The 110,697-nt window shown below is 68.7% G+C and carries 106 protein-coding genes and 1 pseudogene (2 of these 107 cut by a window edge); 38 read left to right on the top strand and 69 right to left on the bottom strand.

What is annotated here, in order from left to right; all coding sequences use genetic code 11:
- Window positions 1–976: the 3' portion of an NAD(P)/FAD-dependent oxidoreductase gene (locus tag JC881_RS17310; RefSeq protein WP_198786952.1), read on the top strand. The gene continues 437 nt to the left of window position 1, outside the view; 976 of the gene's 1,413 nt are visible here — the last part of the coding sequence; the start codon falls outside the window, past its left edge; its stop codon occupies window positions 974–976.
- Window positions 977–986: 10 nt separating this feature from the next.
- Here the strand turns inward: JC881_RS17310 and JC881_RS17305 are convergent, their stop codons facing one another.
- Entirely contained in the window at window positions 987–1,400 is a 414-nt protein-coding gene (locus JC881_RS17305) for an SgcJ/EcaC family oxidoreductase (RefSeq protein WP_198786933.1), read from the bottom strand.
- 93 nt (window positions 1,401–1,493) lie between these two features.
- Between JC881_RS17305 and JC881_RS17300 the strand changes: the two genes are divergently transcribed.
- Window positions 1,494–1,943 (top strand): MarR family transcriptional regulator, encoded by a 450-nt coding sequence (locus tag JC881_RS17300; protein WP_198786932.1) that lies wholly within the window; start codon window positions 1,494–1,496, stop codon window positions 1,941–1,943.
- Window positions 1,944–1,996: 53 nt separating this feature from the next.
- Window positions 1,997–2,461 carry a GNAT family N-acetyltransferase gene (locus JC881_RS17295; protein WP_198786931.1) on the top strand — a complete coding sequence of 155 codons (465 nt, stop codon included), beginning with the start codon at window positions 1,997–1,999 and terminating at the stop codon, window positions 2,459–2,461.
- A gap of 119 nt (window positions 2,462–2,580) precedes the next feature.
- Here the strand turns inward: JC881_RS17295 and JC881_RS17290 are convergent, their stop codons facing one another.
- Both JC881_RS17290 and JC881_RS17285 read right to left on the bottom strand, forming a co-directional pair.
- Window positions 2,581–2,979, bottom strand: coding sequence for a nuclear transport factor 2 family protein (locus JC881_RS17290; RefSeq protein WP_198786930.1), 399 nt, complete (start codon window positions 2,977–2,979; stop codon window positions 2,581–2,583).
- An 80-nt stretch (window positions 2,980–3,059) separates the two neighbouring features.
- Window positions 3,060–3,410 (bottom strand): hypothetical protein, encoded by a 351-nt coding sequence (locus JC881_RS17285; protein ID WP_198786929.1) that lies wholly within the window; start codon window positions 3,408–3,410, stop codon window positions 3,060–3,062.
- A gap of 106 nt (window positions 3,411–3,516) precedes the next feature.
- Here JC881_RS17285 and JC881_RS17280 point away from each other — a divergent pair, with 106 nt between their 5' ends.
- The 4 genes and pseudogenes from JC881_RS17280 to JC881_RS17265 form a co-directional block, all read left to right on the top strand.
- The gene (locus tag JC881_RS17280; RefSeq protein WP_198786928.1) at window positions 3,517–4,737 is read left to right on the top strand and encodes a helix-turn-helix domain-containing protein; all 1,221 of its coding nucleotides are present in this window, start codon (window positions 3,517–3,519) and stop codon (window positions 4,735–4,737) included.
- Between the two features lie 50 nt (window positions 4,738–4,787).
- Window positions 4,788–5,459: a Vgb family protein gene (locus JC881_RS17275; protein WP_198786927.1), complete on the top strand. Its 672-nt coding sequence runs from the start codon at window positions 4,788–4,790 to the stop codon at window positions 5,457–5,459.
- A gap of 37 nt (window positions 5,460–5,496) precedes the next feature.
- Window positions 5,497–6,288, top strand: a complete 792-nt coding sequence (locus JC881_RS17270; RefSeq protein ID WP_198786926.1) for a DUF899 domain-containing protein — start codon at window positions 5,497–5,499, stop codon at window positions 6,286–6,288.
- 23 nt (window positions 6,289–6,311) lie between these two features.
- A pseudogene (locus tag JC881_RS17265) lies at window positions 6,312–6,893 on the top strand (hypothetical protein); the annotation flags it as partial.
- 194 nt (window positions 6,894–7,087) lie between these two features.
- Here the strand turns inward: JC881_RS17265 and JC881_RS17260 are convergent.
- Complete coding sequence (locus tag JC881_RS17260) at window positions 7,088–7,921, bottom strand: alpha/beta hydrolase (RefSeq protein ID WP_233101850.1); 834 nt, start codon at window positions 7,919–7,921, stop codon at window positions 7,088–7,090.
- Between the two features lie 92 nt (window positions 7,922–8,013).
- A complete protein-coding gene (locus JC881_RS17255) occupies window positions 8,014–8,451 on the bottom strand; it encodes a helix-turn-helix domain-containing protein (protein WP_198786924.1) in 438 nt (145 codons plus the stop codon).
- Window positions 8,452–8,530: 79 nt separating this feature from the next.
- Here JC881_RS17255 and JC881_RS17250 point away from each other — a divergent pair, with 79 nt between their 5' ends.
- Window positions 8,531–9,385: a class I SAM-dependent methyltransferase gene (locus JC881_RS17250; protein ID WP_198786923.1), complete on the top strand. Its 855-nt coding sequence runs from the start codon at window positions 8,531–8,533 to the stop codon at window positions 9,383–9,385.
- A 26-nt stretch (window positions 9,386–9,411) separates the two neighbouring features.
- Here JC881_RS17250 and JC881_RS17245 read toward each other — a convergent pair whose 3' ends face one another.
- From JC881_RS17245 to JC881_RS17235, 3 genes are all read right to left on the bottom strand, one after another.
- A complete protein-coding gene (locus JC881_RS17245; protein WP_233101849.1) occupies window positions 9,412–10,965 on the bottom strand; it encodes a serine hydrolase domain-containing protein in 1,554 nt (517 codons plus the stop codon).
- 185 nt (window positions 10,966–11,150) lie between these two features.
- Window positions 11,151–11,507, bottom strand: coding sequence for a hypothetical protein (locus tag JC881_RS17240; RefSeq protein WP_198786921.1), 357 nt, complete (start codon window positions 11,505–11,507; stop codon window positions 11,151–11,153).
- Between the two features lie 4 nt (window positions 11,508–11,511).
- Entirely contained in the window at window positions 11,512–11,658 is a 147-nt protein-coding gene (locus tag JC881_RS17235) for a hypothetical protein (protein ID WP_198786920.1), read from the bottom strand.
- A 79-nt stretch (window positions 11,659–11,737) separates the two neighbouring features.
- Here JC881_RS17235 and JC881_RS17230 point away from each other — a divergent pair, with 79 nt between their 5' ends.
- Window positions 11,738–12,124 (top strand): hypothetical protein, encoded by a 387-nt coding sequence (locus JC881_RS17230; protein ID WP_198786919.1) that lies wholly within the window; start codon window positions 11,738–11,740, stop codon window positions 12,122–12,124.
- Window positions 12,125–12,133: 9 nt separating this feature from the next.
- Here JC881_RS17230 and JC881_RS17225 read toward each other — a convergent pair whose 3' ends face one another.
- Together JC881_RS17225 and JC881_RS17220 are read right to left on the bottom strand one after the other, a co-directional pair.
- Window positions 12,134–13,813, bottom strand: coding sequence for a phospholipase D family protein (locus tag JC881_RS17225; RefSeq protein ID WP_198786918.1), 1,680 nt, complete (start codon window positions 13,811–13,813; stop codon window positions 12,134–12,136).
- Between the two features lie 31 nt (window positions 13,814–13,844).
- Window positions 13,845–14,105, bottom strand: a complete 261-nt coding sequence (locus JC881_RS17220; protein ID WP_332875256.1) for a GIY-YIG nuclease family protein — start codon at window positions 14,103–14,105, stop codon at window positions 13,845–13,847.
- Window positions 14,106–14,170: 65 nt separating this feature from the next.
- Here JC881_RS17220 and JC881_RS17215 point away from each other — a divergent pair, with 65 nt between their 5' ends.
- The 3 genes from JC881_RS17215 (at window position 14,171) to JC881_RS17205 (ending at window position 15,659) form a co-directional block, all read left to right on the top strand.
- A complete protein-coding gene (locus tag JC881_RS17215) occupies window positions 14,171–14,440 on the top strand; it encodes a helix-turn-helix domain-containing protein (RefSeq protein ID WP_198786916.1) in 270 nt (89 codons plus the stop codon).
- 67 nt (window positions 14,441–14,507) lie between these two features.
- The gene (locus JC881_RS17210) at window positions 14,508–14,822 is read left to right on the top strand and encodes a hypothetical protein (protein ID WP_198786915.1); all 315 of its coding nucleotides are present in this window, start codon (window positions 14,508–14,510) and stop codon (window positions 14,820–14,822) included.
- Between the two features lie 315 nt (window positions 14,823–15,137).
- Window positions 15,138–15,659 (top strand): hypothetical protein, encoded by a 522-nt coding sequence (locus tag JC881_RS17205; RefSeq protein WP_198786914.1) that lies wholly within the window; start codon window positions 15,138–15,140, stop codon window positions 15,657–15,659.
- Window positions 15,660–15,728: 69 nt separating this feature from the next.
- On the opposite strand, the gene JC881_RS17200 is transcribed toward JC881_RS17205, so the two are convergent.
- A complete protein-coding gene (locus JC881_RS17200; RefSeq protein WP_198786913.1) occupies window positions 15,729–16,766 on the bottom strand; it encodes a PQQ-binding-like beta-propeller repeat protein in 1,038 nt (345 codons plus the stop codon).
- A 23-nt stretch (window positions 16,767–16,789) separates the two neighbouring features.
- Window positions 16,790–17,320, bottom strand: coding sequence for a hypothetical protein (locus JC881_RS17195; RefSeq protein WP_198786912.1), 531 nt, complete (start codon window positions 17,318–17,320; stop codon window positions 16,790–16,792).
- Window positions 17,321–17,404: 84 nt separating this feature from the next.
- Between JC881_RS17195 and JC881_RS17190 the strand changes: the two genes are divergently transcribed.
- Window positions 17,405–17,788, top strand: a complete 384-nt coding sequence (locus JC881_RS17190) for a DUF4259 domain-containing protein (RefSeq protein WP_198786911.1) — start codon at window positions 17,405–17,407, stop codon at window positions 17,786–17,788.
- A 43-nt stretch (window positions 17,789–17,831) separates the two neighbouring features.
- Here the strand turns inward: JC881_RS17190 and JC881_RS17185 are convergent, their stop codons facing one another.
- Entirely contained in the window at window positions 17,832–18,017 is a 186-nt protein-coding gene (locus JC881_RS17185; RefSeq protein WP_198786910.1) for a hypothetical protein, read from the bottom strand.
- 209 nt (window positions 18,018–18,226) lie between these two features.
- On the opposite strand from JC881_RS17185, the gene JC881_RS17180 reads away from it, so the two are divergent.
- Window positions 18,227–18,640 (top strand): GFA family protein, encoded by a 414-nt coding sequence (locus JC881_RS17180; RefSeq protein WP_198786909.1) that lies wholly within the window; start codon window positions 18,227–18,229, stop codon window positions 18,638–18,640.
- A 22-nt stretch (window positions 18,641–18,662) separates the two neighbouring features.
- On the opposite strand, the gene JC881_RS17175 is transcribed toward JC881_RS17180, so the two are convergent.
- Both JC881_RS17175 and JC881_RS17170 read right to left on the bottom strand, forming a co-directional pair.
- Entirely contained in the window at window positions 18,663–19,157 is a 495-nt protein-coding gene (locus tag JC881_RS17175; RefSeq protein ID WP_198786908.1) for a protein tyrosine phosphatase, read from the bottom strand.
- Between the two features lie 66 nt (window positions 19,158–19,223).
- Complete coding sequence (locus JC881_RS17170; protein ID WP_198786907.1) at window positions 19,224–19,661, bottom strand: ester cyclase; 438 nt, start codon at window positions 19,659–19,661, stop codon at window positions 19,224–19,226.
- Window positions 19,662–19,805: 144 nt separating this feature from the next.
- Here JC881_RS17170 and JC881_RS17165 point away from each other — a divergent pair, with 144 nt between their 5' ends.
- Window positions 19,806–20,732 carry a hypothetical protein gene (locus JC881_RS17165; RefSeq protein WP_198786906.1) on the top strand — a complete coding sequence of 309 codons (927 nt, stop codon included), beginning with the start codon at window positions 19,806–19,808 and terminating at the stop codon, window positions 20,730–20,732.
- 27 nt (window positions 20,733–20,759) lie between these two features.
- On the opposite strand, the gene JC881_RS17160 is transcribed toward JC881_RS17165, so the two are convergent.
- Genes JC881_RS17160 through JC881_RS17140 form a run of 5 tightly spaced genes read right to left on the bottom strand, consistent with a single transcriptional unit; the run spans window position 20,760 to window position 25,851 of the window.
- On the bottom strand, window positions 20,760–21,185 hold the full coding sequence (locus tag JC881_RS17160) for a hypothetical protein (protein ID WP_198786905.1): 426 nt from the start codon (window positions 21,183–21,185) through the stop codon (window positions 20,760–20,762).
- The gene (locus JC881_RS17155) at window positions 21,182–22,528 is read right to left on the bottom strand and encodes an adenylosuccinate synthetase (protein WP_198786904.1); all 1,347 of its coding nucleotides are present in this window, start codon (window positions 22,526–22,528) and stop codon (window positions 21,182–21,184) included. The genes JC881_RS17160 and JC881_RS17155 overlap by 4 nt, the downstream gene beginning before the upstream one ends.
- Before the next feature lie 15 nt (window positions 22,529–22,543).
- Window positions 22,544–23,512 (bottom strand): VWA domain-containing protein, encoded by a 969-nt coding sequence (locus tag JC881_RS17150; RefSeq protein ID WP_198786903.1) that lies wholly within the window; start codon window positions 23,510–23,512, stop codon window positions 22,544–22,546.
- A gap of 25 nt (window positions 23,513–23,537) precedes the next feature.
- On the bottom strand, window positions 23,538–24,524 hold the full coding sequence (locus tag JC881_RS17145; RefSeq protein WP_198786902.1) for a protein kinase family protein: 987 nt from the start codon (window positions 24,522–24,524) through the stop codon (window positions 23,538–23,540).
- A 16-nt stretch (window positions 24,525–24,540) separates the two neighbouring features.
- Window positions 24,541–25,851 (bottom strand): hemolysin family protein, encoded by a 1,311-nt coding sequence (locus JC881_RS17140; protein ID WP_198786901.1) that lies wholly within the window; start codon window positions 25,849–25,851, stop codon window positions 24,541–24,543.
- A 23-nt stretch (window positions 25,852–25,874) separates the two neighbouring features.
- Here JC881_RS17140 and JC881_RS17135 point away from each other — a divergent pair, with 23 nt between their 5' ends.
- On the top strand, window positions 25,875–26,726 hold the full coding sequence (locus tag JC881_RS17135; RefSeq protein WP_198786900.1) for a symmetrical bis(5'-nucleosyl)-tetraphosphatase: 852 nt from the start codon (window positions 25,875–25,877) through the stop codon (window positions 26,724–26,726).
- 29 nt (window positions 26,727–26,755) lie between these two features.
- Here JC881_RS17135 and JC881_RS17130 read toward each other — a convergent pair whose 3' ends face one another.
- On the bottom strand, window positions 26,756–28,273 hold the full coding sequence (locus JC881_RS17130; RefSeq protein ID WP_233101847.1) for a M20/M25/M40 family metallo-hydrolase: 1,518 nt from the start codon (window positions 28,271–28,273) through the stop codon (window positions 26,756–26,758).
- A gap of 191 nt (window positions 28,274–28,464) precedes the next feature.
- Here JC881_RS17130 and JC881_RS17125 point away from each other — a divergent pair, with 191 nt between their 5' ends.
- Entirely contained in the window at window positions 28,465–29,436 is a 972-nt protein-coding gene (locus JC881_RS17125) for a LysR family transcriptional regulator (protein ID WP_198786898.1), read from the top strand.
- A gap of 9 nt (window positions 29,437–29,445) precedes the next feature.
- On the opposite strand, the gene JC881_RS17120 is transcribed toward JC881_RS17125, so the two are convergent.
- Window positions 29,446–30,165, bottom strand: coding sequence for a GNAT family N-acetyltransferase (locus JC881_RS17120; RefSeq protein WP_198786897.1), 720 nt, complete (start codon window positions 30,163–30,165; stop codon window positions 29,446–29,448).
- A gap of 126 nt (window positions 30,166–30,291) precedes the next feature.
- On the opposite strand from JC881_RS17120, the gene pdxR reads away from it, so the two are divergent.
- A complete protein-coding gene (pdxR, locus tag JC881_RS17115; protein ID WP_198786896.1) occupies window positions 30,292–31,776 on the top strand; it encodes a MocR-like pyridoxine biosynthesis transcription factor PdxR in 1,485 nt (494 codons plus the stop codon).
- A 51-nt stretch (window positions 31,777–31,827) separates the two neighbouring features.
- Here the strand turns inward: pdxR and JC881_RS17110 are convergent, their stop codons facing one another.
- On the bottom strand, window positions 31,828–32,310 hold the full coding sequence (locus JC881_RS17110) for a response regulator transcription factor (RefSeq protein ID WP_198786895.1): 483 nt from the start codon (window positions 32,308–32,310) through the stop codon (window positions 31,828–31,830).
- 198 nt (window positions 32,311–32,508) lie between these two features.
- Here JC881_RS17110 and JC881_RS17105 point away from each other — a divergent pair, with 198 nt between their 5' ends.
- Window positions 32,509–33,564 carry a helix-turn-helix transcriptional regulator gene (locus JC881_RS17105; RefSeq protein WP_198786894.1) on the top strand — a complete coding sequence of 352 codons (1,056 nt, stop codon included), beginning with the start codon at window positions 32,509–32,511 and terminating at the stop codon, window positions 33,562–33,564.
- A 24-nt stretch (window positions 33,565–33,588) separates the two neighbouring features.
- Here the strand turns inward: JC881_RS17105 and JC881_RS17100 are convergent, their stop codons facing one another.
- The 8 genes from JC881_RS17100 to JC881_RS17065 all read right to left on the bottom strand — a co-directional run bounded on the left by JC881_RS17100 (window position 33,589) and on the right by JC881_RS17065 (window position 41,704).
- Entirely contained in the window at window positions 33,589–34,560 is a 972-nt protein-coding gene (locus tag JC881_RS17100; RefSeq protein ID WP_198786893.1) for an ABC transporter substrate-binding protein, read from the bottom strand.
- A 26-nt stretch (window positions 34,561–34,586) separates the two neighbouring features.
- A complete protein-coding gene (locus tag JC881_RS17095) occupies window positions 34,587–35,744 on the bottom strand; it encodes a c-type cytochrome (protein ID WP_198786892.1) in 1,158 nt (385 codons plus the stop codon).
- Between the two features lies 1 nt (window position 35,745).
- Window positions 35,746–36,555, bottom strand: coding sequence for an ABC transporter ATP-binding protein (locus JC881_RS17090; RefSeq protein ID WP_443083354.1), 810 nt, complete (start codon window positions 36,553–36,555; stop codon window positions 35,746–35,748).
- Window positions 36,528–37,583, bottom strand: a complete 1,056-nt coding sequence (locus JC881_RS17085; RefSeq protein WP_198786890.1) for an ABC transporter permease — start codon at window positions 37,581–37,583, stop codon at window positions 36,528–36,530. Before JC881_RS17085 ends, JC881_RS17090 begins: the two co-directional genes overlap by 28 nt.
- Window positions 37,580–38,581 (bottom strand): ABC transporter substrate-binding protein, encoded by a 1,002-nt coding sequence (locus JC881_RS17080; RefSeq protein ID WP_198786889.1) that lies wholly within the window; start codon window positions 38,579–38,581, stop codon window positions 37,580–37,582. Before JC881_RS17080 ends, JC881_RS17085 begins: the two co-directional genes overlap by 4 nt.
- Window positions 38,582–38,697: 116 nt before the next feature.
- Entirely contained in the window at window positions 38,698–39,522 is an 825-nt protein-coding gene (locus JC881_RS17075; RefSeq protein ID WP_198786888.1) for a class II aldolase/adducin family protein, read from the bottom strand.
- A 3-nt stretch (window positions 39,523–39,525) separates the two neighbouring features.
- A complete protein-coding gene (locus JC881_RS17070) occupies window positions 39,526–40,653 on the bottom strand; it encodes an LLM class flavin-dependent oxidoreductase (protein ID WP_198786887.1) in 1,128 nt (375 codons plus the stop codon).
- Between the two features lie 37 nt (window positions 40,654–40,690).
- Entirely contained in the window at window positions 40,691–41,704 is a 1,014-nt protein-coding gene (locus JC881_RS17065; protein WP_198786886.1) for an ABC transporter substrate-binding protein, read from the bottom strand.
- 143 nt (window positions 41,705–41,847) lie between these two features.
- On the opposite strand from JC881_RS17065, the gene JC881_RS17060 reads away from it, so the two are divergent.
- Genes JC881_RS17060 through JC881_RS17045 form a run of 4 tightly spaced genes read left to right on the top strand, consistent with a single transcriptional unit; the run spans window position 41,848 to window position 46,290 of the window.
- Window positions 41,848–43,083: an acyl-CoA dehydrogenase family protein gene (locus JC881_RS17060; RefSeq protein ID WP_198786885.1), complete on the top strand. Its 1,236-nt coding sequence runs from the start codon at window positions 41,848–41,850 to the stop codon at window positions 43,081–43,083.
- On the top strand, window positions 43,080–44,060 hold the full coding sequence (locus JC881_RS17055) for an ABC transporter substrate-binding protein (RefSeq protein ID WP_198786884.1): 981 nt from the start codon (window positions 43,080–43,082) through the stop codon (window positions 44,058–44,060). The genes JC881_RS17060 and JC881_RS17055 overlap by 4 nt, the downstream gene beginning before the upstream one ends.
- Window positions 44,057–44,656, top strand: a complete 600-nt coding sequence (locus tag JC881_RS17050; protein WP_198786883.1) for a cysteine dioxygenase — start codon at window positions 44,057–44,059, stop codon at window positions 44,654–44,656. The genes JC881_RS17055 and JC881_RS17050 overlap by 4 nt, the downstream gene beginning before the upstream one ends.
- Window positions 44,653–46,290, top strand: a complete 1,638-nt coding sequence (locus JC881_RS17045; RefSeq protein WP_198786882.1) for a rhodanese-related sulfurtransferase — start codon at window positions 44,653–44,655, stop codon at window positions 46,288–46,290. Before JC881_RS17050 ends, JC881_RS17045 begins: the two co-directional genes overlap by 4 nt.
- Window positions 46,291–46,359: 69 nt before the next feature.
- Here the strand turns inward: JC881_RS17045 and JC881_RS17040 are convergent, their stop codons facing one another.
- The 6 genes from JC881_RS17040 to JC881_RS17015 all read right to left on the bottom strand — a co-directional run bounded on the left by JC881_RS17040 (window position 46,360) and on the right by JC881_RS17015 (window position 52,589).
- On the bottom strand, window positions 46,360–47,844 hold the full coding sequence (locus JC881_RS17040) for a DEAD/DEAH box helicase (protein ID WP_198786881.1): 1,485 nt from the start codon (window positions 47,842–47,844) through the stop codon (window positions 46,360–46,362).
- 142 nt (window positions 47,845–47,986) lie between these two features.
- Window positions 47,987–48,877 (bottom strand): KPN_02809 family neutral zinc metallopeptidase, encoded by an 891-nt coding sequence (ypfJ, locus tag JC881_RS17035; protein ID WP_198786880.1) that lies wholly within the window; start codon window positions 48,875–48,877, stop codon window positions 47,987–47,989.
- Window positions 48,878–48,988: 111 nt separating this feature from the next.
- Complete coding sequence (gene dcd, locus JC881_RS17030) at window positions 48,989–49,555, bottom strand: dCTP deaminase (protein ID WP_013542862.1); 567 nt, start codon at window positions 49,553–49,555, stop codon at window positions 48,989–48,991.
- A 73-nt stretch (window positions 49,556–49,628) separates the two neighbouring features.
- The gene (guaD, locus tag JC881_RS17025; RefSeq protein WP_198786879.1) at window positions 49,629–50,915 is read right to left on the bottom strand and encodes a guanine deaminase; all 1,287 of its coding nucleotides are present in this window, start codon (window positions 50,913–50,915) and stop codon (window positions 49,629–49,631) included.
- A gap of 88 nt (window positions 50,916–51,003) precedes the next feature.
- A complete protein-coding gene (locus JC881_RS17020) occupies window positions 51,004–51,987 on the bottom strand; it encodes a hypothetical protein (RefSeq protein ID WP_198786878.1) in 984 nt (327 codons plus the stop codon).
- Complete coding sequence (locus tag JC881_RS17015) at window positions 51,984–52,589, bottom strand: short chain dehydrogenase (protein ID WP_198786877.1); 606 nt, start codon at window positions 52,587–52,589, stop codon at window positions 51,984–51,986. Before JC881_RS17015 ends, JC881_RS17020 begins: the two co-directional genes overlap by 4 nt.
- A gap of 103 nt (window positions 52,590–52,692) precedes the next feature.
- On the opposite strand from JC881_RS17015, the gene JC881_RS17010 reads away from it, so the two are divergent.
- Window positions 52,693–53,574 carry a LysR family transcriptional regulator gene (locus JC881_RS17010; protein ID WP_198786876.1) on the top strand — a complete coding sequence of 294 codons (882 nt, stop codon included), beginning with the start codon at window positions 52,693–52,695 and terminating at the stop codon, window positions 53,572–53,574.
- Here the strand turns inward: JC881_RS17010 and JC881_RS17005 are convergent, their stop codons facing one another.
- The 3 genes from JC881_RS17005 to JC881_RS16995 all read right to left on the bottom strand — a co-directional run bounded on the left by JC881_RS17005 (window position 53,575) and on the right by JC881_RS16995 (window position 56,630).
- Window positions 53,575–54,675: a BMP family ABC transporter substrate-binding protein gene (locus JC881_RS17005; protein ID WP_198786875.1), complete on the bottom strand. Its 1,101-nt coding sequence runs from the start codon at window positions 54,673–54,675 to the stop codon at window positions 53,575–53,577.
- A gap of 87 nt (window positions 54,676–54,762) precedes the next feature.
- Complete coding sequence (locus JC881_RS17000) at window positions 54,763–55,590, bottom strand: SDR family NAD(P)-dependent oxidoreductase (RefSeq protein WP_198786874.1); 828 nt, start codon at window positions 55,588–55,590, stop codon at window positions 54,763–54,765.
- An 89-nt stretch (window positions 55,591–55,679) separates the two neighbouring features.
- A complete protein-coding gene (locus JC881_RS16995; RefSeq protein ID WP_198786873.1) occupies window positions 55,680–56,630 on the bottom strand; it encodes a GlxA family transcriptional regulator in 951 nt (316 codons plus the stop codon).
- A gap of 105 nt (window positions 56,631–56,735) precedes the next feature.
- On the opposite strand from JC881_RS16995, the gene JC881_RS16990 reads away from it, so the two are divergent.
- From JC881_RS16990 to JC881_RS16980, 3 genes are all read left to right on the top strand, one after another.
- Window positions 56,736–57,209 (top strand): (2Fe-2S)-binding protein, encoded by a 474-nt coding sequence (locus JC881_RS16990; protein ID WP_198786872.1) that lies wholly within the window; start codon window positions 56,736–56,738, stop codon window positions 57,207–57,209.
- Window position 57,210: 1 nt separating this feature from the next.
- The gene (locus tag JC881_RS16985) at window positions 57,211–59,406 is read left to right on the top strand and encodes a xanthine dehydrogenase family protein molybdopterin-binding subunit (protein WP_198786871.1); all 2,196 of its coding nucleotides are present in this window, start codon (window positions 57,211–57,213) and stop codon (window positions 59,404–59,406) included.
- Between the two features lie 145 nt (window positions 59,407–59,551).
- Window positions 59,552–60,814, top strand: coding sequence for an MFS transporter (locus tag JC881_RS16980; protein WP_233101845.1), 1,263 nt, complete (start codon window positions 59,552–59,554; stop codon window positions 60,812–60,814).
- Between the two features lie 62 nt (window positions 60,815–60,876).
- Here the strand turns inward: JC881_RS16980 and JC881_RS16975 are convergent, their stop codons facing one another.
- Window positions 60,877–61,836 carry a LysR substrate-binding domain-containing protein gene (locus JC881_RS16975; protein WP_198786870.1) on the bottom strand — a complete coding sequence of 320 codons (960 nt, stop codon included), beginning with the start codon at window positions 61,834–61,836 and terminating at the stop codon, window positions 60,877–60,879.
- Between the two features lie 97 nt (window positions 61,837–61,933).
- Here JC881_RS16975 and JC881_RS16970 point away from each other — a divergent pair, with 97 nt between their 5' ends.
- Complete coding sequence (locus tag JC881_RS16970) at window positions 61,934–63,235, top strand: MFS transporter (protein ID WP_198786869.1); 1,302 nt, start codon at window positions 61,934–61,936, stop codon at window positions 63,233–63,235.
- On the opposite strand, the gene JC881_RS16965 is transcribed toward JC881_RS16970, so the two are convergent.
- Window positions 63,196–64,257, bottom strand: coding sequence for an adenosine deaminase (locus JC881_RS16965; RefSeq protein ID WP_198786868.1), 1,062 nt, complete (start codon window positions 64,255–64,257; stop codon window positions 63,196–63,198). The genes JC881_RS16970 and JC881_RS16965 overlap by 40 nt on opposite strands.
- 120 nt (window positions 64,258–64,377) lie before the next feature.
- On the opposite strand from JC881_RS16965, the gene JC881_RS16960 reads away from it, so the two are divergent.
- The 4 genes from JC881_RS16960 (at window position 64,378) to JC881_RS16945 (ending at window position 68,137) form a co-directional block, all read left to right on the top strand.
- Window positions 64,378–65,283 carry a LysR family transcriptional regulator gene (locus tag JC881_RS16960; protein WP_198786867.1) on the top strand — a complete coding sequence of 302 codons (906 nt, stop codon included), beginning with the start codon at window positions 64,378–64,380 and terminating at the stop codon, window positions 65,281–65,283.
- 130 nt (window positions 65,284–65,413) lie between these two features.
- Window positions 65,414–66,403: a Bug family tripartite tricarboxylate transporter substrate binding protein gene (locus tag JC881_RS16955; protein WP_198786866.1), complete on the top strand. Its 990-nt coding sequence runs from the start codon at window positions 65,414–65,416 to the stop codon at window positions 66,401–66,403.
- 1 nt (window position 66,404) lies between these two features.
- Complete coding sequence (locus tag JC881_RS16950; protein ID WP_233101844.1) at window positions 66,405–67,247, top strand: amidohydrolase family protein; 843 nt, start codon at window positions 66,405–66,407, stop codon at window positions 67,245–67,247.
- Complete coding sequence (locus JC881_RS16945) at window positions 67,244–68,137, top strand: amidohydrolase family protein (RefSeq protein WP_198786865.1); 894 nt, start codon at window positions 67,244–67,246, stop codon at window positions 68,135–68,137. The genes JC881_RS16950 and JC881_RS16945 overlap by 4 nt, the downstream gene beginning before the upstream one ends.
- A gap of 9 nt (window positions 68,138–68,146) precedes the next feature.
- Here the strand turns inward: JC881_RS16945 and JC881_RS16940 are convergent, their stop codons facing one another.
- A complete protein-coding gene (locus JC881_RS16940; protein WP_198786864.1) occupies window positions 68,147–69,031 on the bottom strand; it encodes a LysR family transcriptional regulator in 885 nt (294 codons plus the stop codon).
- 120 nt (window positions 69,032–69,151) lie between these two features.
- On the opposite strand from JC881_RS16940, the gene argC reads away from it, so the two are divergent.
- Complete coding sequence (gene argC / locus JC881_RS16935; protein WP_198786863.1) at window positions 69,152–70,078, top strand: N-acetyl-gamma-glutamyl-phosphate reductase; 927 nt, start codon at window positions 69,152–69,154, stop codon at window positions 70,076–70,078.
- 18 nt (window positions 70,079–70,096) lie between these two features.
- Here argC and JC881_RS16930 read toward each other — a convergent pair whose 3' ends face one another.
- From JC881_RS16930 to JC881_RS16920, 3 genes are all read right to left on the bottom strand, one after another.
- Window positions 70,097–70,672, bottom strand: a complete 576-nt coding sequence (locus tag JC881_RS16930) for a GrpB family protein (protein ID WP_198786862.1) — start codon at window positions 70,670–70,672, stop codon at window positions 70,097–70,099.
- 67 nt (window positions 70,673–70,739) lie between these two features.
- Complete coding sequence (locus tag JC881_RS16925; RefSeq protein WP_198786861.1) at window positions 70,740–70,991, bottom strand: hypothetical protein; 252 nt, start codon at window positions 70,989–70,991, stop codon at window positions 70,740–70,742.
- Window positions 70,992–71,295: 304 nt separating this feature from the next.
- Complete coding sequence (locus JC881_RS16920) at window positions 71,296–72,327, bottom strand: GlxA family transcriptional regulator (RefSeq protein ID WP_198786860.1); 1,032 nt, start codon at window positions 72,325–72,327, stop codon at window positions 71,296–71,298.
- Between the two features lie 43 nt (window positions 72,328–72,370).
- Between JC881_RS16920 and JC881_RS16915 the strand changes: the two genes are divergently transcribed.
- Together JC881_RS16915 and JC881_RS16910 are read left to right on the top strand one after the other, a co-directional pair.
- Complete coding sequence (locus JC881_RS16915) at window positions 72,371–73,525, top strand: DJ-1/PfpI family protein (protein ID WP_198786859.1); 1,155 nt, start codon at window positions 72,371–72,373, stop codon at window positions 73,523–73,525.
- Window positions 73,525–74,157, top strand: coding sequence for a DUF4303 domain-containing protein (locus JC881_RS16910; RefSeq protein ID WP_233101843.1), 633 nt, complete (start codon window positions 73,525–73,527; stop codon window positions 74,155–74,157). The genes JC881_RS16915 and JC881_RS16910 overlap by 1 nt, the downstream gene beginning before the upstream one ends.
- Here JC881_RS16910 and JC881_RS16905 read toward each other — a convergent pair whose 3' ends face one another.
- The gene (locus JC881_RS16905; RefSeq protein ID WP_198786858.1) at window positions 74,158–75,576 is read right to left on the bottom strand and encodes an aldehyde dehydrogenase family protein; all 1,419 of its coding nucleotides are present in this window, start codon (window positions 75,574–75,576) and stop codon (window positions 74,158–74,160) included.
- Between the two features lie 114 nt (window positions 75,577–75,690).
- Between JC881_RS16905 and JC881_RS16900 the strand changes: the two genes are divergently transcribed.
- Window positions 75,691–76,602, top strand: a complete 912-nt coding sequence (locus JC881_RS16900) for a LysR family transcriptional regulator (RefSeq protein WP_198786857.1) — start codon at window positions 75,691–75,693, stop codon at window positions 76,600–76,602.
- Window positions 76,603–76,606: 4 nt separating this feature from the next.
- Here JC881_RS16900 and JC881_RS16895 read toward each other — a convergent pair whose 3' ends face one another.
- The 5 genes from JC881_RS16895 to JC881_RS16875 are packed head-to-tail and all read right to left on the bottom strand — an operon-like array spanning window position 76,607 to window position 81,572.
- Entirely contained in the window at window positions 76,607–77,569 is a 963-nt protein-coding gene (locus JC881_RS16895) for a tripartite tricarboxylate transporter substrate binding protein (RefSeq protein ID WP_198786856.1), read from the bottom strand.
- Window positions 77,566–78,462 (bottom strand): amidohydrolase family protein, encoded by an 897-nt coding sequence (locus JC881_RS16890; protein WP_198786855.1) that lies wholly within the window; start codon window positions 78,460–78,462, stop codon window positions 77,566–77,568. Before JC881_RS16890 ends, JC881_RS16895 begins: the two co-directional genes overlap by 4 nt.
- 7 nt (window positions 78,463–78,469) lie before the next feature.
- The gene (locus JC881_RS16885) at window positions 78,470–79,654 is read right to left on the bottom strand and encodes a CaiB/BaiF CoA transferase family protein (RefSeq protein ID WP_198786854.1); all 1,185 of its coding nucleotides are present in this window, start codon (window positions 79,652–79,654) and stop codon (window positions 78,470–78,472) included.
- A gap of 21 nt (window positions 79,655–79,675) precedes the next feature.
- Entirely contained in the window at window positions 79,676–80,665 is a 990-nt protein-coding gene (locus tag JC881_RS16880; protein WP_198786853.1) for a tripartite tricarboxylate transporter substrate binding protein, read from the bottom strand.
- Window positions 80,666–80,702: 37 nt separating this feature from the next.
- Window positions 80,703–81,572, bottom strand: coding sequence for an HpcH/HpaI aldolase/citrate lyase family protein (locus JC881_RS16875; protein ID WP_198786852.1), 870 nt, complete (start codon window positions 81,570–81,572; stop codon window positions 80,703–80,705).
- 77 nt (window positions 81,573–81,649) lie between these two features.
- Here JC881_RS16875 and JC881_RS16870 point away from each other — a divergent pair, with 77 nt between their 5' ends.
- Window positions 81,650–82,540 (top strand): LysR family transcriptional regulator, encoded by an 891-nt coding sequence (locus tag JC881_RS16870; protein ID WP_198786851.1) that lies wholly within the window; start codon window positions 81,650–81,652, stop codon window positions 82,538–82,540.
- A gap of 4 nt (window positions 82,541–82,544) precedes the next feature.
- On the opposite strand, the gene JC881_RS16865 is transcribed toward JC881_RS16870, so the two are convergent.
- The 17 genes from JC881_RS16865 to JC881_RS16785 form a co-directional block, all read right to left on the bottom strand.
- Entirely contained in the window at window positions 82,545–82,913 is a 369-nt protein-coding gene (locus JC881_RS16865) for a hypothetical protein (RefSeq protein WP_198786850.1), read from the bottom strand.
- A 69-nt stretch (window positions 82,914–82,982) separates the two neighbouring features.
- Window positions 82,983–84,155 (bottom strand): BMP family ABC transporter substrate-binding protein, encoded by a 1,173-nt coding sequence (locus tag JC881_RS16860; protein WP_042582280.1) that lies wholly within the window; start codon window positions 84,153–84,155, stop codon window positions 82,983–82,985.
- 50 nt (window positions 84,156–84,205) lie between these two features.
- The gene (locus tag JC881_RS16855) at window positions 84,206–85,126 is read right to left on the bottom strand and encodes an ABC transporter permease (RefSeq protein ID WP_198786849.1); all 921 of its coding nucleotides are present in this window, start codon (window positions 85,124–85,126) and stop codon (window positions 84,206–84,208) included.
- A 336-nt stretch (window positions 85,127–85,462) separates the two neighbouring features.
- Window positions 85,463–86,605 carry an ABC transporter permease gene (locus JC881_RS16850; RefSeq protein ID WP_198786848.1) on the bottom strand — a complete coding sequence of 381 codons (1,143 nt, stop codon included), beginning with the start codon at window positions 86,603–86,605 and terminating at the stop codon, window positions 85,463–85,465.
- Window positions 86,598–88,112 carry an ABC transporter ATP-binding protein gene (locus tag JC881_RS16845; RefSeq protein ID WP_198786847.1) on the bottom strand — a complete coding sequence of 505 codons (1,515 nt, stop codon included), beginning with the start codon at window positions 88,110–88,112 and terminating at the stop codon, window positions 86,598–86,600. Before JC881_RS16845 ends, JC881_RS16850 begins: the two co-directional genes overlap by 8 nt.
- A gap of 119 nt (window positions 88,113–88,231) precedes the next feature.
- A complete protein-coding gene (locus tag JC881_RS16840) occupies window positions 88,232–89,632 on the bottom strand; it encodes an NCS2 family permease (RefSeq protein WP_233101842.1) in 1,401 nt (466 codons plus the stop codon).
- Window positions 89,633–89,707: 75 nt separating this feature from the next.
- Window positions 89,708–90,718 carry a LysR family transcriptional regulator gene (locus tag JC881_RS16835; protein WP_198786846.1) on the bottom strand — a complete coding sequence of 337 codons (1,011 nt, stop codon included), beginning with the start codon at window positions 90,716–90,718 and terminating at the stop codon, window positions 89,708–89,710.
- Window positions 90,719–90,821: 103 nt separating this feature from the next.
- The gene (gene xdhB / locus JC881_RS16830) at window positions 90,822–93,290 is read right to left on the bottom strand and encodes a xanthine dehydrogenase molybdopterin binding subunit (RefSeq protein ID WP_198786845.1); all 2,469 of its coding nucleotides are present in this window, start codon (window positions 93,288–93,290) and stop codon (window positions 90,822–90,824) included.
- A 2-nt stretch (window positions 93,291–93,292) separates the two neighbouring features.
- Entirely contained in the window at window positions 93,293–94,915 is a 1,623-nt protein-coding gene (xdhA, locus tag JC881_RS16825; protein WP_198786844.1) for a xanthine dehydrogenase small subunit, read from the bottom strand.
- A gap of 186 nt (window positions 94,916–95,101) precedes the next feature.
- Window positions 95,102–96,361, bottom strand: coding sequence for a TCR/Tet family MFS transporter (locus JC881_RS16820; RefSeq protein ID WP_198786843.1), 1,260 nt, complete (start codon window positions 96,359–96,361; stop codon window positions 95,102–95,104).
- Window positions 96,358–97,323 carry a glycosyltransferase family 2 protein gene (locus JC881_RS16815; protein ID WP_198786842.1) on the bottom strand — a complete coding sequence of 322 codons (966 nt, stop codon included), beginning with the start codon at window positions 97,321–97,323 and terminating at the stop codon, window positions 96,358–96,360. Before JC881_RS16815 ends, JC881_RS16820 begins: the two co-directional genes overlap by 4 nt.
- Window positions 97,320–98,618: an acyltransferase family protein gene (locus JC881_RS16810; RefSeq protein ID WP_198786841.1), complete on the bottom strand. Its 1,299-nt coding sequence runs from the start codon at window positions 98,616–98,618 to the stop codon at window positions 97,320–97,322. The genes JC881_RS16815 and JC881_RS16810 overlap by 4 nt, the downstream gene beginning before the upstream one ends.
- Before the next feature lie 190 nt (window positions 98,619–98,808).
- Window positions 98,809–99,030, bottom strand: a complete 222-nt coding sequence (locus JC881_RS16805) for an MbtH family protein (protein ID WP_198786840.1) — start codon at window positions 99,028–99,030, stop codon at window positions 98,809–98,811.
- Between the two features lie 57 nt (window positions 99,031–99,087).
- Window positions 99,088–100,407: a glycosyltransferase gene (locus JC881_RS16800; RefSeq protein ID WP_198786839.1), complete on the bottom strand. Its 1,320-nt coding sequence runs from the start codon at window positions 100,405–100,407 to the stop codon at window positions 99,088–99,090.
- A gap of 11 nt (window positions 100,408–100,418) precedes the next feature.
- A complete protein-coding gene (locus JC881_RS16795; RefSeq protein WP_198786838.1) occupies window positions 100,419–107,894 on the bottom strand; it encodes a non-ribosomal peptide synthetase in 7,476 nt (2,491 codons plus the stop codon).
- Between the two features lie 435 nt (window positions 107,895–108,329).
- Window positions 108,330–109,583, bottom strand: coding sequence for an NRAMP family divalent metal transporter (locus JC881_RS16790; RefSeq protein WP_198786837.1), 1,254 nt, complete (start codon window positions 109,581–109,583; stop codon window positions 108,330–108,332).
- Window positions 109,584–109,641: 58 nt separating this feature from the next.
- Window positions 109,642–110,556, bottom strand: a complete 915-nt coding sequence (locus JC881_RS16785) for a LysR family transcriptional regulator (RefSeq protein ID WP_198786836.1) — start codon at window positions 110,554–110,556, stop codon at window positions 109,642–109,644.
- 127 nt (window positions 110,557–110,683) lie between these two features.
- Between JC881_RS16785 and JC881_RS16780 the strand changes: the two genes are divergently transcribed.
- Window positions 110,684–110,697: the 5' portion of a PQQ-dependent sugar dehydrogenase gene (locus tag JC881_RS16780; protein ID WP_198786835.1), read on the top strand. 1,183 nt of this gene lie beyond the right edge of the window; only the first 14 of its 1,197 coding nucleotides appear in the window; its start codon is at window positions 110,684–110,686; its stop codon lies beyond the right edge, outside the window.

The raw sequence follows: 110,697 nt of genomic DNA, 5'->3' as shown, positions 1-110,697 counted from the left end.
GTTCGATGGCGGCCACCTCTACCTCGCGCACCGGCCCGAGAAGCTCGCCGTGCTGGAGGCCGAGGCGCGCCTGATGCGCGAGACCTTCGGCTACGCGACCCGCATGATGGGCACCGAGGAACTGCGGCGCGACTACTGCGACGAGCGCGAGGCCAAGGGCGCGATGTTCGAGGCCGAGGGCGTGGGCATCCATCCGCTGAAGTTCACCTTCGGGCTGATGCGCCGGGCGCGCGCGCTGGGCGTGACGGTGCACACATCGAGCCCCGTGCAGGGCTGGCACACCATCGACGGCATTCATCACCTGCGCACGCCCGCCGGCACGGTGCGCGCGCGCCGCGTGGCGGTGTGCACCGGGGGCTACACGGGGCAGGCCCTGAGCCCCATGCTCAAGAACCGGATCATGCCGATCCTCTCGAACTCGGTGGTGACGCGGCCGCTCTCCGATGCGGAGCTGGCGGCGACCAATTTCAAGTCGCACACCTTTCTCACGGACACGCGCACGCTGCGCTTCTACTACCGCCTCTTGAAGGGCAACCGGCTGCAGATCGGCAGCCGCAGCGCGGTGAGCGGCGCCGATGCCGAAGACCCGGTGCACCTGAAGCTGCTGACCGATGCGATCGCGCGCAAGTTTCCGCCGCTCACCGACATCCGCATCGACTACTCGTGGTGGGGCTGGGTGGACATGAGCCACGACATGATGCCGCGCATCACGCAGCCCGATGCGGCCAAGCAGATCTGGTACGCGGTGGGCTACGGCGGCAACGGCGTGTCGTTCTCGACCTGGGCCGGCAAGCGGCTGGCCGAGCGCGTGGCGGGCAAGGACACGGGCAAGGACGTGTTCGAGCTGCCGATCTATCACTCGCCGCTGCCGTTCCCGAACGTGATGGGGCTGGTGGAGTCGCGCGCGTTCGCGCCGTTCCGGCGCCTCGGGCAGCGGGCGCTCTACAAGTGGTATTGGCTGCGCGACGAGAAATAGCCAGGTCAGGTCAGGAGAAGTATTTCGCCATGGCCATCAGGAGCCGGTTCCTGCGCGTGTTCTGAAATGCTGCGCACAGCCAGCGGCCTTCGCGGCGGACCATCGTGAAGGTCTGGACCTTGTTGCGGGACACGAACTCTTTCTTGCCGACGCCACCCTCGGTCAGCACGATGGCCGCGTTGTCGTCGAGCCGCTGCACCTCCAGCACCTTGATCGACATGCGGCTTCCCTTCTGCCAGCGGGCAAAGACCTGCTCGTGGACACGCTCGATGGCCGACCTGCCGACGTAGCACAGGCCGACGTAGATGACGTAGCTCGCGCTCTCGGTGAACTGCGCGGCATAGGCCTTGGCATCGCCCGCGTCCCATGCCGCTTTCATCAGGCCCAGTGCGTGCTCGATGGACGAATTCGAATCTGTAGTCATGCGATGTGCTCCGTGCAATTTGCCTGCATGCTAGCATTAGCTGCACACATGCAGGCAAATTCGGGCGACCTGGCCCTCCGTGGAATCTCCGAGATGACAACCCCGAAACAACTGAACAACCCGTATCGCCGCTATCTCGCAGCGGTCGTTCTTTTTCACCTGGCCGCCGCCGAAGACCTCGGCCTCACGGTCACCGACTACCAGGCCGGCAACATCCTGGAAATGGAAGGTGCGCTCACGAGCGGTGAGCTGGGCCAGCGCCTGGGAATGACCACCGGCGCCGCAACGCGCGCCATCGACCGACTGGTCGACGCCGGCTACGCCCGCAGAACGGTCGACCCTTCGGACAGAAGGCGGGTGGTGGTGGAGCACACGGACCTGCTGCCGAAAAACCTGGAAGGGCTGCTCGCGCATGTGAGAGCGCCCATCGCGCGGGTCGTCGAGCAGCTGAGCCCCGAGCAGCTGTCCGGTTTGCAGCTCTACCTGGAAGGTGCCACGACGGCCTACGTGGAAGCGTTGGCGCAACTGGGCAACGATCGGTGACCCCCGAGGCTGTGTTGCAATCGAACGCTCCGCAACGCGCAGGCTGCCCACGCATGACGACCTCCTCTCTCCTGATTCGCCCCCCGGTGCCCGAAGACTACGAAGGCTGGAAGCCGCTCTGGGACGGCTACAACGCCTTCTACGGACGCGAAGGCCCGACCGCATTGCCCGACGAGATCACGCAGGTCACGTGGCAGCGTTTCTTCGATGCGTACGAGCCCATGCATGCGCTCGTTGCAGAACGCGACGGGCGGCTCGTGGGGCTCACGCACTACGTCTTTCACCGCAGCATGACGCGCATCGAGCCGACCTGCTATCTGTCGGACCTGTTCACGCTGTCATCGGAACGCGGCCAGGGCGTCGGAAGGCAATTGATCGAGGGCGTGTACGCGCATGTGAAGCGCGTGGGCGGCCACCGCGTCTACTGGCAGACGCATGTGACCAACACGGCCGGGCGCACGCTCTACGACAAGGTGGCCACGCACGACGGGTTCATCGTGTACGGCACGCTGGTCTGATACGGGTTACGTTCGAAAAGACAAACCGTTCGCGCTGAGCTTGTCGAAGCGCCGCGCAAGGCTTCGACAAGCTCAGCCCGAACGGTTTTGGATCGAACGCAATGCCGTATGAGCGCCGATTACGACAAGGACGATGTCGCCTGCAGCATCGCGCCCATCTTCTCGTGGATGAGGTTCACGGCCTTCAGCGGGCGCAGCATCACCTTGAATTCGACGATCTTGCCTGCGTCGTTCCACTTGATCATGTCCACGCCGTTGACCGAGATGCCATCGATCTCGACCTCGAACTCGAGCACCGCATCGCGCTCGCCCTTGAGCTCGCGCACGTAGCGGAAGGTCTCGTTGAAGAACACGTGAAAGGCCGCGCCCAGGTACTTCGCGGTGATGGCCTTGCCCAGCTGCGGCTTGTGCACCACGGGCGAGAGGAAGACGGCGTTGTCGTCCAGGAGGGCATCGAGGCCCTTCACGTCGCGCGTCGTGACGAGCCGGTGCCAGGTGGCGAGGGTGTCGATGGTCATCAGGGTCTCCTCATGCGGTGGTGCGCAGGAGTCTAGCGGCCATCCGGGCGCGGGATCGCAAGCCCGCAGCCTGCCGCGCCTCAGTACTTGATGGTGACGCCGGCCTTCACCCCGTTGTTGGCCTTGCCGTCGGAGGTCACGCCGCCGTTGAACGACATGCTGCCGCCCGTGCTCGCGCCCAGCGAGTAGACGGGCCGGGGCATCGAGGTGTCGGTGCCGATGTAGGTGCCGCTGCCGTCGGGCCGCTCCACGCCGACCGTCGCGCCCTTGGTGTAGGCCGAGGTTTCAGTCGAGTTGACGTTGGGGGCGACGTAGACGGTGCCCTTGTCGCTGCTGTCCACGGGCACCTTCACCGGTTCGGCGGTGGCCATGGCGCACCATGTTGCGCACCAGGCGGCTGCGCTCATCCATACGAGGGTCGATTTGCTCATCGGGCGATCCTGCGGACCCGGGCGCCTCGCGCGTGTAGGACAAGAGGAAGCATCCCGGACGGACGCGGGGGCCGGCGGCGCCCGCCCCGGTGTAGCCTCGGCGCCCATGGATTCCCTGATCGCCGCCTCCGCTCGCGCCCTTGCCGCCGGGGACGCGCTCGGCGCCCTCAAGCGCGTTGCGCTGCGCGACGATCCGCCCGCGCTGGCGCTGCGCGGCATCGCGATGGCGCAACTGGGCGAGCACCCGCGCGCCCGCGAGCTGCTGCGCCGCGCGGCGCGTGCCTTCGGCGCGCACGAAGAGCTCGCGCGTGCGCGCTGCGTGGTCGCCGAGGCCGAAGTGGCGATGGCCATGCGCGACTTCGGTGGCACGCCGCGTGCGCTCGCGGCGGCCGCGGCCACGCTGGAAGCGCACGACGATTTCGCCAATGCGCGGCAGGCGCGGCTCATCGCGGCGCGCCGGCTGCTGCTCATCGGGCGCCTGGACGAAGCCGCCGCCGCGCTCGCGCTGCTCGAGGGCCAGGCGCTGTCGCCGCCGCTGGCTGCCGTGGCCGAGCTCACCGCGGCCGAGCTCGCGTTGCGCTCGCTGCGCATCGGCCCCGCGCGCGCATCGCTCGCCCGCGCGCAAGAGGCGGCCGGGCGCGCCCGCGTGCCGGCGCTCGCGGCCGAGGTGGCGGAGGCGCAGGCCGCGCTCGACCGCCCCGCCGCGCGGCGGCTTTTTCCCGGCGGCGAGCAGGCGCTGCGCCTCGATGAAGTCGCGGCGCTGCTGGCCTCGGACGCCCTGGTGGTCGATGCCTGCCGCCGCGGCGTGGGCGCGGGTGACGCATGGCGGCCGCTCGCGCGCCGGCCCGTGCTCTTCGCGCTGGCGCGCGCGCTCGCCGAGGCATGGCCCGGCGACGTCGAGCGCGAAGCGCTGATCGCCTACGCCTTCAACACCCGCTACCCCGACGAGACGCTGCGCGCGCGCCTGCGCGTGGAGATCGGCCGGCTGCGCGCGCTCGTCGCGGCACAGGCGGGCATCGAGGCCACCGCGCGCGGCTTTGCGCTCAAGCCGCGCGACGGGCGCGAGGTGGTGCTGATCGCGCCGCCCATCGATGGCGAGCAGGCCTCGCTGGTGGCGCTGCTGTCCGACGGCGCGGCATGGTCGACCTCGGCCCTCGCGCTCGCGCTGGATGCGAGCCAGCGCACCGTACAGCGCGCCCTCGCCGAGCTGGAGGCCGAGGGGCGTGTGCGCGCCATCGGCCGCGCGCGGGCGCAGCGCTGGCTTGCGCCGCCGCTCGCGGGATTCACGACGATCTTGTTACTCCCCGCTTCGCTGCCGATTGAATAGAGTTGTCTCCAGGGCGCCGATCCACGGCGCACACCCCCAAGGAGCCAACGATGAACAGCAGCAAAGACACCCCCAGGGCAGCAGTGCGCACGGCCGAGATCGTGCGCGAGTACGGCCCCTTCGCGGGCGTGGACAAGGTGGGCGGCGTGACCCACGACGGCCAGCGCGTGTGGGCCGCCACCGGCGCCCGGCTGATCGCCTTCGACCCCGAAAGCGGCGAGCACACCCGCACGCTGGACCGCGCCGCCGATGCCGGCACCGCCTTCGACGGCAAGCACCTCTACCAGATCGCCGAGGAGCGCATCGACAAGATCGACCCGGCCACGGGCGACGTGCTGCAGTCGATTCCCGCGCCCGGCCACGGCGCCGACTCGGGCCTCACCTGGGCCGAGGGAAGCCTGTGGGTCGGGCAGTACCGCGACCGCAAGATCCACCAGATCGACCCCGCCACCGGCGACGTGCTGCGCACCATCGAATCGAACCGTTTCGTGACCGGCGTGACCTGGGTCGATGGCGAGCTCTGGCACGCGACCTGGGAGGGCGACGAGAGCGAGCTGCGCCACATCGATCCGCACAGCGGCGCCGTGCTCGAGCGGCTGGAGATGCCGCGCGGCGTGAACATCAGCGGCCTCGAATCCGATGGGGCCGATCTCTTCTATTGCGGCGGCGGCGGCACCGGCAAGGTGCGCGCCGTGCGCCGCCCCAGATCCGCCCGGGCCTGAAGAGGCCCGCAGACAACCTCGATTCAAGGAGAACGCCATGAACACCCTCACTGCGGAAACCAGTTTGAAGAACCACCCCGTCGTCTCGAAGGACCGATGGCTCACCCAGCGCAAGGCGCTGCTGGCGCGCGAGAAAGAGCTGAGCCACCTGCGCGACGAGATCGCCCGCGAGCGCCGCGCCCTGCCGTGGACGCGCGTCGCGAAGGACTACACCTTCGACACGCCCGAAGGCCAGCGCACGCTCGCCGACCTCTTCGAAGGCCGCCGCCAGCTGGTGGTGCAGCACTTCATGTTCGGCCCGGACTGGGAGCAAGGCTGCCCGAGCTGCTCGTACATGGCCGACCACATCGCGGGCATGAAGGTGCACCTGGAACACCGCGACGTGACGATGCTGGTCGTCTCGCGCGCGCCGCTGGCCGAGATCGAGCGCTTTCGCGCGCGCATGGGCTGGCAGTTCAAGTGGGTGTCGGCGTACGAGAGCGACTTCAATTACGACTTCGGCGTGAGCTTCAAGCCGCGGGAGTGGGCCGAGGGCAAAGGCGAGGTCTACTACAACTACAGCGTTCGGCCCTTCCCCGCAGAGGAAGCGCCCGGCGTGAGCGTGTTCTACAAGGACGACGCGGGCGAGGTGTTCCACACCTACTCGACCTACGAGCGCGGCGTCGAAGTGATGATGGGCACGTACAACCTGCTCGACCTCACCCCGAAGGGACGCGACGAGCACAACCCGGTCTACACGATGGATTGGGTGCGGCACCACGACCGCTACGAGCCGGCGCCGGAGGCGGCGAAGCCCGCGGCGGGCTCGTGCTGCCACGGCAGCGATTGAACGCTGAACGCGCGGAGCATGTCGTGGCAGACACAGGCCTTTGGCCCTGGCTCGCGGTCGCGGGCGTCGGCGCCCTGCATGGGCTGAACCCCGCCACGGGCTGGATGCTGGCCGCGGCGTGGGGCGTGCGCTCGGGGGACCGGGCGCAGGCACTGCGGGCGTTGATGCCGATCGCCGTCGGCCATGTGGCATCGATCGCGCTGGTGGCCGGCGCGGTGGCGTTCGGGCTGTCGATGGACCGCACGGTGGTGCAGGTGCTGGCGGGCGGCCTCTTCGTGGCAGTCGCGGTGCTTCACCTGTGGGGCCGCGCGCCGAAGGTTGCGCGCGCGCCGGCAGGGCATGCAGGGCTCGCGCTCTGGTCTTTCATGATGTCCACCGCGCATGGTGCCGGGCTGATGCTGGTGCCGGCGCTGATCCCGCTGTGCATGGGAGATGGCGCGGGCAGACAGATCGCAGCATCCGATTCGCTGATGCTCGCGTTCGCGGCTGTCGGCGTTCACACGACGGCGATGCTCGCCGTCACGGGCTCGATCGCGAGTGGGGTTTGCCGTGGCTTCGATGCGGGTGCGTTCTGGCTTCGCCGCGTCTACTTGCGCACACGTCCGCGCTTGAACCGCAGGAACATGCCCATCGCGAGCGCCGCCAGTATTGCCCCCAGGATGAACTGCCCGACGATGGCGGCAAGCGCAGCAGCGGAGATCAACCCGAACCCGATGGCGCCATCCACCAGGTGGAGGAACGCCTCCAGCTTGCCGATGCGTTGAAACTTCATCACTGGCTTTTCAAATTTGACGGCAACTCACGCCGCCTTCGGCTCCGGCAAAACCGCCGTCAACGCGAAGTCGATGAGCCGCAGCCACGTTTCCTCGAGACCCATGATGTTGTAGTGGTCCGAGCCCGGCACGGTCTCCACGCTCACCGGCGTCGGCCATGCGGCGATGAGCTTCTGCGAACGCTCGGGCAACACCACGTCGTCGCGCTCGGCCAACAGCACCTGCGTCTTCGCGGCAACCTCTGCGCAATGCGTGAGCGAGTCGAAGCGGTTGCGCAGCAGCAGCGACAGCGGCACGAGCGGGAAGCGCCGCTTCGCCACTTCGAGCATCGAGTCGTAGGGCGTGACCAGTTGCAGGCTCGCGAACTCCTGCCGCGCCACGAGCTGGATGGCCACGCCCGTGCCCAGGCTGCGACCGACGACGTGCAGGCGCGCATTCGGGAAGGCGCGGCGCAGGTGTTTGGCGAACTGGCCGCCGTCTTCGACTGAGGCGATCTCCGAGGGCTGCCCCTGCGAATCGGCCACGCCGCGGTAGTTGATCGCGGCGAAGCCGAAGCCCTCGGGCAGCCAGTGCAGCGCCTGCGCGGTCGCGCGGACGTCTTCGCTGCGGCCCGCGAAATAGATGAACAGGTCCTGCACCGCCTCCTCGCCCTGCGGGTGGTAGACGTAGCCGCGGACCATGCCGCCGGGCACCGTGTGCGAGTAGGTGGAAAAGTCGTCCGACAAATGAACGACGGGGTGCTTGCGGGCGTTGAAGAGGATGTGGCCCTGGCGCGTGGCCAGGAGGGTCCAGTAGGCGGCGAGGCTGCCGATGGCGGCGGCCGAAGCGGAGAGTGCGATGCGGGCGGCTTTGGATGACAAGGTTTCTTTTCCCTGGAGCAATGGCATGGAGGCGCGGAGCCGGTGCAAAGGCGCTAGTTTCGCCTCGTTCGCGGATGGGGTTGTGTCAGAAATCAGTTCCCCGGCGGGTGGGGGGTTTTCCTCTTTCGCCCGCCGATGGCACCCGATGCGGCCGCCTTCAGGATGCGTCGGAACGTGGGGCACGCCATGTGGCTCGGCGCGGGGCACACGGCCGCGTGGCGCAGGCCGTCGCGCAGGGCGCCGAGCTTGCGGATGGTGCGGTCGAGCTCGTCGGCCTTGGCCGCGAGCATCTGCCGGTCGATGCGCGGGCCGCCCTCGGGCGCGAACATGCGCGCGATTTCATTGAGCGAAAAACCAGCGGCGCGCCCCACCGTGATGAGCGCCAGGCGCTCCAGCACGCCGGGGTCGAACAGGCGGCGCAGGCCGCGCCGGCCGGTGGAGGCGATCAGCCCCTTTTCGTCGTAGAACCGCAGCGTCGAGGCCGGAATGCCCGATTGCCGTGCCACCTCGGCGATGTCCAGATGTTGCACCTCTTGACCTCAAGTCGACTTGAAGTTGCACAGTCTAGCCACCGCCTCCTTTTTCGAGGCACATCAAAGGATCAGGACCATGAACGCTCAGCAATCGAACGACAACGAACAGGCCGCACTCTGGAACGGACGCGCCGGCCGCGCATGGATCGACGGGCAGGCGACGCTCGACCGGATGTTCGCCTCGTTCGAAGACCTGCTCGCCGACACGGTGCGCGCCACGTCGGCGCGCCGGGTGCTCGACGTGGGCTGCGGCACGGGTGGCACGACGCTCGCTGCGGCGCGGGCGGCCGGCGCGCAGGGCGAATGCCTCGGCGTCGATATCTCGCAGCCGATGATCGCGGTGGCCCGCGAACGCGCCGCGCACGAAGGCTCGACCGCCCGCTTCGTCGCCGCCGACGTGCAGACGCACGCCTTCGAGCCCGCGCGCTTCGACCTCGTCATTTCGCGCTTTGGCGTGATGTTCTTCGACGACCCCGTGGCGGCCTTCGCGAACCTGCGCCGCGCGGCGAACGCCGGTGCGCGGCTGCAGGCCGTCGCATGGCGAAGCGCCGCGGAGAACCCGTACATGACGACGGCCGAGCGCGCGGCGGCGCGGTTGCTGCCGAACATGCCGGCGCGGCAGCCGGGGGCGCCGGGGCAGTTCGCGTTTGCGGACCGGCATCGTGTCGCGTCCATCCTGCAAGCCAGTGGATGGACCGAAATCGACATCCAGCCAATCGACGTGGACTGCACCTTTCCCGAGAAAGACCTGGTCGGCTATTTCACGCGGCTCGGCGCCGTCGGCCAGGTCCTGGAGGACGCGGACGAAGCGACACGCCGGCAGGTCATCGGCACCTTGCGCACCGCCTTCGAGCCGTTCGTGCAGGGGGATGAAGTGCACTTCACGGCGGCCTGCTGGCTGATCGGCGCGAAGGCGCCCGCGCATGCCTGAGGCCTCCTGGTGCTTGGCAACTGCGACTACTCCGCTGCCCTGCCTTGCATGTGCGCCCTCAAGCCGCGGTTGTTCTCGAAGGCCACGTTCACGCGCTGTCCGTCGAAGCGCAGGGTGTACATCGCCACCTCGTCTTCGCCGAGCACGCGCGAGTCGATGCGAAAGCTCTGCGCGTCCAGCCAGTGGCCCTTGACTGCAACGGGCGCGTTGGGGGCCTTGTCGTTGATGCGGAAAAGGCCGTCCAGGCCGATCGGTCCTGCCAACGGTTGCGCAGTTGCGCCGGACTCCTTGCCGTCGAACACGATCTCGTAGCTCGGCGTCGCGGCCTTCAGGTCGAGCACCAGGCTCCTGATGCCCAGCATGTTGCGATCGAACTGCCAGACCTTGCCGGAGACCGCGGCCGCGAGCTCGGGTGCGGGCGTGACCGCGCTCGGCTTCTCGATGGCCGCATCGCGGATGCGGTCCGCCAACTGCGCCTGTGCGGCGGTGTCCGCGGGAAGCGGCTGCGCCGAGCGCGCGGCGGCGACGACCATGTCGATGAACGGCGCCATCGGGAAGTTGCGCCGGCTCGTGGTCACGGCGACCACGTCGACCTCGGGCAGCACGACGATCAGTTGCCGGTTGTAGCCCGCCGCGATGTAGGCGCGCTTCTCCGGAATGGTCCACCAACCATTGGCGTAGCTGTAGGCCGGCGTCGCACCGAAGCCCATGTCGACGGAAGCGCTGAACACCTTCTCCACCCATTCGGCGGGCAGCAGTTGCCGGCCCGCCCACTGGCCCTTGCGCAAGTAGAGGTAGCCGATCTTCGCCATGTCGCGCGGCTGCAGGTAGAGGCCGAAGCCGCCGGCCTCGATGCCCTGCGGGTCCTTGATCCAGCGCACATCGCCGATACCCAGCGGCGCGAACAGGCGTTTCTGCGCATAGGCCAGCGTGCTGCCGCCGGTCTTCTTCGCGACGATGGCCGACAGCAGGTGCGAGTTGCCGCTGTTGTAGTTGAAGCCGGCGCCGGGCGCCTGCGCCATCGGGCGGTCGAGCACAAAGCCCTGCCAGTCGCGGCTGCGGCGTAGCTGGATCAGGCTCTCGGGCACGCTGGCGTCGAGCTTTTCCTTCCAGTCGAGGCCCGAGGTCTGGTCGAGCAGGTGCCCGAGGGTGATCGACTTCTTGGCGGCATCGGCGTTGGCCACCGTGCGGTCGGAAAAGAACTCGAGCACGGGCTGGTCGCGCGAGGCCAGCAGGCCGTCTTGAATGGCCATGCCGGTGAGCGTGCCGACGACGGCCTTGGTGACGGAGTTGACCGTGTGCTTCAGGCCCGCACGGTACGGCGCGTAGTAGGCCTCGGCGACCAGCTTGCCGTGGCGCGTGACGAGGATGCTGTCCAGGCTGTTCGCTCCGCTGCGTTCGACCAGCCTGGCAAGCGCCGCCGAGTCCATGCCTTGTTCCTCGGGCGTGCTCGTGGCCCAGCCGGCGGTGGGCCACGCAGCGGGCTCGTCGGCCAGCGCGGCCTTGAGCGGCAGCGCTGCGAGCAACAGGGCAGTTGCGAGGTGAGCCAGTGAAGAAGCTGTCTTTCCGTGCACACGCATCGCCGGTCTCCGCGGTTGTTTGGCGCCGATCATATCGACGCCCTGCACCGCGGCATCGACGCGCTACAGGCCCGGCCGCGGTGCCACGCACCGGCAGGCGCTCGCGCGCGTGGGGGCGCTGGCGGCATCGATGGCGCGGGCGGCGGGCGGGCCGGCGCATTGACGCGGACGGAGCCGCTGCCCGCTCAGTGCAGGCCCTCGTAGCGGCTCTTCAGCGCCGTGCAGGCTGCGTCGAACTGCTCGTAGTACGCATCGATGAAGGCTTCTTCATCGGCGGTTTGATCGAGCAGCGTGGAGAGCACGCCGATCTTCTGCGCGCGGGCAAAGGCCGCGAGGTCTTCGATCGCCGTCTCGTGCACGTCTTCCAGCGCATCGAGAGAGCCCGCGTTCCTCACGGCGTAGTCGAGGGCCCACATGCAATGGATGGCCTGCTCGGCGGGCGTGAGCGATGCCTCGCCTTGCGCCGCCCTCTTCCCGATGATCTCGTCGCCGGCTTCCAGGAGCCAGGTCTCCATGTCGTCCGCATCGTTCGCCGCGCTCATGACTTCATTTGTCCTTCCTGTCGATGGCCAGGGACGCCGCGATGCCCAGCGCGAGCCCGATGCCGATTCCCATGCCGATGTTGTCCAGTGCCAGGCCGATGGCAACGCCCACGGCCAGGCCCGCTCCGATGCCCAGGCTCTTGCTTTTCATCGGCGCAGTTTATTCACCGGTGCCGCGTGCAAGACGTATTCTTTGGCAACAAACCTTCAATGCCAGGGGCCTTGACCACATGACCACGCCGACCACGCCACCCGCCCCTTCACCTTCTCTTTCACCTTCTTCGTCCCCGCCCGGCCCCTCGCCCGAAGCGCTGGAGCGCATGCTGGCCGCGGGCCGCGACGGTGCGCTGCTGCGCATGAGCCTCGCGCTCGCCTACCACCGGCGGGAGGACCCGCAGACGGCCCTTGCACACGTCGAGAAGGCGCTGGCCTTCGATCCGGACTTCACGGCCGCGGGCCGGCTGCACGGGCTCATCGCGCTGGCATTGGGCGACAACGCGACGGCCGAGAAGGCGTTTGCGAAAGCGCTCGACGTGGCGCAGCGGCGCGGCGAGCTTCAGCTGGTGAAGGAACTCACCGTGCGCCTGCGGCGGCTGCGCCCCGCGGCGCCGCGCTGAGCTCGAGCCCTAGAGCTCCTGCTCGGGAATGAACGGCGCCAGCAGGCGCAATCGCAGGCGCTGCCACGCGGTGGTTTCCGGCGGCACGTCGAAGACCGTCTGCTTGCCGTCGTCGTCTTCCTCCACCCATTCGACGTTCTGGCTGGCGGCATTCAGGCGCAGCGTGTAGACGCTGCCCGCATCCGCGAAGCTCTCGAGCTGCCGCGCCATTTCCTCGCTCTGGATGATCAGGCCCAGCTCGGTGTTGAGCCTGGCCGAGCGCGGGTCGAGGTTCATCGAGCCGAGGAACACCTCCTTGTGATCGAGGATCGCGTTCTTCATGTGCAGCGCGCCGGTGCGGTGCCCGAAGATGCCGAGCTTGCGGCGCTTGACGCTCAGCGACGGGCTGATCTCGTAGATGGTGACGCCCGCGGCCAGCAGCGCCTTGATGTGCGGCCAGTAGCCCACGTAGACCCAGGGCTCGTCGGTCGATGCGAGCGAATTGGTCACCAGTTCCACCCCCAGCCCCGCCTTGCGTGCCCGCACGAGATTGGCCACCGCCTCGTCGCTCGGCACGAAATACGGCGACACCATCTTGATGTTCTTGTCGGCGCCCATGAGCCAGTGGATGACGCCTTCGGTGACGGTGCCCTTGATCGAGCCTTCGCGCTCGTTGAGCCCCTCTGTCTTGGTCAGCGGATCGAACAGCACCCGCGCGTTGGCCCACAGCAGCGGGCTCAAGCGGCCGTTCGCCAGCTCGAAGGGCAGGTTGAGCATGGGCACGATCTCCAGTGGCACGAGGGCCGGATCGCCGTCGGTCGGATGGGTCGGCCTGCCGTCCTGCGGCATCTCGGTCGCCGTGGGGGGCCTCGCGTTCGCGGTCTGGCGCTCGAAGTTGTCCTGCAGCTGCGCGCGGCTCGATGAACTGTGCGCGATGCGCTCCAGCGGGTAGACGACCTCGCTGTTCCAGTAATGGTCGAACTCGGCGGACAGGTCGCGCACCACCGGGCCGGCCACGAACGTGTCCATGTCGATGAAGTTGCTGCCCTCGGCATTCATCACGTACTCGTCGGCCATGTTGCGGCCACCGGCGACGGCGGCCGCGTTGTCCGCGACGAAGAGCTTGTTGTGCATGCGCCGGTTCACGCGGCGGAACTCCAGGCCGGAGCTGATGAAGCGGGTGAGCTGGCTGCCGCGCCCGCCGGGGAACGGGTTGAACAGGCGCACCTCGACGTTGGGGTAGCTGGCAAGGCCCAGCAGCAGGTCGTCTTCGCCGGAGGTGTAGAGGTCGTCGACCAAAAGGCGCACGCGAACGCCGCGCGCTGCGGCGTCGCGCATCGCGCGCATCAGGGAGCGGCCGGTGTTGTCGCCCTGCAGGAGGTAGTACTGCACGTCGAGGCTGCGGCTGGCGAGCTTGGTCAGTTCGATGCGCGTGGCGAACGAATTGGGGCCGTAGGGCTGCAGAAGAAAACCCGAGCGGCCGTCGGTGGGAAGCACCTTCTGCGTGAGGGCGGCCAGGGGCGTCTGCGCGTAGCTGCCGATGGCCTCGCTCGGCGGGGTGGCGATCCGCGGAGGCAGGCTCGAGCACGCTGCGAGTGCGACCGCGAAGGCGAGGGCCACGGTCGAGCGAAGCACGGACCGGGCGGGGATGCGCAGCAACGCCGTTCTGCGGACAGACGAGAGGAAATCCAGAAGCAGTTTGATCGTCATACTTTTTTCTTTCCTGTACCGCGATCGCGCGCTATGCAGCCGCCTCGAAGAAGGCGAGCTTTCGGGTTCGAGGCAGGGCCTTGACCTGGAGCTCCGCCCGCAATGCGGCGCCCTTGTCCGGGTAGACGCGGGCGGCAAGCACGCGCAACGGAGGCCGCGCGCGCGTGAACTTGGCGCCCAGCCCGAAGACATGCTGAAAGAAGCGCTGCTCCACATCGAGCGCGATTCCCGCGTAGTACACGCCGCCTTCGCACTCCAGGAGATAGAGCCAATACGGTGTGGAGGCGGGCACGGGCGCGGGCTGAGAGTCTGGCTGGGTTCGGGGCACGGCTGGATTGTGCAGCGACAATCCAAGGCATGGCTCAAGGCAAACGCATCTCGGCAGACATCGACGGCGGCGCCCTCCAGGCGATCAGGCACATGGGGGCAGAGGCCAAGCTGGCGCGCACCCGTGCCGGCGAAGGCCAGTCGGCCGCCGCCGCGCGATTGGGCGTTCATGTGCAGACGATCGCGCGGATCGAATCGGGCGAGCCGGGCGTCGCCATCGGGCACGTGCTGGGCATGCTGGCGCTCTATGGCATCGCGACGAAGCTGCAGCTTGCGGACGGCGAGCAGCCTGCCTCGTGAACCGACCGGCGCGAAAGATGCGACAGACGCGCCATGCGGGCACGGGCCTTCGTAACGGAGAAGCGACATGAAGATCGAAGTCCATCGGCAAGCGTGTTGCGCACAGGACGACCAGATGGGGCCGCTGGCACGAACGTTCGAGCTGCCCGATCGATGCAGCATCGAAGACCTGGTGAACGCCGTCGTGGCTTCGCGTTTTCTGCAGTACTCCTCGACCCATACGGCGCTGCACTGCCGCATCGCGGGCAAGGAGGTGGCTGTCGTCTTCAGCCCCTATGAGGTGCCTGCGCGGGGATCGCTCTTCGTCGTGGCTCCGGACACCGCGGTTCAGGACATTGCGTCGGCGAAGCGCGAGGTCGAGTTCGTTTTCGACCGCAGTTGAGCCAGGACATCGACCGGAAACGAACATCCGGCTCGGCACCAGATTCGTGTTCTCTCGGCCTTCAATAGCAACAATGGACATCATCTCTGCGCACGCGTTCAGCAGTAACCATAGAAGTCAAATCGAGACCAGCAATCTCTGTGGATGCTTCTATTGCCTCGCGATATTTCCGCCAACGGAAATCATCGAATGGGTTGACCTGAACTCGACCGCGATATGTCCAAGATGTGGCATCGACTCGATAATCGGATCTGCATCGGAGGCCCCCATCACCGCCGAGTTTCTGGGAAGAATGCACGCCCACTGGTTCAGGGCATGACCATTTTTGACCCACACGACTCGAACGGGCCTGACGGCCGCAAAGCACGCTGGCCGTCTGTTCTGGGCACATTCGCGCTTCACGCATTCGTTGCTCTCTTTGTCGTTCTGCTGCCACCCATCGTTTACGACGCAGTTGTCTCTTCGAGACTTGCAAGCATCGAGTGGCTGCAATTTTCAGGAGGGATCACCTACCCGCTGTATGCCGTCTACTGGATCGCGAAGCTCAGGAATCCTCGCGCCAGATTCATGCTGCTTCACTTGATCCTCATCCTCACGCTCATCTTTTTCGCGGCATTCGCAAGCAACAGACTCACTCCGATGTTCGTGGCATTCCTGCCGGTCGTCGGCGCGGCTGCCCCGCTTCTCTATGCAGTCGCTTCATGGCTTCGTGGCAACGGCCGGCTGGCTGTGACCTGCCTCGTCAGCAGCCTGGTCGCACTTCTGATTGCAGCGCCCTCTTCCGTTCTTCTCATCTATAGCGCAGCGATCTCTCCCGTTTCGAACATGCGCTACTAGCCGACGGCTTGCTTGGCTAGCGCTGCTCGAATCGAAGGCAATCCGCCGCGAATCGCCTCTCAGAGGAAGTCACCCAGGACCGAAGGCCCGAATCTCCCGCCCCAGCGCCCCATAGAGCCACTCGCGGTCATACAGCAACCCGCCGCCATCGCCCTTGCCCATCTTGAGCGCCGAAAGGCTCTGCCCGGTGGCCGTATCCAGAAAGAAGATCCCCTCCTCCGGCGTGAGCACTGCCAATGCGTCGCCCGCCACGACCGGCCGCCCGCGAATGCCGCCTTCGCATGCGGCCTGCCATGCGCTCTCGAGCGAGAGCCTGGTCTTGAAAAAGGATCGCTTGCGCTGCAGCACCGCACAGCGAACGCGCCCCGCATCCGTGCCGAAGTAGATGCGGTCGCCCGCGACCTGCAGTTGCCCGTCGATGGCTTCCTTGTCTCCGAGGTCCAGCCTTGCAAGCAGCTCGCCGGTCTGCAATGAATAGGCGCGCAGCGATCCGCGGGCGCCGATCAAAACGGTCTGGTCCTGCACGACCGGATGGAACATCCACTCCGCGCTGTCGACGGCCCAGAGCGCGCGCCCGCTCGACGTGTCCACGCAATGGAGGCGAACGCCTGCGCCCTTCGCAAGCACCGTCGCGTGAACGACACGGCCGTTGCTCGCGGCGAGGGCGTAGCTGTGGCCCTGGTTATCGAAAGCCCACACCTTCGAGCCTGTGCGCATGTCGAGGCACCACGTCTTGGACGCGCCGCCGCCGGCCTCCGCAACGGCGAGCCGGTCGTTCCCGACGAGGCAAAGCCTGCCCATGTTGCGATCGCCGCATGGTCCGTCCCACAACTTCCCGCCGCTGCGGTCGAAGGCGTGGACCGTTCCGGAAAAACTGCTGACGTACACCGAGCCGTCCGGCGCCAGCACGGGCTCGCTGAGCACGTGGGGAATGGTGGCGCGCCAGCGTTCCTCACCCGTCGTCCGGTCGAGCGCGACGAGCGTGCTTTCGTAGAAATCCGCCTTGTCGTAGTGAAAGGCGACGAGCACCGTTTCGGCGTCTGCGACAGGGGCTCTTGCGCCGACCTGACGTTCTTTCGGCAAGCGATAGGACCAGTTCAATTTCATGCGCGCGTTCTCGTGGGTTGCGTTCAGGCGTCCGGCGAATTCTTCCGGTGCGGAAGAACTTCCTCGTCGATCGTCTCCACCAGTTCTTGAAGCCATGACCGATGGCCCTGGAACGTGTCGAGCCGATCCTCGGCTTCTTCTCTCGATGCCAGGTGTTGGTCCAGAAATCGAAACCCGACCGAGTCCGCGGCGTGTCGAAGCGCTTCGTCGGGCAGGTCGCATTCGTACAGGAAGTCGAAGCGCGTGGCCCAGAACCCTTGCTCGGTCCTGGCGATGCGTTCGAATTCATCGGGAGTCTCGATGCTGAATTGGATGAACTCGAGGCCATCGGATTTTTCCCACACGCCGAAGACGGTGTCACCGCTGTCCCACAGTGGAATCAATGGCGGGCCGGCTGGCACATCGGCGCCGTGATAGACGTAGAACGCGGGCCCGAGGCAACTTGCCCTGAACGCCTCGTGAACGCATTCGCCGGCTGCCAGCCGCATCAAGGGCGTGGACAGGCCAAGCCGCTGCAGTTGCGCCATCCGCTGCGCCTGCGCGATCACTGCCATGGGAAATCCTCTTCTGTCATGAGTCTGTGGATATTCTGATGCTAGGCTGCGCGCACTTTCAAACACAAGCACAGGAGTTCGGCGATGGGCACGTGGTCTTCGGAAAGCTTCGGCAATGACGATGCGCTGGATTGGTTTGGCCAGTTGCAGGAAGCGCCCAGTGCGCTGCCGTTCATCGAGGAGACATTGACCTCGGGCTCGACGGAAAGCGTCATTGCAGCCGGTGCGGTGCTCGCAGTGCTCAGCGGAAAGGACGGCGCCGACGTCCATCCGGATGTCATCGCATGGTGCGCGGGAAAGGCCGCCCCGCCGGCTTCGCTCAAGCAAGCCGCCATCGATGCGATCCAGGCCATCATCGACGACCCCGAAGCGGATGGGCACGACACGTGGGCGGAGCTGGGCGAAGACGATGAAGACTACCTTGCGTGGCTCTCGGGTCTGAAGAGCATTCAGGCCCGGCTTCGATAAAAGGCAAAGCGCAAAGCGCCAGTGGCAGCGCCACTGATGCGACCTAGCGCTTGAACAGCTTGTAGGCCCCGAACGCCAGCAACGCGATGGCGAAGCACAGCATGCCTGCGGATTTTCCGGCCGAGTAGCCGGCCTCGGCGCCGGCAGCGGCCTGCGGGAGATTCATCCAGCGGGTCACCGCCCATCCACCCCACACGATAGCGATCACGCCCTGGACCTTGTCCCCCATGAATGCGCTCCTTGATTTGGAGCGCGATCATATCCATCGGCCTGTCCCGCGACCGCCGGTGCAAACCGGCCCTCGCAATTCACGACGATCTTGTTACTCCCTCGTCGCCCTCTCGCTCGAATAGATTGGTCATCGCGCCACGCGGCGTACTGGCACCGGCCAGCCGCCCCCCGGGCCAAGCCGACACGACCATCGAAAGGACACGAGAAATGAACCACCCCTACACCGGCGGCTGCGCATGCGGCGCGATCCGCTACGAGATCTCCGGCGAGCCCGTCTTCCAGAACGACTGCCAGTGCCGCGACTGCCAGCGCAAAAGCGGCACGGGCCACGGCTCGTACCTCACCTTTGCGCGCGGCGGCGTGAAGCACAGTGGCGATGCGACGCTGTGGGACATGGTCGCCGACAGCGGCAACGTGAAGACGCGCGCGTTCTGCCCGCATTGCGGATCGCCCGTGTACATGACTTTCGCCGCGATGCCCGACGTGTTCACCGTGCATGCCGCGAGCCTGGACGACCCGGGCCGCTATCGGCCGCAGGCAGTCACCTACGGCGTGCGCGGGCATGCATGGGATTTCCTGGACCCCGCGCTGACGAAGTTCGAGCGGATGCCGCCGATGTGAAGGCCGCTGCGGCCCGATCGGCCTAGCGCATGTGCGCCAGGTCCCGCAGGTCCGAACGGATCGCCGCGCGGTCCGCGCCGTGCAGCGGCAGGCTCACGAACAGCTCCAGGCGCCGGCGCAGCACGAACATCATCTGGATGGCGGCGCGCACCGCGTCTTCGGGGTTGCCGATGGCGGCAATGTCGGGGAAGGCCCACAGCGCCGAATCGGGCTGGCCGGGCCAGCGCGGCTGGGAAGAAAGGGTGGATTCGTCCAGCGTGATGACGAACTCCGCGCGCGGCGCGCCCGATGCGGTCAGGTCGTTCCAGCTGCGCGGCGGCGCATCGAGCGGCGGAATGCCTGCGTTCTGGAGCGCGGCGACGGCGGCGGGGTGAATGTCCGCGACGACCTTTCCGGGCTGGCCGCACGAGAGCACCGTGAACCGGCCGCCGCCCAGGTGCGCAAGGCTGGCATGCGCCAACTTGCTGCGAAGGGAATTGCGTCGCGAGACGAAGGTAACCACGATGCCTCTTGCCATGGGTTCCAGTCTAGAACGAAGAGATGTCGGACGCATGCGGTGCGACATTTTGCGAGGCCTGGCCCGCTATCGGCCTTGCGATTTCGATGGTTCCGGTGCAGCGTTTTTCCCGCCGTTCACGAGTTGGGCCTCGATGGCCGCCTTGTCGATGACGGACCAGACGTTCACGATCCTTGTGTCAAGGAATTCGTAGAACACGTTCTCGGTGAAAGAGACTCGCCGGCCGTTCACGGGCAGCCCGAGAAACACGCCCTTCGGGGTGCAGTCGAACTGCAACCGGCTGGCGATATGCGGCGGCTCGGCGACGACGAGGCGGATGTCGAAATGCAGATCGGGGATCTCGTCGCAGTCTCTCTCCAGCATCGCGCGATAGCCGGACAGGCCGATGCGCCGGCCGTTGTGGTGGGCCTCGGCGTGAACGAATTGGCCCAGGCTCGGCCAGTCCCGTGCATTCAGGCAGGCGATGTAGCTTCGATAGATGCGGGAGAGATCCGTCCCGGTCATGCCGATTCCTTTCCTCGAACGAGCGCGCGGCGCAAGAATGGCCGAATGCGGCCGCCCCGGCAAGGGCGATGGCCCGCACGCAGCCGGGCCCGGCCCCCGATGCGGCATACTCCCACCCCCCAAACACGCCACGAACCCACCCGCATGGACAAGGAAGTCGACCCCCACGTACTCGCCGTCATCGATGAGATGCGACTCTCAGGACCGCGGCTCACGCCGGTCGAGATCGTCGCCAAGATGGGGGTGTTCGACGCGCGGGAAAAGCCGTTCGACCAGGCCTGGCTGGCGACGGGCGACAACGTCATCGCCACCGTCTGGGCGGAATACGTGAGCGTGGGCGCCGGCGGGCGCTGGTTCTGCCTCGAATCGCTCGACACGCAGCATCGCCCGGGCGGCGGCACGCGCAGTGCCTTCCAGGTCCAGCGCGCGAAGGACCGCCTTGCACTGCTCAAGCGCACCTTCGACGCAGACCAGGGCTTTCGCGCCGTGCTGCAGACCAACCGGGTCGCCATTGCCGAGCTGGAGAGCAACAAGGCCGCCAAGGTGTCCACGCGCGTGCGCGACGATGCCGAATGGCACGTCGCCAGTTGGGAGCCGGAGCAGCAGTTCGCGGTGCTGGTGCGCGGTGCGCGCGGCTGGACGCCCGACGAGGCGGAAGTGAAGGCCGCCACGGCGCGCGGCAGCGTGCCCGTCGTGGCCGAGGCCGAGCCGGACGTCGCGGCCCCTCCCCCGCCGGCTTCGCGCGAGGAAGTCCAGGCCGCCGCGATGGACTACGTGATGCGCCACTTCAAGGGCTACGGCTACAACGCCGAGGACCTGACCGGCAAGAACATCGGCTTCGGCATCGAGGTGTCGAACGCGAAAGGCGCGACGCTGCTGCGCGTCGTGGTGAAGGGCACCTCCACCGCATCGCCCAAGTTCCAGCTCACGAGCGAGGAGCAGGCCTCGTCGGTGCGCGAGCCGCTCTGGCGCCTGCTGGTGGTTTCCGATGCGGGCACCCCGATCGCGCAGCACAAGATCTACAAGCCGTCGGAAATGAGCCAGGCGCCCGGGTTCGAAGCGTCGGCGTAGTCGCTCGAGGACGGGTGCCGCTGTGGTTCACAGCGTCTCCCAGACCTGCACCAGCCCCAGCAGGTGCACGAGGCCGAACACGAGGCAGATGGCCGAGCTCCACACCCAGAAGGCGCTCAGGCGCGGCCGGTCGAACAGGAACAGCGCCGCCGCAACGAGCCCCCGCAGCAGGTAGACCGCGGTGATCGCGGGCAGCACGAAAGCCAGCAACGGCAGCGGCTGCAGCACACCCGCACCGGAGAGCGCATAGGCGGCCCAGATCGCCAGCACGCAGGCGATCATCAGCGTGAGGATCGGTGGATACCAGTGCCCGGCCGCCGCGCCCTTTGCCATGCGCTCGCCCGCTCCGAAGAAGCGGTACCACGCGGGACCGCCGACGATGACGCAGAGGTGCAGCAGCGCGGCAATGGCGCTGAGCGCAGCGCCGACGATCAAGGGGATGTTGTGCGTCATGCGGGATCTCCAATGCGTTCGCGCGCACGCACGGTATCGCGTGTCGGGCCGAAGGCGCCGAATCGCACGGGCAGCCCACTGAGGGCTTCCACGCGCTGCACCCATGCTTGCGCGGTGGCGATGGGGTGCCCATCGTAGAGGGGCTGTGCGCCCTGCAGCAACAAGGTCAATGCGCGTTGGCGTTCGAGGTCCGGCATGTCGATGAATGGCAGCGACGCGACGCTTGCGCCGTCGGCGCTGCGGTAGCCCGTGCACCAGCGCAAGCCCGCGCCTTCGACGGCATCGAGGTGGCTCACCACCAACCCGTCGAGCGGCCCGGCTGCGGCAAGCGCATAGCGCAGCAGCACCGCATCGGGATGGCCGCGGCGGAACGCGCCCTGCCAGCCTTCGTCGGCGTTGTGCGGCTCGGCGAATCGCGCGTCGAGTGCGCGATCGTGCGTGGGCAGCGGCCCCGGGCCGTGGCGCGTGAGGTAGCTGCGCAGCACGCCCAGGTGCTGCACGGGCGCATCGATGCCCAAGTCACGCAGCACGGCTTCGACAGCGGCCGTGGAGATCGTGCTCCACGTGGTGTGCGGATGAAAGCCGCGCCATTCGTCCAGCAGCACGCCCTGCGCGCCTTCGAACAGCACGGTGCCGGGCTGCGCGAGCCGTGCGCCGATGGCGTCGGCGCCAGCGGGCGGCGACAGGCGGACACAGGGCGCAGCGGCATCGAGCCAGCGTTGGGCGAGCGAGGCATCGCCGAGCAATGCCAGTTCTTGCGCAGCCTCGGCATGCGATGGCGTCACTTCCGCGAATTCGCGGCGCAGCGCCACACGCGAAGCCTCCAGTTTTTCGAGCGCCTGCGCACGGTGCATGAGGTCTCCGTAGCGCAAGGCATCTCCGGGCGCAGCCAGTGCCTGCCGCACCGTCTCGCCGACACCCACGCCGCACGTGCCATGCGCCGCCGCGCCCCTCGCCCATTCGCGCAGCCGGCCCGCGGCCTGGTGGAACGGCGTGGTCACGCGGCAGCGCCCATCGATCAGCAGGCGCGCGAAGGCATCGGTCACGCCCACGCGGCGCAGCGCTTCTTCCTCGACGCGCAGCGCCGTCGGATGCACCACCACCGGACTCGCGAGCACCGTCGCCACGCCCGCATGAAAACTGCCGGCGCCGAACTGCGAGAAGGTGTGATGCCGTCCATCGGACAGCACCACGTTGTGGCCAGCCTGCGCACCGCCGTTGAAGCGCACCACCGTGTGCGCCCGCCACGCGCCGCACAGGTGGTCGGTGAAGAGGCCCTTGCCGCAGTCCCCGAAGCCCAGGCCCAGCAGCGAAACGTAGCGCGTGGGCGCGGCGGTGGTCACACGGTGTTCAGCCGTTCAGCCGAACAGCCGCTTCCACCACGACGAGCGCGGCCCGCTCGCGGCCGGCGGCGCGCGGCGCGGCGCGGTCGGGTCGAGCAGCGCGGCATACGCATCGAGCGCATGCAGCACGCCGCCCACGCGCTCCTTGGCCATGCCGGTCGCGCCCATCACTTTGGCCAGGCCCTCCAGGTTGGGCACGGCCTTCTCGGTGAGCGCGACGATGCCGGCCGCCACGGCGCAGGCGTCGTCGGGCGAATCCATGCAGATGACGTGATCGCCCAGCAGCTCGCGCCAGCGCGGCTCGCAGCGGCGGCGGCGCTGCGCGTCGGGGATCAAAAAGAACAGGTTCGTGGTCTCGGCCGCGGCGGCGATGACTTCCTCGATGGGAATGTCCTCGTCGAGCTTCTCGCCGATGAGGCCCTCGATCTGGTGGCGCGACACCGCCGGGTACGGCAGCTCGTCGCCGGTCACGAACAGGTAGCCGCGCTTCTTGCGCTTGACCCAGCAGTCCATGTCGGTGTGCTGCGCCATCACGTAGAAGGCCAGCTCGTAGCTCTCTTCGCCGCTGCCGCCACCGCCGCCTTCCAGGTAGCTCCAGGTGAGCCATTGGTCCATGAGGTTGGCGGTCGATTCGAACTGGCCGACCTGCAGCGGCGCACGGTCGGAGGTGGCGTCGCCGATGGCCATGAACATGAGCTGGGGGTCGGCCACGCCGCAGTCCGTCAGGAGCTTCATGAAGGTGGGCAGCTCGCGGCGCGCGAGGGTCTGCGGGATGTCGCCCATGGAGCCCGTGACGTCGAGCGCGAACACGATGCCCAGCGAGTTGGGGTGGTCGGCGTTGTCGCGCGACTCGCGCACCTTCAGGCCGTGCGGGTTCATCAGCGCATGCGTCGCGGTTTGCGTGAACACCTCGGCGCCGGGCTTGGCGGCGCGGTCGGCGATCAGCGCGGTGTGCGCGGCGTGCGAGTAGTTTCCGTAACCCATGGGTGCTCCTTGAATGGAATGTCGGTCAGCCGCCGGCACGCGGCGCGGGATCGAAGTGAACGAACTGCGGCGCTCCGAAGGCTTCGCGCGATGCGGCCGACAGCGCCTGCTCGATGCCCTGCGCGCCGAGGCGCTCGCAGGAGGCGGTGTCTTCGCTGCACTGGCGCAGCAGTGCGGCCAATGGCGCGGGTGTGCGTGTACCGAAGCCGGGGTCGCCGGCCGCGCCGCCGTGCATCACTGCGCGCACGGTCCACGCGGCTTGCGCGAGATCGCGCGCCGCCGCGGCCGCATGCGCGGAACCCGAGGCCTGCCGCGCCTCTGACCAGCCGACGATCAGCACGCCGTGGTCGCGCGGATGCACGAGTGCATGCGCGGGCGAAAGGTCGCGGTGCGTCCAGCCGGCGCCGTGCACGAAGGCCAGCACCTCGAGCATGCGGCGCCAGATCCACACGGCGTGGCGCGCGTCGATGCCTTGCGGGTTGGCCTGCTGCACGTCCTGCAGGCTGCCCCAGAAACCGGTCGGATGGCGCAGCACCAGCGCCTGGCGCTTGCCGTCGCCCAGGCCCTCGGCGATGCCCGTGCCCAACGGTTGCGGCAGCCGGCGCGTGAAGTAGGCGGCGCCCGGAACCGACAGGCTTTGCAGCGCCTGCAGCACCGCGCCTTCGCGCAGCAACACATCGTTGTCCGATGCCTCGCGTGCGAGCTTCAGGGTGACGCGCTCGGGCACCGCGCCAAGCCGTTCGGCGAACAGCACTTCGCTGTGCTCGCCCAAGCCCAGCGGCGCCAGCACGCGGTAGCGCGCGCCGCGCAATTTCTCGATACGCACGATGCGCCCGCTCGCCGTGCCCGCATTGGCGCGCCGCCAGGCCGCGCGGAAGCTCTCGCGCTCCACCGTTTCCTCGCCGCGCGTGATGGTCGCGCCGCAGTAGCTGCAGTTGACGGTGCGCCACCGCGCGGCGCGCGGCAACGGCGCGGAGCATTGCGGGCAGCTCAGTGCGAGCAATGACAGCATGGCGCCTCGTGCCTGCCTATTCGTCGCGCGGCGCCGCGGGGTCGGGCGAGGCCAGCACGCGGTCGATGCGGCGGCCTTCAAGCGCCACGATCTCGAAGATCCATCCCGCGCATTCGATGCGTTCGCTCACCCCAGGCAGGCGGCCCGACACCGACATCAAAAGGCCTGCCACCGTGTTGTAGCGGCCGCGCTCTTCTTCGGGCAGTTCGCGGATACCGAGGCGCGCACGCAACTCCGACACGGGCATGAGTCCGTCCAGCTCCCACACGCCATCGGGGCGCTCCCGCGCCCAGGCGTCGGTCTGCATGCCGGGCTGCAGCTCGCCGGTGATGGCTTCGAGCAGGTCGCGCGGGGTCATGAGGCCCTGCACCACGCCGTACTCGTCGACCACGAACACCAGCCGGCCGGCACGGGCGCGGAACTGCTCGAGCAGCTCCATGCCGGTGAGCGTCTCGGGCACGAACACCGCGGGCGTGGCCTCCTGGCCGAGCACGCCCTTGTGGGCGGAACCCAGGCGCAGCAGGTGCGCCACGCTGATCACGCCGACCACGTCGTCCAGCGAGTTGCGGCAGACGGGGTACCACGAGTGCACGAGGTTGAGCGCGGCGGCATCCGCCACCTTCTGCAGCGCCTGCGACACGGTGTTGGAGGCGTCGAGCCATTCGATGTCGGCGCGCGGGATCATGAGCGACGACAGGCGCCGGTCGTCCAGGTGAAACACGTTGCGCACCATCTGGTGCTCGTGCTGCTCGATCACGCCGGCATCGACGCCTTCTTCGAGGCTGGCCGAGATTTCTTCTTCGGTCACCGAGCGCGCCGCATTGGCATCGATGCGCAGCACCTTGAGCATGGTGGCCGTGGCGCCGGCCAGCAGCCACACGAAGGGCTTGGCGCCCTTGGCCAAACCTCGCATCGGGCGCGACACCCAGCGCGCCACCGGCTCGGGATACAGCTGGCCGATGCGCTTGGGCACCAGCTCGCCGAAGATGATCGTGAAGAAGGTGATGCAGGTCACCACCACCGCGGTGGAGGCGATGCTGGCGGTGCCCGCGCCCATGCCCACGCTTTCCATCCACACCGCCAGCGGCGCGGCGAAGGCGGCCTCGCCGACGATGCCGCTCAACATGCCGATCGAGGTGATGCCGATCTGCACGGTCGAGAGGAATTGCGTGGGCGATTCCATCAATTTCAGCGCGGCGGCCGCGCCGGTGTCCCCCGTTTCGGCCAGGGCTGCGAGGCGTGCGCGCCGGCTGGTTGAAAGGGCCATTTCGGACATTGCGAACACCGCATTGAGGGTGGTCAGCAAGGCCAGCAGGAAGACATCCATGAACAGGGGGAGAGAATGAGGGAATGGCACTTTACTGTATCGGCGACGTGCAGGGCTGCGACCCTGCCCTCGGGCGGCTGCTCGGCGAGATCGATTTCTCCCCCAGCCGCGACACCCTCGTGCTGCTCGGAGACCTGGTCAACCGGGGGCCGGAATCGGCCGCCGTGCTGCGGCGCGTGCAGGGCTACGGCGCCTCGGCGCGGAGCCTCCTGGGCAACCACGACCTGCACCTCTTGGGCGTGGCGCACGGCGCGCGCAAGGCCGGCCGCAAGGACACGCTGGCCGGCCTTCTGGCCGCGCCCGACAGCGAGGCGATGCTCGACTGGGTGCGCCACCAGCACATGGCACTGCACATGCAGGTCGGGGGCGGCGACCTGCTCATGGTCCACGCCGGCGTGCTGCCGCAGTGGACCGTGGGCGACACGCTCGCCCTCGCGTCGGAGGTCGAATCGGTGCTGCGCGGCCCGGCGCTGGGCGACTTCCTCCTCACCATGTACGGCGACGAGCCCGCGCAATGGAGCGACGCGCTCACCGGCAGCGCGCGCCTGCGCGTGATCGTCAATGCGCTCACGCGCCTTCGCTACTGCACGCCCGAAGGCGAGATGGAGTTCGAGACCAAGGACGGCGCCATCCCCGCCCCCGAGGGCCTCCTGCCGTGGTTCGACGTGCCGGGCCGCAAGACCGCGGCGGCCACCGTCGCCTTCGGCCACTGGTCCACGCTCGGCTGGCTCTCGCGGCCCGACCTGCTCTCCACCGACACGGGCTGCGTCTGGGGCGGGTGCCTGAGCGCGGTGCGCATCGGCGAGACGCTGGCCGAGCGCGAGCTGATCCAGGTGAAGTGCGAAGCGGCGCAGAAGCCCGGCAAGCAGGCCTGAAAGGAGGGGGCTGCGAGCGCCCCGTTCGCTCAGAGCCCGTGCGTCATCAGCGCGTAGACGGTCTGCACGCCGGTCACGTAGTTGCCCATGCGCAGGTTCTCGTTCGCCGCGTGCTGGTTGTTGTCGGCGTTCACCAGCGGAATGATCGCGAAGGGCACCTGCAGCACCCGCACGATTTCCGCCGTCGGCACGGTGCCGCCCATCATGCGGATGCGCACCGGCGCGGGCGTGGCGCCGAAGGTGTCGGTCAGCGCCTTGTAGGCCCATTGGCCGATCGGTGAATTGATCGGCGAGCCCGCCGCGTCGGCGCCCTCGCTGCGGTAGCTGAAGCTGGCGAGCTTGTCGTAGCGGGCGCGCTCCTCGTCGGTCGGCGCGCCCTTCACGAGGTGGTAGCCCTGCTTGACGATGTGCGCCTCGATCAGCTTGCCCAGGTAAGGCGCATCGGAATCGGGCGTGGTGCGCAGGTCCATCTCGGCCTCGGCCTTGTCGGGGACGATGTTCGCCACCTTGTCGCCCACGGCGGCCGAGGCCATGCCGCGCACGTTCAGCGAGGGGTACTGCATCGCCTCCTGGTAGTTGGCGCCGACGCGGTCGGTGCGCGCGATGCCCAGGCGCCGCTTGAGCGCCACCTCGTCGTCGGGCACGGCGGCCATGATCTTGCGGTCGGCCTCGCCGATCTTCACGTGGTCGTAGTAGCCGGGAACGGTCACCCGCCCCGTGTCGTCCTTCATCGAGGCCAAGAGGCTCGCCAGGCGCTGCGCCGGGTTGGGCGCGTAGTTGCCGTAGTGCCCGCTGTGCAGCGGCACCTTGGCGCCGTACACGGTGAGCCGCGCGTCGGCCGCGCCGCGGTTGCCGAACACCAGCGTGGGCCGGTTGGTCGCGTGCATGGGGCCGTCGTGGATCACGATGGCGTCGCTGCGCAACAGTTCGCGGTGCGCCTGCATGACCTGGCTGATCGAGGGGGAGCCTTTTTCTTCCTCGCTGTCCAGGATCACCTTCACGTTCACCGCCGGCTGCCCGCCGCCCGCCTTCAGCGCATCGATGGCGGCCAGCAGCATCATGATCGGGCCCTTGTCGTCGGCCGAGGCCCGGCCGAACACGCGCCACTCGGGGTCGAGCGGGCCGCTGAAGAGCGGGGCCGAATCGATCTCTTCCCACTCGCCCTTCTCCGTCTTGCGCTTGAGCACGGGCGTCCACGGGCTCTTTTGCGCCCACTGGGCGGGAATGACCGGCTGGCCGTCCAGGTGCATGTAGAAGAGCACCGTCTTGCGCGCGGGGTCGTTGCCCGGGAACTCGGCATAGAGCATCGGCTTGCCGTTGTTGGGCAGCTGCTGCGTCTTGAAGCCGCGCTTCTGGAAGGCCTGCTCCAGCCACTCGACGTTCTTGCGGATGTCTTCCGGCACGGTAGCGTCGTTGGGCAGGGCCAGCAGTTCGAAGTACTCGCGGTAGGTGGCCTGCGCATGGCGCTCGGCGAGGGCCGGGGAGAGTTCGGCCGACGCTGCGAGGCCGTGTCCCAGCATCAGGACAGCCGCAGGCACAAGCGCCATCAGGCGGCGAGGAGTTCGACAGGAGCGAGTGGATGCGGAATCGATGGGCATGGGTTGGCAGTGCAGAGGGAGCAAGTGGAGAACGGGGTATCCGCGCAGCATAAAAAGCGCGCACCTTTTCGGCAATTGCTATTTTCTTGAGCTACCTTTGCGTTTCCCGCAAACCTCGCGCACCGCCGCCCCGACTCCCAATGCCAAGCCGCCGCCTCCAGGAAACCTCGCTGCGCTACTTCCTCGAAGTGGCCCGCACCGGCTCGCTCACCGAGGCGGCCGCGCGGCTGAACGTCAGCATCTCGGCCGTGAGCCGCCAGGTGGCCACGCTGGAAGCGCTGCTCGGGGTGCCGCTCTTCGAACGCCGCCCGCGCGGCATGGTGCCCAGCGCCGCGGGCGAGCTGCTGGCGGCGCACGCGCTGCGCGGCGCGCTGGAGGCCGAGCGCGTGCTCTCGGACATCCAGGCGCTGCAGGGGCCGCTGAGCGGGCGGGTGCGCATCGCCTGTTCTTCGGGCTTTGCCAATGAGTTCCTGCCGCGCACCATCGCGGCGTTCCGCCAGGAGTACCCGGGCGTGCGGTTCCGCCTCGATGCCACCGGCCCGACGCAGGTGAGCGATGCCGTGCTGCTCGGCGAGGCGGACATCGGCCTCACCTACAGCCGCGCGGCGGTGCGCGGCATCCGGGTCGAGCATCGCCAGTCGGCCTCGGTGTTCGCGATCATGCGGCCCGACCATGCGCTGGCGAAGTCGCGCAGCGTGACGCTCGCGCAGATGCACCCCTTTCCCATCGCGCTCAGCAGCCCCGAGAACACCGTGCGCCAGTTGTTCGACGTGGGCTGCAGCAACCGCGGCCTGGTGTTCGAGCCCGTGCTGGTGAGCAACCGCTTCGAGGCGCTCGCCAATTTCGTGCTGCATGGCGGCGGCCTCGCCATCACCGGAGAGATCACCGTGCGCGAGCGCGTGCAGCGCGGAGAGCTGCACGCGGCCGAGATCCGCGAGCCCGGCATGCGCGGCCGCGCGGTCGAGCTGCAGACGCTGGCCGACCGCACGCTGCCGGAGGTGGTGCGCACCTTCCTGGCTTACCTGCGCGAGCAGTTGCCCGGGCCGGGCGCGCATGCGGCGGCGAAGAAGGCGCCCGCAAGGAAATCGGCGAAGGCGCGCAAGGCCATGTAGGCCCTGCCCTCAGTCCGCGCGCGGCAGCCGGAACTTGTCCAGCGCCATGCGCTGCTTGCCCTGCGCATCGAAGTTCTCCGGCGCGAGCCAGCGCTCGAAGGCCGTGCGCAGCACGGGCCATTCGCTGTCGATGACCGAGAACCATGCCGCGTCGCGGCTGCGCCCCTTGTAGATGCTGTACTGCCGGAATACGCCCTCGGCCTGGAAGCCCAGGCGGGCTGCCGCGCGCTTGGAGGGCTCGTTGAAGCTGTCGCACTTCCATTCGTAGCGCCGGTAGCCCAGCACGTCGAAGACCAGCTTCATCAGCAGGTACTGCGCTTCGGTGGACATGGGCGTGTGTTTCAGCAGCGGCGAGAAATTGACGTGCCCGACCTCGATCACGCCGTTCGCCGCGTCGATGCGCATCAGCGACAGCGTGCCGATGGCCCGGCCGCTCTGCCTGTCGATGACGGCGAAATGCAGCGGGTCGGTGGTTTGCGCAAGGCGCTCGACGTGGGCGCGCATGGCATTCGGATCGGCGGGCCGCTCCACGCCCAGGTAGGTCCAGTCGCGGGCATCGGGGGCCTGCGCGTAGGCGGCGTGCAGGTCGTCGGCGTGCTTCGCGGCGTTCACCGGCTCGAGCGTGCAGCAGCGGCCTTCGACGGGCTCGCGCGGCGGCAGCGGGCGGGCGCTCCATTCGGGCATGAGGGGGCCGAGGGATTGACCGAATTCGTTATGGCGGGCTGGCATGAATGAAGAGTCTTTCAGGAGCGAGGAAGCGGCGATGCCGGAGAACGGTAAAGTACGCCCACCGTGGCGCCATGAAAAGTACCACGATGCGCTAATTTCGTGGTGCCACGCCCGCCCATCGCTTTCATGCCGAACCCGCCAGACCTCGCCGCACTGCTCGAATCCCCGCTCGCCAGGGACCGCGACGCCGGCCCGATGCAGCGCCAGCTGCACGAGCGCCTGAAGCGCGCCATCCTCGACGGCCGCCTCGCCCCGGGCAGCCGGCTGCCCGGCTCGCGCGCGCTGGCCGAGGCGCTCGCCATTTCGCGCAACACCGTCACCGCCGCCTACGAGCACCTGGCCGCCGAGGGCTACGTGCAGCCCGACCGCCAGGGCACGCGGGTGACCGAGCTGTCGTCGCCCGCCCTGCCCCGGCGCGCCGGCAAATCGGCCGTCACGCCCGCCACGCCCGCCACCGCGCGGCGCCTGGCCGCCATCAAGCCCGGCACGCCCTTCACCGAACCCGACGCGGCCTTGCGCCCCGGCGTGCCGGCCCTCTCGCACTTTCCCGCGGCGGCCTGGCGGCGCGCGCTCGACCGCGCCATCCGCACCGCGAGCCCGGCCACGCTCGGTTACGGCAACCCGCTGGGCGAGCCCCGGCTTCGCGCGGCCATCGCGCGGCACCTGGCGATCGCGCGCGGCGTGCGGTGCGCGCCGCGGCAGGTCGTCATCGCCGAAGGCGCGCAGGAGGCCATCTCGCTGTGCGTGCGGCTGCTGTCGAACCCCGGCGAAACGGGCTGGATCGAAGAGCCCGGCTACCGCGGCGTGAAGTCGGCCATGCGCGCCGGCGACCTGCGCATGGTGCCCATCCGCGTCGATGCCGAGGGCCTCTGCGCGAGCGCGCGGGACTGGCGCGAGCACCCGCCGCGCCTGGTCTACACGACGCCCTCGCACCAGTACCCGGCCGGCGCGGTGCTGGGCATCGCGCGCCGGCTCGCGCTGATCGCGCAGGCGCGAGCGCACGGCGCCTGGATCATCGAAGACGACTACGACAGCGAGTTCCGCCACACCGGCGAGCCCATCGGCGCGATGCAGGGGCTGGTGCCCGATGCGCCCGTGCTCTACATCGGCACCTTCAGCAAGACGATGTTCCCGTCGCTGCGGCTGGGCTTCCTCGTGCTGCCCGAGCAGCTCGTGGCCGGCGTGCAGGCGCCGCTGGAGGAAATGCTGCGGGGCGGCCACCGCCACGAGCAGCTGGCCATGGCCGACTTCATCGAGAGCGGGCAGTTCGGCCGGCACCTGGGCCGCATGCGGCGGCTGTACCGCGACCGGCAGCAGGCGCTGCGGCTGGCGCTGACCCGGCACCTGAAAGTGCCGCACGAGATCGACGGCGGCTACTGCGGCCTGCACCTGACCGTGCGCCTGCCGCCCCGCTTCGACGACCGGCAGATCGCCGCCGAGGCCCTGCGCCACCACCTGGCGCCCGTGGCCCTGTCGAGCTTCGCGGTGCAGCCGCTGCCATCGGACAACGGGCTGGTGCTGGGCTACGGCAACACGTCGGCGGAGCTTTTCGAGCCGCTGGTCAAGCGCCTGTCGCAGCTGGCGCGCGCCGCGGCACGCAGCGGCGCCTGACGCGCTCGCACGAGCCGGCGGAACCGGCGGAACCGGCGGAACCGGCCATTGCTATTGCGCGCGGCCTGCGTCCCAGCTCAGCAGGCCCAGCTCCATCGCCTTGCGAACCGCCCGGGTCCGCGAGTTGACGTCGAGCTTGCGGTAGATGCTCTTGATCTGCGTGTCGATGGTGTTGCCCGAGCGGCTGAGCGCCTGGGCGATCCGGCGGTTGGTCCACCCCTGCGACACCAGCTGCAGCACCTGCAGCTCGCGCGGCGACAGCGGCCCGCCCGACGGCGCCTCGCCGGCGGGCGATGCGGCGTCCGCGCGCGGCTTCGTCTCGATGGCCGAGGGCGCGCGGGATTTCGCGGCCGCGGCGATCAGGGCCAGCATGTGGCGCGCGATGCGCGTGGCGCCGGGCGCTTCGCCGCGCTCCATGGAAAACATCAGGGCGGCCAACTCGTCCTCGTCGGCCTCGTTGTAGAGATGACCGAACGTACCTGCAGTGGCGGCGGTTGCAACAGTTGCAGAGGGATCGGTTTTTCCTGTGGGCATTTCAGTACTCGCTCGCTCAAGAAATCGGGTTCGGCCATGCGGCCGCGCGAAGGCAAGAGTGGTCGCACCGGTTCGGCGGACTTGACCGTCCGTCTCACTTATTGAGAGAATTCCGCCGGTTCTGCGCTTTTTTTAACGGTTTTTCCCGTTCATTGGTGCAGGAACCTCGCCGTCGCAGCTCGCGAACTTTCCCTCCCAATGACCCTTCTGCCCCCCCGAGGCACCTCCCCGGCCTCCTTGCTTGCGGCACACGGCGGCGGCGTGGCGCACAGCCACTTCAGCGTGCTGGGTGAGCCGCGGCAGCGGCAACTGCTGGCCTGGCGGGAGCGCGTGGGGCACGTGATCGACGTGCTGCCGTCCAGGGCCGACGTCGAGCACCCCTTCAACGCACAGATCGATCGCTACAAGGTCGAGGGCCTCCTCTTCACCGATTGCCGCTCCGACGCGATGCTGCTGGAGCGCTCGCTGGCGCGCATTTCCACGGACAGCGTGCGCGACTACGTCTTCCACGTGTTTGCCGAGGGCGGCGTCGACGACATCGCGCTGCGGCACGGCGCGTCCGCCGCCATCCCCACCGCGAAGATCCTGGCGCTGGACATGAACCAGCCGGTGCGCATGCGGCGCAGCCACTGCCGGGTGCTGACCTTCTTCGTGCCGGCCGCGCTGGTGCAGGAGACCTTTCCCGACCCCGAGGCCATCCACGGCCGCACGGTGCAGGACACGTCGCCGCTCACGCGGCTGGCGCTCGAACACGTGGCCGCCCTGGGCGCCAACATCTCGGCCATGACCGCCGCCGCGGCCGACAGCGCCGTGCGCACGGCCGCGCAACTGGTGGTCGCGGCCTTCGGCAAGCAGGCGGGCCTGAGCGGCAATGCGCGCTCGGCGGCACGGGCCGCGCTGTTCGGCCGGGTGCGGCGCCACATCCAGGCAAACCTGCACCGCGCCGAGCTCACGCCCGAGGGCGTGCTCAGCGCGCTGCACCTGCCGCGCCCGACGGTCTACCGCATGTTCCAGCACGAAGGGGGCCTGGGCGCCTACATCCGGCACCTGCGGCTGCGCCAGGCCGCCGACGAGCTCGCCCGCTACCCGCACATGATGGTGACGGACGTGGCCTATGCGGTCGGCTTCAAGAGCGCGTCGGACTTCACCCGCGCCTTTCGCCGGGCCTATGGCATGGCACCGCAGGAGTTTCGCGCGCTCTCGCAGACGTACCGGGCCGATCCTCCAGACCCCTGGCAACTGCCGTCCGCCTGACCCGCGGCACCTGACCTGCGACGCCTAGCCGGCGACGCCGAAGCCGGTGTCGAACGTGCCCTTCACATCGAGCGGCTGCTTGATGAGCCCCACCTGCCGGTAGAAGTCCGCCGTGCCCTGCTGGTCGGCGATGACCTGCGCGTCGATGGCCACCCACTTCTGCTGGCGCCGCTCGAACTGCAGCTTCGCCGCCTCGGGTGGGATGCCGATGATGCGGGCCAGCGCGGCCGAATAGGCATCGACGTTGCGGTACGACCAGAGCTGCGCCTTCACCACGCGCTGCAGGAAGTCCTGCAGCACCGGCCGCTTGGCCGCGATGGCCGCATCGGTCGCCGCAAGGTAGCTCAAGCCGGGCAGCAGCCCGCGCCCGCTCACCAGCACGCGCGCATGGCGGCTCACCTCGGCCAGCGCGGTGTAGGGCTCCCAGGTGGCCCAGGCATCGACCGAGCCCTGCGTGAGCGCGAGCTTGGCGTCGGCCGGCGCGAGGAAGCGCAGGTTCACCTCCTCGGGCTTCAGACCCGCCGCTGTGATGGCCTTGAGCGTCACGTAGTGGCCGATGGAGCCGCGGTTGGTGGCGATGCTCTTGCCCTTGAGGTCGGCCGCGCTCTTGAGCGGCGAATCGGGGCGCACGAGCACTGCGGTGCCGTAGGAGTCGGAGCGGTTCGCGCCGATGGCCTTGACGCGCGTGCCCGCGGCCAGCGCGAAGATCAGCGGCGCATCGCCGATGGGGCCCGAATCGACCGCCGCCGCGTTCAGCGCTTCGGCCAGCGGCGCGGCCGCGGGAAATTCGGACCACTGGATGTCGTAGCCGAGCCCTTCGAGACCGCCGGCCGCTTCGAGCAGCGCGCGCAGCCCGCCCTTCTGGTCGCCGGCCTTGAGCACCGGGCGGCCCTGCGCGCGGGCCGGCAGCGAGAAGGCGGGCAAGGCGGCGGCCGTGGCGGCGGCGAGGCCTTGGTTGAGGAGCTTGCGGCGTGAGGTGTCGAGGTTCGAGGTCATGGTTCTTTCGTGTCCGGTGAAAAAAATCAGTGAATGAAGCCGCCCTTGACGAAGCGCACCGGCTCCGCGTCCATGCGGGCGATGAGTGCGCCCAGCCCATCGGCGGGCAGTGCGGTGCCGTTCGCCGACGCGGCAGGCGCGCGTTCGCTGCGGCACAGCAGGTCGTCGTCGGACCAGCCCGCCTTGCCGGGCTCGCCGCGCGCGCGCAGCCAGCCGTCGCGGTCGGCGATGAGCTGCGTGCCGGCGAGGCGGTCGGTGCCGGCGATCAGGGCGAGCGCCTCCCAGGCGGCGGGCGAATCGGCCACGCAATCGGCTGCGGCCGGCGCGGCTTCCGACGGCGCGACCAGCTGGACCGTCACGAGCCGCGGGTCTTCCGCCGGCGCGGCGTTGCCTGCCACGATGCGCACGCGCTGCCCGCGCCAGCTCGCGAGCAGCCGCGGCGGCTGCGCGCCGCAGCGCACCGCCATGTCGGGCAGGCCGATGGGCTGCGGCCAGTTGCCGAGCGCGCGCAGGCTCTGGCCCGCGCCCTGGGCCTTCATGTAGTCGATCAGCGCCCAGGCATCGGCTTCGTCCAGCCGCGCGGCGAAGCCCGGCATCGTGGGCTGCCGCCGCGCATCGCGCGTGCCGTGCAGGATGTGCCAGAGCAGGTCGCCATCGGCGCGCCGCCACAGCAGCGGGCCGCTGAGGTTCGGCGGCCACACCGCGAGCGAAGCGGCCAGCGGCCCCTCGCCCTTGCCGTCCGCGCCGTGGCAGGCCATGCAGTTCTGCGCATAGAGCACGCGGCCCTTGGCAATGGAGGCGGCGGTGAAGCCCGTGGGCGACGACTGGAAACTCGTCGGCGTCGCTGGCACCAGCACCACCTGCGCCTCGGGCCATGGCGCTGCGATCAGCAGCATCGGCACCAGCGCGAAGAGGTAGAGCCGCGGACGCCGCCAGGCCAGCGCAAGCAGCAACGCCAGCGCCGCGACGGCCACGCACACCAGCGTCCACGCGAGGCTGCGTGCCTGCCCGGCATCGATCAGCAGGTTCTCGCCCGAGAGCCGCAACGCCCATGGCCACGCCGGCTGGCCATGCGCCTGCGCCGCGAGCCCGAGCGCATCGAGCACCCGCAGCAGTTGCAGTTGCGTGCCCTGGAGCAGGCCGATCAGCAGGTTGAGCCAATCGGCCTCGGGCGTGCTGTTCATCTCACCAGGTGGCGTCGAGCCCCAGGTGCCGCAGCGCTTCGTGACGCAGCTCTGCGAGCCGCGCGTGGCCGCGATGCCGCGGATACGGCAGGTCGACCACAATCTCCGCTGCGATGCGCGCCGGCCGGTCGCTCAGCACGATCACACGGTTGGCGAGGAAAAGCGCCTCTTCCACGTCGTGCGTCACCAGCAGCGCCGAGAAGCCCGCGCGCTGCCACAGGTTGACCAGCTCGCTCTGCATCGCGATGCGCGTGAGCGAATCGAGCTTGCCCAGCGGTTCGTCGAGCACCAGCAGTTGCGGGTCGTTGACCAGCGCACGCGCCAAGGCCACGCGCTGCGCCATGCCGCCCGAGAGCTGGTGCGGAAAGGCCTTGGCGAAATCGGTGAGGCCCACGAGCTTGAGCGCCTCGTCCACGCGCCCGCGCTGGGCCTTCAGCACACCGCGCGCCTGCAGGCCGAGCGCCACGTTGTCCCACACGCTGCGCCACGGGTAGAGCGTCGGGTCCTGGAAGACGACGATGCGCGACGGGTCGGGCCGCGTGATCGCCGCATCGTCCTGCGTGATGCGGCCGGCGGTGGCGGGCTCCAGGCCCGCGACCAGCCGCAGCAGCGTCGACTTGCCGCAGCCGCTCGGGCCGAGCAGCGCGACGAATTCGCCGGGCTTCACCGTGAGGTCGATGTCGTCGAGCACCTGCAGCGGGCCCGCGGGCACGTCGAACCAGTGACTCACGCCGTGGATGTCGATCCGCGCGCCGGCCTGGCGCACAGCGGTGTCGGCAATGGCTACCACTTCACGGTCCCCTTCTGCCACGACAGCACGCGGTCGCGCACCTTGAAGAGCAGCGTGATGAGGCCCGAGCACAGCACGGCCATCACGATCAGCGCGGCGTACATGTTCGAGTACGAGGCCCAGCCCTGCGCCCACGACAGGTAGAAGCCCAGGCCCGCCTTCACGCCCATCATCTCGGCCGTCACGAGCACCGAGAACGCGGCGCCCAGCCCCATGAACAGGCCCACGAACACCTGCGGCAGCGCGGCGGGAATCGCCACGCGCAGCACCAGGAAGCGCTCGCTCGCGCCCATGGTGCGCGCCACGTCGTAGTAGTTGCGGTTGACGCCGGCCACGCCCGACCAGGTGAGCACCGCCACCGGAAAGCCCGTGGCGAGCGCGATCAAAAACACCGCCGCCGCATAGCTCGACGGAAAGAAGAAGAACGCGAGCGGCAGCAGCGCCGAGGCCGGCACCGGCCCGACGAAGCGCAGCACCGGATGCACCCAGTAGCCCGCGATGCGCGACCAGCCGATGGTCACGCCCGTGAGAAAGCCCGCGAGCGCGCCCAGCACGAAGCCGTGGGCGAGCAGGCGCGCCGAATGCAGCAGGCTTTCGCCGAGGCGGCGCCAGTCGTCGATGTAGGTCTCGACCAGGCTTTGCGGTGGTGCGAAGAACGGCGTGGGGAGCAGCGCGAGCTTGGCCGTCGCGATCTCCCAGACGGCGAAGAGCACCGGCAGCGCGACGAGCCACGGGCCTGCGGGCCGCAGCACGCGCGCCACGCGGCCCGCGCGCGAGCCGAGCAACGCGACGGCCAGCAGCAGCGCGCCCACGGCGATGGCCGCGATGCCGAACTCGTCCGTGTACGCCCAGTCGCTGAAGCCCACCGCCTTGTTCGGCCAGTAGACCGTGAGCAGGCCGAGCGCGAGCCACGCCGCTGTCGCGAGCACGCCGGTGCGCCAGAAACCTTCGGCGGCGCGCGCGGGGAAAGCGGCCTTAGCGGCCTTGGCACGGCGCCAGTTCCCCGACGCGGTCGGCGCCTCCAGCACCCGATCGATGACCGCGCTCATGCCAGCGGATCGAAAGACACGTGCTCCGCGAAGCGCACCGGATCGGTTGTCTTCTTGAGCACGCCGACGCTGCGGAAATCGCGCGCGTAGAACGCCACCTCGTCGCGCAGGTTCTTGCCCAGCGGATGGTGGTTGTGCGTGAGCGTGCCGAGCAGCGCGCGCAGGTCCTCGATCGGCACCTTGGGCGAGTACTTCGCAAAGAGCTTGGCCGATTCGTTCGGGTTCTCTGCCACGTAGTCCGAGGCCTGCGCGATGGAACGCACGAGCGCCGCGACGGTCGGCTTGTCCTTGCGCACCAGCTCGCCGCGCGCGCCGACGATGCAGCAGACCTTGTCCTTGTATTCGCCCGAGAGGTTGCTCGCCACCTCGACGAACGCGCCCTTGTTGCGCTTCTCGATCAGGTAGACGTTCGGGTCGCCGTCGGCAATGGCGTGGATCTCGCCCTTCTGCACCGCGATGTCCAGCAGGTCGGCCGGGTACTGGCGCCAGGTGACGTCGCGGTCGGCATCGATGCCGTTCTTGGCCAGCAGGATCGAGAAGAAGTTCTTGCCCGGGCTCGCGATGTCCGACACGCCGATGATCTTGCCCTTCAGGCTCGCGAGGTTGGTCACGCCCGCAGCCTTGGCGCCCACCAGGCGCACACAGCCGCCGTGCGAGCTGCCCACGATCTTCACGTCGAAGCCCGACTCCAGCGGCTTGAGCCAGCGGTGGATCATGCCCACGGCCGCATCGGCCTTCGCGGTGGCGAGCGATTCGAGCAGCTGGTCGGTGGAACCCGTGTAGTTGATCAGGTCCACCTGCAGCCCGTTGCGCTCGAAGTAGCCGCGCTCCTGCGCCACCACCACCGGCGAGAGGCAGAACGCGGCGGCGTTCCATGCGAAGGTGAGCTTGCGCGCCTGCTGCGAGAACGCCTGCGAGGCGATCAGGCCGCCCGAGGCGACCACGGCGGCGGCGCCACTTGCGCGCAGCACGCTGCGGCGGGAAAGGGATGCGGTCATAGGCGGATTCCGGAAGATGTCATGCGTTACGAGCCGTTCGGGCTGAGCTTGTCGAAGCCTTGCGCGGCGCTTCGACAAGCTCAGCGTGAACGGTTTCTATTGAACGGGTCCTGGCCTCAAAGCAGCAGCTCGGGTTCCGCTTCCACGAGGCCTTCGTAGAGGCTGTAGAAGGAATGGATGGCCCCCTCCGGGCCGCCGATCTGGCTGTGCGTATGGCGCGCTGTTTCCTCGTCGATCGCCTGCGGCTTGCCCGCGGCTTCTGCGAGGAGCTGCGTGTGGCAGGCGTTGTCGAGCGCGATGTACCACCACGCGGCGGCCTCCACCGTCGGGCCCGCGGTCAGGATGCCGTGGTTCTTGAGGATCGCGCCCTTCTTGTCGCCCAGCGCATGCGCGATACGGTCGCCTTCGCTGGTGTCGACCACCATGCCGGTGAAGTCGTCGAAGAGCGCCACGTCGTCGTGGAACACGCAGCTGTCCTGCGTGATCGTGTCGAGCTTGCGGCCCAGCGTGGACCAGGCCTTGCCGTAGGTCGAATGCGTGTGGGCGGCGGCGACGATCTTCGGGTTGTGCTCGTGGATCGCGGCGTGGATCGCGAAGGCGGCCTTGTTGAGCGGCCTGTCGCCGATCACCGTCTCGCCCTTCGAATTGACCAGCAGCAGGTCGGACACCTTGATGCGCGAGAAGTGGATGCCCAGCGGGTTGACCCAGAAGTGATCGGCAAGCTCCGGATCGCGCGCGGTGATGTGGCCCGCGAGTCCCTGCGCGAAGCCGAAACGCGCGAACAGGCGGAACGCGCCCGCCAGGCGCTCCTGCCGGTGGCGGCGCTCGGCCTGCACGCTGGTGCGCGGCGGGACCGGGTCGAACCAGTACTTCTGCTGCGGGTTCGGGTTGAGCTTGAGCGGCTGGGTCGCGCTGCGGTCGATGGAAAGAACGGCGCTCATCGCTCAGGCCGCCTTGCGTTGCGATTGCGCGCGCTGCGCGACGAGTTCGCGCGTGCGAGGAATCAGCTCGCGCCCGTAGTCGGTCGCGTCTTCCAGCGGATCGAAGCCGCGGATGAGGAACGTCGTCACGCCCAGGTCGTAGTAGTCCAGCAGCGCATCGGCCACCTGCTCGGGCGTGCCGACCAGCGCGGTGCTGTTCGAGCGGCCGCCGATTTCCTGTGCGACGGCCGTCCACAGGCGCTTGTCCACGCGCGGACCCTTGTCGGCCGCGGCGAGCAGGCGCTTGGCGCCCTCGCTTTGCTGCGGGCCGCCGCGGTTGTAGCCCTGCACCACGCGCAGGCGCTTCGTCTCGGCCAGGATGTTCTCGGCGCGCGCCCACGCGGCCTCTTCGGTCTCTGCGAGGATCGGGCGGAACGACACCGAGAAGCGCACGCTGCGCCCGTGCCTGGCTGCTTCTGCGCGCACGCGCGTCGTGAGCTCGCGCGCCTGCTCGAGCGATTCGCCCCATAGCGCATACACATCGGCGTACTTGCCGGCGACCGGAATGGCCGCCTCCGACGCACCGCCGAAATACACCGGCACATGCGGCTTGCCGTTGCGCGTCTGCAGCGGCTTCACTTCGGAGAACGCGTTCTGGTAGTGGTAGTGCGCGCCTTCGTGGTCGAAGGGCTTGTCGGCGGTCCACACCTTGTGCAGCACGTCCAGGTATTCGTCGGTGCGGGCGTAGCGCTGGTCGTGGTCGAGCCAGTCGCCGTCGCGGCGCTGCTCTTCGTCGGAGCCGCCCGAGATGTAGTGCACGCCCAGGCGCCCGCCGCTGAACTGGTCGAGCGAGGCGAACTGCCGCGCCGCGAGCGTGGGTGCGACGAAGCCCGGGCGGTGCGCGAGCATGAAGTGGATGCGCTCGGTGACCGAGGCCGCGTACGCCACGGTGAGCGTGGCATCGGGGCCGGTCGAATGGTGCGGCACCAGCACGCGGTCGAAGCCGGCATTCTCGTGCGCCTGCGCGAAAGCGCGCACGTAGTCGCGGTCGATGGCCGGGCCCTTGGCGGCATGGATCTCCGAGACCTTCTGGCCCTGGATCATGCCGATGAATTCAACGTCGCTCTGGGTGTTCTGGGTGGTCTGGCTCATGGGAGTCCTTTGTTTGTTGTCGAGGTTTGGGGGGTGTTCAGACGGCGGGCAAGCGCAGCGCGTTCTCGAAGCTGCGGTCCCACAGCGGCTTCACATCGGCGGGGCCGTCGAGCACGCCGATCTTCAGGAAGGTGTCGGCCACGTCCTGGTGGCTGCGCACCACGGCGTCGGTGACCGGGCCGAGGCTGTAGTCGCCGCTGCGGCCATTGAAGAGTTCGACCAGGTCGCCGACCGGCACGCGCGTCTCGGCCGACTGCGCGCGCGCATAGGCGAGGAAATTGCCGTTGATCCATGCGAACGAACGCTGCAGCCGCTGCAGCAGGTCGCTCAATGCCGCGCGGCGCAGCGTGTCGTCCAGCGCGCGCGGGTTGGCGTAGATCGGGAAGTTGCCCGAGAGATAGCCCACGCCGGTCTTGATGACCCGCGCGCCGTACTGGGTGCGCGCGATCTGGCCGTTGTAGCCGTAGATGGCCCACGCATCGAGGTCGCCGCGCGCGAAGGCCGAAAGGCCGTCCGAGGGGGTGAGGCTCACGGCCTGGATGTCGCTGAACGAGAGGCCCGCCTCGGCCAGTTGCTTGGCCAGGTAGTAGTGCGAGGTGGTGGCGCGCACGTAGCCCACGCGCTTGCCCTTGAAGTCGGCGATCGAGCGGATCGGTGCGTCCTTGCGCGCGAGCGTGGCCTGGTTGTTGAGGTCTTCGTGCGTCACGGCCACCAGGCGCACGCTGGACTTCTGGCGCGCCGCGAACACCGGCGGAATCTCGCTGCCCGAGCCCAGGTCGAGCGCATCGCCGTTGATGGCCTCGATGTGCAGCACGCCGTTGTTGAGCTCGCGCCAGTCGATCCTGTAGGGCGTGTTGGCCTGGCCCGAGGCCTGCAGCAGCGGGCGCCACAGGCCCTTGTAGGTGCCGACGCGCAGGGTGACGCCCGAGAGTGAGGCCTGGTCGCGCGACGGCGCTGCGGCCTGCGCGGCGCCGCTCCCCAGGCCGGCAGCGGCCCATGCGGCGGCCATCTGCAGCAGGCTGCGGCGATCGAGCGGGACATCGAGTTTCATGCGTTGCGGTCTTTCTTCTCCAGCACTGGAGGCAAGCGTGACCGTACCGAGCCGCCCCGCAAATGCGAACGCAGAAAAACGAGTTTGCATATGCGGGATGCGTCGTTTTCGGCGCGCCGACAGGCCGGTACCGTGCGGGAACCATGAGTGCACTCCCCTTGCGCCGCCCGTCGGCCACGCCTGAAGAACCTTCCCCCTCCGCCACCGTCGATGCCACGCTGCTGGCCCGGCTGTCGGCACAGTTCGCGGCCACCGCCGCCGACTACGACCGCAGCGGCGCCTTCCCGCAAGAGAACTTCGAGGCCCTACAGGCGAACGGCCTCGTCGGCCTGGTCGCCCCCGCGGTACATGGCGGCGGCAGCGCCACGCTGGCGACGGCCCGGCGCGTGATCGCGGCCGTGGCGCGCGGCGAGCCGGCCACGGCGCTCATCCTCACGATGACCTACCTGCAGCACCATGCGCTCACGCGCGGCGACAACCGCTGGCCGCCGCAACTGCGCGAACGCGTGGCGCGCGACGCGGTGGAGCGCGGTGCGCTCATCAACGCGCTGCGCGTGGAGCCGGCGCTCGGTTCGCCTTCGCGCGGCGGCCTGCCATCGACCATCGCGAGGCGCGAAGGCAACGGCTGGACGATCGACGGCCACAAGCTCTACACCACCGGCATCGAGGGCCTGACCTGGCTCGCCGTGTGGGCGCGCACCGACGAGGCGACGCCGCGCACCGGCGTGTTCCTGGTGCCGCGCCATGCCCCCGGCGTGCGCGTGATCGCCAGCTGGGACCACCTGGGCCTGCGCGCCTCGGGCAGCCACGAAGTGATCTTCGAGAACGTCGCGATCGACCTGGACCACGCGGTCGACCTGCGCGCGCCCGCCGACTGGGCGCCCGACGCCGGCAGCCAGACCGACATCGACGCGCACGCCACCCAGCAAGCCTGGATGGTCGTGCTGCTCGGCAGCCTCTACGACGCGGTGGCGCAGGCCGCGCGCGACTGGCTGGTGGGCTTCTTGAACCAGCGCGCACCCGGCAGCCTGGGCGCGCCGCTCGCGAGCCTGCCGCGCGTGCAGGAGCATGTCGGCGAGATCGAGGCGCTGCTGCGCACCAGCCGCGTGCTGCTCGACGACGCGGCCTCGGCCGTCGACAACGGCCACGCGCAGCCGGCCACCGACAGCGGCCTCCTCAAGTACACGGTGACGAACAACGCGATCCGCGTGGTCGAGCTAGCGCTGCAGCTGAGCGGCAACCACGGCCTCACACGGCAGAACCCGCTGGAGCGCCACTACCGCGACGTGCTGTGCAGCCGCATCCACACGCCGCAGAACGATGCGATCCTGGTCGGCGCGGGCAAGCGCGCGCTGCTGGCGACGGGAGTTGCCGCATGACCGATCTGCTGTTTTCCAAGGCCTCGCGCCGCAGCTGGTTGAAGCAAGGCGCCGCGCTCTCGCTGGCCGCGACCGGCACGCTGCGTGCGTGGGCGCAGCCGCAGACCACGCTGATCCTCGGCGACCAGGCCGGCGGCCTGCGTTCGCTGTTCGAGGCGTCGAAAGCGCTCGAAGGCGCGCCGTTCGCTTACCGCTGGGCCAATTTCCAAGGGGCCGCGCCGCTGTTCGAGGCGCAACGCAGCGCGGCCGTCGACACCGCGATGGCCGGCGACCTGCCGGTGCTGGCCGCGGCCGTCGGCAAGACGCCGCTGAAGATCGTCGCCACGCGCGTCGGCAAGGCCGATTCGCTGGGCATCGTGGTGCAGCCCGACTCAACGCTGCGCAGCGTGAGCGACCTGCGCGGCAAGACGGTGATCGTCTCGTCGGCGCGCGGTAGCATCTCGCAGTACCAGCTCTACGGCGCGCTCGAAGAGGCCGGCGTGCCGCGCAGCGAGGTGACGGTGAAGTTCGTGCTGCCGACCGATGCGGCGGCCGCGTTCGCATCGAAGCAGATCGACGCGTGGGCCGTCTTCGATCCGTACTACACGATCGCGGTGCAGCAGGGCGGGCGGATCCTGCGCGACGGGCGCGGCATCAACACCGCGCTGGGCTTCATCACCGCGAGCGAGCATTCGCTGGCCGATCCGGCCCGGCGCGCGGCCATCGTCCAGTTCCTGGACCGGCTGGGCCGCGCGGGCGACTGGGCGCTGGCCAATCCCGAGGCCTATGCGCAGGCGTACAGCCAGCTCACGCGCTTGCCGATCGAGTCGGCGCGCATCATCACGGCGCGTGCGTCGGTGGCGGGCCGGCCGGTGAGCGAGGCGGACATCGTCGCGCTACAGGCCGTGGCCGACCGCTCGGCGCGCGACGGCATCCTGCCGGTGCGCGTGGACGTGCGCGCCATCACCGACACCCAGCTCTGGAAGCGCTCCGCGTGATCGCGCCGCTGCGCGATTTCGTCGGCGCCTTCGGCCGGCTGCTCGACAGCGCACCCGACGAACCGCGCATCCTCTCCGAAGGCGGCGCGCTGCTGCGCACGCTGGTGGCGCGCGACGACTGGCTGCCCGATGCCTTCGCGCGCCCCGACCCCGCGCGCTACCAGCAGTTTTTGCTGCATGCCGACAGCACCGAGCGCTTCTCGGTCGTGAGCTTCGTCTGGGGGCCGGGGCAGGCCACGCCGGTCCACGACCACACGGTGTGGGGCCTCATCGGCATGCTGCGCGGCGCGGAGTACAGCCAGGGCTACGCGTTCGACGGCGAGGGCCGCGCGCAGCCGCGCGGCGACGCGGTGCGGCTCGATGCGGGCGACGTGGAGGCCGTGTCGCCCACCGTCGGCGACCTGCACCGCGTGCACAACGCGCATGCGGACCGCGTGTCGATCAGCATCCACGTCTACGGCGCCAACATCGGCGCGGTACGGCGGCATACTTACCCGGCCGAGGGCGGGCGCAAGCCTTTCGTCTCGGGCTACGCCAACACGCTGCTTCCCAACCTCTGGGACCGCTCCGAAGAACTCAGATCGACCTTCGCATGACGACCGCTGCCTTTCCCCTTGTGTCCTTTGCCGCTGTGTCCTTTGCCGTTGTACGCGAACGCCTCCTCGCGCGCGAAGAGACGGCGCTGCTCGACGTGCGCGAGGAAGACCCGTTCGCGCATGAACATCCGCTGTGGGCCGCGAACCTGCCGCTCTCGAAGATCGAGATCGAAGCCTGGCGGCGCATTCCGCGACTGGACACGTTCATCGTGCTGTACGGCGCGCACGGCGGCACCGATCTCGCGCCGCTCGCGGCGCGCACCCTCGCCGCGCTCGGCTACACGAACGTGCACCTGCTCGAAGGCGGCCTGGAAGGCTGGCGCGCGGCGGGCGGCGAGCTGTTCCGCGACGTGAATGTGCCCAGCAAGTCGTTCGGCGAACTGGTCGAGCACGAACGGCACACGCCGTCGCTCTCCGCGCCCGAAGTGAAGGCGCTGGTCGAGGCCAAGGCCAACGTGGTCGTGCTCGACGCGCGCCGCTTCGACGAGTACCAGACGATGAGCATTCCGTCGGCCACGAGCGTGCCCGGCGCGGAGCTGGTGCTGCGGGTGCGCGAGCTCGCGCCCGATCCGGCCACGCAGGTGATCGTCAATTGCGCGGGTCGCACGCGCAGCATCATCGGCACGCAGTCGCTGGTGAATGCGGGCATTCCGAACCCGGTGGCGGCGCTGCGCAACGGCACCATCGGCTGGAAGCTCGCGGGGCAGGTGCTGGACCATGGGGCTGACCGGCAGGCGCCCGCCGCGGTGTCCGATGCGCACCGCGTGCAAGCACAGGCCGATGCGCGGCGCGTGGCCGATGCAGCCGGCGTGCGACGCATCGCGCTCGATGCGTTGCAGACGCTGGGGGCGCCGCACCGCACCGTCTATCGCTTCGACGTGCGCACGCCCGAGGAATATGCGGCGGGCCACCTGCCCGGCTTTGCGAGCGCGCCCGGCGGCCAGCTGGTGCAGGAGACCGACCATCAGGTGCCCGTGCGTGGCGCGCGCATCGTGCTGGCGGACGACGATGGCGTGCGCGCGTCGATGAGCGCGTCGTGGCTCGCGCAGATGGGGTGGGAGGTCTATGTGCCCGACGTGGCGCCTTCCGCTTCTGCGTTCACCGAGAAGGCTGTGCCCTCGCCTACCTACCCGCCGGTTGCGGCGGCCGTCGGAGAGATCGCGCCCAAGGCGCTGGCCGACTTGCTGAAACACCCCGGCACCGCCGTGCTCGACGTGACCACCAGCGCCAACTATGTGAAGCGGCACATCCCCGACGCCTGGTATGTGATTCGCGCGCAGCTCGCGGGCGCCATCGATGCGGTGATTCCTGCATCGCAGCGCTATGTGCTGACGTGCGGCAGCAGCCTGCTCGCGCGCTATGCCGCGGCCGATCTGCGCGCGCTGCTCGATGCGCGTGGCCAGCGTGATGTCGAAGTGCTGGTGCTCGCTGGTGGCAATGCGGCATGGTTCGCAGCGGGCCTCGAAGCGAAGACCGGCGAGACGCACCTTGCGACGGCGCGCACCGATCGCTATCGCCGCCCCTACGAAGGCACCGATGCACCCGCGGAGGCCATGCAGGCGTACCTCGATTGGGAGTACGGCCTCGTCGAGCAACTGGGGCGCGACGGAACGCATCACTTCAAGGTGATCTGACCGTTCAGGTATGCGCCAAAGAAAAAGGCCGGGGATCACCCGGCCTTTTTTTCGCAGCGCTGGAACCGATCAGCTCGGCTCGGCGCTCTTGAACAGCGCCGCGACCTTGCGCTTGCTCTTGATGTTGCTCGAGATGCCGCGCGCGGGCGCTGCCTTGGCGGCGGCTTCCCATGCCGGCGTGGCGTCGGCCTCGCCCGGCTCGTAGGGCTTGTCGAAGAACGGATCGCGCGGTGCCGAAGGCGCACGGTGCGGGCGTCCGCCACCGCCGGTGCCACGGCGGGGGGCGTCGGCACCGAAGCTGCTGGTGCTGCGTTCGCGCGGCTGGTCGAGCACGTCGCGTGCATCGCCGGCTTCACCTTCTTCGCGCCAGTGGCGGCGTCCGTCGTTGATGCGGCCGCGCGGGCGGTCTTCTTCGAACTCGACGGGTTCGAGCTCGATCTTCTTCTTGATCAGCTTCTCGATGTCGGCCACCAGGCGCGCATCGTTGCCGCCGCTGGCAAAGCTCACGGCCAGGCCCGAGGCGCCGGCGCGGCCGGTGCGGCCGATGCGGTGCACGTAGTCTTCGGCGTTGAACGGAATGTCGAAGTTGAAGACGGCGGGCACATCCTTGATGTCGAGGCCCCGGGCCGCGACATCGGTGCACACCAGCAGGTCGACTTCGCCGGCCTTGAACGAGGCGAGCGCCTTCAGGCGTTCGTCCTGGCTCTTGTCGCCGTGCAGTGCGGTGGTACGCAGACCGTCGCGCTCCAGCGAGCGTGCGAGGCGCGCGCAGCCGAGCTTGCTGTTGACGAACACGAAGGCCTGCGTGATGCCGCGCTGCTTGACGATCTGCTTGAGCGCGCGGCGCTTGTCGTCGTCCGAGACGCTGTAGAAATGCTGCTCGACGGTGGAGGCCGTTTCGTTCGGCCGCGCCACTTCGATGGTGACCGGGTTCTGCAGGTAGCTGCCGGCCAGCCGCTTGATTTCAGGCGAGAACGTGGCCGAGAACAGCAGCGTGGTCCGCTGCTTGGGCAGGTAGCTCAGGATGCGCTGCAGGTCGGGCAGGAAGCCGATGTCCAGCATGCGGTCGGCCTCGTCGAGCACGACGTATTCGACCTGGTTGAGCACCGCGTTCTTGGCTTCGATGTGATCCAGCAGGCGCCCCGGCGTGGCCACCAGCACCTCGACGCCCCTCTTCAGTTCCAGCGTCTGCGGCTTCATGTCGATGCCGCCGAACACCACCGTGCTGCGCAGGTTCGTGTACTTGGCGTACAGCTTGACCTGTTGCGCGACCTGGTCGGCCAGCTCGCGCGTGGGCAGCAGCACGAGCGCGCGCACCGGGTGCCGCGCGGGCGAGGTGGAGGCGTTTTCGTGCTTGAGCATGCGCTGCAGCAGGGGGAGCGAGAACGCTGCCGTCTTGCCGGTGCCGGTCTGCGCGGCGCCCATCACATCCTGGCCCGAAAGCACGACCGGAATGGCCTGCTCCTGGATCGGTGTCATGGTCTCGTAGCCCATTTCGGCTACGGCGCGGGCCAGCGGTTCTGCCAGCGATAGATTGGAGAAGGAGCTTGTCATTGAGCCCGCTATTGTCGCATTGCCGCAAAAAACGGCAGTGACGGCGCCGTGACAACGCCCGCGCCACCGATATTGCTATTTATTCAATAGCACTCGGGTCAATGAACATGGGCCCTGCGGGCCCATGAATCTCAAGGACCGATCAAAGATTGCGCGCGTTGAAGGTATCGCACGACTTCATGTCGCCGCTCTGGTAACCCGCGCCGAACCACTTCTGGCGCTGTGCGCTGGAGCCGTGGGTGAAGCTGTCGGGCACCACCGCGCGGCCCGCGGAACGCTGCAGCGCGTCGTCGCCGATCTTCTGCGCGGCGTTCATGGCGGCCTCGATGTCGCCCGGGTCGAGCCACTTCTTCGATTCCTGCGAGTGGTGCGCCCACACGCCCGCAAAGCAGTCGGCCTGCAGTTCGACGCGCACGCTCACCGCGTTGTTCTGCGACTGGCTCAGCCGCCCGCGCATGCCGTCGACCTTGGCGGTGATGCCCAATTCGTCCTGCACGTGATGGCCGACTTCGTGCGCGATGACGTAGGCCTGCGCGAATTCGCCCGGCGCGCCGAGCTGGTTCTTGAGCGTCTCGTAGAAACCGAGGTCGATGTAGACCTTCTTGTCGCCCGGGCAGTAGAACGGGCCCATGGCCGATTGCCCGGTGCCGCAGGCCGTGGGCGTGGCGCCGCGGAACAGCACGAGCCGGGGCGCCTGGTAGCTGCCGCCGTTCTGCCGGAAGATGTCGGTCCACACCACTTCGGTGTTCTTGAGCACGGTCGAGACGAAGGCCGCTTCGCGATCGCCCGACGGCGGCTTGGGCGCGGGGCCCTGCGGCGCCTGCTGCACCTGGGCCGGACCGCCGCCGCCGCTGAGCAGGCTCAGCACGGTGAGCGGGTTGATGCCGAAGACCCAGCCGGCGATCAGCGCGACCGCGATGGTGCCGATGCCGATGCCGCGCCCGCCGATGAAGCCGCCGCCACCGCCGCCCCCACCACCTTCGCCGCGGCGATCTTCAACGTTGTCCGATTGTTCGTTGCCTTCCCATCTCATCGCAGTCTCCTTCCCGGCGTGCACAACAACTGTTGCCGGATAGTTGCTGGATGGTACTTGCCCCGGGACGGCCCGGGGTAACCGGGCGTCAGTGCCGAACCCGCCGCCGCGTCAGGTTTTCGGCAGAGTGACGCCGCGCTGGCCCTGGTACTTGCCGCCGCGGTCCTTGTAGCTGGTCTCGCAGACTTCGTCGCTCTCGAAGAACAACACCTGCGCGCAGCCTTCGCCCGCGTAGATCTTGGCCGGCAGCGGCGTGGTGTTGCTGAATTCCAGCGTCACGTAGCCTTCCCATTCGGGCTCGAACGGGGTCACGTTGACGATGATCCCGCAACGCGCGTACGTGCTCTTGCCAAGGCAAATGGTCAGCACGTTGCGCGGGATGCGGAAGTACTCGACGGTGCGCGCCAGCGCGAAGCTGTTGGGCGGGATGATGCAGTAGTCGCCGTGCATGTCCACGAAGCTCTTCTCGTCGAAGTTCTTCGGATCGACCACGGTGCTGTGGATGTTGGTGAAGACCTTGAATTCAGGCGCGCAACGGATGTCGTAGCCGTAGCTCGAGGTGCCGTAGCTGATGATCTTGTGGCCGGAGGCCTCGCGCACCTGGCCGGGCTCGAAGGGCTCGATCATGCCGGTCTGCTCGGCCATGCGCCGGATCCATTTGTCGCTCTTGATGCTCATATGCGGTCGCTGATGCTGCTGCGGGGGGAATGGCGCGAATTGTGGCACGCGCCAAACGGCCCGCCCTCCCCGCTCAGCCCGCCTGCGAAATCACCGTGCGCTCGACCAGCCGGTCATCGCCCAGCACGATCATCGCGAAGAGCAATTCTTCCAGCGTGTTCGCCAGCTTCGTCTTGCGCGCCAGCAGCGGCGTGGCCGACGGGTTCAGCACCAGGAAGTCGGCCTCGCACCCCGGCTGCAGATTGCCGACCACGCCACCCAGCCCCAGCGAACGCGCCGCGCCGCCGGTGTGGTGCCACCACAGGCGCGAGGGCGGGATGCTCAGGCCGGTCTTGGTCTGGCCTTCGCGGCCCACGTAGTAAGCGGCCAGCATGGTGTGGAAGGGGCTGAAGCTCGTGCCGCCGCCCACGTCGCTCGCAAGGCCGTAGGGCGACTCGATGCGGTCGGCCGCGCCGAAGTCGAAGAAGCCGCTGCCCAGGAAGAGGTTGCTCGTCGGGCTCACGGCCGCGGCGGTTTTCGTCTCGCGCATCAGGCGGCGGTCTTCGTCGTCGATGTAGATGCAGTGCGCGTACACGGCGCGCTCGCGCATCAGGCCGAAGCCGGCGTACACGTCCAGGTACGAGCGCGACTTCGGGTAGAGCTCCCGCGCCCACTGCACCTCGTCGCGGTTCTCGGCCACGTGCGACTGGATCCAGGTGTCGGCGTACTTCGCGGCCAGTTCGCCCGCGCCGCGCATCTGCGCATCGGTGCTGGTGGGCGCGAAGCGCGGCGTGATGGCGTAGCCCAGGCGATCCACGTTGTGCCACTTGCGGATCAGCGATTCGGTGTCGATGAGGCTCTGCTCGGTTTCGTCGCGCACGCCGTCGGGCGAGTTGCGGTCCTGCAGCACCTTGCCGGTGATCATGCGCAGCCCGCGGCGCTGCGCGCTCTCGAAGAAGGCATCGACCGAGGCGACGTGCGAGGTCGCGAAGGTGAGCGAGGTGGTCACGCCGTTGCGCAGCAGCTCGTCGAAGAACACATCGGCCACTTCGCGCGAATGCGCCGGGTCGACGAATTTGCTCTCGGCGGGGAAGGTGTAGTTCTCGAGCCAGGGCAAGAGGCCCGGCGAGGGCGCGCCGATGATGTCGGTCTGCGGAAAGTGGATGTGCATGTCCACGAAGCCCGGCGCGAGGATGCGGCCCGGCAGGTGGGTCACGTCGGCATCGGGATGGCGCGGCGACACGGCGGCGTGGCTGCCGGCATCGACGACGCGCTGGCGGCCGGCGGCATCGGGGGCGACGACGAGCAGGCCGTCTTCATCGAAAACGGGCAGGCCCGCGTCGTCGAATCGCAGGAGGGAGGCGCGGTAGGCTTTTTTCATCGTGGCTGCGGAGGGTAATCCAGCCCCGCGCCGCCGCAATTTCCATGCGCATATGAGTGCTATACGCGGAACGCACTCTCCGGCGCCCTCAATCCCGCGGCAACGCGTGCGACTGGATGTCGAAGGGCACGCCGGGCGGCACGGCCCCGTCGCCGTCCTTGCGCTTCGTGAGCAGCGCGTACTTCGACTCGATGAAATAGACGCGATCGCCCAGCACCGCGCCCGAGGACGGATCGTTGAGCCCCGCCACCACCGTTTGCAATCCGAGCTTCGCGCCATCGACGCGCGCCACCGTGACCTTGCCGCCGTACGGCCCGTCGCCGAAGGCATTGCTCTCGAACAGCACCAGCCGCCCGGGCTTCCAGGCGCGGATCGCGTCGACGTTCTTCATCACGCGCGGCGCCTCGATGCGCGTGACCTCGCCGGCCTGGCCGTCCGCGTTCAACCCGATGCGCAGCAGGTGCGACGACGCCGCCACGAGGCTCACGTAGACGTCGCGCCCGCCATCGATGGCGATGCCATTCAGTCCCTTGTAGGGGCCTTCGCCGGCGAGCGCTGGGTCTTCCTTCCACACCGTGAGCGCGGCCGCGCCCGGCGCGAGCCGCAGCACGCGCGGATGAAAAGAGTCCGTCACGTAGAGGTTGCCGCGCGCGTCTTGCGCCAGGTCGTTGCAGTAGCCTGCATCGGGCATCGCGTAGCTCGCGCGCGGCGCGCCGGTGGCGAGGTCGTAGCGCTTGAGCGCGCTCGGCGTCTGCGGCACGGTGGTGAAGCCGCTGTTGCCCGAGCAGACCCACAGGGCCCGGTGTTTCGCATCGACCAGCACGCCCTGCCCGTTCGCGAGGCCATCGGCACCGGGCTTCACCAGCACCTGGGCCTTCGGCGCAGCGCCCGGCTTCAACTTGGCGACAGCGCCCTGGCGCCAGCTGCCGACGTAGAACGCACCGTCCGGTCCGATGGCGACGCTTTCCGGATACCAGTCCTCGGGCAGCGCCTGCACGTCGGGCGGTGCGGCGGTGGCCGCGGTCATGGCGAGCGCGAGCAACGCGCCGGCCAGCCGTGTGCGCCTGCTCATTGCCACACGCGCAACACGCGCCCCGTCAGCGGTCCTTCGATGCTGCGCACATAGGCCAGCGCCACGCGCGCGGCCGGCACGGTCTCGACGCCCGGAAAGAGCGCGCCATACGCGGCCAGCGATTCGGTCAGCAGCGTCGGGCTCACCGCATTGATGCGCAGGCCCCGCGGCAGCTCGATCGCCGCGCCTTTCACGAACCCCTCGACCCCCGCATTCACCGCCGCCGCATTGCTTCCGCCACGGACCGGGTCTTCGGCCGCGACGCCCGTGGTCAGCGTGATCGAGCCGCCATCGGCCAGCACGTGCTGGCCCAGCAGCGCGAGCCGCACCTGGCCGAGCAGCTTGTCCTGCAGGCCCACGTTGAAATCGGCCGGCCGCATGTCGGCGAGCGGACCGAAGAACAGGCCGCCCGTCGCCGAGACGATCGCATCGACGCGCCCCACCGCCGCATACAGCGCCTGGACGCTCGCGTCATTGGTGATGTCGACCTGCGCGTCACCGCGCGTGCGCCCTGCCCGCACCACCTCGTGCCCGCGGTCGGCCAGCACCTGGGCCACCGCACTGCCTATGGCGCCCGTAGCGCCCACCACAAGAATCTTCATGAGAAACCTCGCCGAATGAATCAGGAAGCGCCCATTGTTTTGCGAATGGATAGTTTGATAAATTGCCATCCGGTTCGGCAATTCGAAACCCTGGGTTCTCAATATGGACAAGCTGCGCGCCATGGAAGTCTTCGTCGCGACGGTGGACGCGGGCAGCTTCGCCGCAGCAGCCGAGGCGCTCGATCTCTCGGCGGTGATGGTCGGCAAGCACATCCGCGCGCTCGAAGACCAGCTGGGCGCGCGCCTGCTGGAGCGCACCACGCGGCGCCACGCCCTCACGGAAATCGGCGCGGCCTACCTGGAGCGCTGCCGCGATGTGCTCGCGAGCGTGCACACCGCCGACGGCGTGGCCGAGTCGCTGCGCGCGATGCCGCAGGGCGTGCTGCGCGTCACGGCGCCCGTGGCCTATGGCGCGCACCGGCTCACACCGGTGGTCGGCGACTACATCGCCGCCTATCCGCAGGTGAAGGTGGACCTGGTGCTGAACGACCGCGTGGTCGACTTGGCCGAAGAGGGCTTCGACTGCGGCATCCGCTCGGGCGCGGCGGTCGATGAACGCCTCATCGCGCGGCCGCTGGCATTGGCGCGCATGTTCGCGGTCGCGAGCCCCGCCTGGGTCGCGCGCCACGGCCAGCCGAAGCACCCGTCGGACCTCGAAGCGTTTCCGCTGCTGGGCTTTGCCACCTGGGGCCCGAACCATTCATGGCGCTTCACGCGCGACGGGCAGACGGTGCATGTGCCGGTGCGCGGCCCGCTCACCACCAACAACGGGCAGGCCCTGCTCGCGGCCGCGATGGCCGGCGTGGGGGTGATCGTGCAGGCCGATGCGCTGCTCGGCCCCGCCCTGGCCGCGGGCCAGGTGGTTCAGCTGCTGCCCGAGTGGCAACTGCCGACGCGCCCCGTGCACATCATGCGATTGCCCGAAGCGCGGCCGAGCGCCAAGCTGCGCACCTTCGTCGACTTCGTGGTCGAGCGCTTGGGTTAGCTAGCGCGTCACGCGCCCCTGCACGCCGTCGACCAGCCAGTTCATCTTGAGGATCTGCTCGTCGCCCAGCTGCGCGCCCTTGGCGATCACGACGCGGCCCTCGTTGTCGCGCACATCGGCGGCCACCGCGCGAAACGGCTGCAGCTTGCCGGCCGCAATGTCCTGCTGGCGCGCGAGCACCTCCTGCTGCACGGCCTTGGGCACCTTGGTGCCGAAGTCGCCGACGCGGATCATTCCTTCCTTCACGCCGCCCCAGAGATTGCCGCTCTTCCAGGTGCCCTCGAGCACCGCCTTCGCGCGCTGCGTGTAGTAGCCGCCCCACTGGTGCGTGACCGCGACGAGCTGCGCATCGGGCGCGATCTTGCGCATGTCGGAGTGGTACGCGATGGCCATCTTGCCGCGCTCCTGCGCAGCCGCCATCACGGCCGTGGAGCCGGTGTGGAACGCAACGACATCGGCGTTCTGGTTGAAGAGCGCCATCGCCGCATCGCGCTCCTTGGGCGGATCGAACCACTCGTTGAGCCACACCACGACGACCTTGGCATTCGGGTTCACCGAGCGCATGCCGAGCGTGAATGCGTTGATGCCCTGCAGCACCTCGGGAATCGGAAAGCCCGCCACATAGCCCGCGACATTCGTCTTCGTCATGCGCCCCGCCGCGATGCCCGCGAGATAGCGGCCTTCGTAGTAGCGCGCATTCGCGGTCGCGACGTTGGCCGCGGGCTTGTAGCCCGTGATCGACTCGAACTTCACATCGGGAAAGTCGCGCGCCACCTTCAGTGTCGGCTCCATGTAGCCGAAGCTGGGCGTGAAGATGAGCCGGTTGCCCTGCTGCGCAAGATCGCGGATCACGCGCTCGGCATCTGCGCCTTCGGCCACGTTCTCCACGAAGGTGGTCTTCACCTTCGCGCCGAGCGCCGCATCGACGGCCTTTCGGCCCTCTTCGTGCTGGCGCACCCAGCCGGCATCGGTGACCGGCGTGACGTAGACGAAGCCGATCTTCAGCGGTTCTTTCGAAGGCTGGGGTTGAGAAAAAGCGGGGGATAAAAAGCAGGCGGCTGCCCACGCCAGAACGGCGCGGCCCGCGAGGTTTTTGTACATGGTGGTCCTCTACATGGCCCCGGAAAAGCAAAACCCGCAGCCGGCCGGGACGCCCAACTGCGGGATTCGGATTTTAGTGCGACCGTTTTAGGCCACTGCGGCTGCCTCTTCGCTCGTTCCCTTCACGCCGTAGCGCGATGCAGGCACCGAGCTGGAAATCCGCCCCGACATGGCACGCCGCGCCGCATCGAAAGCGTCCCACTCGTCCTGGCTCGGCAGCGAAGGAATCGTGACCTTCTCGCCCTGGTCGAGCCCCGCGAGCGCCGCATCGACCATGTCCGCAGCGCTCATCACGATCGCGCTCGGCAGGTGCTTCACCGGCAGGCCCGCGATGTCCCAGAACTCGGTGGCCGTCGCGCCCGGCAGCACGGCCTGCACGCGCACGCCCTTCTCGCCGAGTTCGTGCTGCAGCGACTGGCTGAACGCAAGCACGAAGGCCTTGCTGCCGCCGTACACGCCGTTGAGCGTTTCGGGCGACACCGCCACGATGGACGCGATGTTCACCAGCGTGCCCGCACCGCGCGCCACGAAGCCCGGCACGGCCGCATAGGTCAGGCGCGTGAGCGCGTTCACGTTGATCGCGATCATCTCTTCCATCTTCTCGATGTCCGAGGCGAGCAGCGGCGCGGTGGCGCCGACGCCGGCGTTGTTCACCAGCAGCGTGAGTTCGCGGTTGGTGCGGATGGCGGCTTCGACGCGCGCGATGTCTTTCTTGTCCGTGAGGTCGGCAGCGATCGTCTCGATCTTGCGGCCCGTCTCGGCCGTGAGCTTGGCGGCAAGCGCCTGCAGGCGGTCTTGATTTCGCGCGACCAGCACAAGGTCGAAGCCGCGGCGGGCGAGCCGGTCGGCATAGATGGCGCCGATGCCTGAAGAAGCGCCGGTGATGAGGGCGGTGCCCTTGGATGCTGCAGTCATTGGAGGTTCCTTTGGAAGCCGCGTGGTTGCGGCATGAAGGGAAGTTTCCTCCGTCAGTGCGATGGCGTAAATGTCGTATGTCCCACCTTTTAGGCCGCCTCGAGGATTTGCCTCGCCACCCTTCGCACGGCCTGCGGCGGCTGGCCCAGCGTGCGCAGGAACGCGCGGCGCATGCGCTCGGGATCGCCGAAGCCCGTTTCGTCAGCCACGACGTTGAGCGCCAGTCCGCCCGCATCGATGAGCGCCTTCGCCGCCTCCACGCGCAGGTGCTCCACGGCCTGCGCCGGCGACTGGCCGGTTTCCGACTTGAAGGCGCGGCTGAACTGGCGCGGGCTCAGGTGCGCCACTTCGGCGAGGTCTTCGACCGAGAGCGCGTCGCGCAGGTTGGCGCGCGCATGCACCAGCGCCTGCTGGATGCGGTCGGACTTGGGTTCGAGCTCGAGCAGCGCCGAGTACTGCGACTGCCCGCCCGCCCTGCGGTGGTACACGACGAGGTTCTTGGCGACCATGCGCGCGGCCTCCACGCCCAGGTCTTCTTCCACCAGCGCGAGCATCAGGTCGATGCCCGCGGTCATGCCGGCCGATGTCCAGAGCGAACCATCGTTGATGAAGATGCGGTCCGGCTGCACCTTGGCCAGCGGATGGCGCTTCTGCAGTTCCTGCGCGAAGGCCCAGTGCGTGGTCACGCGCCGGCCGTCCAGCAGGCCCGCATCCGCCAGGCCGAAGGCGCCGGTGCAGATGCTGGCAATGCGGCGCGAACTGCGCTCGCCCGCGCGCAGCATTTTGCAAAGCCCTTCGGAGGTCGGCTCGATGGTGAGTGCGCCGGTCATCACCAGCGTGTCGAACTTCGATGCGGTCAGCCGCTTCGTCTCGACGCCGATGCCCGATGAACTGGAAATGGTGCCGCCGGTTTCCGACAGCAGCTCGACCTTGTAGACCGGCTTGCCCGCGTGCTTGTTGGCCAGCTCGAAGGCGGCGACGGCGGCCAGGTCGAGGATCTGGAAGCCCGGAAAAACGACAACGGCGATGCGTTTCTGCATGATGTCCTGAAAAGAGGTAATTTCGACATTCCGGTCTAAAGGCTACGTGACATCCTCCCACCGGTCAACCAGCCGTCCCACGCGGCGCCACAAGAAAGAAGCTCTATGAAAGTCAATGGAATCGATCGCCCGGTCGACGTCGACGGCGACACGCCCGTGCTCTGGGTGCTGCGCGACGTGCTCGGCATGACGGGCACCAAGTTCGGCTGCGGCCTGGGCATGTGCGGGGCCTGCACGGTGCACATCGACGGCGTGGCCACGCGCTCGTGCATCACGCCGGTCGAATCGGTGGCCAAGGCCAACGTGAGCACCATCGAATCGCTCGCGGGCACCCGCGTCGGGCGCGCACTGCAGAAGGCCTGGCTCGACCTGGAAGTCGTGCAATGCGGCTACTGTCAATCGGGCCAGCTGATGTCGGCCACGGCCCTCCTCGCCAAGAACACCTCGCCCACCGATGAAGAAATCGACGGCGCCATGAGCGGCAACATCTGCCGATGCGGCACCTATGTGCGCATCCGCGCCGGCATCAAGGAAGCGGCGCGCGCCCTTTCCGGCAAGACAGCAGCAAAGGTGGCCTGACATGATTCTCGATCGATTGACAACTGACTCGGACACCGGCGCCACGCTCTCGCGCCGCGGCTTCATCTCGGTGGGCGCCGCGCTCGGCGGCGGCCTGCTCATCGGCGTCGGCTTCGGCACCGCCTCTTCCCCGGCCGATGCGGCGGGCACGACCGGTGCAGGCGCCGCGCCCTGGGCACCCAATGCCTTCGTGCGCATCGCCCCCGACGGGCAAGTGACCGTGGTCATGGGCTTCATCGAAATGGGCCAGGGCACGTACACCAGCATCCCGATGCTGATTGCCGAGGAGCTGGAGATCGACCTGGCCAGCGTGCGCCTCGAACACGCGCCCCCCAGCGACAAGCTCTACGGCAACCCGCTGCTGGGCTTCCAGGTGACGGGCGGCTCCACCACGATCCGCGGCGCCTACGAGCCGATGCGGCGCGCCGGCGCCACGGCCCGCACGGTGCTCGTGCAGGCGGCGGCGCAGCGCTGGCGCGTCGAGCCCGCCGCGTGCCGCGCCGCGCGTGGCGAGGTGGTCCACACCGCGAGCGGACGCCGCCTCAAGTACGGCGCGCTGGTCGCCGATGCGGCCAAGCTCTCCGTGCCCGAGAAGGTCGAGCTCAAGCCACAGTCCGACTTCAAGCTGATCGGCACCTCGGCCAAGCGCCTGGACACGCCCGCCAAGGTGAACGGCACCGCGATGTACGGCATCGACGCGCGCGTGCCCGGCATGAAGGTCGCCACGCTCAAGCAGTCGCCGGTGTTCGGCGGCCGCGTGCGCAGCGTCGACGATGCCGCCGCGCTGAAGGTGCGCGGCGTGCGCCAGGTCGTGCGGCTGGACGACTGCGTGGCTGTCGTCGCCGACCACATGGGCGCGGCGAAGAAGGGCCTGGCCGCCCTCGTCGTGGAATGGGACGACGGCGCCAACGCCAAGGTGAGCACGGAGAGCATCGTGCAATCGATGGCCCAGGCTTCTCAGAAGCAGGGCGCGGTCGTGCGCAAGGAAGGCGACAACGCCAAGGCCATGGCGGGCGCCGCGCAGCGCCTGGAAGCCGTCTACGAAGTGCCCTTCCTCGTTCACGCGGCAATGGAGCCGCTCAACTGCACGGTGCACGTGCGCAAGGACAGCTGCGAGGTGTGGGTCGGCACGCAGGTGCTCACCCGCGCGCAGGCCGCGGCCGCCGCGGTCACGGGCCTGCCGGTCGAGAAGGTGACGGTGCACAACCACCTGCTGGGCGGCGGCTTCGGCCGGCGGCTGGAGGTCGACAGCGTGACGCGCGCCGTGCAGATCGCGCAGAAGGTCGACGGCCCCGTCAAGGTGATCTGGACGCGGGAAGAAGACACGCAGCACGACATGTACCGCCCCTACTTCTACGACCGCGTGAGCGCCGGGCTCGATGCCCAGGGCAAGCCCGTCGCGTGGAGCCACCGCATCACCGGCTCCTCGATCCTCAAGCGCTGGCTGCCGCCGGCCTACAACAACAACTTCGACCCCGAGACCATCGACGGCGCCGAGAAGCCGCCCTACGCGCTGCCCAACATCCTGGTCGACTACGTGAACCACGAGCCGCCGGTGCCGACCGCGTTCTGGCGCGGCGTCGGGCCGACGCACAACGTCTTCGTGGTCGAGAGCTTCATCGACGAGCTCGCGGCCGCCGCGAAGACCGACCCTGTCGCCTTCCGCACCGCGCTGCTCGCGCAGAACCCGCGCGCGCTGGCGGTGCTCCAGCTGGCCGCCGAAAAATCCGGCTGGGGCCAGCCCCTGCCCGCGGGCCAGGGGCGCGGCGTGTCGCTGCAGTTCGCCTTCGGCACCTTCATGGCGCTGGTGGTGGATGCAGAGGTCACCAAGTCGGGCGACGTGGCCGTCAAGCGCGTGGTCTGCGCGCTGGATGCGGGCGTGATCGTCAACCCCGACACCGTGCAGGCCCAGGTGCAGAGCGGCGTGATCTTCGGCATCTCGGGCGCGCTCTGGGGCAAGGCGACGCTGAAGGACGGGCGCATCGAGCAATCGAACTTCCACGACGTGCGCGTGGTTCGCATGAACGAGACGCCGGTCATCGAAACCCACATCGTCGCGAGCAAGGAAGCCCCCGGCGGCATGGGCGAGCCCGGCACCTCGGGGCTGGCGCCGGCGCTCGCGAATGCCATCTTCGCTGCGACGGGCAAGCGGCTGCGCAAGCTGCCGATCGATCCCGAGCTGCTCAAGACGGCCTGACCGGCGGCCGGTCACGGCGACCGGCCCGCACGGCACCCACAGCGCCCGCAGTGCCCGCGGCGCGCACCCATGCAACGCCACGATGGGTGCCGCCGCGAATCGGCACGCACGGATTCGGTCATGCGGCCGGACAATGGTCCGCCCCATGACGAATCCGAACTCCCACGCTGGCGCCGCGCATGCGCATTGGCAGCGCAACCTCGCCGTCTGCATGTTCGGCTCCTTCACCACCATCGTGGCGATGACGCTGCTGCTGCCCTTCCTGCCGCTCTACGTCGAGCAACTGGGCGTGAAGGACCATGCGGCCATCGTGCAGTGGTCAGGCGTGGCCTACGGCGCCACCTTCTTCAGCGCGGCGCTGGTGGCGCCGTTGTGGGGCCGGCTGGCCGATCGCTATGGCCGCAAGCCCATGCTGATCCGCGCGAGCCTGGGCATGGCGGTGGCGATGGCGCTGATCGGCATGGCGGGCAACGTGTGGCAGCTGGTCGGCCTGCGCCTCCTCGCGGGCCTGCTGGGTGGCTACGCCTCGGGCTCGATGGTGCTGGTGGCCACGCAAACGCCCAAGGACCGCACCGGCTGGGCGCTCGGAACCATGTCCTCGGCCATCATGGCGGGCAACCTCGTGGGCCCGCTGGTGGGCGGCGCGCTGCCGCCGCTCATCGGCATCCGCGCGACCTTCTTCGCGGCGGGCGCGATGATCTTCGTGGCCTTTCTCGCGACCGCCTTCCTGATCCGCGAAGAGAAGAAAGCGCCCTCGGCCGCGAAGCAGGGCGACACGCCCGACACCGGCTGGGCCGCCGTGCCCGACAAGCGCCCGCTCATCGCGATGCTCTTCACCGGCATGCTGCTGATGCTGGCCAACATGTCGATCGAGCCGATCATCACCGTCTACGTCGCCACGCTGGTCGAAGACCCGAATCGCGTGACGATGATGGCCGGCCTCGTCATGTCCGCGGCCGCACTCGGCAGCATCCTCTCGGCATCGCGGCTGGGCAAACTGGCCGACCGCGTGGGCCACTGGAACGTGATCGTCGGGTGCCTGGCGGTGTCGGCGGTGCTCCTGATCCCGCAGGCCTTCGTCACCTCGGGCTGGCAGCTGGTGGTGCTGCGCTTCCTGATGGGGCTGTCGCTCGGTGGGCTCTTGCCCTGCATCGCGAGCGTGATCCGCCACAACGTGCCCGAGCGCGTGGCCGGCAACATGCTCGGCTACTCGACCTCGGCGCAGTACACGGGCCAGGTGGCCGGGCCGCTGCTGGGCGGCTTCGTGGGCGGGCACATCGGCATGCGAGCCGTGTTCCTCGGCACCTGCGTGCTCATGGCCGCAGGCGCCGGGTGGAACTGGCTCGCGCGGCGGGCCGCGTCCACCACGCCCGCTTCCGCGCCGGCTTCCACGCCACCCACTCGCTGAGCTGTTCGCCGACGGCGGCGCTGCGCTGCCTTCGGGGAGCCACACGATCCGAGCGATAGCGCTCAGTGCATTTGCGCCGGAGCCACCTGCACATGCTGCCGCACCGCCTCCAGCAGCAGCGTGGCGAGCCGGCCGACCGGCGCCTCGGCGTTGGCTTGCGCGCGGTAGAGCGCCATCGACATCTGCGGCAGCGCCGGCAGGCCCACCACCGTGCGGTCGATGGCACGCACGTGCGAAGGCAGCCCGAACGGCGTGCGCACCGTGAGGCCCAGGCCCGCCGAGCTCGCGGCCCACAAGGCCGCAAGGCTGGCACTGGTGAACGCATGGCGCCACGGCACGCCGGCGCGGTCGAGCGTCTTGGTGACGATCTCGCGCAGCGGGCACGGCGCATCGAGCAGCACCAGCGGCAGCGGTTCCCTCGATTTGCGCGCGCCGCAGCCTGCGCCTTCGCGGCGCTCGCGCTCCTTCCACCAGGGCGCATCCAGCACGCCGACGGACACGGGTCCGATCCATTGCAGCGGCAGGCGTGCCACGCGTTCGGCATGCAGCGACGGCGGATGGTCGCCCGCATCCCAAGCCAGCGCGAGGTCGAGCTTGCCGAGTTCGAGGCGCTCGCGCAACTCGGCGCTGCGCGCGACGCAGGCCTCGATGCGCACCTTGGGATGCGCGCGCGCAAAGCGCCCGAGCACGGCGGGCAGCAGCGTCTCGCCGAAGTCTTCCTGCAGGCCCAGGCGCACCCAGCCTTCGAGGTCGGCGCCGCGCATCGCGGCGCTCGCCTCTTCGTTCAGTTCGAGCATGCGATGCGCATAGGCCAGCAGCGTTTCGCCGGCGTCGGTGAGCTCCAGCCCGCGGCCCGCCTTGCGGAACAGCACGGTGCCGGCCTGCGCCTCCAGCTTCTTCAATTGCGCGCTCACCGCGGAGGTCGAGCGCCCCAGCCGGTCGGCCGCGCGGGCGTAGCTGCCGAGCGCGATGCCGGTGGAAAAACTGCGCAGCACATCGAGATCGAACATCACCTGGGACATGGATTCATCCTTTTCTGACCGTCCTGTTTTTGTGGACGATTCGCTCATTATTTTCTGATTTTCAAAACCTTGGCAACGGCGGAGACTTCGCCTCACCATGACCCATTCGCCTCTTTCTCTTTCGCATTCGCCCCGCCACCGCTGGAAGGTGCTGGCCGCGGGCGTGGCCGCCAACGCGGCGTTCTCCGTGGCCTTCAGCGGCATCCCGATGACCGCGGTGCTGATGCGCACCGGCTACCAGCTGGACAACGCCACGCTCGGCCTCGTGCTCGGCCTCATGGGCCTGGGCATCGCGGTAAGCGAGTTGCCGTGGGGCCTCCTGACGGACCGCTGGGGCGATCGGCCGGTGCTGCTCACGGGCCTTGGCAGCACCGCGATCGCACTCGTCGCGATGGCGCTCTGGGCCGCGCCGAGCGGGCAGCACATCCCCGGGCTCGGCTGGCTCGCTGCGGGCCTGTTGCTGGTCGGCCTGCTCGGCGGCAGCGTCAATGGCGCGAGTGGCCGCGCGGTGATGACATGGTTCGACGCCAGCGAACGCGGGCTCGCGATGAGCATCCGCCAGACCGCCGTGCCCCTGGGCGGCGGCATCGGCGCGCTGGTGCTGCCGTTCGTCGCGCTGCACTTCGGCTTCGCCGCGCTCTACGGCCTGCTCGCGCTGCTGTGCGCGCTGAGTGCGCTGATGAGCTGGGCGTGGGTGCACGAGCCGCCGATCGCGCGCGATGCGCCGCGCACCTCATCGGCCACGGCCGAAGCGCCGAAGACCGGCCCGCTGCGCGATGCGCGCGTCTGGCGCATCGTGCTGGGCATCGGCATCCTCTGCGCGCCGCAGTTCGCGGTGCTGTCCTTCGGCACGGTGTTCCTGCACGACTTCGGCCACGCGGGCCTCGCGACGATCACGGCCACCATGGTCTTCACGCAGGTCGGCGCGATGGTGATGCGCGTGTGGAGCGGCCGCTGGACCGACCGCCGCCGCAACCGCCCCGCCTACCTGCGCACCTGCAGCGCGCTCAGCGTCTTGCTGTTCGCCGCGTTGGCCGTGCTGGTGATGGCCGCGGGCACGCACACGGCCGATTCACTGGCGCTGCGCATCGCGCTGGTCGTGCTGCTGGGGGTGAGCGGCGTGTGCGTGTCGGCCTGGCACGGCGTGGCCTACACCGAGCTGGCCACGCTGGCCGGCGCGGCGCGCGCCGGTACCGCGCTGGGCATGGCGAACACCAGCGTGTTCCTGGTGTGCTTCGTCACGCCCTTCTCGATTCCGCACCTGCTAGCGCTGCAGGGCTGGCCGATGGTGTGGCTCGCGGCGAGCGCCTGCGCGCTGGTGGCGATGCCGCTGCTGGTGCCGCGGCCGGCCGCTTCGGATCAGAAGCTCGCGAAGACGGCGTTGAGCCGGTCCACGTAGGCGCGCTTGGCGGCCTCGTCGATGAAGCTGCCCTCGAAGCTGTTGGCCGCGAGCTGCCAGGCCTGCCGCACATTGAGGCCGGTGGCCTCGAAGGTCTGCGTGAAGTTCTGGTTCATGTAGCCGCCGAAGTAGGCGGGGTCGTCGGAGTTGACGGTGGCGACCAGCCCCGCATCGAGCAGCGCGCCCAGGTTGTGCTGCGACAGGTCCGGGAACACGCACAGCTTGAGGTTCGACAGCGGGCACACGGTCAACGGAATGCGGTCTTGCGCGAGCCGCGCCATCAGCGCCGGGTCTTTCGCGCTCTGCACGCCGTGGTCGACGCGCTCGACCTTCAGCACATCGAGCGCGCTCCACACGTATTCGGGCGGGCCCTCTTCGCCCGCATGCGCGACCAAATGCAAGCCGAGTTCGCGGCACCGTGCGAACACGCGCGCGAACTTCTCGGGTGGATGGCCGACCTCGCTCGAATCCAGGCCCACGCCGATGAACTTGTCGCGGAACGGCAGCGCCTGCTCCAGCGTTTCGAACGCCTCTTCCTCGCTCAGGTGGCGCAGGAAACAGAGGATGAGCGAGGCGCTCACGCCGAGCTTCGGCCCTGCATCGACGCATGCGCGGTGCAGGCCGTCGATCACCGTTTGCATCGCCACGCCGCGCGCGGTGTGCGTCTGCGGGTCGAAAAACATCTCGGTGTGCACCACGTTGTCGGCCGCGGCGCGCTCCAGGTACGCCCAGGCCATGTCGTAGAAGTCCTGCTCCTTCAGCAGCACGCTCGCGCCGGCGTAGTAGATGTCCAGAAAGCTCTGCAGGTTGGTGAAGGCGTAGGCCTTGCGCAGTTCTTCGACGCTGGCATACGGAATGGCCACGCCGTTGCGCTGCGCGAGCGCGAAGATCAGCTCGGGTTCGAGCGAGCCTTCGATGTGCATGTGCAGCTCGGCCTTGGGCATGGCGCGCAGCAGTTCGGGGAGGCGGTCGGCGGCGATGCTGTCGAAGCGCGTGTCGTAGGCGGGGCGGAAATCGGTCATGGCGGGGAGACTCTGCGTTGTGATCCCGCACAGCATAAGCGCAGGCGGCGCGGTGTTTATCGCGGTGTCTATATTCGCGCCATACGGGCACCCCATGCAAAGAACGATTGGAGACAAGCAGTGCAGATCGATTTCCTCGGCATCCAGGCCTTTCTCGCGGTGGTGGAGAGCGGCAGCTTCGCGATGGCCGCGGCGCGGCTGCACCTGTCGCAGACCGCCGTCAGCCACCGCATGCGCAAGCTCGAAGAAAGCCTGGGCGTGGCGCTGGTCGTGCGCACCTCCCGCGGCATTGCGCTCACCGAGGCCGGCAACGCCCTGCTGCCGCGCGCGCGCAGCGCGGTGCAGCAGCTCGAAGTGTCCTTCGACGACGTGCGCCGCCACGGGCAGGACGCCACGCGCTGGGTCGCGTTCGGCTGCGTGCCGACCGTCTCGGCCAGCATCCTGGTGCCGCTGCTGCGGCGTGCGGCCGAGCGCTTTCCGCAGGTGCAGGTGCGGCTTTTCGACAGCTCGCCGGTGGAAGTGGCAGAGCTGGTGCAAGCGGGCACGGCCGCCTTCGGCATCACGCTCGCGCAGGGCGTGCCCGAGAAACTCTCGGCGCAGCCCATCGCGCGCGAGCCTTTCGTGCTGGCCTGCCCGGCCGACCACCCGTTCGCGGCGCGGGCCAGCGTCGCCTGGGGCGAGCTGCTCGCGCAGCCGATGATCCGCATCAGCCTGCCCTCGGGCAACAGCATGACGATCGACGATGCGCTCGGGCCCTTGCGCGAGCAGGTGAACTGGCGTTACGAGGCGCAGCGCACCGCCATGGCGGTGGAGATGGTGCGCGGCGGCCTGGGCCTGACCGTCGTGCCCCGGCTGTGCGTGCGGGCCGGCGACGGCGTGGCGGCGGTGCCCATCGAGGGCCCGGAGATCACGCGCCTCCTGGTCGTGGCCACGCGCCCCGGCGTGCCGCTGCGCGCGGAAGAAAGCTTTCTCGCGGAGACGGCCGCCGCGCTGGTGCGCGAGCACCTCGCGGCCGGTGCGGGATAAATGAGCGCATCGCCGGGGGCATGAATGCCGTGCATGCGCGCGCCAAACAATTCAGTTGTGCGCATGCAAGCCCCGTCTCTAGACTGCCGCCGATCAAGCACAAGACCGTGCGCAAGACAGCGGAGACACCATGCATCCTCGTTTTTTCCATGACCCGAGCCGGCGCCGCGTCGTCCTGGCCGCATTCGCCGCCGGCGCGGGCCTCGTCGGCGCAAGCACCGTGCGGGCCCAGGGCAAGTACCCCTCGCAGCCGATCCGCATCGTCGTGCCGTTCGGCCCGGGGGGCCTGGCCGACATCTCCACGCGCCTCACCGCGCAGAAGCTCGGCGAGAAGCTCGGCACGCAGGTCGTCATCGACAACCGCCCCGGCGCGGGCGGCGTGGTGGCCGCGCAGTACGTGCTCGGCGCGGCGCACGACGGCTACACGCTGATCCTGTTCAGCAACGGCACCACCATCGCCACCAGCCTCCTGAAGCTGCCGTTCGATCCGCAGGCGGACTTCGTGCCGGTGTCGTCGCTGGGCTACTTCGACCTGAACCTGCTGGTCGCCAAGGACAGCCCGTTCGCCGACCTGAAAGCGCTGCTGGCCGAGAGCAAGAAGCGCCAGCTCACGCTCGGCACCATCAACCCCGGCAGCACGCAGCACCTGTCGGGCGAGCTCTTCAAGTCGGTCACGCAGCTGAACGCGGCGATCGTGCCGTTCAGGACCTCGGGCGAGGTGCAGATGGCGCTGCAGCGCGGCGACGTGGACGTGGGCTTCGAGTCTTACGCGGCGCTGCGCGGCGGCATCGATGCCGGTGTGCTGCGCGCGCTGGCCACCACCGGCCCCGCACGCACGCCGTGGCTGCCCAAGGTGCCCACCGTGAAGGAAGCGGGCGTGGCCGGCTACGAGGTCACGGGGTGGAACGCGCTCTTCGCGCCCAAGGGCACGCCGCCGGCCGTCGCGGCCGCCCTCAATGCGGCCATGCGCGACATCCTGGCCGAGGCGGAGCTGCGCAAGCGCCTGCTGGGGCTGGGCGTCGACCCCAAGGCGAGCACGCAGGCCGAGATGGCCACGGTGTTCGAACGCGACCGGCTCAAGTGGGCGCAGGTCATCAAGCAAGCCAACATCAAGATCTGAGATGCCTGTTTCCAATATTCCCGGCACGATCGTGCAGCGCCCCGACGCACCGCTGGTGGACACGCACGTCCACGTCTTCCGCAAGAACATGCCGCTCCTGCCCGACCCGCGGCACAGCCCCGACTACGAGTTCACCGCGCAGCAGCTGGAGGCCACGCTGGACGAACACGGCGTGAAGTTCTGCGTGATCGCCGCGGCCAGCCCCTGGGGCGACTGCAACGACTACATGGCCGAGGCGCTGCGCACGCGGCCGCTGTGGCGCGGCACGGCGATCCTCGACCCCTCCACCACACGCTACGAACTCGAGGCACTCGCACGCGATGGCTTCGTCGGCGTGCGTCTGCCCTTCATCAGCATGAAGGAGTTGCCGGACCTCTCGAGCTTCGACTACCGCAAGTTCCTCTACCGGCTGGCCGACATGGACTGGCACGTGCACCTGCACCTGGACGGCCCCCGCATCCCGCAGGTGCTGCCGCACCTGGAGCGCTCGGGCGTGAAGGTCGTCATCGACCACATCGGCCGGCCAGATCCGGTGCTGCGCGAGCGCTGCGCGGGCTTCGAGGCCGTCACGCGCTCGGTCGAGAAGGGCCGCACCTGGGTCAAGCTGTCGGGCGGTTATCGCCTGGGCGACCACGCCGCGGAACTGGCCCGCGAACTGTGCCGCCGCGTGGGCTACGACCGCATGCTGTGGGCGAGCGACTGCCCCTTCGTGGGCGTGGAATCCACCACCTATGCGAGCACGATCGCGTGGCTCGACGAGGCGGTGCCCGATGCGGCGATGCGCCGCGTGCTGGGGCTCAACGCCATCGACCTGTACTTTCGCAACCCGCGCGGCGCCGCATGATCGTCACCGATGCCCAGGTGCACGTGTGGGAGGCCCACCGGCCCGACCGCCCCTGGCCCGCCGAGCATCGCGCGAGCCCCGTCTTCGTCGCCGTGCCCGGCGCCCGGCCGCACCGCGCCGAGCCGATCGGCGCCCAGGAGATGGTGGCCCTGATGGACACCGCCGGCGTGGCGCGCGCGGTGATCGTGCCGCCCTCGCCCGTGGGCGACTGCAACGACACCGCGCTGGAAGCTGCCGCGCAGTACCCCGGCCGCTTCGCCGTGATGGGCCGCTTCGACCCGACCGCGCCCGGCGCACAGGAGGCGCTGGCCTCGTGGCTCGCGCAGCCGCACATGGCCGGCATCCGCATGACCTTTCACAAGCCGCCGTGGGATGCATGGCTGGACGACGCCACGCTGGACGCGTTCTGGGTCGATTGCGAGCGGCTCGGCATCCCGGTCATGCTGCTCATTCCGGGGCGGCTCGGCGCGCTGGAGCGCATCGCGCGGCGGCATCCGGGGCTGCAATTGATCATCGACCACCTGGGTCGCCGCAGCGACCTGCGCGACGACGCCTGCTTCGCGGACCTGGACGCGATGCTGCGCCTGGGCGCGCTGGAGAACGTCTCGGTGAAGGCCTCGGCCGCGCCGTGCTACAGCACCGAGGGCTACCCGTTCGCGAACCTGCGCCCGCACCTGAAGCGCGTGTACGAGCACTTCGGGCCGCGCCGCACCTTCTGGGGATCGGACGTTTCGCGCCTGCCCTGCACCTACCGGGAGGCGGTGGACCATTTCGTCGAAGCGCTCGACTTCATTCCGCGCGATGAGCTGCCCTGGGTGATGGGGCGCGGCTTGTCGCGGGTGCTGAAGTGGGCGGAGCCGCAGATCGAATCCGCAGACGCGGTGCAGTGAATTCGGCCCTCAACGCGCCTTGAGCGCCCACAGCGCATCGAGCACGCGCTGCGTCGCACGTTCGACGTGGCCCGACCGGTGGGCAATGCCCAGCTCTCGCCAAAGGGCCGGCCGCAGCGGACGCATCGCGATGCGCGCATCCGGCTGCAACGCGCCCGCTTCGTGCGGCAGGAGCGTCGCGCCGTAGCCCGCACCGACGAGGCTCTTGATCGCATCGTTGTAGTTGAGCTCGATCCGCGGCGCGGGCCGGTGGCCGCCGAGCGCGAACCATTCGGTGACGAGACGCGACAGGCGCGTGGTCGTGTCGTTGAGGATCAGCGGCTGCGTCGCGAGCCACGCCGGCGAGACCCGCGCGGGCGCGCTCCAATCGGCCGGCAGGAAAGCCATGACGGGGTCGCGGCGCCAGGGGCGGATCGTCAATCCCGCGACCGGCGACTGCGGCAGCGCGACCAACCCGACGTCCAGCTTGCCTTGCGCCAGGTGCGCCAGCGCGTCCTGCGAGGTCAGCACCGCGATCTGCACGTCGATGTCCGGATGGTCCTCGCGAAGCCGCGCGATGGCTTGCGGCAACAGGTGCGAGATCGCACCGGTCGAGGCGCCGAGCCGCACGCGCCCGGCCAGCCCCAGCACCTGGCGGCTCACGTCGTCCAGCGTCGATTCGATCTCGACCAGCAGCCGGCGCGCGCGTTCCACCAGCAATTCGCCGACGGCCGACGGCCGCACGTTCCCGCGCCGCCGGGACAAGAGCGGCGCGCCCACGCGCTTCTCCAGCTCCGCGATGTGCAGGCTCACCGTCGGCGGCGCGAGGTGCAGCACCTGCGCTGCGGCGGCGAAGGAACCGTGGTCCGCGATGGCGACCAGCGTGCGCAAACGATCGAGGCTGATTTCACGCATGGGAGATCTCTTCTTCAGGAAAGATGAACCAGAAGTTCAACAAATTCAACTTTTCTTATTTTATCGAACGGGGAAAAATCGGGGCTTATCCATCCAGAGACCGAATCAGGAGCGAGCGACATGCGTCTTCCGACCATCTTCATCGACGGCGACCAGGGCACCACCGGGCTGCAGATCCACGAGCGCCTGCGCGACCGCGCCGACCTGCAGCTGGTGACCCTGCCGGCGGCCGAACGCAAGGACGCCCAGCGCCGCGCGGAGGCGATCAACGCCTGCGACGTCGCGATCCTTTGCCTGCCGGATGCGGCTGCGCGCGAAGCGGCAGGCTTCATCCGGAACCCGGCCGTGCGCGTGATCGACGCGAGCTCGGCGCATCGCACGCACCCGGACTGGGTCTACGGCTTTCCCGAGATGGCCGAGGAGCATGCACAACGGATTGCGCAAGCGCGGCGCGTCACCAATCCGGGTTGCTATCCGACAGGTGCCATCGCCCTGTTGCGGCCGCTGGTGGAAGCGGGCCTGCTGCCGCGCGACTACCCGGCGGCCGTCTATGCAACCTCCGGCTACTCGGGCGGTGGAAGGGCCGCGATCGATGCGCACGAAGCGAGCGACGCTCCGAACGTGGCCGCGTCGCAAGTCTATGGCCTCGCGCTGGAGCACAAGCACACGCCTGAAATCCAGGGTTACGCCGGGCTCGCGCACCGTCCGTTCTTCGTGCCGGCTTACGGGGCATACCGGCAGGGCATCGTGCTGACGGTACCGATCGAGTTGCGCTTGTTGGCGGGCGGCGTCGATGGTGCGCGGCTGCAGGCATGCCTTGCGCAGCACTACGCGAACGCGCGGCACGTCAAGGTCCTGTCGCTGGAGGAGACGAAGGCGATGACGCACCTCGATCCGCAGGCGCTGAACGGAACCAACGACCTGCAGCTGGGCGTGTTCGCCAACGCGGGCCACGGGCAGGTGCTGCTCTCCGCCGTGTTCGACAACCTGGGCAAGGGCGCGTCGGGCGCGGCCGTTCAGAACCTCGAGTTGATGTTGAGCGCGTAGGAATGCCCAGGAGGACTTTCAGGTTCCTCGTCGAGAGAGCGATGGCGTTCCTTGCTTTTCCGCGTGCTCGATCTGCGCGTGGATCTCCTGGATCACCGCCGCCTTCTCCCGGTTGTAGACCTCCGGGTTGACGGGATCGATCGCATGCGCGCGGTCCTTGGCCTCTTCATACCGCGTGCGCAAGTCCGGGCGCCGCTCGAGGATGTCGATGAAGGCCAGCGAGTCCGCGTGAACCGGATCGCCGCGGTGGCAGATGTGGATGTTGATGTTGAACGTGCGTGCGTCGTGCGCGATGCTGCCGCAGACATAGGGCTTCTCGTCCTTGTCGACCCAGACAGCACGGCGATGAAAGCCCAGCGCCTCGAACGTTTGTTGCGCGGCGCGAAGGTTTTCAGCCTGTGTGATGGCGGCAATGTCCACCATCGGCTTGCCGCGCAAGCCGCGGATGGCGGTGCTGCCGATGTGGACGAGCGCCACGCCTTCGAGGCGCTCCTGAACGTAGCGTTGCACCTGCGCGAACACCTCGGCATACGCCGGGTCGTAGGGCAGGATGTTGCGGTGCTCCGGGCTTTCGTCGAACGGGCTGATCTTCATGGGGCCTCCTCCATGCGGAGGCTCATGCAGAGCAGCCGCGCCGGGCCGATGGTAGCCCGGGCCGATGTCAGATGCGAGCGCCCTTGCGCATGCATTCCTGATGCAGATCGACCGCATCGCTCACAAGATCGAAGGCGATCCACATCACGTTGTCCCGGGTCTGCGGGCCCGCTTCCCACAGCCAGTCAGCATCGCCGTAGCAGCACCACAGCAGCGACTTCAGCTGCGCGAGCTTGTTTTCGAGGATGTCCGATGCGGTCTGGGCGGAGACTTCGGGGGGTACGGGCGTGTTGTGCCCGGCTATAGTTCGTTTAGCCACTTGGTGTGCTCTTTCTTAAAGGGGTTGCACTTCATTTGGTCAGACGGCTGGGGGTGTTTCGCGCCCCCGGCCGTTGCCTTTTGTGCCTCGCGTTCGCATCGATGCGCAGGAGACGCATCGACGACCCGCTGCGAGGTAAGCGGTTCATGCATGTTCGGTTTGCCGGGTGCTGGCCTCCACGCCCACTAGGGGGGTTCGGTTGATGTCGGGGCATTCACTTTAGAGAACAGAAGGCCGGCGCGGCAACTGAATATGTCGAGTAAGTCTCGGTTCGCGCGGATCAACTGTGAACCGGTGTGACTTGCTAATTTCCTGGCTTGCGGCGCGGCGCTGCGTCGCGTGCATCGCGTGCATCCCGATAGCGCTGCGGTGTCACGCCGTGCTGCCGCGCGAACGCGCGCTGCAGCGCATCCACCGAACGAAAGCCGCTGCGCGCCGCGATGCGCTCCTGCGGCCACTGCGTCTGCAGCAACAGTTGCGCCGCGGCCGCGACGCGCGTCTGCTCGACGAAGCGCGCGGGCGTGCTGCCCGTTTCCGCCGCGAAAGCGCGCGCGAAATTGCGCGGGCTCATCTGCACGCGCTCGGCCAGCAGTTCCACCGACAGCGCCTCCTGCGGATGCGTGCCGATCCACGCGACCAGCTCGCGCAGGCGATGACTCGCCGCGCCTTGTGCCTGAAGCGCCTGGCTCAGCTGCGGTTGCTCGGCGCCGCGCAGCATCGGCAATGCGAGCGTGCGCGCGATGTCCATCGACACGGCGTGGCCGAGGTCGTCTTCGACCAATGCGAGCGCGAGCTCGATGCCGGTGGTGACGCCGGCCGATGTCCACACCGGCCCATCGCGCACATAGATGCGCTCGCGCTGCACGCGCGTCTGCGGCCGCAGCGCCTGCAACTGGTCGCACCAGCGCCAGTGCGTGGTGGCCTCGCGGCCATCGAGCAGGCCCGCCGCCGCGAGCGCAAAGGCGCCGCTGCAAACGCTCGCGATGCGCCGGATGTTCGGCGCGACCTCTTTCAGCCACACGCCGATGCGGTGCTCGATGATGGCTTCGCGCACCGCGGGCTCGTCGCCGCCGGCCACGATCAGCGTGTCGATGGTGGCGGGCAATTGCTGCAGTGTCAGCGTGCCGCCGAATTGCAAGCCGCCGTTGGTCGACACCGTGCCGCCGCCGGGCGATGCGATGTGCATGCGGTAGGTGCCGGGGCGCATCTGCTCGGCCTTGCTGAACACGCTGGCGGGGCCGGCGGCATCGAGCACCTCGACGCCGTCGAACACCACCAGCACCACGTCGCTGGCAGAAACCGCGGTGTCTTCGTCCTTGTGGGTCGGCGTGGGCATTCTTAACCTCGGGTCATCGTCACGTTGACAGGAGAACAAAGCCATGTGGAGAGCGCTGTACAGAACAGTGTGGGCGCTGGTCGGCGCCAGTATTGCAGCCTTTGCCCTCGCAGCCTGCGGCGCGGGCGCGCCGCTGCCGCCCGCACAGGCCGACGCGGCCGCGAGAGAACGCGAGCAGCAGGCCTTCGTGGACGCCCTGAAGCCGCGCCGCGCGGGCAGGCCGGTGGTCGCGGTGCTCGCGCTGAACGAAGGCACCGAGATGACCGACCTGCTGCTGCCGCACGCGGTGCTCCAGCGCGCCGACGTGGCCGATGTGCGGATCGTGGCGCCCAAGAGCGGGCGGGTGAACCTGTACCCCGCGCTACAGGTGGAAGGGGCGCAGGACTTCGCGAGCTTCGATCGTGCGAACCCTTCCGGCGCGGACTATGTGATCGTGCCCGCGATGATCGTCGAGGACGATGCCGCCGTGGCCGCCTGGCTGAAGCAGCAGGCCGCGCGGGGCGCGCGGGTGATCGGCGTCTGCTCCGGCGCGCTGGTGGTCGGCCATGCGGGCTTGCTCGACGGCCGCCGTTTCGCAGGCCACTGGTTCGACCGCAAGACGCTGCTCAAGCGCCACCCCGGCGCGACCTACGTGCCGCACCAACGCTACGTGATGGACCGCGGCGTCGCCACCACCACCGGCATCACCGCTTCGGTGCCGACGATGCTGGCGCTGGTCGAGGCGATCGACGGGCCGCAGAAGGCGAAGGCGATGGCAGCCGAATTGGGTGTGACGTCATGGACCCCCGAGCACGACAGCGCGCCCTTCGGCCTGAACATGAAGCGCGGCGGCAGCTACCTGCTCAACAAGACCGCGTTCTGGCGCGGCGAGCGCCGGCAGGTCGATGTGCAGAACGGCACCGACGACATCGCGCTCGCGCTGGCTGCGGATGCGTGGACGCGCACGGGGCACGTCAGCGTGGATGCGGCGTCTGCAGCTGCGCCCGGCCCGGTCACGTTGCGCAGTGGGCTGGTGCTCGTGACGCAACCGGCGCGCGAAGGATCGATGCGCCTGCCGCTGTCTTCGTCGCTCAAGCCGGTGCAGCAGCTGGACCGCACGCTGTGCGAAATCGCCGCGCGGCATGGGGAGGCGCGGCGGGAATGGGTGATGCAGGAGATGGAATACCCGGGGCCGGGCGTGGCGGCGTGCGCGGGGTGATGGCGGCCGAGACCGGTGAAAGCACGCCGATCTACCATCGCGGCTCGCTCACTTGTCCTCCATCTCGCATGACCTCTTTCGACTTCGAAACGCTGCGCACCCAGATTCGCGAAGCCGCCCGCACCGCTTTCGCCGCGTTGCGCGCGCAGCACCCGAACGAACGCTTCTACGCGATGGCCCTCTACACCGACGACGGCGCGATGACGGTGTGCCCGAGCGCGAACAGCGAAGAAGCGCTGCAGCGCATCCTGTTGGACAACGATTGCACCGAGCCAGCGGACATCGCCTATTCACGCTGGGGGACTGCGGAGTGGGCCTACGAACACCAGCATGCAGGAGACTTCACCGCCGTGAGCGATCGCCTGCGTGCCCACGTGCTGAAGCAGAAGAGCGGCGGCCGCGCCTTCGCCGCCTTTCGTTCGCAGTTGCACGACGCGATGGTCAATGCACTGGCCGATCTGGACCAGGAGGGCTTCTTCGGGACCGGCACCGACAGGCAGGCGCTGACGCTCTTTTGCAGCATCTCGGACTCCGACGATGCGGAAGCGTTCGAGGACGACTCGGCGAAGCGGCTGAACTCGCCCGCGGTGTTCGCAAGGTTCAAGGCCCGCTGGGATGCGCCCTCCGCCTGATCACGCCGACACGATGGTCTTCGGCTCCAGGAACGCTTCCAGCCCGAACACGCCGTACTCCCGGCCCAGCCCCGATTGCTTGACGCCGCCGAATGGCGCCGTGAGCGCGGGCCGGATCGCATTGACCATCACGCCGCCCGCCTCCAGCCGCTCGGCAACGCGGCGCGCGCGCCCGGCGTCCGAAGAAAAAACGTACGCCTGCAATCCATAGGGCGAGTCGTTGGCGATGCGCACCGCCTCTTCTTCGTCGTCATAGGCCAGCAGGCACAGCACCGGGCCGAAGATTTCTTCGCGGGCGATCTGCATGTCGTTGCGCACATCGGCGAACACAGTCGGCTTCACGAAGTAGCCGCGCGCCAGATGCGCAGGCCGGCCTTCGCCGCCCGCAACGAGCGTGGCGCCCTCCTCCAGCCCCGAGCGAATGAAGCGCTGGATGCGGTCGTACTGGGCCTGGTTCACCAACGGCCCGATGAGCGTCTGCGGATCGCGCGGATCGCCCACGATGAGGCCCTCCACCGTGGTCTTGACGTGCTCGATCGCCTCGGCGAGCCGCGCGCGCGGCATCAGGATGCGCGTGCCGGCGATGCAGGCCTGGCCGCTGTTGAGAAAGCCCGCGCTCAACGCGAGCGGGATGGCTTGCGCGAGGTCCGCGTCTTCGAGGATGAGGGTGGCGGACTTTCCCGTGAGCGCCAGGCTCACGCGTTTCATCGTCTCGGCGCCCGCGCGCAGGATCGCCTTGCCCGTGGGCGTCGAGCCGGTGAAGGAAATCTTGGCGATGCCGGGGTGCGTGCTGATCTCGCTGCCGACATCGGCACCGCGGCCGTTCACGATGTTGACCACGCCCGGCGGCAGGCCGGCATCGTGGATGGCTTCTGCAATCACCTGCGTCTGGATCGGGCTCAGCTCGCTCGGCTTCATGACGCACGCGCAGCCCGCCGCGAGGGCGCTCGCGAGCTTGTTGCAGATGGAGCCCGCGGTGCTGTTCCACGGCGTCATCAGCGCGGCGACGCCCACCGGCTCCATGACCACCGTGGCCTCGCCGACAGAGCGCGTGAACGCATAGGCCTCCAGCGTCTTCACCGCGTTGGCGAAGCACTGCGAGGCGTAGTCGGCGACCCATTGCGCGCGCGACAGCGGTCCGCCGTATTCCTCGATGGTGGCTTCGCGGATCTCGTCGGTGCGCGCGAGCACGGCGGCCTCCAGGCGCCGCAGCATGTCGATGCGCTCTTCTTTCGTGCTGCGGCCGAAGGCCGGCTGCGCGCGCTGCGCGGCGGCGATGGCGCGTCGCACGTCGTCGCGATTGCCGAGCGTGACGGTGCCGATGCACGCCTCGGTGGCGGGATTGACGATGTCGACGACTTCGCTGCCCTGCACGGGAACGAAGGCGCCGTCGATGTAGGCGTGAGAGAGGTGACGCATGGAACTGCTCCGTTTGCTTTCCCCGGAAATCCCAGGGTCATGGGCAATCTATGGCCCCTCGATCATCTTGATAAGATGGAAAATCGCGCACGACGCATCCCGGTATTCAGGACAATGCACAAGACAGGGCTGATTGAATTCGAGGCGGTGCTGGCCGTCGCGCGGCGCCACAGCTTCCGGGCCGCGGCGGTGGAACTGGGCATGTCCACCTCGGCGCTCAGCAGCGCGGTGGCCGGGCTGGAGTCGCGGCTGGGCGTGCGGCTCTTTCACCGCACCACGCGCAGCGTGTCGCTGACCGAGGCCGGTCACGCGTTCCTTGCCCGCATCGAGCCGGCGATCGCGCAGATCCAGGGCGCGATGAGCGACCTCAACGACCAGCGCGCCACACCCACCGGCACGCTGCGCATCAACAGCTCGCTGGGCGCGGCGCGCATGGTCTTCGCGCCGATCGTCTGCGAGTTCCTGCGGCGCCATCCGGCGATGACGGTGGACATCGTCACCGAAGGCCGCATGGTCGATATCGTCGGCGAAGGCTTCGACGTGGGCATCCGACCCAGCGAACTGGTGCCGCGCGACATGGTGCGCGTGCCCATCGGCGTGGGGCTGCGCATGGTGGTGGTCGGCTCGCCCGGCTACTTCGCCAGGCACCCGGCGCCGGGTTCGCTCGCCGATCTGTCCGCGCACCAATGCATACGCGCCCGCCTGCCCAGCGGCGTGCCCTCGCCATGGGAATTCATGGCCAAGGGCAAGGTGCAGGCGCTGGAGGTGCCGGGCCGCCTGATCCTCGATGCGCCGGCCCTGATGCTCGATGCGGCGCGGCAAGGCATGGGCCTCGCGCAAGTGGCCGAGTGGTACATCGAGGAAGACGTGGCGAGCGGCCGCCTCGTGCGCGTGCTGGACGACCGGATGCCGGCCGTCGCGGGGCTGGCGCTCTACTACTCGGGGCGGCGGCACATCTCCGCGGGGCTGCGCGCGTTCATCGACCTCATCCATGAGGTGAATGGAACGAGCGCGATGGCACGGTAGCGGCTCAGTCGACCCGGATGTTCCGCGCCTTCACCAGCGCGCTCACCCTGCCCGTCTCGTCCTGCACGAATTTCGCGAACGCCTCGGGCGTGGTGCCTGCGGGCTCCAGGCCGAACTGCAGCAGCTTCTGCTTCACGACGGGGTCGTTGACCGCCGCCTGCACGGCCTTGCCCAGCCGCTGCACCACATCGGCCGGCGTGCCCTTGGGCAGGAACACACCGTTCCACTCGACCACGTTGTAGCCCGGCAGGCCCGACTCGGCGAGTGTGGGCGTGTCGGGCAATCCGTTCACGCGCTTGCTGGAGCTCACGGCCAGCGCGCGCAGCTTGCCCGACTTGACGTAGCCCAGCGTCGAGGCCACGTTGCCGAAGTACGCGGAGACCTGCTCGCCCATGACGTCGGTCAGCGCGGGCGCGCCGCCCTTGTAGGGCACGTGCATCAGGTTGACCTTGGCCTGCTCGTTCAGCGCCTCGCCCGCCAGGTGCGAGCCGGTGCCGCCGCCGGCCGAGGCGAAGCTGAGCTTGCCGGGGTTCTTGCGCGCGAAGTCGAGGAACTCGGCCACCGTCTTGTAGGGCGCGGTTGCGGGCACGACGAGGATCTGCGGCGCGGTGGCCACCAGCGAGACGGGAATGAAATCCTTGGCCGCATCGAACGGGAGCTTGCGCAGCGACGGGTTCACCGCGAACGCGGAAGCGTCGTAGAGCACGGTGTAGCCGTCGGCGGGCGCCTTGGCCACGTTGTCCTCGCCGATCACGCCGCCCGCGCCGGGCTTGTTGTCGATGACGATCTGCTGGCCGAGCGCGACGCTCAGCTGCTGCGCGACCACGCGTGCGGTGTTGTCGGCGCCGCCGCCCGCGGCGTACGGCACGACCATGCGGATGGGCTTGTCGGGCCATGCGGCCCAGCCGAGCAACGGAGCGCACGCGGCCAGCGCGGCGATGGATTTCAGGAGGCGTCTCTTCGTCATTCGGATGTCTCGGTCTTTGTCGTTTCGGGAAAGTCGTAGAGCTGCGCCGGGTTGTCGACGAGCACGCGATGGCGCGTGGCCTCGTCGGGCACCCACTGGCCCAGCAGGTCGAACAGCACTGCGTCGTCGGGCTTGTTGACCGGCTCGGTCGGGTGCGGCCAGTCGCTGCCCCACACCACGCGCTCGGGCGCCTGGCGAACCCAGGCCCGGGCGATGGCGGTCGTGTCGGCGTAGCGGCCCGCGGCGCCGGCTTTCGAATCGAGGTAGGGGCCGGACAGCTTGACCCACGTGCGGCCGTTGTCGCGCAGCCGGCTCACCACATCGAACGCGCGATGCGAGAGCGCATCGGGCAGCGGCAGGCGCGCGAGGTGGTCGAAGACGATGGTGCACGGCAGGCGCGCGAGCAGGTCGGCGTGCGCGGCGATCTGGTCGGCGCTCCAGTGCAGTTGCACATGCCAGCCGAACGCGTGCACACGTTGTGCGAGCGGCTCGACCATGGAGAAATCGGTGGCGGCATTGGCACTCGTGTAGAGCGTGAAGCGAATGCCGCGAATGCCGCCCGCGTGCAGGCGCTCGAGCTCGGCGTCGCTCACGTCGGGGTGGACCACCGCGACACCGCGTGTCTGCGCAGGGCCGAGCGCGCGGATCGCATCGAGCGTCACGCTGTTGTCGGTGCCGTGCACGCGCGGCTGCACGACGACCGTGCGCCGCGTGCCGATGCGTTGCTGCAGCAGGCGGTAGTCGTCGGCGGTGGCCCTGTCGACCATCGCATCGGGCGAGCCGTGCAGCGCGAAGCGGCGGTCGTAGATGTGCATGTGCGCATCGCACGCGCCCGCCGGTGCCGCGCTGGCGGGTCGGCGCGTGCCGCTGCTGTTGGGGTAGACGACGTCCATGCGCGCGTCAGTCCGCCGCGTTCGCGGTCTTCAGCACCTTGTCGGTGTGCTGCCCCAGCGTCGGCGCGGCGAAGGGCTCGGGGCCCGGCGTGCGGCCGAACTTCACGGCGCGCGTGAAGCCCCGGTACGAGCCGAGCGTGGGGTGCGCGAAGTTCGCGACCATGTCCTCGGCCAGCACCTGTTCGTTGTCGAACATGTCCTCGACCGTGCGTGCGGCCGCGCAGGGCACCTCTTCGCCGAAGAGCTCTTCCCATTCGAGCGCGGTGCGCGTGGCCAGCGCCTCGCGCAGGCGCGGAACGATTTCCGCGAAGTGCTGCGCGCGCTTGCGCACCGAGTCGTAGCGCTCGTCGGCCGCGAGCTCGGGCAGGCCCACCTTGGCGCACAGCGCCTGCCAGAAGTGCGGCGTGTTGGCCGAGATGTAGAGGTGGCCTTCGCGCGTCGGATGCAGGCCGGTGATGCCGCCCGAGCGCATGTCGCGCCCCACGTCTTTCGGCTCGCCCTCGGCCCACACCATGCGCGCCGATTGCATCGTGAGCGCCGAGCGCAACAGCGACACGCCGACGAACTGGCCCTCGCCGCTTTTCTCGCGCTCGTACAGCGCCGAGGCCACGCCCGCGGCCACCAGCGCGGCCGCGTAGTAGTCGACCACCGAGCCGTAGATGATCTCGGGCGGCTCGCCGCGCTTGCCCTGCAGCGCGCACATGCCGGTCATGCTCTGCAGCACCTGGTCGTAGCCGGCTTTCTCCCGCAGCGGACCGGTCTCGCCGTAGCCCGTGAGGCTGCAATAGATCAGGCGCGGATTGACGGCCTTCAGCTGGTCGTACGCAATGCCCAGCCGCGGCGGCACGCTCGGGCGGAAGTTGTGCACCAGCACGTCGGCGGTGCGCACCAGCGCCATCAGCGCGGCCAGGTCTTGGGCATTCTTCAGGTCGAGCACCACGCCCAGCTTGCTGCGGTTCACGCCGATGAAGGCGCGGCTCTCGGCCTCGAGCGTCGAGGGGTACTTGCGCAGGTTGTCGCCCGTGGGCGGCTCGATCTTGATGACCTCGGCGCCCTGGTCGGCCAGCAGCGAGCAGCCGTAGGGCCCCGCGATGTAGGCGCTCAGGTCGAGCACGCGCAGGCCGCTCAGTGGCCCGGCCGGGCCGGTGCGCGCGGGCAGGCTTGTGTCGTCTTGCGGGGCGTCGATGGTCATGGATCGTTCTTTCTTCAATGCTCAGTCGGCTGTGATGTTCTGCTGCTTGGCCAGCTTCTTCCAGCGCTCGACGTCTTCCGCGATGACGGTCCCGAACTGCGCCGGCGAGAGCGGCGTGGCGATGGCGCCTTCGCGCAGGAAGTTGGCGGTGATCTCGGGCTTGGCAATGATCTTGTTCACCGCGCCGTTGAGCTTCGCCACCACGTCGGGCGGCGTGCCCACGGGCGCCAGCAGGCCCCACCAGAGTTCGAATTCGTAGCCGGGCACGGCCGTGGACATGGGCGTGAGGTCGGGCGCGATCGGGCTGGGCTTCAGGCTCGTGATGCCGACCGCGCGCAGCTTGCCCGCGCGCACCATCGGCAGCAGCGACGGTCCGCTGGAGATCAGCAGCTGCGTCTGGTTGCCGATCAGGTCGGTCACGGCCGGGCCCATGCCCTTGTAGGGGATGTGCGCGATCTGCAGGTCGCCCACCTTGGCCTTGAGCAGCTCGGTGCCGAACTGGTTGACGCTGCCCGAGCCGGACGAGGCGTAGTTGTACTGCCCCGGCTTGGCCTTGATGGCCGCGATGAGCTCGGCCGGCGTCTTGGCAGGAAAGTCGTTGTTCACCGCGACGATGAACGGGCCCTTGGCGAACATGGCGATAGGCGCGAGGCCCTTGACCGGATCGAACGGCAGCTTCGACTGCACGGCCGCGTTGGTCGTCATGCTGGAGGACACGGCCACGAGCGTGTAGCCATCGGGCGCGGCCTTGGCGACCTGCCCCGTGCCGGTGTTGCCGCTCGCGCCGGGGCGGTTGTCGATGATGACCGGTTGCTTCAGTTCATCGCCCAGTTCCTTGGCCACCTGGCGCGCGAAGGTGTCGTTGGAGCCGCCCGCGGGATAGGGGACGACGATGGTGATGGTCTTGGTCGGGTACGCGGTCTGTGCGAATGCGCTGCCGCTCAACAGACAGCCGCCGGCGATGGCAGCAACGACGAGCGTGCGCAGGCCAAGCGATGGGGAAATCTTCATTTGTCTTGTCTCCTGATTTTCTAAGAAAGCGAAAAACTCAGCCCGGCAGCAGGCCCAGGCTGCGCGCGCTCGCGACGATGGCGCGTGCGCGGATCACGAAAGGGATGTCGATCATTTTTCCGTCCACCACGTAGGCGCCCACGCCCTTGGCATCGGCATCGCGCGCGGCCTCGACCACCTTGCAGGCGTGCGCGATCTCTTCGTCGGTCGGGCGAAACACCTCGTTGGCGATCGCGATCTGGCTCGGGTGGATGCAGGTCTTGCCGAGGAAGCCGAGGTTGCGCGACAGCATGGCCTCGGCGCGAAAGCCGTCGGCATCGCGAATATCCGCGAACGCGCCGTCGTAGGCATAGACGCCCGCCTCGCCCGCGGCGACGCGCATCGCGAATATCGCCTGCCCGATTGCGGTCGGCTCGCGCCGCGCGATGCCCAGCGGCTCGAACAGATCGCCCAGCCCCAGCTGCAGCCCTGCCACGCGCGGATGCGCAGCGCCGAGCTGCGCCGCGGTGCGCAAGGCCGAAGGCGCCTCGATGTTCAGCAGCAGGCCGATGGGCGCGCGCACGCCGTTCGCCTGCTCGGCGCGCTCGATGGCCTCGACCGCGGCACGCACATGCGCCGGGCTCTCGGGCTTGGGAATGTTGATGAGGTGCACGCCGGGCTGCGCGACCGCGGCGATGTCGTCGGCGAAGTGCGGCGTGTCCATCGCGTTGACGCGCACGATCACGGTCTTGCCCGATGCGGCCGGCTCGCCGCTTTGCAGCAGTTGCCGCACGGCATCGCGCGCCTCGCCCTTGCGCGGCTCGGACACCGCATCCTCCAGGTCGAAACACACGCCATCGGCCGCGCCGCTCAAGGCCTTGGCGAACAACTCGGGGCGGGTTCCGGGAACGAAAAGTTTGCTTCTCATGCAGCGCAGTGTGCGCAGCGCATGAGCAAAGAAAAACACATGGCTTCTATGATCAGATCATAGAAAATCTATCTTTCATGGAAACAGCCTACCTGCAAAGCTTTCTTCTGGTGGTGGAGTCGGGCTCGATGTCGGAGGCCGCGCGCCGCCTCGACCTGACGCCTGCCGCCGTGGCACAGCAAATACGCACGCTGGAACGCGAGCTCAACGCGCCGCTGCTCGCCCGCGCGGGCCGCACGGTGCAGCCGACCGAGGCGGGGCACCTGCTGGTGCAGCGCGCGCGCAACCTGCTGCGCGAGGTGGGCGACCTCAAGACGCTGCTCAACAACGACGCGGCCGGCGGCGAGCTCGTCATCGGCACCATCAACACGGCCATCCACAGCCTGCTGCCGGACATCCTCGCGCGCTTCGTGAAGACGCATCCGGGCGTGAAGGTGTTCCTGCAATCGGGCACCACGGCCACGCTCTACAAGGCGGTGCAGCAGGGCGAGCTCGATGCGGCCGTGTGCCTCTATCCGCCCTATGTGCTCGCCAAGACCTTCGACTGGTCGCTGCTGCGGGAGGAGCCGCTCGTGCTGCTCGCGCCGAGCCGCCTTGCGAAGCGCGATCCGCACGAACTTCTGCGAACTTCGCCCCTCATCCGCTACGACCGGGCGCTGGGCGGCGGCAAGCAGGCCGACCGGTACCTGCGCGCCGCGGGCATCGTGCCGCAGGAACGCTTCGAGCTCAGCTCGCTGCTGGCGATCGCGATGATGGTCGATCGCGGGCTGGGCGTTTCGCTGGTGCCCGACATCGCATCGCCGCTGCTCGAGGGCCAGCGCGTGGCGAAGATCCCGCTGCCGATGCCTTCGGAGCCGCGGCGCTTCGGCATCCTGTGGCAGCGGGCGTCGCACCGGCAGCGGTTGATACGGGGGTTCGTGGACAGCGCGGAGGTCGTGGTCGCGGGTAAACGCTCACGGCCTCACTGACTTTCTACTGACAGACCAGCTCGGTCTTCGATACGGCGCAGAGCCGCGCCACCTCGGCCTTCGACAGGAACTCCGTAGACAGGCTGTTGAGCATCAACACGGCCGGGTAGAGGCGCGCGTCCTGCGGATTGGCACGGTAGGCCTTCAGCAGCAATTGCTGGCCCGCCTTGCCGCAGTGCTTGCGCTGCATGCGGTTGACTTCCTTGTCGTGCGCGGAGCCGTCGCCGTTGAACTCGCCCGCGAAGTGAAAGCACATCTCGGTGTCGGAGACGGCCTTCTGCAGCGGCTGCTCCTCCTTCGAAAATTTCGCGGGTGCGGCGGCGAACGACAGCGAGGCCGACAGCAGCAGCGCGGCGGTGAACATGAGCTTCATGGTGCGAATCCTCTCCAATGAAAAAAGGGCCGCCCTGGGCGACCCTTTCCGTCTAAATCGCCGCGGCGATTACTTCTTGTCGCCGCCAGGCACCTTGCCTTCGACGCCCTTGACGTAGAAGTTGATGCCGGTCAGGAACTTGTCGTCGGCCACGGCGTCCTTGGCGACCACTTCCTTGCCGTCCTGGCCGAGGATCGGGCCCTTCCAGATCACGAAGCTGCCGTCCTTCAGGCCCTTCTTGACTTCCTCGACCTTGGCCTTGGTTTCGGCCGGCACGTCCTCGGCGATCGACACGAGGTCGATGGCGCCTTCCTTCACGCCCCACCAGGCCTGGCCGGTGGCCCACTTGCCGTCCAGCGCGTCCTGCGTGGCCTTGATGTAGTACGGCGCCCAGTTGATGGTGGCCGAGCCCAGGTGGGCCTTGGGGCCGTAGGCGGTCATGTCCGAATCCCAGCCGAAGGCGCGCTTGCCCTTTTCCTGCGCGGTCTTGAGCACGGCGGGCGAATCGGTGTTCTGGAACAGGATGTCGGCGCCGCCGTTGATGAGCGCGGTGGCCGCCTCGGTTTCCTTGGGCGGGCTGAACCATTCGTTGACCCACACGACCTTGGTGGTGATCTTCGGGTTGACCGACTGCGCACCCAGCGTGAAGCTGTTGATGTTGCGCAGCACCTCGGGAATCGGCACCGAGCCGACCACGCCCAGCGTGTTGCTCTTGGTCATGGCACCGGCGATGACGCCGGCCATGTACGCGCCCTCGTACGTGCGGCTGTCGTAGGTGCGCATGTTGTCGGCGGTCTTGTAGCCGGTGGCGTGCTCGAACTTCACGTCCTTGCTGTCGGTGGCCACCTTGAGCATCGGCTCCATGTAGCCGAAGGTGGTGCCGAAGATCAGCTTGTTGCCCTGGCCGACCATGTCGCGGAACACGCGCTCGGCGTCGGCGCCTTCGGGCACGCTTTCCACGAAGGTGGTCTTGATCTTGTCGCCGAATTCCTTCTCCAGCGCCTTGCGGCCGTTGTCGTGCGCGAAGGTCCAGCCGCCGTCGCCCACCGGGCCGATGTATGCGAATGCGATGTTGAGCGGCGCGGCCGGGGCCGGCGCGGCTGCAGCGGGGGCCGGGGCGGGCGCGGGGGCCGCGGCCGGTGCTGCCGCTTCTTCTTTCTTGCCGCAGCCGATCAGGGCCGCCGAAGCGACCGCCGTGAGGGCGGCCAGCTTGAGCAGGGAGCGCTTGTTCAGATCATTCATTGTCGGAAATCCTCAAAAAGGACGGGTTGGCGGGAAAACGAAAAACGCGATTATGAGCCGGGGTAGAACGGTTTCCCTATGGAAGCCGGCATGTTGATGCGGATGAACGCCGGGTTGCGCGAGATCAGCGCCAGCACCACGATGGGCGCGATGTACTGCAGCATGCTCAGGAACTGGGGCGGCACATCGACGCCGCTGCTCTGCAGGTGAAAGCCCAGCATCGTGACGCCGCCGAAGAGGTAGGCGCCCAGCAGCACGCGAATCGGCCGCCAGGTCGCGAAGGTGGTGAGCGCCAGCGCGATCCAGCCGCGGCCCGCGACCATGCCCTCGACCCACAGGGGCGTGTACACGGTCGAGAGGTACGCCCCCGCCAGCCCGCAGAGCGCGCCGCCCGCGACGACCGCCATGAAGCGGATGCGCCGCACCGGGTAGCCCAGCGCATGCGCCGACTCGGGCGATTCGCCGACCGAGCGCAGCACGAGGCCCGCGCGCGTGCGGTACAAAAACCAGATGAGCCCGAAGGTCAGCACCACCGCGAAATACACCATCGGATGATGGCGGAACAGCGCGGGGCCGACGAGCGGAATGTCGGCCAGCACGGGGATCGCATACGACACGCTCTCGGGCAGCTTGGCCTGCACGAAGTTGATACCGGCGAACGCCGAGAAGCCCACGCCGAAAAGACTGAGCGCGAGCCCCGTCGCGTACTGGTTGGTGTTGAGCCAGATCACCAGCACGCCGAAGAAGGCCGCGAGCAAGGCGCCCGCCGCCATGCCTGCGAGAAAGCCGAGCCAGGGGTTGTGCGTGGTGACCACCGTCGCGAAACCGGCGATGGCGGCGCACAGCATGATGCCTTCGGCGCCGAGGTTGACGATGCCGGCTTTCTCGTTGATGAGGAGGCCCAATGCGGCGATCGCGAGGACGGTGCCGGCGCTCAGCGTGGAGCCGAGAAGGAGTGCGTAGCTGTCCATGTCAATGGCTCCAGCGCGGGTTGGTGTTGCTGTTCTGAAGGGTGCGTTCGGGGCGGGTGCGCAGGCCACCGGGTACTCCCCTCCGCGAATGTCCCCCGGCCTGCGGCCTCCTCCTTGATTTCGCTGCGGGGAGTACCCGATGCCCTGCGCACAGGGACACGCTGGTGGTGTTCGGCCGATCAACGACCGCTCTGAATAACGAGCACGCCGATGGGGTGCCTTGCGCAGCGAAATCAAGGAGGAGCCGAAGGCGGGGGACATTCGCGGAGCAAGGCACCCCGTCGGCGTGATCGCGCCACAACGCACGCATCGCCCGAATCGAAGAGCAATCCGTCATCAAAGCACTCCTTCGCTCGAACGCGCAACAGGCGCGGTCAGCGGCGTGCTGGCTTGCAGCGAACTCGTCGTGAGAATGGCTTTGGCTGCCGCCTTGCGGCGGATGCGGTAAGCGATGAGCGTGTCGCAGGCCAGCAGCGTGAAGAGCAGCAAACCCTGGAACACACCGGTCAGCGACTTGGGCAGCCCGAGGCGCGATTGCGCGAGTTCGCCGCCGATGTAGAACATGCTCATCAGGATGGCCGAGAACACCATGCCCACCGGATGCAACCGCCCGACGAAGGCCACGATGATGGCCGCGAAGCCGTAGCCGGCCGGCACATACGGCGTGAGCTGGCCGAGCGGGCCGGCCACTTCGAGCGCACCGGCCAGGCCCGCCGCGCCGCCCGAGGTGAGCAGCGCGATCCACACCGCGCGCCGCGCCGAAAAGCCGGCGTATCGCGCCGCCGCCGGGGCCAATCCACCGACCTGCTGCGCGAAGCCCGCCCGCGTGCGGAACAAAAACACCCACAGCGCGCCCACGCCCACCAGCGCGATGATCAACCCGATGCTCACGCGCGAGCCCTTGAAGAGCCGCGGAATCTGCGTGACCGCCTCGAAGGTTTTCGACTGCGGGAAGTTGTAGCCCTGCGGGTCCTTCCACGGGCCGAACACCATGTAGCTCAAGAGCAGCGTGGCCACGTAGACCAGCATCAGGCTCACGAGGATTTCGTTGGCGTTGAACTTGTCGCGCAGGAACGCCACGATGCCCGCCCACACCATGCCGCCGAGCGTGCCTGCGACCAGGATGGCGACGACGATCCACGAGCCCGTGTTCTTGTCGGCCAGCAGCGCCACGCCGCCCGCGACGATGGCGCCGAACACGAACTGCCCCTCGGCGCCGATGTTCCACACGTTGGAGCGAAAGCACACCGCAAGACCGAGCGCGATGATGAGCAGCGGCGTCGCCTTGATCATCAGCTCGCCGAGCGCGTAGCCGTTCTTGATGGGCTCGTAGAAGAACACCATGAGGCCCTTCACAGGGTCCTTGCCGAGCGCGGCGAAAAGCGCCACGCCGATCAGCACCGTGATGAGCAGCGCCAGGATCGGCGAGGCGAAGGTCCAGAAGCGCGAGAGCTCCGGGCGGGGTTCGAGCTTAAGCATGGGCCGCTTCCTTGTTCCAGAGACCGCTCATCCATTCGCCGATCTGCGGCAGCGTGGCCGCGGCGCGGTCGATGGAGGGCGACAGGCGCCCCTTGGCGATCACGTGCAGGCGGTCGCTGATGTCGAACAGCTCGTCGAGCTCCTCGCTCACCACCAGCACCGCGCAGCCGGCATCGCGCAGCGCGAGGATCTCGCCGCGGATGAGCGCGGCCGCGCCCACGTCCACGCCCCAGGTGGGCTGCGAGACGATGAAGAGCTTGGGGTTGGCGTCGATCTCGCGGCCGACGATGAACTTCTGCAGGTTGCCGCCCGAGAGCGATCGCGCCGCGGCATGGGGGCCGCCGGCCTTGACGTTGAAGCGCTCGATGATGCCCCTGGCGTGCTTCTCGAGTGCCGAGGTGCGAATCCATCCGCCCTTGCCCACCGCGTTGCTGCGCGTGAGCAGCAGGTTGTGCGCGAGGCCCAGCGTGGGCACCGCGCCGCGGCCCAATCGTTCTTCGGGCACGAAGTGCAGCCCCAGTGCGCGGCGCGCGCGTGGCCGCAGCCGCCCGGCGGGCTTGTCGAACACCTGCACCATCGCTGCATCGGCGCGCACGTCCTCGCCCGAGAGCGTGTAGAGCAGTTCCTTCTGCCCGTTGCCCGACACGCCCGCGATGCCGACCACTTCGCCGGCCCGCACATCGAACGAGATGCCGTCCAGGTCGACGCCGAACTGGTCTTCGCGCGCGAGCGTCAAGCCCTTCACGCGCAGCGCCACCGCGCCCGCATGCACCGGGCGGTGCTGCAAGGGCGGCGGCTCGCTGCCGATCATCAGCCGCGAGAGCGATTCGTTGCTCTCGTTCTGGGGATTGCACACGCCTGTCACCTTGCCGCCGCGCAGCACCGTGCAGGCGGTGCAGAGCTCGCGGATCTCGTGCAGCTTGTGGCTGATGTAGAGGATGCTGCAGCCCTCGGAGGCCAGCTTGTTGAGCACCGTGAAGAGCTTGACGACCGCCTGCGGCGTGAGCACCGAGGTCGGCTCGTCCAGGATCAGGAGCTTGGGGTTGGTGAGCAGCGCGCGGATGATCTCCACCCGCTGCATCTCGCCCACCGAGAGCGTGTGCACCGGGCGCGAGGGGTCGATATCGAGGCCGTACTCGCTGGCCTTGGCGGTGATGCTGCGCGCCACTTCCGCCAGTTGCAGCGATTTATCGAGGCCCAGCCACACGTTCTCGGCCACGGTGAGCGTGTCGAACAGGCTGAAGTGCTGGAACACCATGCTGATGCCCAGCGCCCTCGCCTGCTGGGGGTTGCGCAGGGTGACGGCCTGGCCGTCGAAGGTGACGGTGCCTTCGTCGGGCTTGACCGAGCCGTAGATGATCTTCATCAGCGTCGATTTGCCCGCGCCGTTCTCGCCGAGAACGGCATGGATTTCGCCGGGGGCAACGGCCAGCGAGATGTCGCTGTTGGCCACCACCGCGGGATACCGCTTGGTGATGTGCGCGAGCTGGAGTCGGGGGGTTGTCATGCCGGGTTTCGTGGGTTTGTCTCGTTCAACAGCAACAAAGCGGAAGCAGCTATAAGTTTAATAGCGGCTTCCGCGCCCATTGGCGACCATCGACGCCCGACGGCGCTCTGCTCAGCCTTTCAGTGTCCGCCGATGTAGGCGAACTTGAACAGGAAGATCGCCGCGATCACCCACACCATTGCATGCACTTCCCGTGCCCGGCCGGTGCAGAGCTTGAGCACCGCGTAGGTGATGAAGCCGAAGGCCAGGCCATTGGCGATCGAGTAGGTGAAGGGCATGGCCAGCGCGGTCACCGCGGCGGGGATGACCTCGGTGGTGTCTTCCCAGTCGAGCTCGACCAGGTCGCGCAGCATGAGGCAGCCCACGAAGAGCAGCGCCGGCGCGGTGGCATAGGCCGGCACCGAGCCCGCGAGCGGCGAGATCATGAGGCAGGCGAGGAACATCACCGCCACCACCACCGCCGTGAGGCCGGTGCGCCCGCCCGCTTGCACGCCGGCCGCGCTTTCCACGTACGCCGTGGTGCTCGAGGTGCCGAGGAGCGAGCCCGCGAAGATCGCGCCGCTGTCGGCCAGCAGTGCCTTGTTCATGCGCTCCATCTTGCCGGGCACCAGCAAGCCCGCGCGCTTGGCCACGCCCATCAGCGTGCCGGTGGCGTCGAACATCTCGACCAGGAAGAACACCAGCACCACATTCAGGATGCCGCCCTTGAGCGCACCCAGGATGTCCAGCTGCATGAAGGTGGGCGCGATCGACGGCGGCGCATCGAACACGCCGTGAAACTTGTTGCCGCCGAAGAAGAACGACAGCACCGTCACCAGCATGATCCCGATGAGGATCGCTCCTCGCACCTTCAACCGGTCGAGCGTCACGATGACCAGGAAGCCCAGCGTGGCCAGCACCACCGGCGGCGAATGCAGGTCGCCCAGCGTGACGAAGGTGGCGGGCGATGCGGCGACGACGCCCGCGCTCTTGAGCGCGATGAGCGCCAGGAACATGCCAATGCCCACCGTGATCGCCGTTCGCAACGACTGCGGTATGCCCGCGATGAACAGCTCCCGCAACCCGGTGACCGTGACGATGAGGAACAGGCACCCCGAGATGAACACCGCGCCCAGCGCGACCTGCCACGTGTAGCCCATGCCCAGCACCACCACGTAGGCGAAGTAGGCGTTCAGGCCCATGCCCGGCGCCATGGCGATCGGGTAGTTGGCGTAGAGGCCCATGATCAGCGTGCCCAGCGCGGCGATGAGGCAGGTGGCCACGAAGACCGCGCCCTTGGGCATGCCCGCGTCGCCGAGGATCGTGGGGTTCACGAAGATGATGTAGGCCATCGTGAGGAAGGTGGTGAGCCCCGCGATGACCTCGGTGCGCACGGTGGTGTTGTGCGCACTGAGCTTGAACACGCGTTCAAGCAGACCCGAGCCGCTTGCGCTGCCCACAGCCGCACGCGGACGCGCGGACTCGACATGCCCCGGGGTGCGGGGCTCGGCGCCTTTGGGCGCCTGTTCAAACGTACTCATTTCGCTTGTCTCCAGCTGTTGTAGTGGCGGTTTCATCGTTGCCCCGCTCACGACGCCGGCGCGAACGGGGGTTTCTCAGGGGTCCGGTTTTTCAGGGGCGGCGGGCAGGCGCGTCGCGGTGCCGGACACGCCGGATGCCCCGGGTATGGCGGAAGACGCGGGCCGCAGCGACGCCGCCACGTCCTTGATGCATTCGCGCAGCCACCGCGCCGAGCTCGACGAATGGGTGCGTTCGTGCCAGAGCTGGTAGTACATGAGGCGCGGCAGCGCCACCGGGCAGTCGATGATCTTCACCGGCAGCCGCGCGGCGAAGCGCTCGCAGTACTGGCGGCCAGTGGTCAGCACCAGAAGGCTCGACGCCACCATGTCGGGAATGAGGCTGAAGTGCGCGCAGCGCGCGGTGATGTTGCGCTGCCGCCCCAGCTCGTCGAGCATCTGGTCGATGATGCCGCGCCCGCCCGGGTGCATGGGCGTGGGCGCGATGTGCTCGGCCGCGAGCCAGGTCTCCAGGTCCCAGCCGCGGCGCACCGCCGGGTGGTCCTGGTTGACCAGCGACACCACCTCGTCGCCGAAGAGCCGCGCCATGTGCAGGTCTTCCGGGGGCTTCAACCAGTTGCCGATGACCAGGTCGACCTGCCCGAGCGCCAGGTGCCCGTGGTAGTCCGAGTCGGGCGAGAGCGCGTGGATCTCGATCTGGCAGAGCGGCGCCTCGCGCTTGACGTGCGCCACCAGCATCGGCAGGAACAGCGGGTCCATGTAGTCGCTGGCCGCGATGCGGAAGGTGGTGGCCGCCGATTGCGGCTCGAAGCCGCGCGCATCGGAGAACAGCATCTCGGCCGCGCGCAGGATGCTGGCCGCCGGCTCGATCATCCGCAGCCCCGCATCGGTGGGCACCATGCCCGAGCCCGAGCGCACCAAGAGCGGATCGCCCGACAGCTCCCGCAGGCGCTTGAGCGCGGCCGAGACGGCCGGCTGGTACATCCCCAGGCGGATGGCGGCGCGCGAGACGCTGCGGTCGGTCAGCACGGTGTGGAGCACCCGGATCAGATGAAGATCGATCTTGTCGAAAAGCGCTTGGTCTCTCATGGCTGTTCACACCTTTCTTGTCTGTGCGAACAGTTATACAGCGCAGCATTGGGGCAAACCGGGTGTTGGAGTGAAGCTCGGACCGTGCGAGCACGGCCCGTTTTCATTCGGCCGATGCGGATTCCACCGCTTGCACGGCGGTGATGGCACGAAGGATCGATTCGCTCGTGGCCGGCGCCTTCAGCGGCGGATCGCTCCGGTGGCCGCCGGCCGCCGACACCGCATCGCGGATCGCGAAGAACACCGAGAACGGCAAGAGCAGCGGCGGCTCGCCCACGGCCTTGCTGCGGTGGATCGAGTCCTCGAAGTTCTGGCCCTCGAACAGGCGCACGCTGAAGACGGGCGGGCAGTCGTTGGCCGTCGGAATCTTGTAGGTGCTCGGCGCGTGCGTGGTGAGCTTGCCGCTTTGCGGATGCCACACCAGCTCCTCGGTGGTGAGCCAGCCCATGCCCTGGATGAAGGCGCCCTCGACCTGGCCGATGTCCACGGCCGGGTTCAGCGACTTGCCCGCGTCGTGCAGGATGTCTGCGCGCAGGAGCTTCCATTCGCCGGTGAGCGTGTCCACGACCACTTCGCTCACCGCCGCGCCGTAGGCGTAGTAGTAGAACGGGCGGCCCTGCATCTTGTCCTTGTCCCAGCTCAGGCCCGGGGTGGCGTAGAAGCCGTCGGACCACAGTTGCTTGCGGTCGAGGTAGGCCTCGCCCACCACGGTGCTGAAAGCCAGCGTGCGGCCGTTGACCTCGACCTTGTCGTTCGCGAAGCGCACCGCGCTCGCCTTGCCGCCATGGCGTTCGGCCGCGCTCTCTGCCAGGCGCTCGCGGATCTGGCGCGCGGCATCCTGCGCGGCCTTGCCGTTCAGATCGGCGCCGGTCGATGCGGCGGTGGCCGAGGTGTTCGCCACCTTGGTCGTGTCGGTCGCCGTGACGCGCACGCGCTCGAAGCTCACGCCCAGCTCGTGCGCCACCACCTGCGCCACCTTGGTGTTCAAGCCCTGCCCCATCTCGGTTCCGCCGTGGTTCACGAGGATGGAGCCGTCGGTGTACACGTGCACCAGCGCGCCGGCCTGGTTGAAGTGCTTCACGTTGAACGAGATGCCGAACTTCAGCGGCGCGAGCGCCAAGCCCCGCTTGAGCACCGTGCTCTTCTTGTTGAAGGCGGCAATCTCTTCGCGCCGCGCGCGGTAGTCGCTGCTGGCCTCCAGCTCGGCCACGAGTTCGTGGACGATGTTGTCGGTCACGGTCTGGCGGTAGGGCGTGATGTTGTTCTCGGCCTTGCCGTAGAAGTTGACGCGCCGCACATCGAGCGGATCACGCTTCAACTCGCGCGCCACCGAGTCCATGATGTTCTCGATCGCGATGGCGCCCTGCGGGCCGCCGAAGCCGCGGAACGCGGTGTTGCTCTGCGTGTTGGTCTTGCCCGAGAAGCCGTGCATCGCCACGTTGGGGAGCCAGTAGGCGTTGTCGAAGTGGCAAAGCGCGCGCGTCATCACCGGGCCCGAGAGGTCGGCCGAGTGGCCGGCGCGCGAGACCATGGTGATCTCTGCGCCGAGGATGCGGCCTTCGTCGTCGTAGCCCACGTCGTACTCGTACCAGAAGCAGTGGCGCCGGCCGGTGATCATGAAGTCGTCGTCGCGGTCCAGGCGCAGCTTCACGGGGCGCTGCAGCTGGCGCGCGGCAATCGCGGCCACGCACGCGAAGATCGCCGACTGCGATTCCTTGCCGCCGAAGCCGCCGCCCATGCGCCGGCATTCGACATGCACTTCGTTCGACTGCAGGTGCAGCGCATGCGCCACCAGGTGCTGCATTTCGCTCGGGTGCTGCGTGGAGCAGTGGATGTGCAGCGCGCCGCCTTCCTTCGGAATGGCGTAGCTGATCTGGCCTTCCAGGTAGAACTGCTCCTGCCCGCCCACGTCGAGCGTGGCGGTGTGGCGGTGCGGCGCCTTGGCGATGGCGGCGCGCACAGCGGCCTCATCGCCTTCGTTGGCGCTGCCGCCGCTGCGCACGATGTGCATCGGCGGCACCACGTACTGGCCGCGCGCATGCGCGTCCTGCGGGGTGATGACGGGCGGCTTCGCCTCGATGGTCAGCGCGTCTTTCGCCTTCGAAGCCGCACGTCGCGCGGCCTCGCGCGTCTCTGCGATCACCGCGAACACGGGCTGGCCGAGGTAGCGGATCTCGCCGCCGTCTGCCACCGGCAGCAGGATCGGGTCGTCGTGAATGATCGAGCCGCAGTCGTTGGTGCCGGGGATGTCGTCAGCGGTGATGACCGCCACCACGCCAGGCATCGCGCGGATCGCATCGAGCGACAGCGCCGTGACGCGGCCATTGGCAACCGGCGAGAGCCCGAGCGCGCAGTGCAGCGTGCCGGTGAGCTCGGGAATGTCGTCGATGTAGGTCGCCTCACCGGCCACATGCAGGTGCGCCGATTCGTGCGGCCGGCTGATGCCCACGCGCGCGCCCAGGTCGTGCGCGACCGCTTCGGCTGCCGGGTCGATGCGCGCGGCGGTGTTCTTCAGGTAATCGGCAAAGGCCTCGGCGGGCTGCAGCAGGCGGGCGTCGATGGGTTTGTTCATGGTCAGGCTCCTTCCACCGTGGCTTTGGCGGGCGAGGCATGGGGCATCACGCTCCAGACGCTGGTCTCTTCGAGCGAGAGCGCGTCTTCGGTGCGGGTTTCGAGCCACAGGCGCTGGATCAGGTTCTGGGCCACCTGCAGCCGGTAGTCGGCCGAGGCGCGCATGTCCGACAGCGGCTTGAAGTCCTGCGCCAGCGCGAGCTTGGCGGTGGCGACGCTCGATTGCGTCCAGGGCTTGCCGACGAGCGCGGCTTCCGCGTTCGCCGCGCGCCTGACGGTGGCGGCCATGCCGCCGAAGGCCAGGCGCACGGCCTTCACCGTGTCGCCGCCCTCGTCCAGCTCGATCGCGAAGCCCGCGCACAGCGCCGAGATGTCGCAGTCGAAGCGCTTGCTGATCTTGTAGGCGCGCACCTGGCGGCGCATGGCGGCCAGCGGGATCGCCAGCCCCTGCACGAACTCGCCGGGCTGCAGCTGGTTCTTCATGTAGTCGATGTAGAAGTCGGGCAGCGGCATGCGGCGCACCGCGTCGCCACGGCGCAGCTCGATCTCGGTATCGAGCGACATCAACACCGGCGGCGAATCGCCGATGGGCGATCCGTTGGCCACGTTGCCGCCCATGGTGCCGGCGTGGCGGATGGGCGGCGAGGCAAAGCGCAGCCACACGTCCTGCAGGCTGGGCACGCGCTGCACGAGCGCCTCGAAGGCGGCTTCGAGCGAGGCGCCGGCGCCGATGTAGAGCTCGCCGCCCTGGGCGTTCTCACGGGTCTCGATGGTCTTCATTTCGGCCACGTCGCCCACGTAGATGATGTCGCCCAAGTCGCGGAACTGCTTGTTGACCCAGAGGCCGACGTCGGTGGAGCCGGCCAGCAGCTGGGCGCGCGGCTTCTGCTCGCGCAGTGCGGCCAGTTGGGCGATGGTCCTGGGGGCGTGGAAGTGGTCGATGCGGGCGCCCAGCGGCGCGGCGTAGTTCAGGTCCTGGTCCTGGCCGTCGTTCTGCAGGGCGGTGAGCGCGGCCACCACGGGCTTCGTGTCGAGCCGCACGCTGGGCAGGTCGAACATGCGCTGGCCCGCATCGAGGATCGGGCGGTAGCCGGTGCAGCGGCACAAGTTGCCCGAGAGGTCGTCTGCCAACTGCTGGCGCGTGGGCTGCGTGCCCTCGGCCTGGTGGTGCTCGTAGGTGGACCACAGCGACATCACGAAGCCCGGCGTGCAGAAGCCGCACTGGGAGCCGTGGCAGTCGACCATCGCCTGCTGCACGGGGTGCAGCGTGTGGACCGGGTGCTTCTTGTCGGGCGACGGTGGCGCCGCGCACTGCGCCTTCAGGTCTTCGACCGTGAAGAGCGCCTTGCCGTGCAGCGTGGGAAGGAACTGGATACAGGCGTTGACCGTCTGCAACTGCAGCCCGCCGATGGCGCCTGGCGCGTCGGCGTCGGTGGCCAGCTCGCCGATCACCACGGTGCAGGCGCCGCAGTCGCCCTCGTTGCAGCCTTCCTTGGTGCCGGTGCAGTGCGCGTCCTCGCGCAGCCAGTCGAGCACCGATCGGGTCGGGTGCACGCCGCTGACGTCGACGATCTTGCCGCGGTGGAAAAAGCGGACGGGTTGGATGGTGTTGCGCTCTGTACTCATGCTCTTCGGGCTCGTGGGCGGCTCGGTGTTTCCGGCCAAGCCTGGACGTTAGTCGCTTGCGCCGCCGCGCACATACCGCCGCAGCCATATTGCGTATGTGGGCGCGGGTATGCGACCTAGGGGGAAACCCTGGAGAAAGCGAGCAATTCCCGGGCCATGGGCGAAGAGCGCACCCGCGGCGCCGTTTCAGGTGGGCTCGGGCACCGCTGCCGCCGTCACCTTCGGCTGCGCGCAGCGCCATGCGATCAGCATGCCGATGCAGAGGAACGCCGCGGCGATGAAGAACGGCGCCCCCGGCAAGTGCACCGGCGCATCCGCCCCGATGAAATAGCCGAAGCTGCCCGCGAACATCGCCGGCCCGACGATGCCCGCCACCGACACCAGGCTGGTGAGCGCCCCCTGGATGCGGCCTTGCTCGGCGGCGCCGACCTCGCGGGTGACCAGCGCCTGCGCCGCCGGTCCGGCGAACGCCAGCAAGGTGCCCAACGGCAGCGCGGCCAGCAGCACCCAGCCGGCATCGGCCCAGCCGTAGGCGACGAAGCCGAGCACGCCGCAACCCATGCCGAACAGGAGCGCCCGGCGCTCGCCGAAGCGCTTCACGCCCGGCCCGATCAGCAAGGCGTTGACGAGCACGCTGAGCACGCCCACCCCGCCGAGCACCCAGCCCACGGCGTCTTCCTTCCAGTGGAACCGGTAGTCGGCGAACAGCACGAACACGCTGGGGTACACGTACTGCGCCAGGTTGACCAGAAAGACCACCGCCGCCAGCCCCGCCACCTGCGGATAGCGCCTGAGCAGCACCAGCGCGCCGAGCGGATTGGCATGCGACCAGTCGAACCTGCGGGCGCGCCGCTCCGGCGGCAGCGATTCGGGCAGCACGAACCATCCGTAGCAAAAACTCAGCAGCGTCAGGCCGGCCGCGAACCAGAACGGCAGGCGCGGATCAATGTGGCTCAGCTGCCCGCCGAGCACCGGCCCGAACACCAGCCCCATGCCGAACGCCGCGCCCACGATGCCGTAGCTGCGGGCGCGATCTTCCGGCGGCGTCACGTCGGCGATGTAGGCATTGGCGATGGTGAAGCTGGCCGAGAACACGCCCGACACCACCCGCCCGACGAACAGCCACGGCAGGCTGGTGGCCAGGGCCATGAACACGAAATCCACGCCGAGGCCGAGGCACGACAGGAGGACCACCGGCCGCCGCCCGAAGCGGTCGGACAGCGCGCCCTGGATCGGCGAGCTCACGAACTGGATCGCCGCGAACGCGGTGCCGAACACCGCGATCCAGTACGCCGCCGTCGCGGTGCTGCCGCCGGCCAGGCGCTCCACCAGGTGCGGCAGGCCGGGCAGGATCAGGCCGAACGCCAGGAAGTCGATCAGCACGGTCACGAAGATGAAGGCGAGCGCGGCGCGGCGTGCGCGCGGCGCATGAAGGGTCGGTTTCAATCGCTGCGGCTCAGGTATTTGCCCACCCGCGGATGCGCCTCGCAGAGCCCTCCGAGCCGCCCGAAAAGACCATCGAAGCAGCCGAGCACCAGCGCGAGGGTCTTCTTCAGGCGATCGCGCTCGAACATCAGCATCGGCAGGATCTGCTTGAGCGTGTAGACGTTGATGAAAAGAATTGCGGGAAAGGCGCGCACGTGCGCCCGCGAGAGGGCCAGCGCATTGCGCGCGATGTAGTAGCGCCGCGACGCTGGATAGTTGATGAAGTGGACCTTCCAGCCGAACAGCGACCGGGCCTGGATATCGCCGATCTGGTGCCGCAGCACGACGTGCGGATTGAGATACAGCGGCACATCGCAGCGCAAGGCGCGCATGCAATAGTCGGTGTCCACGTGGTCGATCACGTAGCGCTCGTCGAAGCGGCCGATCGTGGCCCAGGCGGCGCGCGAGATCAGCGAGCCCGAGGAGATCATGAAGGCGCAGCGCACCAGCGGCTCGGTGAAAGGCTGCCCGAGGTCGAACTGGTAGACGCGCTTGCCCGCGAGGCCGAATTGCGGGATCAGCGCATCCAGGTTCGTGTCGTGCACGAGCGGGCCGATCAGGAAGGCCGCGCCCTCCTCGCCCTTGCCCTCCCGGGCCGTCATCGCCGCCTCGCACATGGCGGCGAAATAGCCGGGCGGCAGCTTCGAATCCTGGTCGAGCAGGAAGAAGAGTTCGGCGCCCCGCGCTTCGAGGTCGGCGATGCCGCGGTTGAACGCGCCCGCGATGCCGCCGCGGTTGCCGTTGTTCAGCACGGAGACGCCCGCATCCACGAGCGCCTGTTGCCAATCGCCCGCCTCCGGCGTGTTATCGACCACGCACAGGTGCGCGCACGACGCGGCGAGCGCGTGCAGGTTCGCCACCTGTTCGCCGGTCGGGAAATAGGTGACGACGACGGCGCCGAACGCGACAGACGTGGCGCTCATTGTTGGCTTCCTTGCAGGGAGGGCTCTGTTGGATGGCTGCGATGCGACGGCGTGCCCACGGCGTCGGCGTCGGTCTTCTTCAGCCGCTGGATCGTTCGCCTGCCGCGTGCGATGCCCGGCTTTTCAACGAGGCGGTAGCTGGCGACCGATGCCGCCACGAGCAGCATCGCGCACAGCGTGCCGACCAGCCAGTACTGCATCGCCCCGGCCATCGCGAAGTCGCGCACCGGCGGCATCGCGAAGACCACGGTCAGAACGAGGCCCTGCAGCAGATAGATGCTGTAGCTCACCGTGCTCATGCGCCGTGCCGCGCGCGTGGCCAGCAGGCCGAACAGCGTGCTGCCGCGGCAGACCAAGTGAAAGAAGGCCCAGAGCAGCAGCACCTGCACGGGGCCGACCATGTGCGGGAACCCGAGGAACACGGCGGCCAGGCAAGCCAGCGCGAGCAACGAGGCGGTCCGTTCGGGCAGGCGCTCCCACCACCGGTTCGCGCCGTCGCGGCGAAGCAGCCACGCCGACAGCATCCCGAGGAGGAACGACGCCAGCACCCAGGCCAGCGCGCCGACCACCAGCGCGAGCGTGGGGTGCGTGGGCGAGCCGGCCGAAGGAAGCGCTGCGATTGTGAGCGCCGGCAGGCACAGCAGCAGCAGGCCGGCGGCGACGAAGCGCGGCGTGTGGCCACCGCGCGCGATCGGCGCCATCAGCCGCAGCGATCCGTAGAACAGCCATTCCGCGAACACCGTCCAGGTCACGCCCGCGAGGATGAAGGCCGTGCCTACATAGCCGTTGATGTCGGGCTGCTGCGGCACGATGCCCAGCGCCAGCCACTGCAGCGCCGCGGCCAGCACGGACCACGCGGGCTCCCTGAGCACGAACCCGGTTTTCCAGGCGACCACAAGGAACATCAGCCCGATCGCCACCAGGTACATCGGGCCGATGCGCCAGAGCCGGCCGACGTAGAGGCCGCGCCAGTCCGGCCGCCCCTCGGCATCGAGCAATTTGCCCCAGAACAGGAAGGCCGTGATCATGAAGAAGACGCCCACGCCGACCTGTCCGAGCAGCGTGGAAAAGCCCGGGGGCGGAAAGGTCCACTCGCCACTCGCGACGTAGCCGTGCGTGACCATCAGGTGGTGCACGAAGACGCTCAGCGCGAGAAAGCCGCGCAGCCCGTCGAGCGTCGCGGTGCGTAGGTCGCGCTGCGGCGGCTCGTCGGCCACGCGGAAGACCGGCAGCACCAGCATGCCGAGCACGGCCAGCACGAGCAGGAAGTACGGCCAGACGGAGAAGACGCTCATCGCAAGCGCGGCCTGCGTTGCAGTGGCATGGCGGGCCCCGGCGGCTTTGCGGGAACGGCGCTTTTTCGCTCCGCGGCTTCAGCGTGTTCGCTGTCCGGTGCGAAGGCACCTGTCACCTCACCGGCCACCGGCGACTGAAACCGCGATGCATGCGCCCATGCGGCGCCGCGCCGGTGCAGGGCGAACATCCTCATGCCCTGGCGGCATCCCTGGTCCCGGCCACCAACGAGCGCGGGCGCATGTCCTGCCAGTTCGCCTCGATGTAGGCGCTGCACGCATCGCGGTCGGTCGGCGCCAGCGCCACCTGCCAGCCGGCGGGCACGGCGATGAAGGCGGGCCAGAGCGAGTGCTGGCCCTCGTCGTTCACCAGCACCTGGAAGCTGGCGCTCTTGTCGTCGAACGGGTTGCTCATCTGAAATTTCCTTGTGGGTACGGAGGGTGCGGAGAGCGTGAGGAGGGTGTGCGGCGCTCAGGCCATTTCCGCGGGTGCGGTGGTTTGCACCAGTGCTTCGAGGGCACCGGCGATGCCGGCGAGCGCGCGGTGACACGCGAAGTCCTCGCGCAGCATCGACGCGCGCTGCCGGTAGGTGGAGTTGCCCAGCACCTTGCGCACGGCGTCGCCGATCTGCCGCGCGCTCGGCTGCCCGGTCGCGAGGTTGATGCCCGCGCCCGACCAGGCCACGCGCGCGGCGATCTCCGGTTTCTCTTCGGAGGTGCCTGCGACCACCAGCGGCACGCCCAGGCTCAGCGCATGGTTGACCGAGCCGTAGCCCCCGTTGGTGACCATCGCGTGCAGCTTGGGCAGCAGCCGGTCGTAGGGCAGGAACGGCAGCACGCGGGCGTTGGCAGGCAGGTTCGCCGCGAGGGCCAGCGGCACCGGGCCGCCGGTGGTGGCGATGACGAGGATGTTCTTGTCGCCCGCCAGCGCCTGCAGCGTCGGGCCGATCAGCTGCGACGGGTTCTGGTTGGCCAGCGTGCCCTGCGTGACCAGCACGACCGAGCGGCCGTCGTCCAGCTCGTGCCACCAGTCGGGCGGCGCGAAGTCGCGGCTCGCGGGCGAGAGCAGCGGGCCGACGAAATGCACCGACGCGGGCAGGTCGCTGCGCGGGTATTCGAACGACGGCGCGGTGAGCTGCAGGTACAGGTCGGGGAGCTTGACCATCGCATCGATGAAGAAGTCAGGCAGCGCGGGCAGTCCCGCGCGCGCGAGCAGCGTGTCGAAATAGCGTTGCACCTCGCCGAACATCGCCTGCTTGAGGTTGGCGTTCATCGCCTTGTTGCGCACCCGCCCTTCCGGCGTGGACGACGGCGGCAGCGCGGTGCCGAAGAAGGCGGTGTCGCAGCTGGAAAGCGGCAGCGCCGAGATGCCGATGCCGACGATCGCCGGGCGGTCTTCGCGCTCCCGTCCCAGCAGCAGCGGGAAGGTGCCGCAGAACATCGTGTCGGCCAGGATGGCGTCGGCCTCGAAGTCCTCCAGGATCGCGCGCAGGCCCGCGTGCTGCGCGGCCATCGCGTCGGCGAAGCAGTGCTTCAGGCCAAAGCACATCTGCGCATGCGCCGAGGCGATGCGCTGGCGCTCGGGAAAGCGCTTGTCCAGGTCGCGGTAGTCGAAGTCGATCGCGCGCTCGAAGGGCGTGAAGCCCGCGCCGGTGGCCTCGGCCTGCGCGCGGAACTGGCTCGCGGTGTGCACCCGCACCTCGTGCCCTTGTTTCACCAGATGCTGCGCGATGGCCAGCATCGGCAGGACGTGGCCCGGCAAGGCGGTGGCGGCGATGAGATAGCGTGCCATTCCGATTGCTCCTATGAAGTGGTGGTTTCCAGGGCGCGGCGCGCCTTGGTGTCGATGCCCAGGTCCACGAAATAGCGCTGCAGCAGGTCGCGGTCCACCGGGCGAATCGGCGCGCCGATGGCTTCGAGCTGCGCATGCGTGGCCGCGCCGCTCACCTGCGGCGGCGTGGCGGTGGTGTCGTAGCGGTCGAGGATGGCGAGCACGGCCGCCAGGTCGCGGTCCTGCGCGACGGCCAGCCGCGCATGCGCGCGCTCCAGCCAGGGCTCCAGGCCCACCGGCTCCAGCCGCATGCCCATGCGCGCGAAGACGTGCGGAATGTCGCGCACCCGCAGCGCCGCCTGGCTCATCAGGTGGAACACCTGGCCCCACGAGGCCTCCTGCGCCGCGAGGCCGAGGATGGCGCGCGCCACGTCGTCCACCGGCGTGAGGTTCAGCGGCAGGTCCATGTCGGGAATCGCTTCCAGGTCGGCATAGAGATGCGCCACGCGCCAGATCAGGTCGTCGGCATTGCAGATCGCGTGCGTGTGGTCGCCGGTGACCGCGCCGAGCCGGTAGATCGCGACCGGCATGCCGCGCGCCTGCGCCTCGCGCGCCAGCGCATCGCCGACCCACTTGCTCTGGCTGTAGCCGTCGACCAGGCCGCTCCACGAGGCCAGCGCCGATTGCTCGGTGATGGTGTCTTCCTTGTTGTTCTGGTCGATCACCGCGAGCGTGGAGACGTAGTGCATGTGCTTGGCGCGGCCCTGCGACGTCCATTCGAGCAGCGTGACCACGCTGTCGACGTTCGCGGGCTTCAGGCTCGCGTAGGGATGCAGGAAATCGACCTGCGCGGCGCAGTGGTAGATGGCGTCGCAGCCGTCGCGCACCAGTTGCACGGCCGCGTCATCCAGGCCCAGGCGCGGCTTGCCGAGGTCGCCGGTCACGACCTTGATGCGCGCGTCGTCCCACACCGCGCCGAGCTGGCGCTGGGCCAGCGTGCGCTTCAGGCGCTGCTCGCCGGCCTCTTCGTCGGGCGCGCGCACGTGGCAGACCACGCAGGCCGTGGTGTCGCGCAGCAATGCCGCGAGCAGGTGGCTGCCGACGAAGCCGCTCGCGCCGGTGAGGAACACGCGGCGTGGCGCGAGCTTCGGCGCGGTGGCCTGCGGGCGGATGTACGCGGGCAGGTCGAGTTCGCGCGAGAGGTCCAGCGCCTCGGCGGCGCCGCCGGCGTTGTCGAGCCAGGCGGCCAGGTCGGCGATGGTCGGACGGTTGTAGACCTCGGCATGCGGAAAGTCCGCGCGCACCTGCTGGCGGATGCGCATGCCCAGCTGGATCGCCATGAGCGAATGGCCGCCGATCTCGAAGAAGTTGTCGTGGATGCCGACGCGCTCCAGCTGCAGCGTCTCGGACCAGAGGCCCGCGAGCAGCTTCTCCATGGGCGTGCGCGGTTCGACGTACAGCGCGACCGGCTGCTGGTCGGGCACCGGCAGCGCTTTCTTGTCGAGCTTGCCGCTTTGCGTGAGCGGCAGCGAGGGCAGGCGAACGAAGGCCGAAGGCACCATGTAGTCGGGCAAGGCCTGCGCCATGTGGGCGCGCAGCTCGGTGGGCTGCGGCTCGGCGCCTGCGACGAAGTAGGCGACGAGGCGTTTTTCGCCGGGCGTGTCTTCGCGGGCGATGACGGCCGCTTGCGTGATCTGCGGGTGCTTGAGCAGCACCGATTCGATCTCGCCCGGCTCGATGCGGAAGCCCCGGATCTTCACCTGCTGGTCGGCACGGCCGAGGAAATCGAGGCTGCCGTCGGCGCGCCAGCGCGCGAGGTCGCCGCTGCGGTACATGCGGCTGCCGGGCGCGCCATGCGGATCGGCGATGAAGCGCTCCGCGCTCAGCGCGGGACGATTCAAGTAGCCGCGCGCCACGCCGCCGCCCGCGATATAGAGCTCGCCCGCGACGCCCGCCGGCACCGGCTGCAGGGCACTGTCGAGCACGTACATCCGCGTGTTCCAGATCGGCTGGCCGATGGAGGGCAACTCATCGGCCGTCATCGGCGCGCTCATGCTCGCGCAGATGGTGATCTCGGTCGGGCCGTAGGCATTGACCATGCGGCGGCCCTGCGACCACTTCGTCGCGAGCGCGGCGGGGCAGGCATCGCCGCCGACCACCAGCGTCAGCAGGTGCGGGAATTCGCCATGGGGCAGCGTCGCGAGCGCGGCGGGCGGAATCAGCGCGTGGCTCACGGCCTGCTTCTCGAGCAGGTCGGCCAGGTCCGTGCCGAGCAGTTGCTGCGGGCCGGGCACCACCAGCGCGGCGCCGGCGCGGAAGGCCATCAGCTGGTCCATCACCGAGGCGTCGAAACCGCTGGAGGAGAACTGCAGCACGCGCGAGTCGTGGTCGATGGCGAGGCGCTCCGCCATCGCGGTGCCCAGGCTGCTCAGGCCCGCATGCGGCACCACCACGCCCTTGGGCACGCCGGTGGAGCCGGAGGTGTAGATGATGTAGGCGGCATCGCCGGGCGCGGCCGTCTGCGCGAGCGGTGCGTCCGACTGGATCGCCAGCGCGGCCACCATGCTGTCGCTGTCGAGCGCGATGCAGCGGGAAACGCCGGCCAGTTCGGTCAGCAGCGCGTCGTGCGTCAGCACCGCGGCGGGCGCTGCTTCCTCGAACACGAAGGCGCTGCGCGCGGCCATATGGTTGGGGTCGATGGGCAGGTACGCAGCCCCCGCCTTCACGATGGCCAGGTGCGCCACGATGAGGTCGAGCGAACGCGGCAGCACCGTCGCGACGATGGCACCGGCACCGATGCCCTGTGCGCGCAGCAGGTGCGAGAGCCGGTTGGCGCGCGCGTCGAGTTCGGCATAGCCGACGGTCGCGTCGTCGAGCACCACCGCGGCCGCATGCGGTCGCGCTGCGGCATGCGACGCGACCATGGCGGCGAACGAGAGCGGCGCGATGTCGCGCGTGCGGCCGCTCCAGTCGGACAGCAGGCGATCGGTTTCTTCCGCGCTCAGGATCGCGAGGCTGCTCACCGCGTCGTCGGGCGCGTCGCAGGCCTCTTCGAGCAACCGCACCAGCCGCGCGCCCATCGCCTCGACGGTGCCGCGCTCGAACAGGTCGGTGCTGTACTGGATGCCGCCGGCGATGCCGCCCGGCAGGCCGTCGGCGCCGCGCTGCTCGCCGAGGATGAACGACAGGTCGAACTTCGCGGTGTCGATGGCCACCGGCTGCGGCGTGATCGACAGGCCCGGAAGGCTGAACGACAGGCGGCTCGTGTTCTGGAAGCCCAGCATCACCTGGAACAGCGGCAGGTTGGCGCGCGAGCGGCCCGGGCGCAGCAGCTCCACGAGGCGGTCGTACGGGAATTCCTGGTTCGCATACGCCGCGAGGTTGGTGGCGCGCACGCGCGAGACCAGCTCGCGCAGGCTCGGCTGGCCCGAGGTGTCGGTGCGCAGCACCAGCGTGTTGACGAAGCAGCCGATGAGCTCGTCCAGCGCATGGTCGCTGCGGCCCGCGACCGGGCTGCCGATGACGATGTCGTCGCCCGCGCCGAGCCGGCTCAAAAGGCCCGCAAGCGCGGCCTGCAGCACCATGAAGACGCTGGCCTGTCCGTCGCGCGCCAGTTGCAGGATGCGTTCGTGCACGTGCGCGGGAATCTGCAGCGGCACGACGTCGCCGCGGTAGGTGGGCGCGAGCGGCCGTGCGTGATCGACGGGAAGAGCCAGTTGCTCGGGCAGGTCGCTCAGCGAGGAACGCCAGAACGCGCGCTGGCGGCCGGCCATGCTCTCGGCGTCGTCTTCGCTGCCGAGCAGCTCCTGCTGCCACAGCGCGTAGTCGGCGTACTGCAGCGGCAGCGGCTCCCAGCCGGGCGCCTTGCCTTCGCAGCGCGCGGCGTAGGCCACGCTCAAGTCGCGCGCCAGCGGCAGCAGCGAGGCGCCGTCGCCGGCGATGTGGTGCGTAAGCAGCAGCAGCACGTGCTCGTCGGCAGCGAGCTTGAACAGTGAGACGCGCAATGGCGCCGCGGTGCCGAGTTCGAAGCCATGGCCCGCCGCTGCGTGAAGCTGCGCGGCGATGTCTTCTTCGCTGCTGTCGGCCTCGATCACCGCCGGACGCGCGTCCGCGCCGTCGAGGATGTGCTGGTACGGCAGCCCGTCTTCGTTCGGATAGACGGTGCGCAGGCTTTCATGGCGCTCCACCAGATCGCCGAGCGCCGCATGCAGCGCGGCTCGGTCGAGCACGCCCGACAGGCGCAGCGCGAGCGGCATGTTGTACGCGGGGTTCGCGCCTTCGAGCTGGTTCATCAGCCACAGGCGCCGCTGCGCGAAGGACAGTGGAATGCGCGCGGGCCGCGGCATCGGCACGAGGCTCGGGCGCGCGACCGATTCCTGGTCGAGCAGCTCCGCGAGGCCCGCGATGGTAGAGACCTGGAACAGCGTATCGACCGGCAGGTCGATCATGAACTGCTGGCGGATCATCGACATCAGCTGCACGATCATGAGCGAGTGCCCGCCGAGCTCGAAGAAGTTGTCGTGCACGCCCACGCGCGGCAGGTGCAGCGTCTCGGCCCAGAGGCCGGCAAGGATCTTCTCCGTCGGCGTGCGCGGCGCGGCATACGGCGTGGCGGCCTGCACTTCGGGCGGCGGCAGCGACTTGCGGTCGAGCTTTCCGCTCGGGCCGACCGGCAGCGACGGCAGGCTGACGAAGGCCGAGGGGACCATGTACTCGGGCAGCGATTGCGCGAGGTGCATGCGCAGTTCGGCGGCTTGCGGATCGGCCGCATCGGCAGCGACGACGTAGGCCACGAGGCGCTTCTCGCCGGGCACGTCTTCGCGCGCCACCACCGCGGCCTGCGCGACCTGCGGGTGCTGCAGCAGTGCCGACTCGATCTCGCCCGGCTCGATGCGCAAGCCGCGGATCTTCACCTGCTGGTCGGCGCGGCCGAGGAAGTCGAGGCTCCCGTCCTTGCGCCAGCGCGCGAGGTCACCGGTGCGGTACATGCGGCTGCCGGACGCGCCGTAGGGGTTGGCGATGAAGCGCTCGGCGCTCAGCAGCGGGCGCTGGAGGTACCCGCGTGCGAGACCGACGCCCGCGATGTAGAGCTCACCGGTCACGCCGGCTGGCACGGGCTGCAGGCCGCTGTCGAGCACGTGCATCTGGGTGTTCCAGATCGGGCGGCCGATGGGGACGCTCGTGGCCTGGGCCCCGCCCGTTCGCTCGCATTCCCACGAGGTGACGTCGACCGCGGCCTCCGTCGGACCGTACAGGTTGTGCAGCTCGCAGGTGAGCAGCTGTTGGAACTGCGATTGCAGCGCGGGCGACAGCGCCTCGCCACTGCAGATCACGCGGCGCAGCGTGGTGCATGCGGCGGCCGTGGGCTCGCGCAAGAAGACTTCCAGCATCGACGGCACGAAGTGGACCGTCGTGATGCGTTCTTCCGTGATGAGGTTCGCAAGGTACGCCGCATCCTTGTGGCCACCCGGCTTCGCGAGCACCAGCGTGGCGCCGTCGATCAGCGGCCAGAAGAATTCCCACACCGACACGTCGAAGCTCGATGGCGTCTTCTGCAGCACGCGGTCGTCGGCCTTCAGGCCGTAGCGGTCCTGCATCCAGCAGAGGCGATTGACGATGGCGCGGTGCGACACGACCGCGCCCTTGGGCATGCCCGTGGAGCCCGAGGTGTAGATCACATAGGCCGGGTGCGAAGGGTCGATCGCGATGCCCAGGTCGGCGTCGTCGCAACTCGCCAGATCCGCAATCGTTTGCGCTACATCGAGCAGCAAAGTGGGGGCGGCTTTCGGCAGTGACTCCGCGAGGGCTTCGGTCGTGACGAGGCACACCGGCTGCGCGTCGCCGAGCATGAAGGCGATGCGGTCCTGCGGAAAATCGGGATCGACGGGCAGGTAGGCCGCGCCCGTCTTCAGCGTGGCGAGCAGCGCGACCATCAGGTCCATCGAACGCGGAATTGCGAGCGCCACGGTGCGCTCCGGGCCCGCGCCGCGTGCGCGCAGCAGGTGCGCGAGGCGGTTGGCGCGGCGGTTCAGTTCTTCGTTGTCGATTTCCTCGCCGTCGAAGCGCAAGGCGATGGCCTTCGGGTTGGCGGCGAGCTGCGCTTCGATCAACGCGGTGAGGTGCGTGTCGGGCACCGCGTGGTCCGTGTCGTTCCAGGTCACCAGCAGTTGCTCGCGCTCTTCGGCGCCGAGCAGGTCGATGTGGCCGATGGCTTGCAAGGGCAAGCGGATCACGGCGTCGATGAAGGCAATGAGCCGTCGCTGGTGGTCGGCCAGTTCTTGCGCGGTGTGCACCGCGGGATTGGCGTCGAAGTCGATCTGCAGGTCCTGCCCGTTGCCGCGTTCGTACAGGAAGATGCCGAGGTCTTCGGCCGTGCCGTTGGAGAGGTTGCGCGGCTTCGCGGCATGGCCCGCGAAACGGAAGTCGTAGTCGAAGGGCTCGACGTTGACCACGGTGGTGAAGAGCTGCCGGTTGTTCACCAGCATGTTGAGGTCGCTGCGCAGGTGCTCGTAGCGGTACGACTGGTGCCGCAGGATCTGCCGCATCTGGCGGCCGACTTCGCGGATCAGTTCGGGCATCGGCAGGTCCGCGCGCATCGCGAGACGCAGCGGCAGCGCGTTGGCCACCATCGCGGGCACGCGGCGCATGCGGTCGTTGTGGCGCGCGGTGACGGGGATGCCGATCGCCATGTCCTCGATGCCCGTGGCGCGGTACAGGTAGGCCGCGGTGGTGGCGATCAGGATCTGCGGCAGCGTGGTGCCCAGTTCCTGCGCGATGGCCTGCAGGGCCTGCACGCTGGCTGCGGGCAGGTGCACCGTCTGGCGCAACAGGCCACCGACGTTGACCGAGCGGTGCGAAGCGAGGCTCAGCGGATCGGGCGCGTCGGCGAAGCGCTCGGTCCAGTACTGGCGGTCGCGCGGGAAGCGGCCGGACTCGCGGTAGGCGTGTTCTTCTTCGGCCAGCTGCGAGATCGGCGCGAGGCGCGAGTCTTCGGGCACCGCTGCATTGCCGTCGACCATCGCGGTGTAGATGTCGGCGAAGCGGCGCGCGATGAGCCCGCCGCTGAAGCCGTCGAGCGCGATGTGATGGCTGCGGTGGTACCAGATGTGGCGATCGGGCGCGAGGCGGATCAGTGCGGAGAGCCACAACTGGCCGTGCGCGAGGTCGATGCCTTGGGTGTAGTCGGCGCGCATCCAGCGCTCGGCTTCGGCGTTCGGATCGCTTTTGTTGCTCAGGTCGAGGTACGGAATCTCGCCGGTGAAAACCGGCGCGACGACCTGGCGCGGTCCTTGTGCCGTGTCGACGAAACGCAAGCGCGTGGCTTCGGTTTCATCCGCGACTTGCCGCATAGCGGCGATGAAGATGTCGGGGTCGATCTCGCCGTCGATGTCGATGGCTTCGGCGAGATTGAAATTGGTGTCTGGCGACGCGAATTTCGCGCCGAGCCACATCGCCATCTGCCCCGAGGTGAGGGGGGCGGTGCGGCCCAGCTGATCGACGGTACTCATGCACTTCTCCAGGTCTTGAGTGAATTCGGCAACGATGCATGTGCGCGTGAAATGGACGCGTCGTGCATCGGCCGCTCAAGGAGAAATGCCGGTGCTCCGCGGTGACAATCCGTTCACATTGCCAGACCAATGTACAAGTGGTTGCAACATTTTCAGTGACCGTTTTTGAGCTAAAAACATTTCACGAAGGTCTTTGAGCGCGAAAGATTTCATCCGGAAGTTGCGATGCGAATCGGGGTTTCCGGAATCGAAGGCTTTCATCGTATTTCGCGCGCCATGCACCCCAAAAGAATGTTGCGACGCAGCAACTTGGTGTGAACCTTGTAGGGGATTTCGCCGGCGTGATACACGCGCGCACCCGACCAACGCGGGGCAAAAAAATACGCGCTCCAGGGCGCGTACTTTCGGTTGTCGAACAGTGTCGGCTGCAGCGCCTCAGCGCACGATGTCCCACCCCATCATCAGCGCCGCGAAGCCCATGAGCGCCGTGCCGCCCCACCCGAGCCAGCGCATGCGGCGCCCCGAAGTGAAGGGGCCCATCACCTTCTCGCGCGTCACCAGGATCATCATCGCGGCCATGATCGGCACGGCCACCACGCCGTTGATCACCGCGCTCCAGTAGAGCGCCTTCATCGGATCGATCGGCGTGAAGTCCAGCGCCGTGCCCACCAGCGTGGCGACCGCGATGATGGCGTAGAACTCCTTGGCCTCGCGCCAGTGGCGCTCCAGGCCCTCTTCCCATCCGAAGGCCTCGGCCACTGCATAAGCGGCCGACGAAGCGAGCACCGGCACGGCGAGCAGGCCCGTGGCGATGATGCCGCCCGCGAAGAGCCAGAACGCGAAGTCGCCGGCCAGCGGCCGCAGCGCCTCGGCCGCCTGTGCCGCCGAGGTCACGTCGTGCACGCCGGCCGCGTACAGCACGGAGGCGCCCACCACCATCACGAAGAACGCGATCAGGTTGGAGAAGGTCATGCCCACCCAGGTGTCCAGCCGCACGCGCCGCAGGTCGTGGCGCACCTGCTTGTCGGTGCCGCGCCGGCCGCCTTTGAGGCGCAATTCTTCGACCTCCTGCGAGGCCTGCCAGAAGAAGAGATAAGGCGAGATCGTGGTGCCCAGGAGCGCGACGATCATCATCCAGTAGTCGCCGCGCCATTGCAGCCGCGGCACCACCAGGTCGTGCAGCACCCGCGCCCACTCCACCTGCACCACGAACACCGCGGCCACGTAGGCGAAGAGCGTGAGCGTCAGCCACTTGAGGATGTGCGCGAGCTTGCGGTACGGCACGAACACCTGCAGCAGCACGGTGACCACGCCGAACACCAGCGAATGGAAGTGCGCGCCGCCGCCCACCACCAGCTGCAGCGCCTCGCCCATGGCCGAGATATCGGCCGCGATGTTGATGGTGTTGGCCGCCACCAGCAGCGCCACCAGCACGATGAGAAAGCTGCGCGGCATGTGCTCGCGCAGGTTGGCCGCCACGCCCTTCCCCGTGACACGTCCGATGCGCGCCGACACCAGCTGGATCGCCACCATGAACGGCAGCGAGAGAAACACCGTCCACAAGAGGCCCGTGCCGAACTGCGCCCCCGCCTGCGTGTAGGTGGCGATGCCCGACGGGTCGTCGTCCGCCGCGCCGGTGACGACACCGGGACCGACGTGGCGCAGGAATGAGGGAATGCGTTTCTTCATGACGGGCGCGATGCTGGCATGCCGAGCCTGACCACTGCATGAACGCAGCGCATTTCTTTCACCTGCGTTCCGAAAACAGCGCGGTGATCACCTGCCGCAGCCAGCGGTTGGCCGGATCGCCCTCGAAGCGCTTGCTCCAGTGCAGCGATACGCTGAAATCGCGCAGCGGAAACGGCGGCTCGACGATGGCGTAGCCGCCCTCCTCCGCGAAGCCGCGCGCGATGTTGCGCGGCATCACCACCGCCAGATCCGTGGCGCGAACGATGGCCGGCAGCACCATGAAGTGCTCGGTCGTGAGGCGCAGGCGGTCTTCCAGGTTGAGCAGTTGCAGGATGCGCAGCGTGTCGGCGTGCGTGCGCACCGCCACGTAGTCGAGCTCCTGCAGCGCCTCGAGCAGCGCCTGCCCCTTGCGCCGGCGCTTGACGAAGGGGTGGCCCTTGCGCAGCAGCACGATGTAGCGGTCCTTCAGAAGGTGCGCGCGCTGCGTGTCGCGCACGTTCGAGAGAAAGCCGAAGGCGAAGTCGATGCGGCCGCTGTCCAGCGCGGGCGCCACTTCCGCGGGCAGCAGCGGCAGGGTCTCCAGCCGCACACCGGGCGCGAGTTCGCCCAGCCGCGCCATCAGCGCGGGCAGAAAGCGTCCCTCGCCGATGTCGCTCATGTGAATACGAAAGCTCTTGCGCGAGACCAGCGGCTCGAAGCGATCGGGCTCGTGCAGCGCCGCTTCGATCGTGCTGAGCGCCACCTGCACCGCCACCGCGAGGCGGTCAGCGCGCGGCGTGGGCGCCACGCCGCCGGGGGCGCGGGTGAAGAGCGCGTCTTTCAGGAGCAGCCGCAGCCGCCCGAGGCCGTGGCTCGCCGCCGGCTGCGTGAGGCCCAGCGACTCCGCCGCGCGGCTCACGCTGCGCTCGCGGTAGACCGCATCGAACAGACGCAGCAGGTTGAGGTCGATCGAATCGATATGCATGCCATTCATATTGCTTAGCTCGATTATTTTATTGAACGCAAACCCCATGGCACGCACACTGGCGAGCGGTATTCCAGCCGACCTCCAGCCCCCCAGTCGGCCCGTTCGAACGCCCACGACAAGAAGGAGACACGACATGGCCCTACTCCG

Origin of the sequence: Variovorax sp. IB41 (assembly GCF_016405905.1) — a bacterium.
GTDB lineage: Bacteria > Pseudomonadota > Gammaproteobacteria > Burkholderiales > Burkholderiaceae_C > Variovorax.
Note: the sequence above shows the minus strand (reverse complement) of the source record. Positions and strands in the feature narration are given on the sequence as shown.

Coding starts and splice junctions, on each gene's coding strand:
- JC881_RS17305 (WP_198786933.1), bottom strand. CDS start 1,400: ATGACTACAGATTCGAATTCGTCCATCGAGCACGCACTGGGCCTGATG.
- JC881_RS17300 (WP_198786932.1), top strand. CDS start 1,494: ATGACAACCCCGAAACAACTGAACAACCCGTATCGCCGCTATCTCGCA.
- JC881_RS17295 (WP_198786931.1), top strand. CDS start 1,997: ATGACGACCTCCTCTCTCCTGATTCGCCCCCCGGTGCCCGAAGACTAC.
- JC881_RS17290 (WP_198786930.1), bottom strand. CDS start 2,979: ATGACCATCGACACCCTCGCCACCTGGCACCGGCTCGTCACGACGCGC.
- JC881_RS17285 (WP_198786929.1), bottom strand. CDS start 3,410: ATGAGCAAATCGACCCTCGTATGGATGAGCGCAGCCGCCTGGTGCGCA.
- JC881_RS17280 (WP_198786928.1), top strand. CDS start 3,517: ATGGATTCCCTGATCGCCGCCTCCGCTCGCGCCCTTGCCGCCGGGGAC.
- JC881_RS17275 (WP_198786927.1), top strand. CDS start 4,788: ATGAACAGCAGCAAAGACACCCCCAGGGCAGCAGTGCGCACGGCCGAG.
- JC881_RS17270 (WP_198786926.1), top strand. CDS start 5,497: ATGAACACCCTCACTGCGGAAACCAGTTTGAAGAACCACCCCGTCGTC.
- JC881_RS17250 (WP_198786923.1), top strand. CDS start 8,531: ATGAACGCTCAGCAATCGAACGACAACGAACAGGCCGCACTCTGGAAC.
- JC881_RS17245 (WP_233101849.1), bottom strand. CDS start 10,965: ATGCGTGTGCACGGAAAGACAGCTTCTTCACTGGCTCACCTCGCAACT.
- JC881_RS17240 (WP_198786921.1), bottom strand. CDS start 11,507: ATGAGCGCGGCGAACGATGCGGACGACATGGAGACCTGGCTCCTGGAA.
- JC881_RS17235 (WP_198786920.1), bottom strand. CDS start 11,658: ATGAAAAGCAAGAGCCTGGGCATCGGAGCGGGCCTGGCCGTGGGCGTT.
- JC881_RS17230 (WP_198786919.1), top strand. CDS start 11,738: ATGACCACGCCGACCACGCCACCCGCCCCTTCACCTTCTCTTTCACCT.
- JC881_RS17225 (WP_198786918.1), bottom strand. CDS start 13,813: ATGACGATCAAACTGCTTCTGGATTTCCTCTCGTCTGTCCGCAGAACG.
- JC881_RS17215 (WP_198786916.1), top strand. CDS start 14,171: ATGGCTCAAGGCAAACGCATCTCGGCAGACATCGACGGCGGCGCCCTC.
- JC881_RS17210 (WP_198786915.1), top strand. CDS start 14,508: ATGAAGATCGAAGTCCATCGGCAAGCGTGTTGCGCACAGGACGACCAG.
- JC881_RS17205 (WP_198786914.1), top strand. CDS start 15,138: ATGACCATTTTTGACCCACACGACTCGAACGGGCCTGACGGCCGCAAA.
- JC881_RS17200 (WP_198786913.1), bottom strand. CDS start 16,766: ATGAAATTGAACTGGTCCTATCGCTTGCCGAAAGAACGTCAGGTCGGC.
- JC881_RS17195 (WP_198786912.1), bottom strand. CDS start 17,320: ATGGCAGTGATCGCGCAGGCGCAGCGGATGGCGCAACTGCAGCGGCTT.
- JC881_RS17190 (WP_198786911.1), top strand. CDS start 17,405: ATGGGCACGTGGTCTTCGGAAAGCTTCGGCAATGACGATGCGCTGGAT.
- JC881_RS17185 (WP_198786910.1), bottom strand. CDS start 18,017: ATGGGGGACAAGGTCCAGGGCGTGATCGCTATCGTGTGGGGTGGATGG.
- JC881_RS17180 (WP_198786909.1), top strand. CDS start 18,227: ATGAACCACCCCTACACCGGCGGCTGCGCATGCGGCGCGATCCGCTAC.
- JC881_RS17175 (WP_198786908.1), bottom strand. CDS start 19,157: ATGGCAAGAGGCATCGTGGTTACCTTCGTCTCGCGACGCAATTCCCTT.
- JC881_RS17170 (WP_198786907.1), bottom strand. CDS start 19,661: ATGACCGGGACGGATCTCTCCCGCATCTATCGAAGCTACATCGCCTGC.
- JC881_RS17165 (WP_198786906.1), top strand. CDS start 19,806: ATGGACAAGGAAGTCGACCCCCACGTACTCGCCGTCATCGATGAGATG.
- JC881_RS17160 (WP_198786905.1), bottom strand. CDS start 21,185: ATGACGCACAACATCCCCTTGATCGTCGGCGCTGCGCTCAGCGCCATT.
- JC881_RS17150 (WP_198786903.1), bottom strand. CDS start 23,512: ATGGGTTACGGAAACTACTCGCACGCCGCGCACACCGCGCTGATCGCC.
- JC881_RS17145 (WP_198786902.1), bottom strand. CDS start 24,524: ATGCTGTCATTGCTCGCACTGAGCTGCCCGCAATGCTCCGCGCCGTTG.
- JC881_RS17140 (WP_198786901.1), bottom strand. CDS start 25,851: ATGGATGTCTTCCTGCTGGCCTTGCTGACCACCCTCAATGCGGTGTTC.
- JC881_RS17135 (WP_198786900.1), top strand. CDS start 25,875: ATGGCACTTTACTGTATCGGCGACGTGCAGGGCTGCGACCCTGCCCTC.
- JC881_RS17130 (WP_233101847.1), bottom strand. CDS start 28,273: ATGGCGCTTGTGCCTGCGGCTGTCCTGATGCTGGGACACGGCCTCGCA.
- JC881_RS17125 (WP_198786898.1), top strand. CDS start 28,465: ATGCCAAGCCGCCGCCTCCAGGAAACCTCGCTGCGCTACTTCCTCGAA.
- JC881_RS17120 (WP_198786897.1), bottom strand. CDS start 30,165: ATGCCAGCCCGCCATAACGAATTCGGTCAATCCCTCGGCCCCCTCATG.
- pdxR (WP_198786896.1), top strand. CDS start 30,292: ATGCCGAACCCGCCAGACCTCGCCGCACTGCTCGAATCCCCGCTCGCC.
- JC881_RS17110 (WP_198786895.1), bottom strand. CDS start 32,310: ATGCCCACAGGAAAAACCGATCCCTCTGCAACTGTTGCAACCGCCGCC.
- JC881_RS17105 (WP_198786894.1), top strand. CDS start 32,509: ATGACCCTTCTGCCCCCCCGAGGCACCTCCCCGGCCTCCTTGCTTGCG.
- JC881_RS17100 (WP_198786893.1), bottom strand. CDS start 34,560: ATGACCTCGAACCTCGACACCTCACGCCGCAAGCTCCTCAACCAAGGC.
- JC881_RS17095 (WP_198786892.1), bottom strand. CDS start 35,744: ATGAACAGCACGCCCGAGGCCGATTGGCTCAACCTGCTGATCGGCCTG.
- JC881_RS17085 (WP_198786890.1), bottom strand. CDS start 37,583: ATGAGCGCGGTCATCGATCGGGTGCTGGAGGCGCCGACCGCGTCGGGG.
- JC881_RS17080 (WP_198786889.1), bottom strand. CDS start 38,581: ATGACCGCATCCCTTTCCCGCCGCAGCGTGCTGCGCGCAAGTGGCGCC.
- JC881_RS17075 (WP_198786888.1), bottom strand. CDS start 39,522: ATGAGCGCCGTTCTTTCCATCGACCGCAGCGCGACCCAGCCGCTCAAG.
- JC881_RS17070 (WP_198786887.1), bottom strand. CDS start 40,653: ATGAGCCAGACCACCCAGAACACCCAGAGCGACGTTGAATTCATCGGC.
- JC881_RS17065 (WP_198786886.1), bottom strand. CDS start 41,704: ATGAAACTCGATGTCCCGCTCGATCGCCGCAGCCTGCTGCAGATGGCC.
- JC881_RS17060 (WP_198786885.1), top strand. CDS start 41,848: ATGAGTGCACTCCCCTTGCGCCGCCCGTCGGCCACGCCTGAAGAACCT.
- JC881_RS17055 (WP_198786884.1), top strand. CDS start 43,080: ATGACCGATCTGCTGTTTTCCAAGGCCTCGCGCCGCAGCTGGTTGAAG.
- JC881_RS17045 (WP_198786882.1), top strand. CDS start 44,653: ATGACGACCGCTGCCTTTCCCCTTGTGTCCTTTGCCGCTGTGTCCTTT.
- JC881_RS17040 (WP_198786881.1), bottom strand. CDS start 47,844: ATGACAAGCTCCTTCTCCAATCTATCGCTGGCAGAACCGCTGGCCCGC.
- ypfJ (WP_198786880.1), bottom strand. CDS start 48,877: ATGAGATGGGAAGGCAACGAACAATCGGACAACGTTGAAGATCGCCGC.
- dcd (WP_013542862.1), bottom strand. CDS start 49,555: ATGAGCATCAAGAGCGACAAATGGATCCGGCGCATGGCCGAGCAGACC.
- guaD (WP_198786879.1), bottom strand. CDS start 50,915: ATGAAAAAAGCCTACCGCGCCTCCCTCCTGCGATTCGACGACGCGGGC.
- JC881_RS17020 (WP_198786878.1), bottom strand. CDS start 51,987: ATGAGCAGGCGCACACGGCTGGCCGGCGCGTTGCTCGCGCTCGCCATG.
- JC881_RS17015 (WP_198786877.1), bottom strand. CDS start 52,589: ATGAAGATTCTTGTGGTGGGCGCTACGGGCGCCATAGGCAGTGCGGTG.
- JC881_RS17010 (WP_198786876.1), top strand. CDS start 52,693: ATGGACAAGCTGCGCGCCATGGAAGTCTTCGTCGCGACGGTGGACGCG.
- JC881_RS17005 (WP_198786875.1), bottom strand. CDS start 54,675: ATGTACAAAAACCTCGCGGGCCGCGCCGTTCTGGCGTGGGCAGCCGCC.
- JC881_RS17000 (WP_198786874.1), bottom strand. CDS start 55,590: ATGACTGCAGCATCCAAGGGCACCGCCCTCATCACCGGCGCTTCTTCA.
- JC881_RS16995 (WP_198786873.1), bottom strand. CDS start 56,630: ATGCAGAAACGCATCGCCGTTGTCGTTTTTCCGGGCTTCCAGATCCTC.
- JC881_RS16990 (WP_198786872.1), top strand. CDS start 56,736: ATGAAAGTCAATGGAATCGATCGCCCGGTCGACGTCGACGGCGACACG.
- JC881_RS16985 (WP_198786871.1), top strand. CDS start 57,211: ATGATTCTCGATCGATTGACAACTGACTCGGACACCGGCGCCACGCTC.
- JC881_RS16980 (WP_233101845.1), top strand. CDS start 59,552: ATGACGAATCCGAACTCCCACGCTGGCGCCGCGCATGCGCATTGGCAG.
- JC881_RS16975 (WP_198786870.1), bottom strand. CDS start 61,836: ATGTCCCAGGTGATGTTCGATCTCGATGTGCTGCGCAGTTTTTCCACC.
- JC881_RS16970 (WP_198786869.1), top strand. CDS start 61,934: ATGACCCATTCGCCTCTTTCTCTTTCGCATTCGCCCCGCCACCGCTGG.
- JC881_RS16965 (WP_198786868.1), bottom strand. CDS start 64,257: ATGACCGATTTCCGCCCCGCCTACGACACGCGCTTCGACAGCATCGCC.
- JC881_RS16955 (WP_198786866.1), top strand. CDS start 65,414: ATGCATCCTCGTTTTTTCCATGACCCGAGCCGGCGCCGCGTCGTCCTG.
- JC881_RS16950 (WP_233101844.1), top strand. CDS start 66,405: ATGCCTGTTTCCAATATTCCCGGCACGATCGTGCAGCGCCCCGACGCA.
- JC881_RS16945 (WP_198786865.1), top strand. CDS start 67,244: ATGATCGTCACCGATGCCCAGGTGCACGTGTGGGAGGCCCACCGGCCC.
- JC881_RS16940 (WP_198786864.1), bottom strand. CDS start 69,031: ATGCGTGAAATCAGCCTCGATCGTTTGCGCACGCTGGTCGCCATCGCG.
- argC (WP_198786863.1), top strand. CDS start 69,152: ATGCGTCTTCCGACCATCTTCATCGACGGCGACCAGGGCACCACCGGG.
- JC881_RS16930 (WP_198786862.1), bottom strand. CDS start 70,672: ATGAAGATCAGCCCGTTCGACGAAAGCCCGGAGCACCGCAACATCCTG.
- JC881_RS16920 (WP_198786860.1), bottom strand. CDS start 72,327: ATGCCCACGCCGACCCACAAGGACGAAGACACCGCGGTTTCTGCCAGC.
- JC881_RS16915 (WP_198786859.1), top strand. CDS start 72,371: ATGTGGAGAGCGCTGTACAGAACAGTGTGGGCGCTGGTCGGCGCCAGT.
- JC881_RS16910 (WP_233101843.1), top strand. CDS start 73,525: ATGGCGGCCGAGACCGGTGAAAGCACGCCGATCTACCATCGCGGCTCG.
- JC881_RS16905 (WP_198786858.1), bottom strand. CDS start 75,576: ATGCGTCACCTCTCTCACGCCTACATCGACGGCGCCTTCGTTCCCGTG.
- JC881_RS16900 (WP_198786857.1), top strand. CDS start 75,691: ATGCACAAGACAGGGCTGATTGAATTCGAGGCGGTGCTGGCCGTCGCG.
- JC881_RS16895 (WP_198786856.1), bottom strand. CDS start 77,569: ATGACGAAGAGACGCCTCCTGAAATCCATCGCCGCGCTGGCCGCGTGC.
- JC881_RS16890 (WP_198786855.1), bottom strand. CDS start 78,462: ATGGACGTCGTCTACCCCAACAGCAGCGGCACGCGCCGACCCGCCAGC.
- JC881_RS16885 (WP_198786854.1), bottom strand. CDS start 79,654: ATGACCATCGACGCCCCGCAAGACGACACAAGCCTGCCCGCGCGCACC.
- JC881_RS16880 (WP_198786853.1), bottom strand. CDS start 80,665: ATGAAGATTTCCCCATCGCTTGGCCTGCGCACGCTCGTCGTTGCTGCC.
- JC881_RS16875 (WP_198786852.1), bottom strand. CDS start 81,572: ATGAGAAGCAAACTTTTCGTTCCCGGAACCCGCCCCGAGTTGTTCGCC.
- JC881_RS16870 (WP_198786851.1), top strand. CDS start 81,650: ATGGAAACAGCCTACCTGCAAAGCTTTCTTCTGGTGGTGGAGTCGGGC.
- JC881_RS16865 (WP_198786850.1), bottom strand. CDS start 82,913: ATGAAGCTCATGTTCACCGCCGCGCTGCTGCTGTCGGCCTCGCTGTCG.
- JC881_RS16860 (WP_042582280.1), bottom strand. CDS start 84,155: ATGAATGATCTGAACAAGCGCTCCCTGCTCAAGCTGGCCGCCCTCACG.
- JC881_RS16855 (WP_198786849.1), bottom strand. CDS start 85,126: ATGGACAGCTACGCACTCCTTCTCGGCTCCACGCTGAGCGCCGGCACC.
- JC881_RS16850 (WP_198786848.1), bottom strand. CDS start 86,605: ATGCTTAAGCTCGAACCCCGCCCGGAGCTCTCGCGCTTCTGGACCTTC.
- JC881_RS16845 (WP_198786847.1), bottom strand. CDS start 88,112: ATGACAACCCCCCGACTCCAGCTCGCGCACATCACCAAGCGGTATCCC.
- JC881_RS16840 (WP_233101842.1), bottom strand. CDS start 89,632: ATGAGTACGTTTGAACAGGCGCCCAAAGGCGCCGAGCCCCGCACCCCG.
- JC881_RS16835 (WP_198786846.1), bottom strand. CDS start 90,718: ATGAGAGACCAAGCGCTTTTCGACAAGATCGATCTTCATCTGATCCGG.
- xdhB (WP_198786845.1), bottom strand. CDS start 93,290: ATGAACAAACCCATCGACGCCCGCCTGCTGCAGCCCGCCGAGGCCTTT.
- xdhA (WP_198786844.1), bottom strand. CDS start 94,915: ATGAGTACAGAGCGCAACACCATCCAACCCGTCCGCTTTTTCCACCGC.
- JC881_RS16815 (WP_198786842.1), bottom strand. CDS start 97,323: ATGAGCGCCACGTCTGTCGCGTTCGGCGCCGTCGTCGTCACCTATTTC.
- JC881_RS16810 (WP_198786841.1), bottom strand. CDS start 98,618: ATGAGCGTCTTCTCCGTCTGGCCGTACTTCCTGCTCGTGCTGGCCGTG.
- JC881_RS16805 (WP_198786840.1), bottom strand. CDS start 99,030: ATGAGCAACCCGTTCGACGACAAGAGCGCCAGCTTCCAGGTGCTGGTG.
- JC881_RS16800 (WP_198786839.1), bottom strand. CDS start 100,407: ATGGCACGCTATCTCATCGCCGCCACCGCCTTGCCGGGCCACGTCCTG.
- JC881_RS16795 (WP_198786838.1), bottom strand. CDS start 107,894: ATGAGTACCGTCGATCAGCTGGGCCGCACCGCCCCCCTCACCTCGGGG.
- JC881_RS16790 (WP_198786837.1), bottom strand. CDS start 109,583: ATGAAGAAACGCATTCCCTCATTCCTGCGCCACGTCGGTCCCGGTGTC.
- JC881_RS16785 (WP_198786836.1), bottom strand. CDS start 110,556: ATGAATGGCATGCATATCGATTCGATCGACCTCAACCTGCTGCGTCTG.